The sequence below is a fragment of the Streptomyces sp. NBC_01460 genome (assembly GCF_036227405.1).
GTDB lineage: Bacteria > Actinomycetota > Actinomycetes > Streptomycetales > Streptomycetaceae > Streptomyces.
In genome coordinates this window covers 7085075-7200417 of record NZ_CP109473.1, presented here as the reverse complement: position 1 = coordinate 7200417, position 115343 = coordinate 7085075, and the positions used below count along the sequence as shown (strand labels likewise).

The window sequence follows — 115343 nt, the reverse complement described above, 5'->3', positions numbered from 1 at the left end:
GAGCGCTTCTCGGCGCCGGGCGCGACGCTCATCAAGCTCTTCGGGCGCCCCGCCGACGAGTCCGCCGAATTCGCGGCCCGGGCGGGACGGGTGCGTGACATCGGCGTCCGCACGGCGATGCTCCAGTCCACGTTCATCACGGCGCTCACCCTGGTGTCGGCACTCGCCCTCGCCCTCGTCTACGGGCTCGGCGGCCACTACGCGCTGCGCGGCACCCTGGAGCCCGGGGCCGTCGTCGCCCTGGCCCTCCTCCTCACCCGGCTCTACGCGCCGCTGACGGCTCTGGCCGGAGCCCGCGTCGAGGTGATGAGCGCCCTGGTCAGCTTCGAGCGGGTCTTCGAGATCCTCGACCTGAAGCCGCTGATCGCGGAGAAGCCGGACGCCCGCCGGGTGCCCGACGGACCGGTGTCCGTGGAGTTCGACGGGGTCTCCTTCGGCTACCCCTCCGCCGACAAGGTCTCGCTCGCCTCCCTCGAAGAGGTCGCCACGCTCGACTCGGGGGACGGCTCGCAGGTCCTGCACGACGTCTCCTTCACGGCGGAGCCCGGCCGGATGGTCGCCCTCGTGGGATCGTCCGGAGCCGGGAAGTCGACCATCGCGCAGTTGCTCCCCCGGCTGTACGACACCGATGCCGGCACCGTGCGGCTCAACGGCGTCGACGTACGCGACCTGACGGCCGACTCGATCCGGGAGACGCTCGGGATGGTCACCCAGGACGGGCACCTCTTCCACGAGTCGGTCCGCGCCAATCTGCTGCTCGCCCGGCCGGAGGCCACCGAGGAGGAGATCTGGGAGGCGTTGCGCCGCTCCCGCCTGGACGGCCTGGTGGCATCGCTCCCCGACGGGCTGGACACGGTGGTGGGTGAGCGCGGCTACCGGCTCTCCGGCGGCGAACGCCAGCGGCTCACCATCGCCCGGCTGCTGCTGGCCCGTCAGCGGGTGGTGATCCTGGACGAGGCGACCGCGCACCTGGACTCCACCTCGGAGGCGGCCGTCCAGGAGGCGCTGGCCGAGGCCCTGGAAGGCCGCACGGCCGTGGTCATCGCCCACCGGCTGTCGACCGTGCGCTCCGCGGACCTCATCCTGGTCGTCGAGGACGGCCGCGTCGTCGAACGGGGCACGCACGAGGAGCTGCTGGCCGTCGGAGGACGGTACGAGGAGCTGCACCGCACCCAGTTCGACCGCGCGGAGCCGGAAGAGGCGGCCCGGCCCGTCGGTTGACCGCCGCCCGGCAGGTGTGTGGCCGGCCGGGGACGAGCCGGTGGGGAGGGCGGAGGACTCCACCCCGGCACGCGCCCCGCCCGGCCGACGCCCGCGCCGCGATCCGCGGTGCGGGCACGGACCCCTGCCGATCGGGCCCACAGGCCGGCCCTGGCGAGGAGCGCTTCCGCCTGCGCACGGGTGAGGATCGGCGGCCGGTGCCGGTGAGGGGCCCGGCTTCACGCCTGGGGGCGGCCCAGGGCGGTATCGGGGTCGTCGCCGCCCCAGTTGCCAGGAGTACGCCACAGGACGTGGACGCCGAAGACCTCGCGCACGGTACTCGCGGCCCATTCCTCGGCAGGCGCCCCGCACAGGACCAGGTAGAGGCGGTCAGCCTTCGTGTGCAGGGTGTGGTTGATCTCGAGAAGGCGGGTCGCTCCCGCACGGAGTTCCTCGTACGCGGAGCGCCCGGCTCCCAGGACCTCGTAGAGGAACAGGCCGTCGTCCACGGCGCAGACGACGTCGGCGGCCTCGGAGTCGGTCGGCTGGAGGTCCGCCCACAGCAGTTCCGACTTCAGTGCGTGGCGTACCGCCTCGTGCTTCTTGCAGGTCCGGTCCACGGCGGCCGAAGCCGCCAGGGCGAGCAGGAAGTCGTCCTTCGTGGTCACTGCCTGTACGACCGGTGCTTCTTCGACGGTGGTCACGGGTTCGGCTTCCTTCTGCTCGGGGTGGTCGGGCTGGAGGGCGACGGGTGCGGCTTCGGGTGCGGTCGGGTCGTCCAGGGCCTCCGCGTCGGTCAGGCGGGCACGGAGCGTCTGTTGTGCTTCGGTCAGAGCCGCGGCCCAGCCGGACTCGACGAGTTCGGCCCGCAGTCGGCCGGTGTGCAGGGTGCTGTCCTTGAGCGCGCGGTTGGTACGTGCCGCGAGGTCGCGCAGGATGCCCAGGCGCTGCCGGTCGGGGGAGCCGAGGACGCGGTACACGTCCACCCAGTCCGCCTGGTCGCGGCGGAGGATGCGGTTGGCCATGCCCTGCAGGTCGGACAGGCGCGCGCGGGCGTCCTCCGAGGCCCCTTCACCGCCGGTCGCCAGGTCGTCGAGCACGTCGACCGCCGTCGTGTACCGCTGCGCCATCCTCGGCGAGATGGGCAGACGGCCTCGCGTGTCGGCGGTCAGCACGCTCTGGCCGGTCTCGTTGGCGAAGACCCAGCAGTCCAGTTCGTCGCCGGGGCGGGGAGGCGTGGAGCCGTGCCGGACCGTCAGGGCCAGGGGACGGTCCGTCGCGGGGCTGAGCGCCTTGACCTTGTAGCGGCCGCCGGGACCCGGGCCGATGACGCGGACGCGGATGTCGGCCCCGATCTCCAGAACGTCGCCCAGGTCCGTGCCGGGGGCTGTTTCTTCCGCCGGCACGTGCGGGACGGCATCCGGGTGCGTGAGGACCTCCGGGAGCGGCGAGGTGTGCAGCACCGTCAGACTCTGCGTGCTGCGGGTGAGGGCGATGTACAGCTGCCGCAGGCCGGCGGGGCCACGGTCTGCGATGGTGGCGGGCTCGACGACCAGGACATGGTCGTACTCCATGCCCTTCGCCTGAGCGGCGGCCAGGACGGACACGGCCTCACGACTCATGCCCGTCAGGCCGGAACCCTCGTCGAGACGGCGGCTGATCTCGTCGAGCCAGGACGAGTCGTCGGGGACGATGACCGCGACGGAGCGCGGTGTACTCCCGTCGCTGGTGCCCACCAGACGGGTCATCTGGGCGACGGTGTCGTCGAGCAGCTTCCACGGCTCGGTCGCCACCGTTCGTACGGCGTCCTCGCCCGCCTTTCGTACGGCTCGCGGGTACGGCAGTCCGGGGGCGACCGCACGGGCGAGGGGTGCGACGAACTCCATGATCTCGGCCGGTACGCGGTAGCTGGTGTTCAGCTCGGCGACGCGCCAGTCCCCGTGGTCCGACAGAAGCGTGCCGAGCGGGTCCCAGCTGAGGTGGGTGTGGGGGCCGGTGGCCTGGGCGAGGTCGCCGAGGACCGTCATGGAGCCCCCGACGGCGCAGCGGCGGCGCAGTGCGCGGGCCTGCAGCGGGGTGAGGTCCTGGGCCTCGTCGACGACGATGTGCCCGTAGCGCCGGGGCGTTTCCCCGTCGATGAGGAACCGGAGTTCTTCGAGGCAGACGTGGTCGTCGAGGGTCCATGGCTCGGCGTCGGCGGTGTCGGCACGTGGCCGGTGCAGGGCCGCCTGTTCGTCGGCGTCGAGGATGCCGTCCGCGCATGCGCCCAGGAGGTCGGGCGAGTCGTAGAGGCTGCGCAGGGCCTCCCTGGCGCCTGGAGCGGGCCAGATACGTTCGACGAGCCGCTCGACGCGGCGGTTGCGTTCGAGGTCGCGGCGGATCGTGCCGCCCTGGCCGCGGCGGGGCGCGATGGTAGCGAGCTCCTGGAGGAGCCGGTCGACGAACAGGCTGCGGAAGCGTTCGCGACGCTGCCGGTAGGGGCCTTCGGCGGCACGTACGTCCTCGAGGAGTGTCAGGACTTCGGACTTGGGCACGCGCAGCGTGGTGCTGCCGGCGGTGACGACGACGGCCGGTTCGTCGCCCTCGTAGGACGGTGCGGTGGTGAGGTCGTCGAGCGCCTCGGGCCGGCAGTCGCTCTCGACACGGCGTCGCAGTACGGCCGCCATCCGCTCGCCGGACTTCACCAGCCGCGCCCGCGGGGTGTCGGTGCCGCGGATCTCCCCGTCCCACAGCCGGTCCAGCTGGACGGCGTTGACGTCCCGTGTGCCGAGGGTGGGCAGCACCTGGCCGACGTAGTCGAGGAACCTCTGGTGGGGGCCGATGACGAGGATGTCCTGGGCCTTGAAGTGCTCGTTGTCGACGAGCCAGGTCACGCGGTGCAGACCGACGGCGGACTTACCGGTACCGGGGCCGCCCTGCACGACGAGGATGTCGGACGGTGTGCCGGTCACCAGGTCCATCTGGTCCCGGCGGATGGTCTCGACGATGTCCCGCATCCGGCCGCCGCGCGAGCGCCGCAGTTCACGCAGCAGGAAGTCGTCGGGCTGGAGCGGCTTACGGCGCCGGCCGCGGACGACGTCGCCGGGCGTCGGGGACGGCGGACGCACCTCACGTCGGCCCTCGGCCTGTTCCGGAGGCTCCTGGACCGGCGTCTCGGCGCCAGCCTGTGTCCCGGCCTCGGTCGCGTCGTCCGCGGCCGGACGCGGCGGCGGAATGGCCTCGAGAGAGGGGATGACCGGGATGACCGGCGCGGCGATCTCGTCGAAGTAGTCCTGCACGACACGCTGCACGCACCGCAGCCGCCGCCGCAGAACGACCTCTCCGGGTGCCTCCGGCAAGGCCTCCGCCCATTGTTTCGCGAGCTTGCTGGTCCACAGCAGGACGACTGGATCGTTCGAGGCGTCGCGCACGCCCCGTCTGCCGATGTACCAGGGACGCGGCTTCGTGCCGGGGTCGTCAGGCGCGTCCACGCGGGAGAAGACCAGCGCCTCGTCGCCGAGCCCGTCGTACGCCTCGGCCAGCGCCTCCGCGTGCTTCCGATTGGCGATGCCGTCCTTGCCGCTGGCCGCTGCCGTGGCGGCCGACGTCCCGGTCATCTCGGCCAGCTTCGCGGTGTAGCAGTCGTACGCGTGGTCCACCGCCTTCTGCTCGGTGGCGATGACCTCGTCGTGCGTGGTGGTGCCCATGTGTGTCCTCCCCTGCGGGCGCCCGTGGGCGCCGCCACGGGCCAGCGCCCGTGCCCCGCTGAAACAACTATCAGAAAGCGAACGGTGACAACCAGTCAGGGGACGAACACGGCCGTAGGCCCGTGGAACAGCCGGCTGGGAGGCGCGGAGGTGAAGGCCGTTCCGGGGCCTTTCGCCAGGGACTTGGGTACGGTGGCGGGGGGGTGCCACCGGTGCGGACGGCCCACCCGCGCCCGGACGGCAGGGCCACGGCAGGGCGCGGTGAGCGGCACTACGATGTGCCGATGGCAACGATCAGGCAGGTCCAGGTCACCTTCGACTGCTCGGATCCTCGGCGCGTCGCGCGTTTCTGGAGCGAGGTGCTGGGGTACGTCATGACGCCGCCGCCCGAGGGCTTCGACACCTGGGAGGACTTCGACCGCACCCAGCCGTCCGAGGACCGGGGCTCGTGGGCCGTCTGCACGGATCCCTCAGGTGTGGGGCCGCGGCTGTACTTCCAGCGCGTTCCCGAGGGCAAGACCGCCAAGAACCGGGTCCATCTCGACGTGCGGGTCGGCACCGGGCTCGTGGGTGCGGAGCGCCTCGCCGCACTGGAGGCCGAGTGCGCGCGGCTGGTCCCGCTCGGCGCGGTGCGCGGACAGCTGCTGCTCGCCGACGAGGAGAACGAGTCGTGCCTCAACATGCAGGACGTCGAGGGCAACGAGTTCTGCCTCGACTGAGCGACCGCGCGCGCCGTGGCCTGTCGGCGTTGCACGAGGTCAGGCGGCGCTCGTAACGTGACCGGTGTCCGTCGAGCCGACCGACCGGCCGGTGGCCTGCCCGGTCGGCGTCGGCAGCCCCGGCCGTCTCGGAACGGCCGGGCCGCGACAGCCCTCCGAACGTGAAAACCGGGTACGCATGAGTCAGTCACCGTCCGCCCTCGGGGCATGGCACCGGCCGATGGTCGCACGCCTCGCGGGTGAGGAGAACCGCACGGCGACCGCGCTGGAGCTGTTCTTCGACCTGTGCTTCGTCACCGCCGTCGCCCAGGCGTCGGGAGCCTTCGAGCACGAACTCGCCGAGGGGCACGTCGGGGACGGGGTCCTGGGCTACGCGATGGTGTTCTTCGCGATCTGGTGGGCCTGGATGAACTTCACCTGGTTCGCCTCCGCCTACGACACCGACGACGTCCCGTACCGGCTCCTCACCCTGGTCCAGATCACGGGTGCCCTGATCCTGGCCGCCGGCGCGGCCGACGCCCTCTCGCACGACGACTTCACCGTCATCACCTGGGGATACGTCGTCATGCGGCTCGCGATGGCCACCCAGTGGCTGCGCGCCGCACGCTCCGACCCGGAACGCCGGCGCTCCTGCGTGCGCTACGCGGTCGGCATCCTGATCGTGCAGGTCGGCTGGGTCGCGAGGCTGGCGCTGCCCGAGGACTGGGGCCTGCCGCTGTTCGCGGTCCTGGTCCTGGCCGAGATCGCCGTCCCCGTCTGGGCCGAGAGCCCGGCGAACACCACCTGGCATCCTCACCACATCGCCGAACGGTACGGGCTGTTCACCCTCATCGTGCTCGGTGAGACCATCACCGCGGCGACCGCCGCCGTCCGGACCGCGCTCGACGGCGAGACGGACCTGGGCGACATCGCGACCCTGGTCGTCGGCGGCGTGCTGACCGTGTTCGCCCTGTGGTGGCTCTACTTCGCACAGAACGCCCCCCAGCGGCTCACCGGTTTCAGGGCGGCGATCCTCTGGGGCTACGGCCACTATGCCGTCTTCGCCTCGGCCGCGGCGGTCGGTGCCGGACTGGCGGTCAACGTCGCCCACGCCGGCGGTCACGGCCACCTCTCCGACCGCGCCGCCGCGGCGACGTTCACCGTCCCGGTGGCCGTCTTCATCACCCTGGTGTGGCTGCTCCACCACCGGGCGGAGGAACTCCGCAGCCGGAACGACCTCATCCACCCCGTCGCGGTCCTCGCCGTCCTGGCCACGACGTTCCTCCCGGTCCCGGTGCTCACCACCGGTGTCCTCGCCGCCGCACTCGTCGCGGCGACACTCGTCGTGGCGACGCGTGCGGACGGCGGGGCGGATGCCGCCGAAGCGGGAGCGGCATGACGCGGGCAGGAGGCCCTACGTGAACCGCAGTTCCGACGGATGGGTCACGCGCCGCAGGAGCGGCAGGGACGTCGCCGCGACCAGCAGGCAGGCGGCGTAGACGGCCAGGGGGACGAACAGCGGCAGCAACGGTACGAAGCCGTTGTTCACGACGGTGGTGTACGCCAGGTACACCACCGTTCCTCCGGCCCCCGCGAGCAGGAGCGCGGGGGCCAGGGGGATCGCGGTCTCCAGCAGTGTGGCCGCGGCGAGGACCCGGTACGGCACGCCGGCCGCCGCCTGCGCCGCGAGTCCCCTGCGGCGGGTGGCGAGCGACTCGGCGGCGCCCACGGCGAGGCCGCAGAGGCTGATGGCCAGAGCTGTCAGCACGGCGGATCCGGCGAGGTCGATACCGGTGGTGTAGAAGGCCATTCCCTCCGGCGGGTGGCCGGGCCTTTGCAACTCCGCGAGCAGAACTCCGCGCACGCCCACGAAACCCACGCCGACGACCGTGACCAGCAGCAGCGCGCCGTGGGTGCGCGCGGCGGCCCACGGATCGTGCGCCAGGCGGCTCGCGGCGATGAGCACCGCCGGGCTCTTCGCCCGGAGGGTGAGCCTGCGGCCCGTGTACGCCGCCGAAGCCCCGGCCGCCCAGATCGCGCCCGCCCCGGTGAGGGACACCAACGCCAGGACCATCAGCCCGAACGGAGTCCCGCCGGTGTCGGCCGGCAGCAGGAGCAGCACTGCTCCGGTGGCGATCAGCACGGCGCCGAGCAGGAAGCCGAGCGCAGCCCGGCGCCCGCGGTCGGGCCCCGTCCGGCGCAGATGGCCGAGGGGTGAGGCGACCACACGGCGCAGGACGAGGACGCTCACCGCGGCGGCGACCACCGGGACGGCGAGGACGACCCCGACGAAACCCGCCCAGGCCGCAGGGGGCGGGGTGTGGCCCTGTACGGCGAGGAGCAGGACGAACGCCCCGAAGCCGACGGCCGAACCGGCCAGGCAGGCCAACGCCGACTCCACGGCTGCGATCCTCCTCACCTGGAGGGGTGTCGCCCCGGCGAGCCGCATCCCGGCCGTCCTCCGGTGCCGGTGGACGGCGCCGATGCGGGCGCACTGCCCCAGGAATCCGACCACCGGGACGAGCAGGAGCACGAGCGTGAGCACGACCCCCGCACGCTGGCCCGGCTGGTCCAGCAGCCCGTGTGCGGAGGGGATCGACACCTGGCCCGGCACGGCGGCGACCGTCACCGCCGCGAGCGCGAAGGCGGTGGCGAGCAGGGCGCCGAGAAGGGTGAGCGAGAGCCTCCACCACTCGCGGCGCTCCGAGCCGCGCGCGAGGATCCAGGCGATGCGGATGTCAGATCTCACGGCGGGCCGCCTCCTGACCGGCAGGCTCGGCCGAGCCGGAGAGGACGGCTCCGTCCCGGAGCACCACCTCACGGTCCGCGTACGCGGCGATCTGGGCGTCATGCGTGATCAGGAGGACTGCCGTGGCCGTCTCCCTCGCGGTGTGCACCAGGGCCGTCATCACCTGTTCCCCGGCGAGCGCGTCGAGGGCTCCGGTCGGCTCGTCCGCGAAGACCGCCTTGGGCCCGGTGACCAGGGCCCTTGCCAGTGCGACCCGTTGGCTCTGGCCCCCGCTCATCTCGCCGGGCCGCAGATCTGCCTGGCCGCGTACACCGAAGCGCTCCAGCCACTCCCCCGCCCGCCGGCCGGCAAGGTCGCGCCGGATCCCCGCCAGGAGCAGAGGCAGCGCCACGTTGTCGAGCGCGGTGAGCTCGGGGATCAGCTGACCGAACTGGAAGACCACCCCGAAGTCGTCTCGCCGCAGCCGGCTGAGCCGGTCCTCGGACAGCCCGCCGAGGTCCTCGCCCCCGTAGACGACGGTGCCTTCGTCGGGCCGGACGATCCCCGACAGGCAGTGCAGCAGCGTGGACTTGCCGCTGCCGCTCGTGCCGGTGACGGCCAGGATCTCGCCCGCGTGGAGGTCGAGGGAGGCGCCCCGAAGTGCCTCGGTCCTGCCGTACGACTTCTTCAGACCGTGCGCCGAGATCAGCGCCGGGGCCTCCGGAGAGGCCTGTTCGTCCCGTGTGCTCATGCTGAGTTGACCTCCGCGGTCAAGGTGTCGATCCGGGCCGCGGTGGTGGTCATCCACCGTACGTCGGCGTCGAGATGGGCAAGGGCGTAGTCGGCCGAGAGCACCGTGCTGAGGTCGGCGCCGGGCGTGGTCTTCAGCGCGGTGAGCTCGCGCATCCGCTCCATGTGGGCGGTGCGCTGGGCCCGGAGGTGCGCGGCGGCGTCCGGCGTGCGCCCGTCCTGGCCCGTCCGTGTGCCGGCTGCCGCGACGAGGATCGAGACCACCACCTTGGAGAAGATCTCGTTCGTCACGAAGGGGGCGGGCGCGGTGATCTCCTCGGCCCAGCGCCCGAGTTCGTGTGATCCCTCGTCCGTGGACCGGTAGAGGGTGCGTTCCGGGCCGCCGTCCGAGTCGGTGCTGTCGATCGCGGCCAGACCGTCACGCACCAGGCGCTGCAGCGTCGTGTAGACCTGCCCGTAGGCCAGCGGGCGGGCCTGCGGGAAGCGTGCGTCGTACTGCCGCTTCAGGTCGTAGCCGTGACAGGGACCCGCTGCGAGCAGGCCCAGGAGGACGTGGCGGGTGCTCATGCGGCCGACTATATCCTCGGTACATGTACTGAGTGAATAGTGAGTCCGGCCATGAGTGGCCTGAAGCAGCCGGAGCAGCCGCGAACAGCAGGAGCAGCCCCGGAACGCCGTCAGCCGCCGCGGTGGTGCCGCGGCGGCTGACGGTGGGCGGGGCGAGGCCGGGCCGGGCCGGGCCCCGGATCAGGTCACCGGTCCAGCCACTTCTTCCAGGTGCCGGGGTGCTTCTCGATCCAGCGCCCCGCGGCCTCGTCGGGCGACAGCCGCTCGGAGGCGATCATCTCGGACACCTCGTTCTGGTCCTTCTCCGACCAGTGGAACTTCTTCAGGAACGCGGCCGCGTCCCCGCCTCGCTTCGAGAAGTCCGCGTTGAGGTACTTCTGCAGCGGGGTCGTCGGGTACGCGCAGTCGATGTCGGCCGGGGCCTTCGCCGCGCAGGCGTCGGAGTACTCGGGGAGCTTCACCTCGACCATCGGCACCTCGTTGAACAGCCACTGGGGCTGGTACCAGTAGCTGAGGAAGGGCTTCTTCTCCTTGGCGAACTGCTGCATCTGCGTGATCTGGGCGGCCTCGGAGCCGGCGAAGACGACCTTGTAGTCGAGGCCGAGATTCTTCACCAGCGCCTTGTCGTTGGTGACGTAGGACGGCGAACCGTCCATCAGCTGGCCCTTGTCGCCGCTCTCGGCGGTGCGCAGTTCGTCGGCGTACCTGTCGAGGTTCTTCCAGTTCGTGACGTCCGGGTGCTCGTCCGCCCAGTACTTGGGGACGTACCAGCCGATGTGGCCGGTGACGCCGAGGTCGCCGCCGGACACGATGGTCTTCTTGTCCTTGACGTACAGCTTCTCCTGGTCGGGGTGGCCCCAGTCCTCCAGCATGGCGTCCACCCGGCCCTGGCTGAGGGCGTCCCAGGCGGGTACCTCGTCGGTCTGCACGAGGTCGACGCGGTAGCCGAGCTCGTCCTCGAGGATCTTCTGGGCGACGGCCACGTTGGCCTGTGCGCCGACCCAGGACTGGACGGACAGGGTGACGGTCTTGATGTCCGCGGGTGCCGCGAACGGGGAGGCCTGCTTGGTCATGTCGGCCGCGCCGCAGCCGGTGACGGCCAGCAGGGCGCCGGCCGAGGCGACAATCGCGGACGTACGGAGGCGGGCACGGGTACGGGTGCGAGCCATGTCAGCTCTCCTTCCGCTGGCGGCGGGCGGTGGGCTGGGTGACGCGGTCCAGCATCAGTCCCAGGCAGACGATGGCGGCGCCCGCGACGAGACCGGTGGCCAGATCGCCCTGCGCCAGGCCGAAGACGACCTCGTAGCCGAGTGCCCCGGAGCCGACGAGGCCGCCGATGATGACCACCGCGAGGACCAGGACGACGCCCTGGTTGACGGCGAGCAGCAGGGCGGGCCTGGCCAGCGGGATCTGGACCTGGCGCAGTTGCTGGCCGCTGGTGGCGCCGAGGGAGCGGGCGCACTCCATCGCGGCGGGGTCGACGCCCCGCAGCCCCTGGGTCGTGATGCGGACGACGGCCGGAAGCGCGTAGACGACGGCTGCCGCGGCCGCGGGGGCACGGCCGACGCCGAAGAGAGCGACGACGGGGATGAGGTAGACGAACTGCGGCATCGTCTGGAAGACGTCCAGGACGGGGCGGAGCACGCGTTCGAGGCGCCGGCTGCGCGCGGCACCGACGGCGATGCCGAAGCCGAGGACCAGGGTGACGGCGACGGCCGCGATGACCTGGCTGAGCGTGTCCATCGACAGGTCCCATACGCCGAGGACGCCGATGGCGGCCATGGCCAGCACGGCGGTGAGCGCGGTGCGCCAGGTGCCGATGGTCCAGGCGAGGGCGGCGACGATCAGCAGCACGGACCACCAGGGCAGGCCCTGCAGTCCGCTGCGGAGCGGGTTGAGGATCCAGCTGGTGAAGTGGGCGGCCCAGTCGGCGGTTCCGCCGATGACGGGGATGCCGGTGTAGAGGTGGTCGACCATCCAGTCCTTGGCGGTGTTGACGGGACCCGCGATGGCCACGATCCCGCCCTCGGGCCAGACGCGTCCGCCCGTGAAGCGGCCGACGACGGCGACCGCGGCGGCGGCCAGGGCGGCCAGGGCCCATCCGCGTGCTCCGCGCAGGACGGCGGGACCGGTGGGCTCCGTACCGATCTTCCGGCCGGCCGCCTCGGTCGTACGGTCCAGGACGACCGCCAGCAGCACGATGGGGATGCCCGCGGCGAGGGCGGCGCCGACGTCGACGGAGGAGAGCGCCTGGTAGACGCGGTCACCGAGGCCGCCGGCTCCGATGACGGAGGCGATGACGGCCATGGACAGCGCCATCATGATCGTCTGGTTGAGGCCGAGGAGCAGTTCCTTGCGGGCCAGCGGGAGCCGGGCGCTCAGGAGGCGCTGCCGGCCGGTGGCGCCGAGCGAGGTGACGGCCTCCATGACGCCGGCGTCGGCACCGCGCAGTCCGAGTGCGGTGAGCCGGGCCATCGGCGGGGCCGCGTAGACGACGGTGGCGAGGACCGCGCCGGGCACGCCGATGCCGAAGATCAGCACGACGGGCAGCAGGTAGGCGAAGGCCGGCAGCACCTGCATGGTGTCCAGGACGGGGCGCAGGACACGGAAGGTGCGCTCCGAGAGCCCGCCGGCCAGCCCGAGGAGCAGGCCCAGCACCACGGAGGCCAGGACCGCGACGACCATCAGGGCGAGGGTCTGCATGGTCGGGACCCACATGCCGAGCAGCCCGCAGACGAGGAAGGACGCTCCGGCGGTCAGCGCGAGGCGCCATCCGGCCGTGCGCCAGGCGACGAGCGCGGCGACGGCGGTGACACCGGCCCAGCCGAGGGCGAGCAGCGCCAGGTAGACGCCGCGTACCGAGAGGACGACGGCGTTGCTGATGTGGCCGAAGAAGTAGAGGAACAGCGGGTGGCTGTCGCGGTTGCCGATGATCCAGTCGTTGACGTCGCCGAGCGGCCCGCTCAGGTCGACGGTCAGGGCTCCGGGCCAGACCCCGCCACCCCAGCGGGCGTGTGCGAGGGGTACGGCGACGGCGGCGATCACCAGGAGCGAGAGGATCTTGGCGAGGACGGGCCGGTCGCGCAGGGCCGCCAGCGGGCCCTTCCCCGGGGGTCCTGGGACGGTGCGGGTGGCCGCCTGTGCGGTGGCCATCAGACGGTCACCTCACGGGCTTCCGGGCCCACACCGGCGACGACGTCGAGCAGGCACGCGTGGTCGACGACTCCGAGCAGCCTCCCGTTGTCCATCACCCGGGCGACGGGGTCGCCGGAGCGGGAGAGCGCCTCGATGGCCTCGGAGACGGTGGCGGCGGGGCGGACGGCGGGTCCGCCCTCGCCTTCGCCCACGGTCGGCGGCCGCATGGCGGTGGCGACGGTGAGGACCTGCTCGCGCGGCACGTCCCGGACGAACTCGCGTACGTAGTCGTCGGCCGGCGAGCCGACGATCTCCTCGGGGGTGCCCAGCTGGACGATGCCGCCGTCCCGCATCAGCGCAATTCGGGTGCCCAGGCGGAGCGCCTCGCCGAGGTCGTGCGTGATGAAGACCATGGTGCGGCCCTCCTCGCGGTGCAGCCGGACCACCTCGTCCTGCATCTCGCGCCGGATCAGCGGGTCGAGCGCGCTGAACGGCTCGTCGAAGAGGAGGACGGACGGGTCGACGGCGAGTGCGCGGGCGAGGCCGACGCGCTGCTGCTGACCGCCGGAGAGCTGGGCGGGGCGACGCTCCTCGAGGCCCGCGAGGCCGACCTTCTCGACCAGCTCGGCCGCCCTTGCGCGCCGTTCGGCCTTGCCGAGGCCCTGGATCTCCAGGCCGTAGGCGACGTTGTCGAGGACGGTGCGGTGCGGGAGCAGCCCGAAGTGCTGGAAGACCATCGCGGCGCGGTGGCGGCGCAGTTCGCGCAGCCGGGTGGTGTCCATGGCGAGGACGTCCTCGCCGTCGATGGCGAGCGTGCCGCCGGTGGGCTCGATGAGCCGGGTCAGACAGCGGACGAGGGTGGACTTGCCGGAGCCCGACAGGCCCATGACGACGAAGACCTCGCCCTTCTCGACGTCGAAGGAGACGTCACGCACGGCTGCGGTGCAGCCGGTGCGCTCGCGCAGTTCCGCCGGAGGCAGGCCGGCGAACTCGCTGCCGGGGATGCGGTCGGCCTTGGGGCCGAAGACCTTCCACAGGTTCCGGACGCTGAACACAGGGGTACCGGCTTCACTCATCGGACGTCGCCTCCGGTGGTCGGGGTCGCTCGGAGCAGTTCGGCGCACTTCTCGCCCACCATCAGGACACCGATCATCGGGTTCACGGCGGGCATGGTCGGGAAGACGGAGGCGTCGGCGATGCGGATGCCCTCCAGGCCCTGGATCCGCAGCTGCGGGTCCACGACGGCCGCCGGGTCGCCCACCGCTCCCATCCGGCAGGTGCCGGCCGGGTGGTAGACGGTGTGGGCGACCTTGCGGGCGTACTCGCTGATGTCCTCGTCGGACGTGACCTCGGGTCCGGGGCACACCTCGCGCGTGAGCCAGTGGGCCAGCGGCTCGGTCCTCGCTATCGCGCGGGCGAGCTTGATGCCGTCGACGAGGGTGCGGGCGTCGTAGTCGTCCTCGTCCGTGAAGTAGCGGAAGTCCAGGGCCGGTTTGACCTCGGGGTCGGCGCTGGTGAGGTACAGCCGGCCGCGGCTGCGCGGCTTGGGGATGTTCGGGGTCATCGACACGCCGTGCTCGGGCTTCTCGTAGCCGAGGCGCTCCGGGTTGTCGGTGAAGGGGATCTGGTAGAAGTGGAACATCAGGTCGGGGCCCCGGGATCCGGGGTCGCGGCGTACGAAGAGGCCCGCGTCGGAGTCCATCGCGGAGTTCTCCGGGATGGGTCCGTCGGTCTCCCAGACGATGACCGACTCGGGGTGGTCGAGCAGGTTCTCGCCGATCCCCGGCGCGTCGTGGACGACGGGGATGCCGAGCGCGGTGAGGTCCTTCGCCGGTCCGACGCCGGAGTGCATCAGCAGCCGCGGGGTGTCCACCGCCCCTGCGCAGACGATGACCTCACGGGCGGCGTGCAGGAGCGTCTCCTCGCCGTCCTTGGTCCGGACGTGCACACCGGTGGCGCGGTTGCCGTCGAACTCCAGGCGGCACGCCCAAGTCTCCAGCAGGATCGACAGGTTGGGGCGGTCGCCCGCCTCGATGTGCGGGTGGAGGTAGGCGACGGACGCGGAGGAGCGCTTGTTGTTCTCCGGGTGGTACGCCAGGTCGAAGAAGCCGGCGCCCTCGTGGAAGGGCTTCTTGTTGAAGCTGTCCACGCGCGGGACACCGGCGGCCGCCTGGGCGGCGTCGACGAAGTCGCGGGCGATGGCGTTCCGGTCCTTCTCGTCGACCGGCACGATGTTGTTCCGCAGCCGGGCGAAGTAGGGGTCCATCGCGGCCGCGTCCCAGCCCTCGGCCCCGGCCTCGGCCCATTCGTCCCAGTCACCGGGCAGCGGCTTGAAGCTGATCAGCGTGTTGTGCGAGGAGCATCCGCCGAGGACGCGGGCGCGGCTGTGCCGGATGTGGGAGTTGCCGCGTGGCTGTTCGGTGGTGGGGTAGTCGTAGTCGAGGTCACCCCCGAGCAGGCCGAGCCACCGGCGGAGGGTGAGGACGTCCTCGCGGTCGATGTCCGAGGGGCCGCCCTCGATGACGGTGACGGTGACATCGGGGTCCTCGGTGAGGCGGGAGGCGATGACCGAGCCGGCCGTACCCCCTCCGACGATCACGTAGTCGACCGGTTCGGGGCGTGCGGTGCTGGGGGACGGTGGCATCGGTTGCTCCTTCTGCAAGGTGCTGACGTGTGCGTGGTGCTGCGAACAGCCGGGCGGGGAGGGTCGGTTGCGCTCAGCCGGCGAACCAGCGCTGCGGGCGCGGGTTGAGGTTCTGGTAGATGTGCTTGGACTCGCGGTACTCGGCGAGCCCGGTGGGGCCGAGTTCGCGGCCGGTACCGGACTTGCCGAAGCCTCCCCACTCGGCCTGCGGGAGGTAGGGGTGGTAGTCGTTGATCCAGACGGTGCCGTGCCGCAGGCGGCCGGCGACGCGCCGGGCCCGGCCCGCGTCGGTGGTCCAGACGGCGCCGGCGAGGCCGTAGTCCGTGTCGTTGGCCAGGGTGACGGCTTCTTCCTCGGTGCGGAAGGTCTCGACGGTGAGGATCGGGCCGAAGGTCTCCTCGCGGACCACCCTCATCTCCCGGTGGCACCCGTCCAGGACGGTCGGCCGGTAGAAGTAGCCGCTCGCGGGCCGGATGCCGGTGGGCTCGGGGCGGGCGCCGCCGGAGCGGACGACCGCGCCCTCCTCGCGGGCGGACGCCACGTACGCCTCGACCTTGGCGAGCTGCTGCGCGGAGACGAGCGGACCGCATTCGACGCCGTCGACGGTGCCCCGGCCGAGCCGGATCGCGTCGGCGCGGCGGGCGAGTTCGGTGACGAAGCGCTCGCTGACGGACTCCTCGACGATGAGGCGGGCCCCTGCGGAGCAGACCTGGCCGCTGTGGAAGAAGGCGGCGTTCAGGGCCTGGTCGACGGCGGTGTCGAAGCCGTCGTCGGTGGCGCAGGCGTCGGCGAACACGACGTTGGGGTTCTTGCCGCCGAGCTCCAGGGCGACCTTCTTGACGGTGGGTGCGGCGGCCTGGGCGACCTTCGTACCGCTGGCGAGTCCGCCGGTGAAGGAGACGAGGTCGACGTCCGGGTGCTCGGAGAGCCGGGCACCGACGGGGTCGCCCGCGCCCGTGACGAGGTTGGCGACGCCGTCGGGGAGTCCGGCCTCCGCGAGCAGGCGGATCAGGTGGACGGTGGAGAGCGGGGTGACCTCGCTGGGCTTGAGCACGAAGGTGTTGCCCGCGGCGAGGGCCGGGGCGATCTTCCAGCTGGCCTGGAGCAGCGGGTAGTTCCACGGGGCGATCAGGGCGCAGACGCCGACCGGCTCGTGCACGACGACGCTGTGCACGTCGGGGTCGCCCGCGTCGACGACCCGGCCGCCGCTCTCGTTCATGACGAGGTCGGCGAAGTAGCGGAAGGCGTTGGTCACGTCGTCGACGTCGACGCGGCCCTCCTCCAGGGTCTTGCCGGTGTCGCGGCTCTCGATGATCGCGATCTCCTCGCGGTCCCGCTGGAGGAGCCCGGCGACCCGGCGCAGCAGCTCGGCGCGCTCACCGACGGGCCGGTGGGGCCAGGGGCCGTCGTCGAAGGCGCGGCGCGCGGCGGCCACGGCCGCGTCGGTGTCCTCGGTGCCGCCCTCGGAGACGAGCGCCAGGACGGTGGCGTCCGCGGGGTCGAGGACCTCACGTGTCGCGCCTGACGCCGCCGCCTGCCACACACCGTCGATGTGGAGGGTGTCCAGGGCGGCCGTGGCGTGGGCCGACGAGGGGTGAGCCGACATGTAGTGGTCTGCCTTCCGTGCCTGAATTGCTCCGCACCGGTCCGGCCGAGCACTCTTCCGCGCCGGTGGACCGGGATGGGGGCACACCAGCAGCCCGGACACCTCTCCGGTCCGGCGGAATGTATGCCGAGAAACTCACCCTGGGTGACATGACTCACTGGCAGGGCGCTACGGCACGAGGCGACACACTCCCGCGACGCCTAGTTTTCATGCAGATGGTTGACTTGCGGACGACTTTTCGGCGTGGCCGAGCCGCATGTCCCGGGTCGACCTCGGGACGGAGACGGGCGGAGCCCCGTGACGCCGCGCGGCCTGACCGCCGACGACGTGCTGACCGCCAGGGCCGGGACGGGGGCCGTCTCAGTCCTCTCGGCCGAGGGTGACCGTGCGCGCGCCCGGGACGAAGGCGGCGAAGGACTGCTCCCAGCTCCCGCCGGGCCAGAGGTAGGCCACCCGCCCCTCCCCCGGCCGGTAGGCAGCCGTGTACAGGGTGCCGAGACCCTCGTCGTAGGAGTACTGGTACAGCGGTGGCCGCAGCATCGCCGCCACGTCGCCGACGCCCGCGGCACGCACGGCTCGCAGCCGCTCCTGGGTACGCGAGAACCGTTCCTGCTCCTCCGGCACCGGCGCCTGCTGATGGTTGGCGGCGCAGGCGTCCGGTGTCACGGTCAGCGGGATGTCCGGTCCGACGAACACCGTCATGACCTGTTCGGAGTCCACCAGGGTGATGTTCTGCGGGATCGAGACCGGTATCGACCGCAGCCTGGCGAGCGCCTGCTCGACGGTGGTGCAGGTCTCCAGCAGATACCGCAGCACGATGAGCACGGCGAAGCCGGGCCCGTGGACGAACCGTCCGCCGAAGGTGAGCGAGACGGCGAGTCCGGCGTCGTTCATGCCGTCCAGCAGGCCCCAGCCCGCTTCCTGCATCCCGATCACCGGGCGCAGGAACCGCGAGGAGACGATCGTCCCCTCGCACGCGTCGGGGCTGAAGTCGTAGTTGCGCAGCAGCGTTCCGTCACCGCCGATCTGCGTACAGCCCGAGAAGAAGGGCCGCAGCGCCGCGTGGGTGAGGAACGTGGCGCCGTCGGGCCGGTCCAGCTGTCCGGCGAGCCGGTCGAGCACGGGGACCAGCTCCGGCATGTGCGTCTCGAAGAGCACCCGGGCGTTCTTCGCCGCCTCGGGGGTCCGGGCCTCCTCGCCGAACCAGTCCCCCGTGTGCGGCCGGATAGCCTGGGTGTGCGACGCCCAGCGGCCGTCGGTCCCGTCCCCGATGTCGAGGGCGCGGAAGGTCTTCTGACGCTGGGTCATATGTGCCGCCTTCGTGTACGGGCCCGGTTGCGGGTGGTCCAGGGGCAACGTAGCGAATTCGGGCTGTGTCAGGCCGTGCCGGGCGGGGGCCGTGCGGCCGTCACGGGTATGGGTCGGCCCCGGAGAGGGGGCGCGCCGGGGCGGCTCTCTCCGGGGCCGGCCCGGGTCGGACGACGGTGACCGCTCCCACCCGGCCCTGGTCAGGCGACGGTGACCACTCCCGCCCCCTCACCCGCCGAACCGGTCTCCTCGACCGTCACCCGGTACGGCCGGTCCGTGCCCTCCGCCGTGACGTGCACGCCGTCCGCGTCCCGTACGACACGGAACACGGCAGCCGGGCTCCCCGTCAGATCCGGCACGCTGACGGTCCGCTCCCCGGTGCCCGGCCCGAACACCCGCAGGGTGAGCCCGTCGAGCCAGTCAGCGTCCGGGCGCTGGTCGTCGGCGCCCCACGGGAGTGCGGCGCCGTCCCTCACCAGGAGGGGCAGGCTGTCGAAGCCGTGCGTCTCGTGCCGCCAGGCGGGGCCGGTGACGCGCTCGCCGGTGAGCAGGGAGGTCCAGGTGCCCTCGGGCACGTAGTACTCGACCTCGCCGCCCTCCGTGAAGACCGGGGCGACCAGCAGGTCCGGGCCGAGCATGTACTGACGGTCCAGGGTGCGGGAGGCGGGGTCGCCGGGGAACTCCGCCAGCATCGGCCGCATCATCGGGACACCCGTGCGGTGCGCCTCGGCGGCCACCCCGTAGAGGTAGGGCATGAGCCGGTGCTTGAGCAGGGTGAACTTCCGTGCCACGTCGACCGCTTCCTCGCCGAACTCCCACGGGACGCGGTAGGAGACGTTGCCGTGGAGACGGCTGTGCGAGGAGAGCAGCCCGAAGGCGAGCCAGCGCTTGAAGACCGCCGGGTCGGGGGTGCCCTCGAAGCCGCCGATGTCGTGGCTCCAGAAGCCGAAGCCGGACAGGCTCAGGGACAGCCCCCCGCGCAACGACTCGGCCATCGCGGTGAACGAGGCGAAGCAGTCACCGCCCCAGTGCACCGGGAACTGCTGGCCGCCGGCCGTCGCCGACCGGGCGAAGAGCACCGCCTCCCCGGTGCCGCGCTCCTTCTCCAGGAGCTCGAAGACGGTGCGGTTGTAGATCTGCGCGTAGTAGTTGTGCATGCGCTCCGGGTCGGAACCGTCGTGCCAGACGACATCTGTGGGGATGCGCTCGCCGAAGTCGGTCTTGAAGCAGTCGACCCCCTGGTCGAGCAGGACGCGCAGCTTGTCGTCGTACCAGGCACGGGCGGCCGGGTTGGTGAAGTCGACCAGCGCCATCCCCGGCTGCCACAGGTCCCACTGCCAGACGTCCCCGTCGGGCCGGCGCACCAGGTAGCCGTGTTCGGCGCCCTCCGCGAACAGGGACGACTTCTGGGCGATGTAGGGGTTGATCCACATGCTGATGCGGAGGCCGCGCTCCTTGAGGCGGGCCAGCATGCCCTCCGGATCGGGGAAGACCTCGGGGTCCCAGAGGAAGTCCGACCACTGGTACTCGCGCATCCAGAAGCAGTCGAAGTGGAAGACGCTCAGCGGGATGCCCCGCTCGGCCATGCCGTCGACGAAGGAGGTGACGGTCTCCTCGTCGTAGGAGGTGCAGAACGAGGTGGTCAGCCAGAGTCCGAACGACCAGGCCGGCGGCAGCGCGGGGCGGCCGGTGAGGGCCGTGTAGCGGGACAGTACGTCCTTCGGGGTCGGGCCGGCGACGACGTAGTACTCGAGCGACTGGTCCTCGACGCTGAACTGCACCTGGCCGACGGACTCCGAGCCGACCTCGAAGGACACCTTGCCGGGGTGGTTGACGAAGACGCCGTAGCCACGCGAGGAGAGGTAGAACGGGATGTTCTTGTAGGCCAGCTCGCTGCTCGTACCGCCGTCGGCCTGCCAGATGTCGACGGTCTGGCCGTTCTTCACGTACGGGGTGAAGCGCTCGCCGAGACCGTAGATGTTCTCGCCGACCTCCAGGGCGAGTTGGCCGATCATGTGGTGGGCTCCGTCGGGTGTGGTCGCGAAGGCCGTCCCCTTCGGATCCACCCCGGTGAGCCGTCGGCCGTCGCCGTCGAGGAAGGTGATCCCCCAGGGCCCGTCGCCGTCCATGCGCAACGTCAGAGGGCCGCTGGTGAGTTCGGTGACCGCGCCGTCCCGGTGGGTGCGGGCGGCGGAGGCCGTGGCGTCGCCCGGGAGGATCGTGAAGTCCGGTCCCCGTCGGGCCCTGCCCGCGTGATGGGTGGTGCGGACGCCGATGACGCCCTCGGCCGGGGAGAAGCACTCGACCGTGATCAGCGGGGTGTTGAGGGTGTCGCCGCGTGCCGCGACGCGTTTGACCGCCGCGTACGCGGTGAACCGGTCGGCTTCGACACGCAGGTCACGGATCTCGGTCGCGTAGGAGGCGCGGACACCTTCACGCATGAGCCAGAAGCCGTCGGTGAACTTCATTCGGACTCCTTGCCGGTGACGACGTCGATGCGGGCGAGGCGCACGGATCCCTTGAGCCCGACCCGCAGGTCCTGCACACCGCTGAGGCCGAGCGCCGCATCGAGGACGCGGTAGTCGTGACGACCGCCGGTGCCGGGGAACGTGATCCCCGTGCTGTGCCCGCCCGCGCTCACGGTGATGCTTCCCTCGCCCGAGACCAGGAACCTCAGTCCGTCCACACCCGCGCCGAAGTCGCACGCCCTGTAGACGAGCTGCGCCTCGCTGTCGGCGGAGGCGGGCGTGACGGCGTCGCCCTCCGTCCTGGTGCGGTCGACGATCTCGGTGCCCCGCTGACGGTCGAAGTCGGCGGCCTCCAGACCTCGGGTCACCAGCCGGCGCGGGCCCTGCGCCTCCCCGTCGACCAGCACCGTGGCGGTGAGCCGGATGTCGGCGCTCGACGCGCCCGCGAGTACCTCGTACGCCCCCGGCTCGACGGTCCATCGGCCGTGCGCCACACTCCAGTGGCCCAACTCCTCTACGGATACGTCGAATTCGACGCGCTCCACCGCTCCGGCCGAGAGGTGCACCCGGCGGTGGCCGACCAGCTTGCGCAACGGCAGGTCCAGGGGCTCGCCCAGGCCGCCCAGCCGGCGCCCCAGGCCCTCGGGAGGGGGCCCGGTCTCGCCGGGCCTGGCCGCACGGACGTAGAGCTGCGGCACTTCGTCACCGGCGGTCCCGCCCTCGTTGGTCACGGTCCAGGACACCCGGAGCCGCTCCCCGTCCACCTCCGCCCGCAGCGCGGTGTGGGTGAAGTCGGCGTAGGCCAGGCCGTGTCCGAAGGGGTAGAGCGGAGTGCCGTCGAAGTAGAGGTAGGTCTGCCGGGAGCCGATGATGTCGTAGTCGAAGAGGCCGGGAAGGTCGTCGTCGCCCGCGTACCAGGTCTGCGGGAGCCGGCCGGCCGGGGAGACGTCGCCGGCGAGCACCCGTGCGAGCGCGGTGCCCGCCGCCTGGCCGCCGTGGGCCGTCCAGAGCAGGGCCGGCAGCGTCTCCGCCGCGTCGACGACGGCGTACGGGTAGGCCGATGCCAGGACCAGGACGGTACGCGGGTTGGCGGCGTGCGCGGCGCGCCACAGCCGGTCCTGCTGGGCGGGGAGGGCGAGGGTCGTGCGGTCCTCGGTCTCTCGGCCGTTGATGTGGGGGTCGTTCCCGGCGACGACGATCACCGTGTCGGCTGCCGCGGCGGCCCTGGCCACGGCGTCCGCGCCGTGCTCGACGGTCTCCACCTCGAAGACGGTCGCGCCGTCGCCGGGAATCTTCTCGCCGGACTCGGCAACCTTCGCGCCGTCGGTGGCGACAGACACGTATCCACCCGTCCCGATGTGCAGAAGGCGGTGCCCACCGTCGTGTCCCTCCACCGCTTCCAGGCGGAACGTCTCCTGGACGACCCAGCCGCCCGGCTCGTCGGCCGACGCCCTGACGTATCCGTCGTCGGCGACCGAGAGGTACAGCCCCTCGTCGGTCCGCAGGGTGAGGACTCCGTCGCCCCAGTCGACGAGGGCCAGCTCGGTGGCCTCCTCGCCGCAGGTCAGCGGAGGCAGGTCGGTGCGGCCGGCCAGGAGTGCCGGGTCGAGGGCGCCCTCGGCGCCACGGGTCTCGCCGCCCGCCGGACCCTCGGCCTCGGGCACCCGGAGCCAGCCGTCGGAGCTCTTCAGCCGGACCCGGTCCACACCTTCCGCGTACAGGACGTTGTCGGCTCCGTAGCGCTCGCGGATCCCGTCGAGCGGCGTCGAGCGGTGCATGAGCGTGCCGCTGTACCAGTCGAGCTTGCAGGCGTCGCCGAGGAGTCCGACCACGGCGACGGTGCGGTCGCGCTTCGGCTCCAGCGGCAGCAGGCCGTCGTTCCTCAGCAGGACGACGGCCTGTTCCGCGGCTTCCAGGGCCAGTGCCCGGTGCTCCTCGGTGTCCAGGGCGTCCACGCCCGCGTACGGGTCGAGTTCCGGGTCGAACTCGCCGAGCGCGAAGCGCATGGAGAGCAGCCGGTGGACCGCCGTGTCGATGTCGCCCTCGTCGATGAGGCCCTTCGCGAGCGCGTCGCGGATGCGGCCGGTCATGACGGTGGAGTCCGTGCCGTGGTCGGTGAAGCTGTCGACACCCGCCTTCAGCGAGGCGGCGGTGGCCTCCTCGTGGGTGTCGAAGTAGTGCTCGGAGTCGACCAGGTTGGAGGGCGCGCCCGCGTCCGAGCAGACGACGAGGGGCTGGTCGGTCCAGCTCCGCAGGTGCTGCTCCAGGAGCGGGGAGACGTGGTTGGGACGGCCGTTGACGAGGTTGTAGGCGGGCATCACTCCGGCCACCGCTCCGGCGCGCACCGCGTCGCGGAAGGCCCGCAGGTCGTACTCGTGGAGGACGCGCGGCCGGACCGAGGAGGACGCGGTGTCCCGGTCGGTCTCGTTGTTGTGCGCGAGCCAGTGCTTGAGCACGGGGGCGGTGCGCCAGTAGTGCGGGTCGTCCCCGCGCAGTCCCCGGGTGTACGCGACGGCGATGGCGGAGGTCAGCGCCGGGTCCTCGGAGTACCCCTCCTCGCCGCGGCCCCACAGGGGGTGGCGCAGCAGGTTGACCGTCGGGGCCCAGACGTTGAGCCCGACGCGGTCGTCCTGGGCGCGCTTGGTCCGCACCTCGTCGCCGACGGCCTCGCCGACCCTGCGGACGAGATCGTCGTTCCAGGTGGCGCCGAGCCCGACGGCCTGCGGGAAGACGGTGGCGGGCCCCATCCAGGCGACCCCGTGGAGGGCTTCCTGCCCGGTACGGAACGGACCGACGCCCAGCCGCTCCACCGCGGGGGCGAACTGGTGCAGCATCGCGATCCGCTCGTCGAGCGTGAGCCGCCCGAGCAGATCGTCGGCGCGCAGGGAGAAGGACAGCTGCGGGTCGCGGAAGGGAAGCGGATGGTCCGTCACGTGCGGGTCCCCTTGGAGAGGTGGGAGGTTTTCCGGGTCTGCGGGTGTCGAAGAGGTCTTCGATGCGCGGAGAAGATCTTTCGAAGCGCTTCGATGCTCTGCGGCCCACCCCGCGCGTGTCAAGGGTGCTACCGCCCCAAAGAGGCTCTTACGGACGTATCAAAGCCGTGTCGCACCAGGAAACGGTTCGGAAACAGGTCGGAGGAATATCGAAACGAACTCTTGTGTGACCGGAACCCTTCACTTAATCTCGCTGCAACATCGAAGCGCTTCGACGAGGCAGCCCGTTGACCGCTTCAGCTCAGCCGGCGCAGTGCCGCCGGCTCGGCCGGTAACGCCCCTACCTCAGACACAGGGCCGAGCGGCAGTCGCCGCCGCGGGCCGTCCTGTTGCACCACGAAGGGTTGACGCAATGACGCCGAACTCCCCCTCCGCCCCCAGCCGGAGACGATTCCTCGCCTCCTCCGTGGTCGTCGCGGCAGCCGTGGGCGGCGGGATGCCGCTCCTCGCCGCCTGCGGCGGTGGTTCCGGTGGTTCGAAGAACGAGGGCACGACCACGGGCAAGAAGCTGCAGGACATCCTCCCGACCTTCGTGCCGTCCAAGGCGGTCACCGGGGACATCCCCGCGAAGAACGGCTCCGCCGTCGGTTTCACCACCGCGCTCCCGGCCGCCCAACTGGCCGTGTCGGTACCGAAGAAGCTGGGCAAGGGCAGTGAGCTGAGCATCATGGCGCCGCTGTGGGGCACCTCGCCCGGTGAGGGGAACCCGTACTGGACGGCGATGGACGAAGCGGTCGGCGTCAAGGTCAAGTGGCAGAACCAGGACGGCAACGTCTACGGCCAGAAACTCGGCGCGGTGCTCGCCTCCAGCAGCATCCCTGACGCCGTCGTCGTCCCCGGCTGGGAACTGGGCGGCAAGATACCGAGCGCCATCGCCAACAAGTTCGCCGACCTGGGCCCCTACCTCTCGGGCGACAAGGTCAAGGACTACCCGAACCTCGCGGCCATCCCCACGGGCGCCTGGCAGCGCGGCGTCTTCGCAGAGAAGCTGCGCGGCCTGCCCATGCCCGCCGAGTCGACGCCCAACATCACCCCCTTCTACCGCGCGGACATCTTCGAGGAGAAGGGTTACGAGGTCCCGACCACCACGCAGGAGTTCTACGACCTCTGCAAGGAGATCAACGCCCCGAAGAGCAAGGTGTGGGCGTGCAGCGACATGACGTGGTCGGCGTTCGTCTTCTTCGGGGTGCTGCCGGAGAAGCCGTACTACTGGAAGCTCGTCGACGGCAAGCTGGTCAACCGCTACGAGACCCCGGAGTACCTCGAGGCGCTGGAGTGGTCGCGTTCGCTGTACTCGGCGGGCTTCGTCCACCCGGATGCCAAGGCCGAGACGGGTGACATGCGCACCACGTTCTCCTCCGGCAACGCCCTCATGTACAACGCGGACATCTCCGACTGGTACGCCGCGACAGCGATCCAGCGGCTGGACAAGCCGGAGTTCCGGATGGGCGCGATGGACTTCTTCGCCCACGACGGCGGCGCGCCGGTGATCTACGAGGCCGCGCCCTCCAACATCTGGTGCTTCGTCAACAAGAACGCGGACAAGAAGACGATCGAGGACATCCTCGCCCTCGCCAACTACACGGCGGCCCCTTACGGCACCAAGGAGCAGCGTCTGAAGGCGTACGGGATCGAGGGCACCCACCACACGCTCAAGGACGGCGTCCTCGTCAAGACGGAGCAGGGCAACAACCAGGTCTTCGCCACCTACGAGTACGTGGCGTCCCCCGCCCCCTTCCGCGCCTACCCCGACCACCCGGACGTGGTGAAGGGCGTGATCGAGTGGCAGCAGCGCCAGGGCGCGCACCTGAAGAAGCCGCTCTTCCACGGCATGCAGATCCAGGAGCCCACCCGCTTCACCGAACTCAACGCGCAGTTCGAGGACCTGGAGAAGGACATCGTGCGCGGGCGCAAGAAGGTCGGCGACATGCAGCAGCAGGTCTCCGACTGGAAGACCAGGGGCGGCGACAAGCTTCGCGACTGGTACAAGAAGCTGCTCGACGAGACCGGTGAGTCGGCCTCCTGACATGTCACTGAGCACAGACGACCGGCGCGCGCAGGAGTCACGGACGCCGCCGGTCACGACACGGGCGGGCGGCGCACGGCCGGTGACCGCGCGCATGCCGCTGCGGCACCGGCTGCGCCGGGACCGCACACTCCTGCTGATGACCCTGCCGGCGATGCTGCTGCTGCTGGTCTTCGCTTACATCCCGCTGGCCGGCAACATCGTCGCCTTCCAGGACTACGACCCGTACGTCGCGGACAACGCCTTCGAGGCGATCGCGCAGAGCCCCTGGGTCGGGTTCGAGTGGTTCCAGCAGATGGTGAACGACCGGCTGTTCTGGTCGGCGCTGTGGAACACGCTGACGATCTTCCTCCTTCAGCTGACGCTGTTCTTCCCGGTGCCGATCCTGCTCGCGCTGTTCATCAACAGCTTCGTGCGGCCCCGGGTGCGGGCGGTGGCGCAGGCGATCCTCTACCTGCCCCACTTCTTCTCCTGGGTCCTGGTCGTCACGGTGTTCCAGCAGATGTTCGGCGGGGCCGGGCTCATCGCCCAGACGCTGCGGGAGAACGGCCACGAGGGCTTCGACCTCATGACCGACCCCGGTCTGTTCAAGTTCCTGATCACCTTCGAGATGATCTGGAAGGACGCCGGCTGGGGCGTCATCGTCTTCCTCGCCGCCCTGGCGGCGGTCAGCCCGGACCTCTACGAGGCGAGCGCCATGGACGGCGCGAACCGCTGGCGGCGCATGTGGCACATCACGCTGCCCGCCCTGCGCCCCGTCGTGGCCCTGTTGCTGGTGCTCCAGGTGGGCAGCGCCCTGACCGTCGGCTTCGAGCAGATCCTGCTCCAGCGCACGGCGGTCGGTCCGGGTGCCTCCGAGGTGCTCGACACGTACGTCTGGAACGTCGGTATCACCAACGGCGGGTTCAGCTACGCGGCGGCCGTCGGGATCGTCAAGGGAATCTTCGGTCTGCTGCTGGTCCTCGGGGCCAACAAGGTCGCCCATCTCATGGGTGAGCAGGGGGTGTACAAGAAATGACCAGCCTGCTCTCCGGCCTGACCGGCCTGGGCGGTGTGAAGCCGGGAACCCGCGGACGTCTGCGTCCGGTGTGGGAGGAGGAGCCGTCGAGGACGGGTCTCGCCTCCAAGGGCGTGTTCCTGGTCGCGATCTGCCTCGCCGTACTGTTCCCCCTGTGGGTCGTGGTCGTCACCAGTCTGTCCTCGGTGAAGACCATCACCGAGACCGGCGGGCTGGTGGTGATCCCCCGGGGCATCACGTTCGTCGCCTACCAGGAGCTGCTCGGCGGCGGCCAGGTCACCCGGGCCACCGTGATCAGCCTCTGCGTGACCCTCGTCGGGACGCTGTTCAGCATGACCGTGTCGGTCCTGTGCGCCTACGGCCTGTCCCGTACGGGTTCGGTGCTGCACAGGCCGCTGCTGGTGTTCATGCTCGCCACGATGTTCTTCGGCGCCGGGCTCATCCCCACCTATCTGGTGGTCCAGGGCCTCGGTCTCACCGACTCCTATCTGGCGCTGATCCTCCCGAGCGCGCTGAACGTCTTCAACATCCTGGTCCTGCGTGCCTTCTTCATGAGTACGGCCCAGGAGCTCATCGAGAGCGCCCGGATCGACGGGGCCGGGGACTTCCGCATCCTCTGGCAGATCGTCATGCCGCTGTCCCGCGCGGTCATCGCCGTGATCACGCTGTTCTACGCGGTCGGCTACTGGAGCGCCTGGTTCAACGCCTCCATCTACATCAGTGACCCGGAGATGCTGCCGCTCCAGAACGTGATGAACCAGCTCGTGCTCAAGCAGGAGCGGCCCACCGGCCTCGCCCAGGTCATCAACACGGGCCACCTGTCGCCGCTGGCCATCCAGATGGCGGTCATGGTGCTCGCGCTGATCCCGGTCGCGTTCCTCTCGCCCTTCGTCCAGAAGCACTTCAAGGAAGGCATGCTCACCGGCGCCGTCAAGGGCTGAGCCCGTCCCCGTCCCGCAGTCACCCGTCACTCCCCCACCGGAGGGTCTTCGTCATGCGTGCTTCGTCCGTCCCGCAGCCAGAACCCGCCCCGCACCCCCGCCGCCGGACCGTCCTGGCCGGTGCGGCGGTGGTCGCGGCCTCGGCCTCCGTGCTGCCGGCGGCGGGGCCGGCCGCAGCCGTCCGGCGGCCCGCGACGACCCAGCCGCACCGCTGGCGCACCGCGGCGATCGGCGGGACGGGGTTCGTGACGGGCATCCTGTTCCACCCGGCCGTGCGCTCTCTCGCCTACGCCCGCACGGACATCGGCGGCGCCTACCGGTGGGACGGCCGGAGATCCCGCTGGACGCCGCTCACCGACCACCTCGGCTGGGACGACTGGAATCTGCTGGGCGTCGAGGCGATGGCCGTCGACCCGGCGCACCCGGACCGGCTCTACCTGGCCCTCGGGACGTACGCGCAGGCCTGGGCGTCCCCCGGCGCGGTGCTCAGGTCCGAGGACCGGGGCGCGACCTGGACGCGTACGGATCTCACGGTCCGCCTGGGGGCCAACGAGGACGGCCGGGGCTGCGGCGAGCGGCTCCTGGTCGATCCGCGGGACAGCGAGACGCTGTGGCTCGGCACCCGCCACGACGGGCTGCTGCGCTCCGCGGACCGCGGTGCCACCTGGGCGGCCGACGCCTCCTTCCCGGCCACCGCTTCGGCGACCGGCCAGGGCGTCACCGTACTGGTGGCGGCCGGCCGGACGGTGTACGCGGGCTGGGGCGACGGCTCCACGGCCCTCTACCGTACGAACTCCGCCGGAGGCTGGGAGGCGGTCCCCGGGCAGCCGTCGGCCGGGGCGGCGACGCGGGTGCCGGTCCGCGCGGCGTACGACGCGGGCAGCCGCGCGCTGTACGTGACCTACGCGGACGGGCCGGGCCCCAACAACCAGGCCGACGGCTCCGTGCACCGTCTCGACACGGTGAAGGGGACCTGGACGGACGTCACCCCGGTGGCACCGGGCGACGGCGACGCGTTCGGATACGGCGGGGTGGCCGTCGACGCGGCCCGTCCCGGCACGGTCGTGGTCTCCACGAACAACCGGTGGGGCGCGGTGGACACCCTGTTCCGCTCCACCGACGGCGGGTCCACCTGGACCTCGCTGAAGGACACGGCGGTGCTGGACGTGTCGGAGACCCCGTATCTGAAGTGGGGCGGGGAGCCCAAGTTCGGCTGGTGGATCCAGGCCGTGGCCGTCGACCCGTACGACTCGCGGCACCTCCTGTACGGGACCGGCGCCACGATCTTCGGCACGCGCGACCTGGTGCACTGGGCCCCGGAGATCCGGGGACTGGAGGAGTCGGCGGTCCGCCAGCTGATCGCGCCGCCCTCGGGGGCCCGGCTGCTGAGCGGCCTGGGGGACATCGGGGTCATGTACCACGACTCCCTGACCGCCTCCCCGTCGCGCGGCATGGCGTCGAACCCCGTGTTCGGCACGGCGACGGGGCTCGCCCTGGCCACCCTGAAGCCGTCGTACGTCGTGCGGACCGGCTGGCCGTCGGGCTCGGACTCGGCGGGCGCGTACTCCCGCGACGGCGGGGCGAGCTGGCGGCCTTTCGCCTCGCAGCCGGCGATCGCCCCTTCGGCGCCGGGCCCGGTGGCGGTCTCCGCCGACGGGGCGACCCTGCTGTGGTCGTTCGTCCACTGGGACGGCACGAAGTACGCCGCCCACCGCTCCACGGACGGCGGCGCGACATGGGCCGAGGTGACCACCTTCCCCAAGGGCGGCACACCGGTCGCCGACCCGCTCGATCCGAAGCGCTTCTACGTGTACGACACGGACACCGGCTCGGTGTTCCTGTCCACGGACAAGGGCGCGACCTTCACCGCGGGCGCGACGGGACTCCCCTCGGGCGACGTCCAGTTCCGCGTCGCGGCGGCCCCGGGGCGCTCCGGCGACCTGTGGCTGTCCGCCAAGGACAACGGGCTGCTGCGCTCCACCGACGGCGGTCGCACCTTCGCTCCGGTGGCCGGCTGTCAGGCCTCGCACGCCCTCGGTTTCGGGAAGGCCGCCCCGGCGAAGGGGCGGGCGGGGTACCCGGCGGTGTTCCAGACGGGCCGCGTCTCCTCGACGCACGACGGTGTCGCCGTCCTCCGCTCGGACGACGCGGGCGCGACCTGGGTCCGCATCAACGACGACGCCCACCGGTGGGGGTGGACCGGCGAGGTCATCACCGGTGACCCCCGCGTCCACGGCCGTGTCTACCTGGGCACCAACGGCCGCGGCATCCAGTACGCAGACCCCCAGTAGAGGAACGAGACGTCCATGCCGTCCCTGCACGACGCCACCCGTGGCCGCATCCTCTTCGGAGGCGACTACAACCCCGAGCAGTGGCCCGAGGAGGTGTGGGCCGACGACGTCCGGCTGATGAAGGAGGCCGGGGTCAACTCCGTCACGGTCGGCGTCTTCTCCTGGGCGATGATCGAACCACGGCCCGGAGCAAGGGAGTTCGGCTGGCTCGACCGGCTGCTGGACCTCGTCCACGCCCACGGCATCGGGGTCGTCCTCGCCACCCCGACGTCGTCGCCCCCGCCGTGGATGGGCGCCCTGCACCCGGAGACCCTGCCGCGCGCCGAGGACGGCTCGCTCGTCAACTACGGATCCCGGCAGCACTTCTGCCCGAGCTCGCCGGTCTACCGGCGCTACGCCGCGGCCCTCACCGAGGACCTCGCGGCGCGGTACGCGGACCATCCGGCGCTCACCGTGTGGCACATCAACAACGAGTACTGCACGCACTGCTGGTGCGACGGGACCGCCGCCCACTTCCGCCGCTGGCTGGCCTCCCGGTACACCACCCTGGAGGCGCTCGACGGGGCGTGGGGGACGGCCTTCTGGAGCCAGCGCTACGGCACCTGGGCCGAGGTCCTGCCACCCAGGAGCGCGCAGTACATGCGCAATCCGGCGCAGGAGCTGGACTTCAAGCGGTTCACCTCCGACGCCCTGATGGAGTGCTACACCGCCGAGCGGGACATCGTCGCCCGGCACACCCCGCACATCCCGGTGACGACCAACTTCATGCCGCTGTGGTCGGGCCAGGACGCCTGGGCGTGGTCGGAGCAGGAGGACATCGTCTCCGTCGACGTCTATCCGGACCCGAGCGACCCGCTGGCCGGGCAGTACAACGCGATGCTCGCCGACATGACCCGCTCGCAGGCCGGCGGGCCGTGGATGGTGATGGAGCAGGCCGCCGGCACGGTCAACTGGCGGCCCGTCAACCATCCCAAGCCGGCCGGGCTCAACCGGCTCTGGTCGCTCCAGTCCGTGGCCAGGGGCGCGGACGCCCTCTGCTACTTCCAGTGGCGGCAGTCCCGGCAGGGAGCGGAGAAGTTCCACTCCGCGATGCTCGGCCACGCCGGCGAGCACGGCAGGACCTTCCAGGAGGTCAAGCGCATCGGTGCCGAACTCGCCCTGCTCGGGCCGGAGGTGAGCGACACCACCGTCTCCGCCGAGGTCGCCGTCCTGCACGACTGGGACGCCTGGTGGTCGAGCACCCAGGGAGGCCGTCCGTCCTCCCTCGTCTCGTACCCGGAGCTGGTCCAGGCCTGGCACCGCGGGCTGTGGGAGAGCGGCATCAGCACCGAGTTCGCCCGGCCCGGAGCGGACCTGAGCGCGTACCGCATGGTCCTCGTGCCTCAGCTCCAGCTCCTCGCCGACGCGGCGGTCGACAACCTCGTCGCCTACGTACGGGGCGGCGGCACCCTCGTCTGCGGGTTCTTCACCGGCGTCACGGACGTGGACGACCGGATCAGGCCGGGTGGGATGGACGGCCGGCTGCGCGAGCTCTTCGGTATCCGCACGGTGCACGAGTGGTGGCCGCTGGACGCCGGCGCGACGGTGGAGTGCGACGGCTTCCGCGGCACCCTCTGGTCGGAGGAGCTCGAGCCCGACGGCAGCGCGGAGACGGTGTCCTCCTACCGCGGCGGCGAGCTGGACGGGCTCCCGGCGGTGCTCCGCAAGGGAACGGCCTGGTACGTCTCGACCCTGCCGGAGCCCGGGTCGCTGCGCGCCCTGCTCGGCCGGGCCGCGGACGGGGCGGGTGTGCGCCCCGTGCTGGAGGAGCTGCCCGCGGGGGTCGAGGCCGTACGGCGCGGAGAGCTGCTCTTCCTGCTGAACCACGGCCGGTCACCGGCCTCGGTGAAGCTGCCGGGCCGCCGGCTCGACGTCCTCACCGGCGACGCGACCGACGGCGTCGTGGAGCTGGGCCGCTACGGCGTGGCCGTGCTCAGAGACGCCTCCGCATGATCGACGGCACGTGGGAGCCCTGCCCCGCCACCCGCTGGGAGGACGCGTTCCTCAGCGGCAACGGCCGTCACGGGGCGATGGTGTTCGGCGACCCGGCGGACGACCGGGTCGTCGTCAACCACCACACCCTGGTGCGGCCGAACGGCAGCGAGGACCTCCGGCCGCCGGAGCTCGCCGACGGACTGGGCCGTCTCCAGGACGCGCTGCTGTCCGGGGACACGACGGCGGCGGAGACCTTCGGCGCGGGCAGCCCGCTGGTGTGGGTGCAGCCCTTCCACCCCGCGTTCCGTACGCGCGTGCGCCGCACCCGGGGGCTGCACGAGGCGGTCTCCGGATACCGGCGCGAGGCCGACTACACGACGGGCGAGGTGACCGCGGCGTACGAGGCGTGGCGCAGCGGCGTCTTCGTGTCGCGGGCCGACGACGTGGTCGTGCAGCACATCACCGATCCCGGGCTCACCGCCGACGTCCTCCTGGACCACGCCCTGCCGGGTGCGCCCGCGCGGCTGGCGGTCGGCCGCTCCACCGTGCTCACCCCTGGGGGCGCACGGCTGGCCCTGCGGGTGGGCTACCCGGGCAGCCCGCTCGGGTACACGGGTGTCACCGAGGCGCGGGTGGACGGCGGGCGGGTGTCCGTGGCGGGCGACGGCATCCGGATCGAGGGGGCGCGGAGCCTCACCCTGACGACCCGGGTCGTCCGCGCCGCCGGCCGCCCCGACCTCGGGACGCTGTGGGAAGCCCTGCCCCACGAGGACTACACGACGCTGCTGGACCGTCACCGGCCGCTGCACCGGGAGGCGTACGGGCGCGCCTCCCTCACGCTGCGGGACGCCGTGGCGGAGCGGGAGCTGTCCGGGAGCGAGCTGCTGCGCGACCCGAGGAGCCCCGCGCTGCTGGAGCGGCTCTTCGCGGCGGGCCGCTACCACCTGCTCTCCTCGTCGGGGATGCTGCCGCCCCGGCTGACCGGCCTGTGGACCGGGGACTGGGACACCGCCTGGTCCGGCGCCTTCACCACGAACGCCAATCTCAACCTCCAGATCGCCTCCGCCTCGGCGGCCGCCCTGCCGGAGGTCACGGACGCCCACGCGGCCCTGGTCCAGGGCCAGTTGTCCGACTGGCGGGACAACGCCACGGCGCTCTTCGGGGCCCGGGGCATCGTCGCGCCGTCCCACACCGACGGCGAATCGGGCCACACCCGGCACTTCCAGCGCGCCTATCCGCTGCATCTGTGGACGGCGGGGGCCGACTGGCTGCTGCAGCCCCTCCTGGAGCACGCGGAGGCCACGACCGGCACCCCGGACCCCGTGCTGACCGCCGCGCTCGTCGAGACGGCGCTGTTCTACGAGGACTTCCTCGGCCGGGAGGACCCGGACGGGAATGTGGCGGTCGTCCCCTCGTACTCCCCGGAGAACCGGCCGGCCAACGCGAGCTGGGGCACGGTGAACGCCACGATGGACATCGCCGCCGCCCGCCACGCCCTGACGACGGCCGCCGACCACTCCCCCGGACACCCGTCCGCCGCCCTCTGGCGGTCGCTCGCGGCCAGGCTCCCGGCGTATCTGGTGAACGAGGACGGGGCGCTCGCCGAGTGGGCCTGGCCGGGCCTCATGGAGACGTACGACCACCGCCACCTCAGCCACCTCTACCCGGTGTGGCCGCTGGACGAGATCAACCCGTACGACACCCCGGAGCTGGCCGCCGCCGCGCACCGCGCGCTCGAGCTGCGCGGGTCGGAGAACGACTCGGCCCACGGGCATCTGCACCACGCGCTGATCGCCGCCCGGCTGCGGGACCCGTCGCGGGTGTCGGCGGCGCTGGACGCGGTGCTGGGCGGCGACTTCTTCCATGACTCGCTGATGAGCGCGCACTACCCGTCCCGCGACGTCTACAACGCCGACGCCGCCCACACCCTGCCGGCCGCGGTGATCGAGTCGCTCGTCCAGTCGACGCCGGACCGCCTGGTGCTGCTGCCCGCCGTACCGGCGGCCTACCCGGCGGGTGAACTCCGCGGCGTACGGACCCGGTTCGGTGCCCGCCTCGACCTGCGGTGGGCGGAGGACGGCGCCACCGCCGTGCTGCGTCCCACCCGCGACGCCCTCGTCGACCTGCGTACGGGCGACGGGCTCGCCCTCACCGAGACCTCCGCCGGAAACCCCCCGGCTCCGCTGGAGCTGACGGCCGGCGTGGACCGCGTCCTCACCCTGGGGCCGCGGTAGCAGTCCTCCATCCCCACATGGAAGGAACACCCCATGGCACGATCCACCCTGACCCGGCTGCTGCTGGCCCCGACGGCAGCCGTGGCCGCACTGATCGGATTCGCGGCGGCGCCCGCCCACGCCGCGGTATGGAGCTCTTCGGAGCAGTGGGGCAACTACACCACGTCCGACGGCTACATCCTCTACAACAACATCTGGGGCTCCGGGGCGGGCACCCAGAGCATCTGGGCCAACTCGTCGAGCAACTGGGGCGTGACGGCCGCCCACCCGAACACCGGCGGCATCAAGTCGTACCCGAACGCCAAGAAGATCGTCAACAAGCCGATCTCCTCCCTGTCGTCGCTGACCAGCGGCTACAACGTGACCGTCCCGTCATCCGGCGCGTACAACACGTCGTACGACATCTGGGACACGGACTACGACTACGAGGTCATGCTCTGGGTGAACTACAACGGAGCGGTCGGCCCCCTCGGCACGTCCCAGGGGAACGTCACCCTCGGCGGCCACACCTGGACCGTCTACAAGGGGAACAACGGGGCCAACGAGGTCTTCTCCTTCCTGCGGACCTCCGACTCCTCGTCCGGCACCGTGAACATCCTGCCGATCCTCAAGTGGATCAAGGACACCAAGGGCTGGTGGGGCAACGAGACCATCGGCGACGTCCAGTTCGGCTACGAGATCACCTCGTCGTCGGGCGGGCTGAACTTCACGACCAACGGGTTCAACGTCTCGTCGAGCTGATCCCGGTGTGAGGCGGGCCGGGAGGACGCTCCCGGCCCGCCTCCCCGTCGCCGTGTCGCGGTGGGGCTCCCGGAGCGCACCCCGCCCGCACGCGTGAGCGGGACCGCGTCGCTCAGGCCGGAGCGGGCCCCGAGCTCGCACGCACCGTCAGAACCGGTTCCAGCAGCTGCACTTCGTCCGTCGACCGGCCGGCGAGCTTCGCAACGACCTGTTCCACCGCGCGGCGGCCCATCTCCTGGGCCGGAATGGCCACGGAGGTGAGCCGCACCGAGGCCTGGGTGGCGACCTGTTCGGGACAGATCGCCACGACGGACACGTCCTCCGGGACCGCACGGCCCTGCTGCTGGAGCAGGTTGAGCAGCGGCTCGACGGCGGCCTCGTTCTGGACGACGAAGCCGGTCGTTCCCGGCCGTTCGTCGAAGATCCGGGCCAGGGTCCCCGCCATCGCGGCGTACCCGCCCTCGCAGGGCCGGTGCAGGATCCGCATCCCCGTCTCGTGCGCCTTGGCGCGTATGCCGTCGACGGTCCGCTCGGCGAAGCCGGTGTGCCGCTCGTAGACGGCGGCGGCCTCGCCGATGACCGCCACCTCGCGGTGTCCGAGGCCGGCGAGGTGATCCACGCAGAGCGCCCCGGTGGCCTCGAAGTCGAGGTCCACGCAGGTCACCCCGGAGGTGTCGGCGGGCAGACCGATGAGGACGGCGGTCCTGCCGGAGTCGCGGAGCAACGGGAGCCGTTCGTCGTGGAGTTCGACGTCCATGAGGATCATGGCGTCCGCCAGCGAGCTCCCCGCGATCCGGCGGACGGCCGCCGGGCCCTCCTCGCCGGTGAGCAGCAGGACGTCGTAGCCGTGCGTGCGGGCACTCGTGGCGACGGCGATCGCGATCTCCATCATCACCGGCACGTACATGTCCGTGCGCAGCGGCACCATCAGGGCGATGATGTTGGACCTGCTGCTGGCCAGGGCGCGCGCACCGGCGTTGGGGTGGTAGCCGAGTTGCTGGATACTGTGCTCCACCCGTTCCCGGGTCGAGGCCGAGATCGACCGCTTGCCGCTGAGGACGTAGCTCACCGTGCTCGCGGAGACTCCGGCGTGCTGGGCGACCTCGGCAAGCGTGACCATTCGGCTTCTCCCCTACAGATGGTGACCGCAAGGGAGAGCGGTGAAGCGCTTCGACAGCGCCCTGCTGTGCTCCCCATCGCACTCTGACATGCACAGACACCGAGGAGCCTAGACTCGCTCACAGGCAGTGTCCAGAGTGGAGTCGAAGCGCTTCGACCGACTGTTGCCGGCAGGGCCCCGCCTCGACCGGCACGCACAGGCAGGGGCCCTCCCGCTCACCGTGGCTCAGGACGCCGAAGGTGTCCAGCCTGCCAGCCAGTCGGCGGTCTCCTGGTTCGCGGCCTGGGAGTCGGTCAGCTGCGGACGGTTGCTGCTCGCGGCCCCCGACCCGGGGCCGGTGTTCTTGTACTCCGCGAAGCGGTCGTCCTTCCAGGAGAAGCCGCTCATGTCGGTCCAGGGCGCCGACTTGATCGCCGAGCTCAGCGTGGTGCCGCGGAACGTGGCCATCGGGTCGAGGGAGGCGTCACCGCCGGCGTGCCACGGCCGCCCGAGGTAGAAGGATGACGCCGAGACATCTCCGTTGACGGTCGATCCGGTGATCAGGAAGCCCTTGCGGTCGGCTGCGGTGCTGGGCGCGGCGATGTAGCCGGCGGAGCTGCCGTCCCACCGCTTCTTCAGTGTGATGACCGACTTGTCGATCACCGCGGTGGCGCGTCCGAAGATGAAGTCGACGTTGCCGACGACGTACGAGTTGGTCATGTGGACACGGCCGAGGGCCGCCTTGGAGGCGGTGTCGAGCAGCAGGGTGTCCTGGTCGCCGGTGACGATCACCGAGTCCAGGAAGACCTTGTCCGCGGCGGTGCGCAGGGCCACCGCCTGGAGGCCGCTCATGTGCTGGTTCGCGGCCTCGTCGAAGTCGTTGGAGATCGTGAGGTTGCGCGCCTGGAAGCCGTTGGCCTCGGCCGCGACCGTCGCGCTGCCGCTGGTCCCGTAGGTGCCCGATCCGTCGGGCTTCTGCGTGCCGGAGGCGTTGTTGTACACGATGACCGTGTCGTTGCGACTGGAGCCGCTGCCCTGGAGGGTGACGTTCTGCTTGGTGGACGGGATCTTCACCAGTTCGCGGTAGGTCCCCGGCTTGATGGAGACGACGACCCGTGCGGTGTTGCCCGCGGGAATGGCGTTGACCGCCGCCTGGACGGTGGCGTACTGCCCGCTGCCGTCCTTGGCGACGGTGAGGGTGGTCGCCGCTTCCGCCCCTGAGGCCGCCCCGGAGGTCCAGACGGTGGCGACGGCCAGGAGCGCCGCCGCCCCTGCGGTGGTGGCCCCGCGCGGTCCGGGAAGGAAGGCGGTGCGTCGTCGATCGGCTGCCATGACCTGATTCCGTTCGTCGGGAAGAGGTGGGGGTTCCGGCCTGTAGTCGCCGCGGCCGCCCGGAAGGTTGCCGGGCCCCGGAACGGAGTTCCGGGCGCGGGACGCGCGCTCGCGCGCGCCCTCCGGCCCCCGGTCACCTCCGTTCGGCGCCGGTCCCCTCACCGTCGGGGTGCTCGCCGCGGGGTACGCCCATCGCCAGGAGCGCGGTGTCGTCGTCGAGCCCCTCGCCGAATCCCTCCAGGAGCGCGGTGAGCTCCTCGACGACACCGGGAGCGGAGGCGGGAGCCAGGTGCCGTGCGAAGTCCAGGAGCGCTTCGTCGCCGTAGCGTCCGCCCGCGGCCGAGGTGCGTGCCTCGGTCAGACCGTCGGTGTGGAGCAGCAGGGTGTCACCGGGACCCAGTTCCACGGTGGCCGTGGCGAACTGCGCGTCGGGCACGACGCCGACCAATTGGCCTCCTGGCGTGGGCACGTGGTCGGCGCTGCCGTCGGCGCGCAGCAGCACGGCAGGCGGGTGGCCGCCGCCGGCCAGGACGACGTGGAAACCCGTGCCCTCCCCCTCGGAGGTGAGCAGGCCGAAGATCACGGTGCAGAAGCGCGGTTCGTCCTCCTGGAATCCACGGGTGAGGGCGGTGTTGAGGTTGGCCAGCACGGTGGCCGGTACGGGATCGGACACCGCTGCGGCCCGCAGGGTGTACCGCGCCAACGACGTCACGACGGCCGCGCCCGCGCCCTTGCCGCGCACGTCCCCTATGAAGAACCCCCAGCGTCCGGGGGACAGCGGGAACAGGTCGTAGAAGTCCCCGCCCAGCTCGTCGGGGGAGGCGAAGTGGTAGCGCGCGGCGACCTCCAGGCCCGGAACCGGTTCGAGAGCCGGCGGGATCAGGGTGCGCTGCAGGGTCGCGGCGAGGCGCTGCAGGCGTTCACGTTCGTGGTCGGCGTCCCGGCGGGCTCGCAGGAGTTCGCGCTCGTAGGCACGCCTGTCCCGGGCGTCCAGGAGGGTGGTGCGGACGAGCAGCGGCTCGCCGTCGCCGTCCTGCTTGACGGTGGAGGTGACCATGACGGGCAGCCGGCTCCCGTCCGCGGCCTTGAGCTCCAGGGCGACGCCGCTGACCTCACCCTGCATGCGGAGCAGCGGTGAGAAATGCGTCTCGTGGTACAGCTTGCCGCCGATGGTCAGCAGGTCGGAGAACTGCTTGTGGCCCACCACCTCCTCACGCCGGTAGCCGAGCCACTTCAGGAGGGTCCCGTTGACCTTGGCGATCCGGCCGTCCATCAGGGTGGAGAGGTAGCCGCACGGCGCGTTCTCGTACAGGTCCTCCGCGCTGTCCGCCAGCAGGGCGGAGAACGGCAGCCGCTCCTGGTCACGGTCCCCCGCGGCCCACGACTCGCAGGCCTCCTCGCCGCCCGGGGGCACCGTCACGCCCCCTGCACGAAGGCGATGATCGCCTCGGCCGTCTCCTCGGGCGCGCTCAGCTGGGGGCAGTGGCCCGTCGAGTCCAGGGTGACCAGCTCGCTGCCGGGGATCTGCGCGTGGACGAAGGCGCCGACCTCGCGCGGGGCGAGCGTGTCCCGCGCGCTCTCGGCGATGAGTGTGGGGACGCCGACCCCGGCGAGATCCGCACGATTGTCGGACAGGAAGGTCACCCTCGCGAACACCCGGGCGATCTCCGGGTCCGTCCGGCAGAAGCTGTTCGTCAGCTCCTCGCCCAGCTCGGGGCGGTCCGGGTTGCCCATGATCACCGGGGCCATCGTCGCGGACCAGCCGAGATAGTTGCTGGCCAGCGACTCGAGGAGCTCGTCGATGTCCTGCTCGCTGAATCCGCCCCGGTAGTCGCCGTCATCGATGTAGGACGGCGACGGAGTGAGGAGGACCAGCCTGTCGAAGAGTCCGGGCTCCTGGACGGCGGCGAGGACGCCGATCATGGAACTGACCGAGTGCCCGACGAAGGTCACGGGTCCGAGGGCGAGCTCCTGGCAGATCTCGATCACGTCCTGCGCATAGCCGTCCAGGCTGGAGTACCGCTCGGGGCTCCAGGCGGACAGGTCGGACCGCCCGGACCCCACATGGTCGAAGAGGACCACCCGGAAGCGTTTCTCCAGTTCGGGCACGACGAGACGCCACAGGTTCTGGTCGCATCCGAATCCATGGGCGAGCATCACCACCGGGCCGCCCTCCCGGCCCGTCACGGATACCCGGTTCCTCTTCCGCACGTCCATGACTACCATCCTGACACTTCCGGCACACAGCGGCCCGGTGTGCCGCGAGAGGCCCCTCAACAGCGCCGATCACGTCGCGTGACGATGCGTGCACAGATGTCCTGGGCGGCCGCAGCCCACGGGCGACTGCCCCGTGAGCTGCGGCGGACTCCAGGAGGCCGGGAGGGCCTCGGGTGTCCCGGGCGCCCTCAGGTGGCCGGGACGAGCCTGAACTGCTGGCAGGTGTTGTTCAGCCAGGTCCACTGCCGCACGTCGGCGCCGTCGGCCGTCGAGCAGTCCGCCACGTCGGCGACCTTCCCGGTGGCCTGGCTGACGATGCGCACCCAGCCGCCGGCGTCGGTGGTGACGAAGCGGAAGCGCTGGCAGGTGTTGTCGAGCCACGACCACTGGCGCAGGTTCGCGCCGTCGGCCGTCGAGCAGTCCGCCGTGTCGAGCACCTTGCCCGTCGCGGCGTTCACCAGCCTGCTCGTGTCGTCACCCCGGTCCTCGACGCGCCACCGCTGATCGGTGCTGCCGTCGCACGTCCACTGCCGGACGTCGGCGCCGTCGGCGGTCGACGCCCCGCTGACGTCGAGGCACTTCCCGGTGGCCCGGCTGACCACGGTGTAGGCGGTCGGGGTCGCCGCCGTCTCCCCGGAGGGCCCGGCCGGTGTCGTACCGAGGGCGACGGGCGTCCCGAGGTTCGGGGTGCCGTCGGAGTTCCAGCCGAACTTCTGCGCCCGCGCCGTACGCCCGTTGTCACAGCCGTCGGACGCCGAGTCGTTCGCGTGGTAGACGATCCAGTCCTCCGTGCCGTCGGGCGAGGTGAAGAAGCCGTTGTGCCCCGGCCCGTAGACCCCGGCGGCGTCGTTCCGCTGGAAGACCGGGGTGGACTTCTTGGTCCAGGAGGACGCCGAGAGCGGGTCGGAACCGGTCAGGGTGAGCCGGCCCAGCTTGTAGTCGGGGGTCCAGCAGCCGCTGGCGGAGTAGACGATGAACGTCTTCCCGCCCCGCTGGAGCACCTCGGGCCCCTCGTTGACCGTGCCTCCCGATCTCTCCCAGTCGTACGTGGGCGTCGAGATCGTCGAGAACGAGCCGCTGAGGGTGTACGGGTTCGACATCGGCGCGATGACGAGGTTCTGGGTACCCCCGCCGCTCGCGCTGCCCAGCAGGTACATGGACCCGTTGACGGTGAGCACGCTCGGGTCCAGCATCCAGCTGCCGCCCAGCTGGTTCTTGTACGTGTAGGGCCCCATCGGGTCCGAACCCGCGCTCTGCAGCACGTGCACGCGCTGCGTGGGGTTGTAGTCGGTGATGTTCTGCCCGGCCACGTAGTAGAGGTACCAGCGGCCGCCCGAGTAGTGCAGTTCGGGCGCCCAGATGTTGCAGCAGCGCGAGGCCGCGTCGCCCTGCCAGACCTGCACGCTCGGCGCGGTGGAGAGCCCGGCCAGCGTCGGCGACTTCCGCACGGTGATGACGTCGGTCCAGCTCGTCGACACCAGGTAGTAGTGACCGTCGTGGTACGAGATCCAGGGGTCGGCGCCCTTCTGCGCCTTCACGGGATTGGTGTACGGACGGCCCTCGGCAGCCGACGCCGACGTCGGCTGCCCCAGGGCGAGCGCCAGCAGGAGGGCGCTCAGGAGGGTCAGTAGGCGACGGGCCATCCGCTGCTCCAGTTCAGAAGGTTGACTCCGAGCTTCGGGGTGCCGTTGTCCTGGCCGTCGTAGTAGTGGTAGACGAGCAGGTCGCCGTCGGAGTCCGCCAGGATCGACTGGCCGCCCGGGCCGATGTAGCGGCCGTGCGACTCCATGACGGGCGTCCCGCCGTTGCTGAGCATGCTGACGCCGTTCCTGTCCTTGTAGGGACCGGTGACGCCGGTCGCCCGGCCCACCTTGATCTTGTACGTGGAGCCGGTGCCGGCGCAGCAGGTGTCGTACGAGGCGAAGAGGTAGTAGTAGCCGTTGCGCTTCACGACGGAGGGCGCCTCGACGGCCTTGGTCCCGGTCGGCCGGGAGGCGAGGGAGCGGCGGGCGGTGTCCCCCGCGTACTGCTTGCCGGTCGACGGGTCGATCCGGATCATCTTGATCCCGGTCCACCACGACCCGAAGGACAGCCACCACTTCCCGTCGTCGTCGACGAACAGGTTGGGGTCGATGGCGTTGTAGTCGCTCGACGAGCTCGACGTGTAGACGACCCCGTAGTCGCTCCAGCTGCCCGCCTGGCCGGTGGTGGAGGCCGCCAAGCCGATGGCCGACGTGTTGGAGCCGAACGACGAGACGGCGTAGTACATCAGGTACCTGCCACCCCGGTAGGAGATGTCCGGGGCCCAGGGGTCGGAGGCCGAGGAGTAGTTCTTCCACCAGCTCGGCTTGGTGGTGAAGGCGTTCCCGGAGCGGCCGAAGGCGGTGCGGTCGGTGGAGGTACGGAGCTGGAGGCCCTCACCGGTGGAGTAGAGCAGGTACTGGCCGGACGAGCTGCGGACCATGCTGGGGTCGTGGACGACGATGTCGCCGTTGACGACACCCGGGTTGGGGTACGCGGACGCGCTGCCCGGCACGAGGGCCAGCAGGAAGGCGGCGGTGAGGACGGCGAGGGTTCTCCTCGGAGTGCGGCTCACGAGGGGACCTCCTTGAGGTCGGGGGTGGGGAGTGCACCCCGGAGTCGCCGCCGGAACCGGATGGGTTGCCGTGAACCGCCCACTTCCTCCGAAGAATCGGACGACGTCCGACATTCCGAACAGACGTGCCCGAGAGGGCCGTCGGCACGGACGGGAGCCTCACCGGGGGCTCACCGTCCGTGGCGACGGAACACCTCGCCCCGGCCCGGTTCAGCCGTGCAGCAGCACCGGGAAGGCCTCCATGTCGTTCTGTGTCATCACCGGCAGCTTGCGTATCTCGTCGTCGGCGATCGCGAGCTTCAGCTCCGGGAAACGCTCGAACAGCGCGGGCAGCGCGATGCCGGCCTCGACCCGGGACAGCGCGGCACCGGGGCAGATGTGGGGCCCGTGGCCGAAGGTCATGTGCCGGATCGGCGTCGCACGGGTGATGTCGAAGGCGTCGGCATCATCCCCGTGCTGGACGACGTCGCGGCCGATGGCCCGGTAGGAGATCACCACGCCCTCCCCCTTGGCTATCACCTGGTCGCCGACCTGGATGTCCTCGGCGGCGAACCGCATCAGCAGGTGGGTGGTGGGCGTGTCCCAGCGCAGTGTCTCCTCGACCACCGTCTCCCACGGAACCTCCCCGTCCAGCACCATCCGCAGCTGGTCGGGGTGGGCGAGCAGTGCGCGTACGGCGTTGAGGATGAGCCCGATGGTGGTCTCGTGCCCGGCAGCCACCATCGCCTTGAGGTTGCCGACGACCTCCTCCTCGGTGAGCGGCCTCCCGCCCTCCTCGGCGAGGATCAGCGCGCTGGTGAGGTCGTCGGTGGGGCGGGCGGTCTTCTCCCGCACCAGTTCGGCGTAGAAGACGTCGAGCTCGGCCAGCAGGGCCATCCGGTCCTCCTGCGGGGTGAGCATGGAGAAGAAGGCCTTGTACTGCCGGGTCAGCATGGGGTGCAACGCCTCGTCCACCCCCATCAGGAGGCCGACCACCTTCATCGGGAGCGGCTGGGCGAACACGGCCTTCAGGTCGACGACGCCGCCCTCACCCTGGGCGGCGAGCGCGTCCAGCAGTTCCTCGGTGAACTTCTCGATGTCCGGGCGGATCGCCTCCAGCCGGCGCGGGGTGAGGGCCTGGGAGGTCTTCGTCCGCAGCCGGCGGTGCTCCTCGCCGTCCACCGTGAACATGGAGCGCCCGGCGTCGATCATGCCGATCAGCGGCCAGGCGTGGGTGACCTCTCCGCTCTGCCAGAGGCCCCAGGCGTCCAGGTCCTTCACCAGGCGTGCGTCGACGAGGAGCTGACGGGCCTCGGCATGGCTGGTGACGGTCCAGGCGGGGACCCCGAGCAGCTCGATGCGGGCGAGCGGGGCGGAGGCCCGCAGCTCCTCGGTCTCACCGTCGAGGTCCTGGACCATGGGGTCGATGACCACGGTCGCGTAGGGGCAGTTCACAGCGGGTCTCCTGTCGTGTGTGCGGGAGCGAACCGGACGGGAAGCGCGTTCATCCCGCGCAGGAAGGCGGACGGCCGTCGGACCAGGTCCTGGGCGGGTACGGCGAGTTCGAGGTCGGGCAGCCGGTCGAGGATGACCTCGATGGCGGTACGGGCGATGGTCTCCGCGATCTCCTGGGCCGGGAAGGGGCAGCGGTACTCCCCGTGGCTGAACGCCAGATGCGCCCCGTTCCCCGAGCGGTGCCCCGCGCCGGCCGAGCTCATCTCCTGGCGTATCAGCGGGTCGGTGTTGGCCGCCCCCAGGCCGAGCAGGAGCATGTCCCCGGCTCGGATGGTCCGGCCGCCGAGCTGCGTGTCGCGGACCGCCCACCGGCCGGCGAGGATCTGGGTAGGGCTCTCCTCCCAGAGGACCTCGTTCATCGCGTCGCCGACACTGCGGTGCCCTCCCGCGAGGGAGTCGGCGAACTGGTCCTCGGTGAGCATCAGCCGCAGCGAGTTGCTGATCCAGTCGGCGGTGGTGAGGTGCCCGGCGGCTGTGACGGCCATGAGGTCGAGGGCGTACTCCTCGTCCGTGAAGGGCTCCGGGTCGGCGAGCATCCGGGAGGTGACGTCGTCGCCGGGGGTGACCCGCTTGGCCGCCACCAGCTGTTGCATGTGCTCCCCGAAGCGGCCGTACGCCTCATGGGCGCCGGGTCCTCCGTCGGCCAGGTCCTTCAGCACCCGGGCGATGTCCGCGCCCTCCTCGTCCGGGAAGCCGACGAGGCGGGCGAGGACGAGCACGGGCAGCGGTTCGGCGAACTCCGCGACGAGGTCGGCGGTCCCCCGGGCGCAGATGGCGTCGATGAGGCGGTCGGCCAGCTGCTCGCAGTGCTCCCGGATCTCGAAGGGGTCCGCGGCTTCGAGCGCGGGCACGACCATCTCGGAGTGCCGCCGGTGCTCGGCGCCCGCGGTGAAGTAGATGGAGGGCATAGGCCGTCCGACCATGGGGAGCAGCGGCCAGTCCTCCGGGATGTGCTTCCACTGGTTCCAGAGGCCGACGTCACGGGGGAACAACTCCCCTTCGCTGGTCACCTGGTGGAGCTCGCGGTATCCGATGACCAGCCAGGCCGGAAAGCCGCCGGGGAGCTCGACGGGCACGACGGGTCCGTAGGAGTGGCGCATGGACCGGTAGACGGCCTGCGGCTCGGTGTGGAACTCGGGCCCGCTCAGAGGCACGGCGGCGCTCGCGGCGTGCGCGGGGCAGCCTCCCCCGGATGTGGACGTGGCTGATAAGGAGGGGGTCGTCATCGTACGGACTCCTGGGAGACGGCTTCGCGCGTTGCGGCCATACGATCAACGCGCCCCCACTATAGGGAGGTTGCGTGAAGCTTTGGGCACCGATCGGAAGGTCCTCCGGCGTCAGGCCTCCACGGTCGCCCGGTGCCGTGCGCTCCGGGCGGGTGGCCCCCGGCGCGGTGCACACGACCACCGGACCGGTGCCGCCGCAGGAACGCGGGAGGGCGCGGGGCAGGGTGGAAGGGTGCGGGAGCAGGGTGGACGGGGCGCGGCGCGCCGCTGGGGTGCGGGCACGCGAGAACGAGCCTTGCCAGGACGTTCCGGTACCGCCAGGCTGAGCACCGTGCCCGGACAGAGGAAACGCAAGCTCGTGAACAGCCGCAGGGCGGCTCCGGCATCGGACCGTGCGGGCCGCTGGGACGTCGTCCTGGAGACCCAGGACCCGGTCGAGTTCCGTGAGCGGGTACGCAGGTTGCGGACGGGACCACGTCCGGCAGACCTGTCGGAGCTGCGCATCGACACCCTGTGCGGACGCCTGGCACATCCGACGACCTATCGGCTGAGCAGGTACGTGCCGTCGGACGCCTGACGCCGAGGCCGGCCCGTCAGCGAGGACGCGGCCGGTGCGGCGCGACGGGGTGGGCCCGTCGGCCTTCGTGCGGCAGGGGCAGCAGCCTGCGGACGGTCAGCAACAGCCCGATGCCGAGCACGACTTCTCCGGCGTTGCCGAGTACGGGTACCGAAGCGGCCGCCCCGGAGACCGCGACCATCACGCCGGCGGTGAGCGCCAGCCGCACGAACCCGGTCCGCCGCCACAGCACGATCCCCGCGGCCAGCACCACCAGTCCGCTGATGATGGCGGGCAGCGGGCCGGCCGGCGAGGCCGCGTCGTTCACGTAGCGGAGCGAGCCCGCCCAGCGCTCCGCACGGAGCGACAGACCGAGGATGTCGTGGAGCGCGCCCAGCACCACCAGAAGGACGGTGAGGCCGACGGCGGCCGCCCGTACCGGTGTTCGCCCTGCCCAGCTCAGTCCCGCCCGGTCCACGGCGGACAACGACCAGAGCACCAGAAAGGGCGTCAGCAGCGCGTGCGCGACGAAGCGGGGGACGCTCACGGCCTTCAGCAGCGGCCCGGCTCCCGCCGCACTCCCGACGGCGATCACGGCGTTGTCCCAGACCAGCGCGGAGCACACCAAGGTCGGCACAGCTGACAGCAGATGTGGCGTCGCCCGCCAGTGGCGTCCCAGGGACACCGCCAACCACAACTGCGCGGCCGCGAGCACGGCGAACGCCGACGAGATCACCCAGGACTCCCCTCGCACCACTCAAGGTATTTCAATCATCAAGATACTTGGTGGGTGCGAGCCTCCGGAGGCGGGGGTGAGGTCCCGGGTCACCCCCGGGGCCTCACCCCCGCACGGTCATCCGCCAGGAACGCGCGGGCCGCCGCGGCCCCGGCCTGCGTGTCCCAGCCGACGGGAACGACTCTGGTGACCAGGGCGGGATCGACCTCGGCATCAGCGGCGATCAGCGCGTCGACGGACTCCTCGGAGGGCCCGGACAGGCCGGCTTCGGCCGTGTGCGAGGCGCCCGTGTGCGAGGCGAGGGCCAGGGACCCCTTCACGGGTCCGCTCGTCGCTGAGCGGCGGGAGCCGCACACTCGCGAACCCGTCATCGAGCTCGTACTCCGCGCGCTGCCAGACGCTGCCGTCGAAGCCGTACACGAAGCCGAGGAAGAGCTCCTCGTCCCTGGCCCGCCGGACGGGCCTCTCCCACCAGTCGGGCGCACCGGCCAGCAGGTCGGTCTCCTTCTCCTCGAAGAAGTCGGCGGCCTCGGCGTAGTACGTCTCCGAGTCGTTCCGGTCCTGCCCGAGCAGTACGGCGCGCCCCTCGTCGAGGTGGTGCAGATCGGCCCAGCTGCCGTGTCCGTCGTCGTAGTGCCACAGCGCGCCGAGCGCCCGGCACCGCTCACCGCTCCCTGCGGCGGCCCGTACCGCGGCGAGTGCCGCCCAGCGCCCTCGCAGGGCCATCGGGTCGGGGAGGTCGAGCTGTACCAGGGCCACGGTCGGCTCCTCACGGTGGTCGGTCGGTGGGCATCCCTTCTGGTGCCCGGAATCCGGCCTCCGCCACACGCAATACCTCGGCCGCTCGGCTCAGTTGTCCGCTGACCCGATGTCTCATCGCTGCCGTAGGGGGTACGAAGACGAGCATGGCTCTCGTGAAGCGTTTTGCTCTTGCTCCTCGTGCGGTGCGGCAGCTACGGCGCGTCCGCTCGGTGTACATGGCGGGGGTGCTGCTGTCCGCCCTCGGCCTGCTCTCCCTCGATGACGCGGCGAAAGGGGGCGGTCGGCAGACGGTGATCGCGGGCGTCTTCCTCCTGGTGTTCGCCGCACTGCTCACCCTGACCGCGGTGCAGCTGTGGCGGCACGGACGGGCCGAGCACTGCAGTACGGCGAAGAAGCTCTCTCCGCTCATCTGACATGCGCCGATCGGACAGCGGTATACGCTGCCTGATCATGCGCACAACAGCACGCGGACCGGCCGTAGGCGCCGCCGCTCTTGCCATGGTCCTTCTGGCAGCGGTCGCCGGCTGCTCCTCCGGCTCCGGCGACGGCGGTTCGCGGTTGCTCACAGGGCTCCGAACGCTTGCGGGTGACAGCGATACGAAGCAGGTGACCTATCTCGACGCCGCTGCCGTACAGAAGCTGAGCAAGGGCGATTCGAGCCGGTTCGCCTCCGTCGCGCAACCGGGCAGCTTCATGATGGGCTCGGACGGATCCCGTCTGCTCGGGCAGAGCTTCAGGGTGACCCAGATCGACACGGCGGTCGACACGGACGAGGCGGGCCACTGGGAGGGCTCGTTCGATGCGTCTGCGATCACCACGTCGCTGAAGTCCAACGGCTACACACGGAGCGAGAAGAACGGCGAAGAGGTCTGGACCCAGAAGGGCACGGGGCCCTCGCTCCAGGTCTCGGACGACGAGATCTCCTACTCCGGCCGGGGCTCCGACCCGATGTCCGCCGTCGACCCCGAGGACGGTTCCTCCCTGGCCGACGACAAGCAGTTCCGACGCGCGGCCGAGTGCCTGGGAGACGTCTACCGTGCGGACTTCAACCCGAACGGCTCCTCCGATCCGGTGCCCCTTTCCGCATTGGGCCAGCAGGCGTCCTCAGCGGCCGAGAACACGGAGGTGCTCTGTTTCGTGGTCAAGGACGACGCCACGGCCCAGGAGCTGAAAAGCAAGCTGAAGGCGGCGGTCAGTGCCGAGGCGCCGAAGTTCGACGGCGCGGAGGTCACCGTGGAGAAGGGCGACCTGCCCGTGGTGCGCACCGTGGTCCCGGACACGGCCGAGCAGCGACCGGGCCGGCTGGTCATCTCGGACATGGAGCTGTGGATGACGGCTGCCACGGATCAGTGAGCACGTCGGCCGGTGAGTCCGAAAGCCGTGGCGGACGAAGTGATCACTGCGCCGGTCTCGGGGTACCCGCCATGCAAGGAGGTGCCCTCACCATGAGCACAGCAGCCAAGAAGAAGACCAGGTCCAGGGTGTACCTGTCGCTCGGAACCACCGCGTTCGGTGCACTGGGCGTCGTGAAGCAGGCCAAGATGGCCCGCGAGGAGAACGACACCCTGCGGCTGGTCGACGCCGTCGTGTCAGCCGCCAAGGTCGCCACCGGTCTGGCGATCCTCTACCGCGAGCTCAAGCGTCTCGGTGATGACGACGTCCTGCTGGGCTGACGTGCCTGGCGGTCCGCACTGCCTCCCGGGTGCTCACGCCTGACACGGCGTGGGTGCCCGGGACACAGGGCCTCCGGACGTCGAGGATCGCCCCACGGCAACCCTGGAGCATGTCGGCGGGAGACCCCGCGCGCGACCTGCGGGGCACAGGCGTCAGAAGCCGCCCGACTCGGCTGCGGGATCCGCGTCGCGCATGCCGGGGAAGGCGTAACCGTCGGTCTCGTCCCACGGCACGTCGAGGTCGTCCAGGTGCACGTGCCACTCCGCTCCCGGCAGGGCACGGCGCAACTCGCTGACAGATACCAGCACATGGTCGAGCACGGTCAGGACCCGGTCGGGCTCGAACGGCATCTTGGTCGATCCGGCCACGATCTCGGACGGCTCGCTGCCACCGTCCTCGTACAGGTACAGGCTCTCCTCGTCCTCGTACGGGAAGGACGAGTGGTGGGCGGCGACGATGCGCTCGACAACGGCCGTCTCGGCATCCGTCGACGGCTCCGTACGGCGTGCGCTGTAGTAGAGGGAAACGCTCATGTCCCCGAGCCTACGGAGGGGGTCTGACAAGGCCGTCGCGCCGGAGTGATCCGCGGGCGACGGACGCCGTGGTGGGATGGGCGCCGTGAGCCGCACCGTGGAAGAGACCAACCGCCGTATGCTCCGGGCGCGGGACGCGATGGACCGTGCGTACGCCCAGCCCCTGGACGTCCCGGCCCTGGCCCGGATCGCCCACGTGTCCCCGGCACACTTCGCGCGCACCTTCCGGGCCACCTTCGGCGAGACACCTCACCGCTACCTGCAGCGCCGCCGTGTCGAGCGGGCGATGTTCCTGCTGCGGGAGAGCGGCCACAGCGTCACGGACATCTGCTACGAGGTCGGCTTCGGCAGCACCGGCACCTTCAGCCGTACGTTCCGCGACATCGTCGGCCGGTCGCCGAGGACCTACCGCAAGGAAGCGGCGGTCGCGGACGTCCCCACCTGCTTCACGAAGGCCTGGACGCGGCCGAACGCATGAGCGTTCCGCACCGCGCCGCAGACGGGTGGCCGACTGAGCAGTTCCGGATAAGTTTTCGCCGAGCCGTCCGTCTAGCGTGAGACACATGTTCAACGCCATCACGCACTCACAGATCTACGTCCTCGACCAGGACGAGGCCCTCGACTTCTACGTCGGCAAGCTCGGCCTGGAGGTCAACGCCGATGTCGACATGGGCTTCATGCGCTGGCTCACCGTCAGCGTCCCCGGCCACCCCGACCGCCAGGTCCTGCTGGAGAAGCCGGGCCCTCCGGCCCTGTCCGAGGAGACGGCCGAGCAGGTCCGCGAGCTGGTGACGAAGGGCGCGATGGGCGCCGCCCTGATCCTCACCACGGACGACTGCCGCACGACGTACGAGACGCTGAAAGCCCTGGGCGTGGAGTTCACGGACGAGCCGACGGAGCGCCCGTACGGCATCGACTGCGGCCTGCGCGACCCCTTCGGCAACCATCTCCGGTTCACACAGCTGAAGGGCTGAGGGCCGGGGCGGGGGACGGCCACACCTGACCGCAGCGGCCGGCGGACCGTCCGGGGCGGGGTGCCCCGCCCCGGACGGTCCGCCGCCGTTCCTTCCTCCTTCTCGATCCCGCACCTTGCTCGACCTATCGACATTCGATAGATTCATATCGTAAGTCGATGGAAGGGTGAGTCGTGGGGAAGCTGACCGTGCGCGCGCTGCGCGCCGTTCTCGTGGTGGTGCTGACCGGCACCGTGTGCGTACAGGCGTCGATGGCGTGGGCGCTGGCCACCGACCCGGAGCAGGGGTCGCTCCCGCTGACCCCGCTGCGCCTGGTCACGATCCTGGGCATGGTGTCGGTCCAGGTCGCCCTGGTCTGCGTGTGGCGGCTGGTGACGATGGTGCGGCGCGGAACCGTGTTCTCCCACGCCGCCTTCCGGTACGTGGACACCGTGATCGGCGCGATCGTGGCGGCCTCTCTCGTGTGGTTCGCGGTCACGGCCCTGAACGCGCCGGGCCAACGGGAGGACCCGGGCGTCACCGTCGTCATGGGCGGGGTGGGCGTGGCCGTCCTGGGGGTCGCGCTCCTCGTGCTCGTCATGCGCACCCTGTTGGCCCAGGCGGTCGCCCGCGACGTCGAAGCGTCGCAGATGCGGGCCGAGTTGGACGAGGTGATCTGATGCCGATCGCCGTCGACATCGACGTGATGCTGGCCAGGCGGAAGATGTCCGTGGGCGAGCTGGCGGACCGCGTGGGGATCACACCCGCCAACCTGGCGGTGCTCAAGAACGGCCGCGCCAAGGCGGTGCGCTTCGCGACGCTCGCCGCGCTCTGCGAAGCGCTCGAGTGCCAGCCTGGCGACCTGCTGCGGTGGGAGACCGAGGACGCCGCGGACGGATGACGTACCCCAGGGCGCGCGGGAAGTCGGGTGCCTGCCGGGCGAGCACCTCCCCTGGAACCCTCACACCGTCGCGAACCGTGTGAGCACGGCCTCGGGACGGACACCCGGGAGGGCCGTACGGAACGTACAGTAGTAGCCGAGCTCCTCCTTGCTGCGCAGCTCAGGCATGCCGTCATCGTCCACGGCCGCGGCGAACTCCTCGTCCGTGATGCGGCTGTCCCACAGCGGACCGAGCAGGCCCTCCGCACCACTGCCCGTACCGAACTGCTCCTTGCGGCGCCACAGCAGGTGTTCCGGCAGCCGCCCCGTGAAGGCGCGGCGCAGATGCCCCTTCTCCATGCCGTCGTCCTCCAGCGCCTTCATGTGCGCGGGCAGGGACATGGCGTGGGCCATGACGTCGTGGTCGAGGAAGGGCACGCGGGCCTCCAGGCCGTGGGCCATGGTCACCCGGTCGCAGCGCTGGAGGTTGAGACCGTGCAGCGCCGCCACCGTACGCCGGAGCTCCGCATCCAGGTCCTCGGGCGCGGCGTGCCGCTCGTGGTAATAGCCGTAGCCGGCGAACAGTTCGTCGGCGCCCTCGCCGGTCAGCACCACCTTGACGTGCCGTGAGGCCAGTTCGGACAGGAACCAGTTGGGCACGGCGCTGCGGATGAGGCTGGCGTCGAAGGACTCCACGCAGGCGACCACGTCGTCGAGCACCGTGCGCGACGCCTCGGCGTCCAGAACCGCCTCGTGGTGATCGGTCCCCAGGAACGCTGCGGTCTCGCGGGCGGCGAGCAGATCCGGTGAGTCCGCCGTGCCGACGGAGAAGGTCTTCAGCCTGCGCCCCTGCCGGCCGTACACCTCGGCCGCGACAGCGGCGACGACACCGGAGTCGAGGCCACCCGAGAGGAACACCCCGACCTCGACATCGGCCATCAGGTGCCGGCGCACGGAGTCGGCGACGGACTCGAACGTCGCCTTCTCGACGGCTTCCCGCGGCACGGCGCTCCGGTCCACCGCCTCCGCGCTCCGCGCGGGCCCGGGCACCGCCTCGGCGAAGCGGCGAAGGCCCTCCTGCGGGGACCACCAGTGGCCGGGCGGGAAGATCTCGGCGCACGGCTGCACCTCGGGCGGGAAGGCGCGCAGCTCCGAGGCGAAGTACACCGCGGGGTCCGTACGCGCCCAGTACAGAGGCTTGATGCCGACGGCATCGCGGGCGGCGACGAAGCGTCCGCCGGGCGTGGCGGCGCACAGGGCCCACATGCCGCGGAGCCGGTGCAGTCCCTGGGGGCCGTCGGTGCGCAGGACGGCCAGGGCCGCGGCGGAGTCGGAGGAGGAGCCGAAGGCGGTGGCGGGCATCTCGTCGCGCAGGGCCTGGTGGTTGTAGATCTCACCGTTGCAGACGAGCGACCAGTCGTCGTCAGCGTCCGTACCGCCCAGCGGCTGGTGTCCGCCGTCGAGGTCGACGATGGAGAGCCTGCGGTGTCCGAGCCAGGTGTGGTCCCCGACCGTGCGCGTCCCGCTGTCGTCGGGACCGCGGTGGGCCAGTCGGCCGAGCATCTCCTCCACCACGGCAGAGGCCCCCGCCGGTGGGCAGGTGTGGTCGGTGTCGATGGTCGCGTAGGGGCTGTGTACTGCTGCGATTCCGCACATGACGACGACGGTAGAACGACACCGTGCAACATGCACAACTATAGTTGCTGCATACGCACGCCGCTGTGGCATCGTGGTGGCATGACGAGCGAGAGCCTGAGCAGCGTGCACCGGGCACTGGACGTCCTGCGCACCCTCGGACAGGGCCCCATGGGCGTCCAGGAAGTGGCCCGGACGGTGGGCCGGGAGAAGTCGCAGGTGTCCCGGACCCTGAAGGTCCTGGCGGAGGAGGGGTTCCTCGAACGGGATCCGGGCAGCCTGCGCTACCGCATCGGCTGGCAGCTGCTGGCGCTGGCCGCGTCGGCGGGCGAGGACCGCCTGCACCGCGAGGCACCGCAGGTCCTGCGCGAGCTGGTGCACCAGGTGGGCGAGCCGGCGTACCTGACGGTGCTGTCCGGACACAGCGTGGTGACGGTGCTGACGGAGCGGACCTCACGGACGCTCCAGGCCCAGGAGTGGATCGGCCGCACCTCGCCGCTGAACTGCACCTCCGCCGGACGCGCCCTGCTCTTCGGCCTCCCCGACGACCAGGTCGGGACACTGCTGGTCACGGGAGAGGGCGTCCGTCTGCCGGGCACCGACGCCGCACCCCGCGACGTGCCGGCCCTGCTGGAGCGGCTGCGTACGGAACGGGCGCGCGGCTACGCGGTGGCGGCCGAGGAGATGGAGCCCGGACTGATCGCGGTGGCCGCCCCGGTGCACGACCACCGGGGAGACGTCGTCGCGGCGCTCAACGTCTCGGCACCGGTCTTCCGGCTGCCGCCGGAGGCGGTACCGGGGGTGGTGGACGCGGTGGTCACCGCAGCACACCGGCTGTCGGCCCGCCTCAACGGGGCGGGGCCGGAGACCGCATGAGGAAGGCCTGCCCGACAGGGCCCGGCCGCGTATCAGCCACGCGTGATCCCCTGGGTGCCCTGGAGAACGCCGCCCTTGACCCCGCCCGCGCTGCTCGACCGCGAGGTGTCAGCAGCGCCGGTCCCGAGCTCCACGACCGGCCTGCGCCTGCCGGCGCGGGTCGGCCTGAGGTTCTGATGCGGCCTTCGCAGCCGATGCACGGGGACGCCGCCGCCGATATGGCCGGGCGGCTGTCATCCCGCTCCACCGGAGTCGGGCCCGCGGCCGGATCTGGCGTTCCACCACCCCGCACCGCCGAGGATTCACCGTGTGAAGGTTCACTCCGGGATGGTCGGGTTCGTTGATCAAGGGTTGCGAGCCCTCCTTACGCGCGGGTAACAACATGCTCTATGAACCTCTTCAGCCGCACCTCCTTGCTCCGTCGCCCGGAGACCCGTCCGGAGGAGTCCGTCTCCGCCCCGGCGGCCGCAGGCACCGCGGTTCTGCCTGATCCGCGTCTGGCGGCTCTCACCGGGGAGTGGATGATCGACCCCGCGCACAGCAGGATCGGCTTCTCCGTGCGGCACGCCATGGTGACGACGGTGCGGGGCGCGTTCCTGGAGTACGAGAGCAGCCTCTACTTCGACGGGCGTGACCCGGGGCGCTCCCGGGCCGAGATCTCGCTCGCCGCCGGCAGTGTCGACACCGGCGTCGAGCAGCGCGACGCGCACGTGGTCGGCCGCGACTTCCTGAACGCCGCGAAGCACCCGCGCATCAGCTTCGTGAGCACCGCCGTGCAGCTCATCGGCAAGGACGTCTACCGCATGACCGGCGGACTCACGATCAGGGGCATCACCAACCCCGTGGTCCTGGACCTCACCTACATCGGCTACGTCACCGACCCGTTCGGCTACGAGCGGGTCGGGTTCGACGGGACCACCACCATCAACCGCTCGGACTGGGGCCTGACCTACAACGCCCGGCTGGCCGAGGGCGGCGCCATGGTGAGCGAGCGGCTCAGGCTGCAGTTCGACATCGCCGCCATCCGCACCCCCGGCTCCATCTGACCGCACATCAGCCGATCGGGCCGCTGCCGGCGCCTCTGAACGTGCGGCGGTACGCGCGCGGTGACACCCCCAGCGCCGCGTGGAAGTGCTGGCGCAGCGCCGAACCGGTCCCGAAGCCGGAGTCGGCGGCGATCCTGTCCACCGGCAGGTCGGTACCTTCCAGCAGTCGGCGTGCCCGGTCCACCCGCTGCTGGATGATCCACTGCATGGGTGTCAGCCCGGCCTCCTGCCGGAAGCGCCGGTTGAACGTACGCACACTCATCGACGCCCGGTCCGCCAACTCCGCCAGCTGAAGCGGTCGGTGCAGGTGCGTCAGGGCGAACTCCCGGGCCGGGCCTGTCGAGCACTGCTCGGGCGGGGTGACCGGGCTCTCGATGTACTGCGCCTGGCCGCCCTCCCGGTGGGGTGGGACCACGGTCCCGCGGGCGACCGCGTTGGCGACCTCCGCCCCGTGGTCGGTGCGGATCATGTGGAGACAGAGGTCGATGCCCGACGCCACGCCCGCCGAGGTGAGAACCCCTCGGTCGTCGGTGTACAGCACGTCGGTGTCCACCTCGACCTCCGGGTAGAGCGACCGGAACTCCGCGCAGGACTTCCAGTGCGTCGTGGCCCGTCGCCCGGTGAGCAGGCCGGCAGCCGCCAGGACGAAGGAGCCGGTGCAGATCGACGCCACCCGTGCGGTCCCGGGGACACGGGCCAGCGCTTCGGAGACGTCGGTGTCGATCCGCCCGCGCTCCTGAGGCTCGTAGTCCTCCTGCGCGGCCGGCACGACGACGGTGTCCGCGCGGTCCAGCGCCTCGGGCCCGAGGGCCACGTTGATGGTGAAGTCGGTGTCCGTCGGCACGACTCCCGGCCGCGGCGTGCAGGTCACGACCTCGTACAGGTGCGTTCCGGTCGCCGAGACCGCCTGCCCGAAGAGCCGGTGCACGATGCCGAGTTCCATGGGCAGGAGCCCCGGACGCACGAGCACGACCACCCGATGTCTGTCTTCCGCCATGGCCAGATTCTTGCAGAAGTGGTCCGTCTCGCCAGTGGTCGCCGTACGGGAGCCCCCGGACGATCGAAGGCATGGATGTACATGTCGCGCCGTCGCGCACCGACCGCTTCGGCCACCGCGCCTGGTGGATCGCGGGTGCCGCGCTGCTCGCCGTCGTCGTGGCGGGCGCCTTCTCGACCCTCCCCGGCCTGCTCACCGGCCCCCTGCACGAGGAATTCGGCTGGTCCCGCGGATCGATCGGCCTGGCGGCCTCGGTGAACATGGTCCTCTACGGGCTCACCGCCCCGTTCGCCGCCGCGCTGATGGACCGCTTCGGGATACGCCGGGTCGTCGTGGTCGCCCTCCTGGTCATCGCGTCAGGAGCCGCACTCACCACCGTCATGGCCACGGCATGGCAGTTCACCCTGTACTGGGGCCTGCTCGTCGGCCTCGGCACCGGCTCCATGGCCACGGCCTTCGGCGCCACCGTGACCCAGCGCTGGTTCGTTCGCCGGCGCGGTCTGGTCACCGGCGTCATCGCCTCCGGCAGCGTCTTCGGGCAGATGGTGTTCCTTCCGGCCCTCTCCTGGACCGTGGACCACCACGGCTGGCGCCCGTCCCTCGTCAGCCTCGTCCTCGCGGCATGCGCGGCGGCCCCGCTGATGTGGCTCGGACTGCGGGACCACCCCGCCGACGTAGGCCTCGAGCCCTACGGTGCCGCCCGGTACGTGCCGAAGCCCGCACCCGCCGAGGGCGCGGGGCGCAGGGCCGTGGTGGTCCTGCTCGCCTCGGCGCGCACCGGCCCGTTCTGGCTGACCTCCGGTGCGTTCGCGGTCTGCGGGGCCTCCACCAACGGCATCATGTGGACCCACTTCACCCCGGCCGCCCACGATCACGGCATGCCCGCCACCACCGCGTCCTCCCTGCTCGCCGCGATCGGGTTCTTCAACGTGATCGGCACCGTCGTCTCAGGGTGGGCCACGGACCGAGCCGACCCCCGCCGGCTGCTCGCCGTGTTCTTCGCCCTGCGCGGCCTGCTCCTGATGTGCCTGCCCCTGTTGATGAGCGCCACGGTCCAGCCGCCGATGCTGGCCTTCGTCGTCGTCTTCGGTCTGCTCGACCTCGCCACCGTCCCGCCGGTCATCGCGTTGTGCCGCGACTTCTACGGGGAGGACGGCGCGATCGTCTTCGGCTGGGTCGGCGCGGCCCACCAACTCGGCGCCGCCCTGGCCGCCTACGGAGGGGGAGCCACCCGGGACGCCTTCGGCACGTACACACCCGTCTGGATGGTGCTGGGCGCGCTGTGCGCGGCGGCAGCCATGCTGTCGCTGCTGGTGCGGCACTCCTCCCCGGCCGGGCGGCAGACCTGACCCGCCCCCTCCGGGCGCCGTTGCGGCGGCTCGGCGCGCGTTCGGCGCCGGCAGTCCGTTCCGCATCGGACGGTTCGAGCCTGTACGTCGACTGCGGCCTGAACCAGATCTGAGTGTCCGTGGCCGCCCGGCCGCCGGGTGGGTCAGCGTGCGACGAACGGATCGGTCAGGTGCGGGGTCGCGAGGTGGAGGGTGCCGCCGGCCGGGCCGTGGAGCACCTGTCGCCTCGAGGCCCTTGCCTGCTCAGGGTCCATCTCGTGGGCGTAGGCGAGTTCGGGGTGGAGCAACTGGATCGCGTGCACGAGCAGATCACCGGTGACGGCGACCAGATCACGCCCGGACGCGACGAGCACGCTCTGATGGCCGGGTGTGTGACCGGGCGTGGCGATCACGCGCTCGCCGCCGCGCAGCGGGGTGTCGCCGTCGAGCAGCCGCAGCTGATCGGTCGTGCGGAGCGGGTCGATCACCGTGGACCGAAGTTGCGGGTTGACGTCGTCGATCGCGTCGAGTTCAGCCTGCTGCACCACGTACGTGGCGTTCGGGAAGAACGGCTGCGCGTGCTCGCCGCCGACGACGGCCCAGCCCACGTGGTCGGTGTGGAGGTGCGTGAGCACCACGGTGTCCACGTCGGACGGTTCGATACCTGCGGCGGCCAGCGAAGCCGGGAGCTCCCCGGGCACGGGCGCCCAGGAGGCCGCCGGGCTGTCGGCCGGGCCGATCCCCGCGTCGACCAGTGTCACACCCCGGTCACTGCGGATCGCGAACGCGCGGAACTGGAGCTGCCAGCGCCCGTCCTTGTCGAGCGCACCGGGATCGAGCCGGTCGGCCGCGGCCCACTGCTCGCCGGTGGCGTCGGGGAACGCCTCCGCCCTGGGAGAGAAGAAGGGACCCGCGCCGTCGGCCAGCGCGATGACGGTGTACGGGCCGACCTGGAGAGAAGGAGGCATCCCACAGATGCTGCCACCGGCGGGTGGCGCGCGACCCGGCGGGTTGCCCCGGAGTTCGCTCCAGTGGGGGCGACGCATCCACTCCGCGGTACTCAAGGACTGTCCCACGGGCCACGGGCACCTGCGGTCCGATGGTCAGCCGAAGATGAGCTCAACATCCTTGTCCAGGCAGAACTTCATGACGGCGACCAGCTGGCGGGCGTCGACGGTACGTAGTTCGCCATCGGGATCGCCGCCTTCCTGCTGCCGCTCATCGATGATTGCTTCCAGCCGAGGCAGCATGGCCGCACACTGAGTGGGTGCGAGGTCCGGACCAGCGTCGTCCGGATGGTTGAGCAGGGGTTCCAGCGTTGTCGAGAGAGTGCTCCACGGCCGGTCTCCGCCGAAGCCCTGCATCTCGGAGAGGCTGAAACCCTCGGCTTGGGCCAGCCACACCCTGAACAGGTGGAAGTGGGTGCAGGACCAGGAGATGTCCGGGCTGGACACATCCTCGTCTCCTGGGTAGAGCACGAGCCCCTTCCTGTCCTCCTCGATCGCACGGTGCTCAGGGTCGGTCGTGGGGGCCCGCAGACGCAACTGGTTTCATCACGGCACGGATGGTGGGCTCTCGGCGTCGCGGCCGTCAGATGGCTACGGGAGCTTGAGCTCGACCTCGACGAAGGCGAGCGGAGAATCTCCCGCGTTGACGACTTCGTGTGCGCCCCCGGCCGGGCGGGCGTAGGACTCCCCGGCCCGAAGGTAGGAGGAGACGACCGCGCCGTCCGGAGTGATCACGTCGGTCCGGCCGTCGGTGACCGGGACGACCACGTAGGCGTACGCGTGCACGTGGTGGCCGGTGCTGTCTCCAGGCTCGAAGTCCCAGCGTGTGACGCGGACCCGCTCGTCCTCGATCTGCTTGGTCGCCCGTGCCGTGGTCGCCATGGAAGTGCTCCTTGCGTCGGTCGGCCGCACCGGTAGCGGCCACATCCCACGTGGCAGGCTAGCGGCGCCCCGTCGCGTGCTGTGCGAGCACCGGCTTCCTGATCGCCTGCGCGTCCGAGCTCAGCCGTTGCCATGCCGGGGAGCGGCTACGCGCTGCCGGTGCGGTCGGCTGCACTACCGCCAAGGGTCCACCAAGCAGTCACCCGGGTAGCCAGTGCCTCGGTCCCCTGTCCGAGATCGTCCGGTCGACACCGGCACGGAGACGCTGGAGCAAGGGGGCGAGCATCCAGTCGTACTCGTCCTGCACGTCGTCGGCGACGCCGATCGGATCCCACTCGTCGAGCAGATGCCGCAGGCCGTTCTCGACGGATGAGTTACGTGGCTGCATCACCCGGACTGCCACCTGAGCAGGCGCCGGACACACGCCCGCTGCTGGTCCGGACGAAAAGGCCCGGTTGGTGCCGACCGGAGCAGTGGGGCTCGGTTCGGGGACCAGGTTCTGTCCGGCGGATCACTGGCGGAGCCGGAGTCGGATCGCTGCGGCGGTGACGGTGCCGTGGAAGACGTTGGCCCGCTGGTCCTTCGGGTTCCGGGATCGTGTGCCGGATGTGGCGTCTTCGCAGGTAGCGGCGGTTTCGGCGGGAGCTGTAAGCCTTGTCGCCGCTGACGTGGTCCGGCCGGGTGCGGGGCCGTCCGCCCAGCGGCCGGGGAACCCGTATCCGGTCCAGGACCTCGACCATCTGCGGGGCGTCGCCCCACTGACCCGGCGTGAGCAGGAGGGCCATAGGGCGGCAGCCGCCTTCGCCGGCGAGGTGGATCTTGCAGGTCAGGCCGCCCCGGGACCGTCCGAGTCCTCGTCGGGGCGGTGGTGCCGGGGCGTCGTCTTTTTTCGGGATCCGCGGACGGGCTTTGCGGGCGCCGGCCGCGTGCTGACGGGCCCGGCAGGACGTCGAGTCGACGCCGACCATCGACCAGTCGATCCTCCCCGCCAGGTCGGTGTCGGCCTGGACCGCTTACAGGATCCGGTCCCAGGTTCCGTCCGCCGACCAGCGGCGATGCCGTTCATGGACGGTCTTCCATGAGCCATAACGTTCCGGCAGGTCACGCCATGGGACACCGGTCCGGACCCGGAACAGGATCCCGTTGACCACGATGCGGTGGTCGTCCACCGCCCGCCCCCGACCGCCCAGAGGTGGCAGATGCGGCTCCAGTAACGACCACTCGCGATTCGCCGGATCCCCCCGCCCCGTGCCCGAACCGACGAGGACCGGTCAGAAGGTCACATGACCCGCCGGACACTGCCTAGTTGGACACATAGGGGCTCGGCAGGGCGGCGCCGAAGTACCCCTTCGCATTGCGCACGGCTATTCCGGCACTCTGGCCGCACAGGTTGACCGAACCGCTCAGGACCGGCCCGGAGGCCGAGCCGCGGGCGGTCCACAGGCAACCGTCGCTGTTCTCGGTGGGGATGCCGACCACCGTCTCGGCCTTGCCGTCCTTGGTGAGGTCGGCGAGGTGGACGGTCGCGCCGAACCGGTCGCCGACCTCCGCGGCGCCGGGTACGTCAGCCGTGTTCTGGGTGTAGCCGACCGCCTTGGCCGTGGTCAGGCCGGAGGCGGAACCGCGCAGCAGAACAGCCGTGCCTGCCGACCCGAGGGTGCCGACCGCCTCATCGGGGGAGCCGACGAGGACGTCGGCGTACCCGTCGGCATCGACGTCCCCGACGCTGAGCGACTGTCCGAATAGGTCGCCGTCCTCAGCGGCTCCCGGGACTCCGGGCGTGTCCTGGTGGAAGACCTGCGGCTGCTGGTCGACGCGGATGCCCTGCGCGCTGCCGTGGAGGACCTGGATCTCGCCACCTCGGCGCGCCGCGCCGGTCGCGTTCATGACGGAGTCGTCATTCCCGACACCGGTGACGAGGTCGCCGTACCCGTCGCCGTTGATGTCGCCGATCTGACCGGCGTGGCCGTCGGCGTGGGGAAGCTCGGTGGGCCAATTGGCGAGATAGTCGTCGGTCGGAGGGCCGTTGTCGACGTACACGCCTCCGCGGACGTCGTCGTCCGCGGGCCCGGGCAGCCAGAAGCGCTCCGCTTCACCGTCACCGTTCACGTCGCCCATCACCACGCCACGGGATTCGCCGAAGCGATCGTCCAGGTAGGAGGAGGCAGGCTTGCCGGCACGGGTGAAGGGGCCGCTGAAGGAGGCGCCCTCGCAACGCGATCCGATGGCCACCTCCGGGGCGCCGTCCCCGTTCATGTCGCCTGCGGCCAGGGAATTCCCGAAACCGCAGTACGTGCGCCCATCCCCGTACCCGGCCGGGGGCGAAAGGGTCGCACCGCCCGTCAGCCCGCTGGGCCCGCCCCATACGACGGTCGCGGAACCCCGGGCCTCCTTGTCGCCGACCTGCTCCCTCGGGGTGCCGACGATCAGATCCGCGTACCCGTCCCGATCCAGATCGGAGCTGGTCACCGTCGTGCCGAAGGCATCCCACTCCTCGGGGTCGCCGGGGACCCCGGAGGTCGCCTGCGTGATCACCGTCCGGCGCGTGGCGCTCACCGAGGAGGCCGACCCGTACAGGACGACGACGGCGCCGGCTTCCTCCACGCTGCCGTTGGCGGCGTGGGGTGCACCGACAGCCAGGTCGCGGTATCCATCACCGTTGAAGTCGTCCTGGACGGCCGCGGTGTTGGCCCCCTTGTAAGGGGCGGCGGCGAGGGCCGTCGCCGGGGTGAGGGCGAGGACGAGGAGAGGGGCGAGCACGGCGGCGGCCGTGGCTGCTCTGCGCAACGGAACTCCTTGGCGGAGGGATGGGGCGTGCGAGGACCGCGAAACGACTGGAGCGACGCACCTGGAGCCTCAGTCGCCTCACTAGACACACGCGAAGTTCACAAGGTTGTACTACCGGACCGAGAGCGAGCGGCGACCACATCGAGGACCCGTCCGAGGAGGTGCTGTCTCAATGACGCGGACAACACCTTCGTCGTCATCCGGCCCGACGAGGACGACCCGGTGTGGTTCACCTCGGTCGCGGTCCCGGACGAAGGCGGCTACGAGGTCGTCCGCCGCGACACCACCCGTCGCGAACCCGACGTCGCCACCGAGACCAGCATCAACCAAATCGCCCGTGACCTCACCATCTGGACGGCCACCCGCGACTTTCCCGGACGGCCCACCCAGCACACCAGCAACCTCCAAAACACGCCCTAGCCGCCGTAGACCGCCTGCGAGTCACCGAGCACGTCCGCGAAGTCCTGGGCGAGCAGCACGGCCTCGGCCGGTGTGAGGGTCGCGGTGGTGACGCGTACAGCGGAGGGGGACGCGATACGGAAGCGGGTTCCGGCCGCTGTCCACCAGCCCTTCGTGCGCAGCCCGTTGACGACGGTCGACTCGTCCCGGACGGGCACCCACAGGTTGAGGCCGCTCACCCCGTGGGACGGGATGCCATGCCCCTCCAGCGCCCTACCGAGGGCTTCGCGGCGGGTGGTGTAGGTGCGGGACGCCTCGGCCACCAGCCGGGTGACCGCCGGGTCGGTCAGGAGATTCGCGACCGTCGACTGGAGGATGTGGCTCACCCACCCGGACGTCAGCAGCATCCGCCCGTCGTGACGCGCGAGGGTGGTGGGGTCGCAGGCGAGGGCGGCCCAGCGCAGGTCGATGCCGAGGTGCTTGGAGACCGTACGCACATGGGCCCAGCGGTGCAGCCCACCGGCGGCCAGGGTCACCGCGTCCGCGCCGGCGATGTCCGCGTTGTGATCGTCCTCCACGACCAGGGCATCGGGGAAGTCCCCCAGTACGGCCAGGAGTTGATCCCTGCGGCCGGGCGTGAAGCGGGCGCCGAACGGGCTCTGGCCTCGCGGGCTGCACACCAGGGCCCGGGCCCCCGCGCGCAGCGCGGTGCGCAACGCCTCCGGACGGATGCCTTCGTCGTCGACCGCCACCGGCAGCATGCGCAGACCCAACGCCGGCACCAGGTCGAGCAGGTGGTGGAAGCCGGGGTCCTCCACGGCCACGGCGTCACCGGGCCTGAGCTCGGTGGAGAGCAGCCTGGCGATGCAGTCCAGAGCACCATGGGCGAAGGTCACCGAACCGGTAGGCACACCGTCACGCGCGAACCAGGCACGGGCGGCGTCCTCCAGGACGGCGAACCGTGGGGCGGCGCGGTGAGATCCGGGGACGGGCCCCATGCTCGCGGGCGGGTTCAGCACCGGGAGGCAGGCGGGGTCGGGGTGTCCCCCGGCGAGGTCGCGCAGCCCTTCGGGCACCTTGGGGGGCCGACGCGAGGTGACGACGGGGGCGGACGCCACCACCGTGCCCCCGCGGCCCAGGGTCACGACCACCCCGCGCCCGCGAAGTTCCTTGTAGGCAGCCGCGACCGTCCCGGCACTCACGCTCAGCGCCTCGGCGAGGCGCCGCACCGGAGGCAGCGAGGCACCCGGCCCCAACGTGCCGTCGGCCACGCGACTTTCGACCGATGCCGAAATCTCTCTGGCCGTGCCGCCCGCGATCCCATATTGTTCTGCCACAGAACACAGTTTGTACCGATACAAAATATCCGTCAAGGGGGAATCCGATGGAACCGACACCGAGCCGCCTGCCCTTCGTCCGGCGCCTTGCCGTCCCGGGCGGCCGCGACGGACGCCGGATGCTGGTCGTCGCCGTCATCGACAAAGTGGGCACAGGGCTCTGGACCGGGGCGGCGGCGCTCTACTTCCACTACGTCGCACACTTGTCGATCAGTCAGATCGGCGTGTTGATGGGGCTGTCCGGCATTCTCGGCATAGCCGGTCCCCCGCTGGCAGGGCGGCTCGCGGACCGCTTCCCCGTGACCCGCATCCTGGTCGCCGCCCAACTGGCCCGAGGCGCCGCCCTTCTGGCCCTGCTGACCACGAACGACTACGTCCTGCTGGTGCTGTTCTCGGCACTGGGCTCCCTGCCGGACCGTGCGTCGAGCGTCCTGACCAAGCTGTTCGCCGCACGGGTAGCGGGCCCTCACCGCATCCGCTACCAGTCGATCCAGCGGACCGCCGCGAACATCGGCTGGGCCGTGGGCGCGGCCGGGGCCGCTGCCGCGCTCACCGTGGGCACCACAGCCTCGTACCAGGTCCTCCTGCTCGCCAACGTGGCCTCCTACGTGGTCATCGGGGTCCTGACCCTGCGGTGCGCCGAACCGTCGGCACCCAGCAGGATCGTCACCGGGCTCGGCGCCTCCCCGGCCCCGACCGAGGCGGCGACCCCGTGGCGGGACCGTCGCTACCTCGCGTTCACCGGGTCGGAGATCTGGCTGTTCCTGGACGACAGCATCCTTCAGGTCGGGTTCCCGCTGTGGATCGTCCACGCCACCGACGCACCGGTCGGGCTGGCGCCGCTGGTCCTCGTCCTCAACAGCGTGCTGGTGATCGCCCTCCAGGTCCCCCTGTCCCGCTTCGCGTCGACGACGGCGGCCGCACGCCGCCTGCTCGTCCCGGTCGGCGCCGCCTTCCTGACGGGAGGTGTCGCGCTCGCGGCCTCGGCCGGCGGCGGCCCGTGGTTCGCCACCGCCGCGGTCCTCCTCGCGGCCGTCGCCTTCACGCTCGCCGAGATCCTGCACTCCCTCTCGTCCTGGGAGCTCTCCATCGCCCTCGCTCCTGGTGAGGCCCAGGGCGCCTACCTCGGTGTGCACGGCCTGGCCCAGTCGGCGCAGCGAAGCCTCGGCCCCGTCGTCGTCGGGGTCGCCGTCAGCGTCGGCCCGTTCGCCTGGCCGGTGCTCGGCGCCACACTGGTGGCGGCCTGCCTGGCGCAGCACCGGCTGGTCCGGCCGTCGGACGCGCGGCGGCCGGTGACTGCGGCCGGGAGCACGGGCGCAGCGAAGGCCCTCTCCCCCGCGGAGCCCGTCCGGCCTCATGCCCCGTCGCAGCCGGAGTCGAACGCGCAACGGCCGAGCCGGCCGTAGAGCGCCCGAGGAACCCGTGCGACCCTCTCCGCGCTTTCGGCCCGTCCGGGCCCTGTCGCTGGTACTGGTCCGAGAGCGCCGCCGCTGTGGCCTGGACGAAGCCCACCGGATTTTCCCAGCCGCCCGTCAGGAACTCCCCCTCGGAGTACGCGGCGATGGCACTGCTGCCCGCGGCCCGGGCGCGGGCTGATTCCGGTCCGAGGCCGGCGTCGGTCAGGACTGTGCGCAGGCTGCTGCGGAGACGGCTACTCGGCGTCAGCAGAGTCCAGAACGGTGTCCACCGCAGGGGCCCGCACACCCAACGGCTCGTCGAACGCGCTGAACGTGGTGGTGCTCCGGTAGTCGTTGCCCTTGTAGACGACCCGGAGGAGGTACGGCCTGCCCTCTGTGGCGACGTAGAAGGTGTAGGCGCCCTTCGTCTCGCCCTTCGCTGCCTCGTCGGCCACCTTCAGGGCGAGAGCCGGGCGGCCCTCGACCTCGGTCGACCCGCCCTTGACCGCCGTCCCGAAAGCGGTGAACGGCCAGGTGCACTCGACCAGTCCGTCGCCCGGCTTCGCGCGGTCGGCGGACGTCCTGATCCAGCGGTTCTGGTCCTTGGCCACCGAGTGGCCCGACCACCGCGCGAGGTACACGCGATCCGGCCGCACGTAGTCGGTTCCATCGATCCGGATCTGCTCGAGGGTGCCACCACTGGTCCAGGTGATCTTGTTCGTGCACCGGCCCTTGAGGTCGGTGGTCAGGCTGCTGGAGATGCTGCTGCCGACCGTTCCGGTGGACGACGCCGCGACGGTCACGGTCTTGAGTGCGCCCATCGTCTCGTGGGCCTCGGCCAACAACTCGTCGGCGGAGAGCTCCTTCTCCTCGCCCCCACCCGTACAGCCCGTAACCGCCGTCCCCAGCAACAGACTTGCCAGAACCACTGTCACCACGTTCGACGACGCGCGCACACCGACCCCCAGATCATGAGCTGTTGAGACTACGTCACCAAGGGGGAGGGCAGCCGGGAGCGGCCCACCGGGCTCCGTCCGTGCGACACGGCGACGCTCGCGCCAGGGTTGACCATGAGGCGAGACGATACGTATCGTTTTATCATTCTCTCGAAGGAGCATCGCCATGGAGCACCTCGTCGACGCCGCACCCGGTGTACACCTCTGGGTGGAGGAGCGGGGGGCGGCAGACACCCCCGCCCTCCTCCTGATCATGGGCGCGCAGGCCTCCGGGCTGGGCTGGCCGGACGAACTGGTGGACTCTCTCGCCGCGCACCACCGCGTCATCCGCTACGACCACCGAGACACCGGGCGTTCCACCTGGGCGTTCGATCAGCAGCCGTACGCACTCACCGACCTCGCCGGGGACGCGGTGACGGTGCTGGACTTCCTGGGTATCGGCCGGGCGCACGTCGTGGGTCTGTCCCTGGGCGGAATGCTCGCCCAGTTGCTCGTCGCGGACCACCCGGACCGCCTGCTGAGCGCCACCCTGATCGGTACGTGCGCGCTCAGCTCCACCCCGTACATCCGCCCGGACGGCACGCCCCTCCCGTCCGCAGACCTGCCCGGCGTCGCTCCCCATGTCCTGGAGATGTGGGCCGGCCCCGTCGAGGACCACGGTCTGGAGGCCGAGTTGGACCGCCGGGTCGAGCACTGGCGGGCCCTGGGAGGCGACCGGATCCCCTTCGACGCGGGGCGCGCACGCGCCATGGAGCGGGCGATCGTCGAGCACACCGGCCACTACGCGACCAGCACCGCGCACGGCCGCGCCGACACGGCGGGTATGGACCGCACCGAGGAGCTGGCGACCACGGACGTGCCCACCCTGGTGATCTCGGCACCGGCAGAACCGGTCTTCCCTCCGCCGCACCCGCAGCATCTGGCCCAGGTGGTGCGCGGGGCCCGGCTGACCGAGATCCCCGGCATGGGCCACGCACTCCCCCGGCAGGTCCTGGCTCCACTGGCCGCCGCCGTCCTGGCCCACACCGCCGGGCGGTGAGGTCACCGGTCCGACGCACCCGGCAGGCACACCGGCAGCGGCCCGCACCGGTCCGCCACCTGGGTCCGGCCGGCTACTGCCGGTGGAGGCGAGGGAGAGGGCCGCTCCACCTGACGTGCCGGGGTTGGCCGCTGATCATCGATCAGCTGCTGAACTGCGGGGTAACGTGGCCGAACACGAGTCCGACCGGGCCGTCTTGGCCGCACGAGGTGACGAACCATGAACGCAAATCCGCTGCCCGCACCCCATCCCGCGAACGCGCATCCCGCCCGCGTCTACAACGTCTGGCTGGGTGGCAAGGACCACTACCCGGTGGACCAGGAGGCGGCCGAGCTCGCCGCCCGGGCGAATCCGACCATCGTGCCGTCGGTCAGGGCCAACCGGGCCTTCCTCGGCCGCGCCGTACGTCATCTCGCGGCGGCCGGGATCCGCCAGTTCCTCGACATCGGCACGGGCATCCCCGCTGCGGACAACACGCACGAGGTGGCGCAGCAGGCCGCCCCCGAATCGCGCGTCGTGTACGTCGACAACGACCCGATCGTGCTCACCCACGCCCGTGCGCTGCTGGTCAGCGGACCCGAGGGGCAGACCGACTACGTACAGGCCGACGCCCGGGACGTGGACGCGATCCTGGACGCGGCGTCACGCACGCTGGATCTGAGCCGGCCGGTCGGCCTGATGCTGGTGGCGATCCTGCAGTACATCAAGGACGCCGAGGACCCCTGGGACATCACCCGCCGCCTGCTGGACCGCCTCGCGCCGGGCAGCTACCTCGTCCTGTCCCACCCGGCCGCCGACGTCACCGCGCCCGAGGTCGCGGAGTCGATGCGGATCTACAACGAGCGCGCCGCCAGCAACGCCTCGGCGACCCCGAGGACGCGGAAGGAGGTCGAGCGCTTCCTGGAGGGCCTGGAGATCCTGGAACCGGGCGTGGTCACCCTGACGCGCTGGCATCCCGGACCGTCGGACGTCCCGGACGACACCCTGCCCATGTGGTGTGCCGTCGCCCGCAAGGACTGAGGCCTGCTCCCTCGTCGGACGGCCGGTCTCCTCCTGGGGAACGACGGTCCGTGGCGGGCGAGCGCTCAGGTGGCACTGCGCTCGCTCGCCTCCCTCAGGTCACGGTCCACCGCCCGGTCGAACGCCGGGTCCGGAACGCCGTCCCCGCTGCTTGGGCGCCCGGCGCGGAGGAATTCGCGCCAGCGTTCCTGGCTCCAGTCGGCGGGGGCCGTGGTGCTCATGAAGTCCTCGACCAGGGCGCGGAAACGCACCGGGTCGGTGTGGAAGGGGAAGTGTCCGGCGCCTTCGAAGATCTCGAGGCGGCTGCCGGGCATGGCCGCGTGGGCACCGTAGGCGTGGTCGACGGGGACGACGCTGTCCCGGGAGCCCCAGAGCAGAAGCGTGGGCATGCCCTGCGCCAGATAGCAGCGGTCCAGCATCGTGACGACCTGGCCGCGCCAGTCGACCACCGCCCTCAGTGTGCTGATGAAGGCGCTGCGGGAGGTGGCGTCGGGAAGGGCGTCCACGAGGTCGATCAGTTCACCCGCGTCCTGGCCGAGGTCGGTGTCGAGCAGCTTGATCAGCCGGGTGAAGAGGCCGACCTGGCTGCGCATGCCGGGCAGGCGCAGCGCGGACAGCATCAGGTCGGCGCCGGGGAGGGACACCGCCCGCAGCACGGGGTTGACCTCCCGCCCCACACCGCCCGCGCTGACGAGGATCAGCCGGTCGGTGCGCTCGGGGTACTGATAGGCGAACTGCATGGCCACGCCGCCACCGAGGGAGTGGCCGACCAGGGTGGCGCGTTCGATGCCCAGGACGCCCAGGAGGTCGCGGATCCCGTTCGCGTAGGCGGCGACCGAGTAGTCCGCCCGGGGCTTGTCCGAGGCTCCGTGTCCGAGCAGGTCCGGGGCGATCACGGTGTGGTGGCGGGCGAGCTCGGGGATGACGTCGGCCCACGTCGCGGAGGAGTCACCGATGCCGTGGATGAGCAGGATGGCCGGCCCCTCCCCCGCCATCCGGTAGGCACGGCGGTAGCCGTGGATGATCCGGTGGGAGAGCCCCACACTGTGTTCGGCCTGTCGTCCGCGTACTGGTGCGCCGACCACGGCACCGCCTCCGTCTGCTGCTCCGACGATTCCCGAGCGAGGGTAGGAAGCTCCCGCGCCGAGCGGATTACCGGGACGTTTCCGGGGGCGTCCGGGTGAGATCCAGGCGCCCCACCGCTGCCCCGGCATTCGTAACACGCGCACCACTGGTCCCACCGGCAGACGCGCCCGATGATCGTCGCGGCACCACCTGTGCGGGCAGCGCCCCTCAAAGCGCTTTTTGTCCGCTCTCAATCGCTTGTTCCCGGTGGAGGTCGCGCAACAGCCTCCTCCCCCTCCTGCGGGGGAAGTCACCGAACTATGAGGTGAACGGTGGGACGATGTGCTGATGAGCATGATCGATGACGAGACCGTCCGGTACGTGCGGTTTCAATCGCCGTACCGGAATCCACGTGGCCACTTCACCGGCGTCTTCGGGCTCGTCAACAACCTGGCGAGGGACGGCAGGCTCTCGGACGGGGAGGAGTCCTTTCGCCGCCGCAACAACCGCTGGTACGACGCCGCGTACACGGACCCGTCGACCGTCGACCCCGACGTCTACGACGACGAGATCAACCCCGGCGCGGCGGCGTGGTTCAAACCGTCAGCCACTCATCTCCTCGCTCGCGTCTCCGGATATCTGGAGATTCTGTCCGCGCACGGCGTCGACTGCCAGGCGCTGCGTTCCGCAGACCCGGGACGGGTCGTCTACGAGGACGACGTACAGATCGTGGTCGTGCCTCGTACACCGAACGTGGCCGCTGCCCACGAGAGCACCGACACCCCGACGGCGCCGTGATCGGTCGCCTGGGTGCCGTAGCCGCTCCGGTGAATGCCCCTGCTCTCCGCCCCGGCCGAATCGGTCATGGTCTCCATGGTGCCGACCACCCGTCCGGTGATCACGCCGCCCGAGGGACTCCGCGAGGGGCGGGACCCTGTGCCCGTTTCGGTCAGCCCGCGTCGCGGATGACCGGGGCTGCTGCATGCGACGGGGGGGACGGCGGCCGCCTGATGACCCGCTGTCCGGCGGGCGCACAGCATCAGCCCGACCAGGAACGCGGTGTTGCGGCCTGCGGTGTTCGCGGTCGGGGTGTCGAGGAGCACGGCGACGGCGTACGCCACGGCCACCGCGGGAATGGCGGTGCCCAGGATCAGCCTGGTCGAACCGGGGGCTGAGGCGGCTACCCGATACCTCGGCGGCGGGGAGCCTGCTGCTGAGGGAGAACGCGAGCCCCATGCAGCCAGGAGGGGCGAAGAGAATTAGAGGCGTACACCACCAAAGCGGCAGGGCGGAGCGGGATCTGTCGCATTGTCAGCCACAGGCGCATCGGATGACCCTTCCGTCCTGTCGATGGCCGGCATGGTCTCCTGAGCGGGCTTGCACTGCTGGAGCGACGTGACGTCGCGCGTGAACCAGGACAACTGCTTGTCGGGCGACAGCTTCGTCTTCCTGTCCACCACGGACATCACCCGTCAGGCGGTCCGCCTGCGCAGTCCCGCCGCCGCCAGCACGGTGGTCGGCACCGACACCAGCACCGCCCACCCCAGGCGTCGCGTGTGGAGGGAGTCGCACGTCGCGTCCACTCCCTCCTCCATCAACCCGCGGCCGGCACCACGGCCGTCGCTGCCGAGGACGGCCCGGCACTCGGAATCGGGGTAGCCCGAGCTGATGTCAGGTGCGCTGGTCAGCAGCCACAGGATCACGCCGAATCCGACGCACGCGAGGAACCTTACGACTGTTCTAGACATGCCATGACCCTAGCCAGGTCGCGCAACGGGATGACAGCCGCCGGACGCTCCGTCAGCCGGAGCATTATCGTCAGGGCAGCACCGCGTCAACGAGGCGGAAAACGGCTGCCCGACGGAGGATTGGTACACGTGCCCGAACAGTTTGCATCCGTCCCGGAGGAGCCCGCGGAGACCTCCGGCGTCGACGCCTACCTGCGGCTCCTCTCGCTGCTCGACGAGAACGGCGCCCGGTACCGCGTCATCGACCACGTCCCGGAAGGCCGCACCGAGGAGGTCTGCCGCCACCGGGGGCACCCCGTGTCCCAGGGGGCCAAGTGCCTTGTCGTCATGGTCAAGACGGGCAAACGCACCAAGCGGTACTTCCTGGCGGTCGTCCCCGGAGACGCCCGGGTCGACCTGCCGGGCCTGAAGGCCCTCGCGGAAGGCAGCTACGTGTCGTTCGCGTCGGCGGACAGGGCGGAGGCGCTGTCGGGGAGCGCCAGCGGCACCATCCTGCCGTTCAGCTTCCACCCGGACCTCGAACTCGTCGTGGACCCGGGGCTGCTGGAACACGACGAGATCTTCTTCAACGCCGCACGGCTGGACCGGTCCCTGGCGCTGAACACACAGGACTACCGGGATCACCTCCACCGCGTGGGGGCACGGATCCAATCGATCACCGCGACCGCGCAGGCCCCGGAGGCCGTCGGCTGAATCCGAGGGGACAACCGAGCACTGGGGGCTGCCAACCCCCTCTGCGCGCCCGCCCGGGTCTCCCCTGAGGCATACCTGGGCGGGCGCGCAGGGACCGGGGCCGGCCGGTCCGAACCCCGTGGCCCCGGTCCGCGCGGCGACGGGCAGCGGGTCCGTACGCGGACGGACACCGGTCCGTGCGTCAGGAATAGAAGTTGCGCTGCCACCGGTGTTTGCCCAGGACCGCCAGCTGGTCCGGCGTGAGCGTGCGGCCGTCGCTGACTGCCGTGTTCCGCTCGACGTTGCGCACCGATCGCATGCCCGGGATCACGGTGGAGACCGCGGGCGAACTCAGCACGAACCGCAGCGCGTTCTCGGCGATCTCGTCGGGAGCGATACCCAGATCGGCGACGATCGCGGCAACCCTCCGCTCCACCTCCGCCGGGCGGTCGCCGCGGAAGTAGCGGTTGCGCCAGTCCCCCTCCGGGAACGTCGTGCCGGCGGTGATGCGACCGGTGAGGCCGCCCTCGTCCAACGCCACTCGCACGATGACGCCGACGCCGTGCTCCTCGCAGGCAGGCAGGAACGCGTCGGCGGGTGCCTGGTCGAACACGTTGTAGATGACCTGCACGGTGTCGACGGCCCCGCTGCGCACGAGCGCGAGTGCGGTCTCGGGCTGGTGATCGTTGACGGAGACACCGAACAGGCGGATCTTGCCCTCCTGCTTCAGGTCCGCGACCGTCTCCAGCCAGTCCCCGCGGCCGATCCACTCGTCGTTCCAGACGTGGAACTGCAGTACGTCGAAGTGGTCGAGGCCGGAAGCACGGAGGCTGGTCTCCAGGCTCGTACGGATGTGTTCGCCGGGGAACGCGTCGTCCGGGTCCACCCCGTCGGGCGCCGGCCATGTCCTGTTCCTCGGGGGCACCTTGGTCGCGACCAGCACCTCGTCGCCGGCCCGCTCGCGGACGACCCGGCCGACGATGCGCTCGCTCTCGCCGTAGCCCCGTGCCGTGTCGATGAGGTTCACCCCGAGGTCGACCGCCCGGTTCAAGGCCTTTACGGACTCGTCCTCGGTGGCCCCGACCCAACTGGACTCGCCGATGCCCCAGGCGCCGTATCCGATCTCGGACACCCGCAGTCCACTACGCCCCAGCTCGCGATATCGCACGCTCGTCCTCCGCCTCGTGACAGTGCTTCCCGTCGGGAAGCACATCGACGATAGGCCGGCCCGGTGCTCCGGTCACCCGGTTTCCCTCCACGAACCTGCTGTCCCCCAGGGCCCCCTGGGGGATACCCCCCAGACAAGTCGGGGCCTGACTGCATCGCTCGGGGGACGCGCCGTCCCTAGGTTGTGGGGTGGAATCGGAACACCGCTACGCACCCCTCCCGGAGGCTCCCCCGTGACCGCCCCAGCGCACCGTCCGACGAAGCGCACCGCCCGTCCGCTCGTCCCGGCCTTCGTGCGCTTCGTCGTGTGCGGCGGGGGTGTCGGTCTGGCAGCCAGTGGTGCGCTGGTGCTCCTCGGCGAGCGGGTGCCCCTGGTCCTCGCCAACGCCGTGATCACCGTCGTGTCCACGGTGGTCGCCACGGAGCTGCACAGCCGGATCACCTTCCGGAGCGCACACGGGGGCTGGCGGGTCCATCTGCGGTCCGGGCTCACGGTCGCGGTGAGTTACGCGTTCACGACCGGCGCCCTGCTCGTGCTGCACGCCGTGCAGGAGGCGCCGTCCGCGGTGGTCGAGCAGACCGTGTACCTGTCGGCGTCAGCTGCGGCGGGGGTCGGACGGTTCGCGCTGCTGCGGCTGGTGGTCTTCGCCCCGTCCGCCGCACCGTCGCCGTCCGCCGCAGCGTCACCGGCCCCCGCCCTCGCCGGGCGGGAGATGGCCGTCGCGGCCTGACCCGCCCGGGTGGGCGTGTGCCCTACGAGCCCGCTTCCCCCGCGGACGTTCCATGGAGGTGGAGCGCCCAGAGCAGCGCGCCGAGGGACGCGGTGTGGAGAACGGCGCGGACGGTGTTCCACCTGACCCAGCGGTCCTCGAACGCCGCCCGCGCGTCCCGGAGGAGATCGGCGCCCGCGTCGAGCGGGACCTTGTCGAGCGCGTCGTTGAGCGGGACGTTCTGCGTGCCCGTGACGAGGAACGCCGCCGCGTACAGCGCCAGCGCCGCGATGATCCACGGCAGGACGCCCGGGCTGTGCCCCTTCGCCGCGAGCACCGTCGCCAGCACGAGCAGCGGCAGGGGCAGCAGGAAGGGGAGGAGGAACCAGCCGTTGAGGATGGCCCTGTTGATGTGCTGCATGCTCCGGACGAAGGCACGGTCCTCGCCGCGGGCCAGGCCGGGCATGACGGCGTACGCGAAGGCGCAGAACAGCCCGGCCATCAGGGCGGCTCCCACCGCCGAGGCGAGGAGTGCCGCGGTCTGCAGTGCTCTCATGCGTGCTCCGAATCCGGCCCTGCGGCCCGGTCGACGAACTGGCTGCCGGCCCCGTCGGGGCCGGTGAACTCGCGGGCTCCTGCCCGGAGCCGCCTCGGCGGTCCCGGCCTGCCCAGCCGCGCCCGGTGCGCCACAGGGCGGTGCCCCGGGCACGTGTGCGTGTCCATATGCGTGTGGCTCTGAATGCCGACTATCTATCAGAATCTGTTACTACAAGGTGAGTTGACGCCAAGATCGACCATCTGGCATCACACCCGCCCCCGCTCGTCCGACAACCCCCGAACGGAGCCCGGAGGGCAGGGGGCCCGTTCCGGTATCGCCTGCACACAGCACTGTCACACTTATGCCATACGATGCGCACACCTGTTCGCAGTTCTTCCGTTTGAGGATGCCCACGTCATGTTTTCCGGTGTCACGTCCCGCCCCGCACGCCACATGTCCGCAGCCGTAGCCCTTCTCGCGATCGGCGCGGTGGGCTGCGCCGATGTCATCGACAGCGCCAAGGACGGCGCCAAGAAGGTCGTACGTCAGCGGTCGGTCTTCTCGCTCGACCCGGGCGACTGCTACAACCCGAACGCCGGGGTCGGCGACGGCGAGGAGGTCAGCGTCGAGGTCGTGCCGTGCACGGAGGCGCACAAGGGCCAGGTCGTCGGCGAGTTCTCCGTCGACGAGAAGTCGGAGTACCCGGGCGACGCGGAGCTTTCGAAGCTCGCCGACACGGGTTGTCCTCCGGAGACGCAGAAGTTCGTCTCCGACCCCTGGGCGGTCCCCGAAGGGGTCGGCCTCTTCATCTACTACCCCACCAAGGAGAGCTGGGCGACCGGCGACCGGGCCGTGAGCTGCACGTACGCCAAGGAGTCGGGCACGTTCGCCGGCTCCCTCAAGAACACGTCGCTCGATGCCGACCAGCGCGCCTATCTGAAGGGCGCGGACGCCGTCTACCAGGCGTTCTGGAACAACCAGCCCGAGGCCGAGCAGATCGACAAGGACCTGCCCGGCTACAAGAAGCAGGCCAAGGCCGTCTCCAAGGCGCTGGACGCACACCTGGCGTCCCTGAAGAGCGTGGACCAGCCGGAGACCGTCAAGCTCCGCACCCAGCTCGGGGAGACCGCCGAGGCGTGGAAGGACGCCGCCTCCGCCGGCAGCATCGACGACTTCTACATCGCTTACGACATGGCGTTCACCGGCATCGACCCCCAGAAGACGGTCGCCGCCCGCAAGGAGCTGAAGCTCACCACCACCGTCCCGGCCGACGACGCCGAGGTCTGGGCGAGCTGACCCCGCCGACGGCCCCCTGCGTGGGCCGGGCAGACGCAGCCCGGCCCGCGCGGGAGGATGTGCGGGCCGGGCGGACCCGTCCGCCTTCCCGACGGACAAGGACCCACGGTGAGCACCGACCCCTCCCCCTTCCAGCTCGTCCCCGGGGCACCCGGATCGCCGGTGGTGCTCCACGTCCCGCACTCCTCCCGGACGATCCCGGAGCGCGTACGCCACGGCATCGTGCTGGACGACGAGGCGCTCGAGGCCGAACTCGACCACATCACCGACTCCCACACGGCCGAGCTGGCCGCCGGGGCGTCGGCGGCCTGTGCGGTGACACCCTGGCGCTTCGTCAACGGCCTGTCCCGCCTGGTCGTCGACCCCGAGCGCTTCCCCGACGACCGGGAGGAGATGCTGGCCGCCGGCATGGGTGCCGTCTACACCCGCACCACGCACCGGGCGCGGCTCCGCCCGCCCGGCACGGATCCGCAGCCCCTGCTCGACCGCTACTTCCATCCGTACGCCGCGGCGATGACGGCGGCCGTGGACGAACGGATCGCCGCCACGGGGCGCGCGGTCGTCATCGACGTCCACTCCTACCCGTCCGCCGCGCTCCCGTACGAACTGCACGGAACGGGTCCGCGCCCTCCGGTCTGCCTGGGCACCGACGGCTTCCACACCCCGCCCGGGCTCCTGGCCCGGGCGGAGGCGGCGTTCGCCGGCTTCGGCGGCACGGGGCTCGACAGCCCCTTCCCCGGAACGTACGTGCCACTCGAGCACTACGGGACGGACCGCCGGGTCTCCGCGCTGATGATCGAGATCCGGCGCGACCTCTACATGGCCGAGCCGGGCGGCCCGGCCGGGCCGGGGCTCGAGGCACTCGCCTCGGCGCTGGCCGGGCTGGTGGACGGCCTCGCGGACTCCTGACCGCCGACTACCTGGGCCGGGCGTAGGGCCGGGTCATGATCTCCATGTTGTGACCGTCCGGGTCCTCGAAGTAGGCCCCACGACCGCCGAAGAGGCGGTTGATCTGCCCGGGTTCGGTGTGCCGGGGGTCCGCGTAGTAGGTGACCTCCAGCGTCCGCAGCCGGGCGATCATGGTGTCGAACTGCGCGTCGGGGACGAGGAAGGCGTAGTGCTGCGACTGCACGGGCTCGTCCCGCAGTTCGTAGTAGTCGAGCGTCACGCCGTTCCCCAGGTCGACGGGGAGGAACGGCCCGAAGGGGGAGCCGACCTCCAGGCCCAGGACCGTGGCGATGAACTCGGCCGACAGGCCGCGGTCGCTGGCGTACACGGCGTGGTGGTCCAGCTGGACGACGTCCACGCCGTGCCGGCTGCTGTCCGCGTCCTGTTGCTGTGTGCGGGTCATGTCTGTCATGTCTCCGTGTCGTGGATTCCGCTGGGAGGGGGCGCCGCGCAGGGGCGCCGGAGGGGAGAACACGACAGGGCGGCGGGGCTCGGGCCCGCCGGACACTCACGCAGGGGCCGGGCAGCGCTCTCGTACATGGCCCATGGCCGACCCGGCAGTCACGAGGGCGATCCTAGGGGAAAACGGGTGGCGCTTCCATCGGGCGGTGACCGAACCTGTGGAGGTCACCGCCCGTCTGCAGGAGGACGCCTGGCGGGACCGGCTGCTGTGGTCCGAGGCGTGCGCCGGGCACACGCCGGACGGCCGGACGGCGCGGCAGCCTGTCATCGACGTGCTCACCGAGGACGCCGGGGAGCTCCTCTCCTTCGCCCTGGTGAGCGCCCGGAAGCACTGAACGGGGTCCCGCCCCGGCCGTGGCGCAGAAGCGGCACGGCCGGGGGCGGGCGCGGTGTCGGAGGGGATGCCGCGTCAGAAGAAGACGCCGCACCTCAGCAGCACGTTCGCGTACGGCCGCGCCTCCCCCGTGCGGACCACCAGGCGGGCGGACGCGGTGAGTTCCTTCAGCCGCTCATGGGGGACGTGGGTCAGGCCCGGGAGACGGGCGGTCAGGAGGCGGTCGGCCTCGGGGTTGGCCTCCCGGATCTCCTCGGCCGCCGTCGCGCCCTCCACGACCAGCTCGTCCAGGAGCCCGTCCACGACCTCCGCGAACGACGGGACCCCGGCCCGGAAGGCGAGATCGACGACGCGCGGCCCCGACGGGATGGGCATACCCACGTCGCATATCAGGACGCCGTCGCCGTGGCCGAGTCCGGCCAGCGCTCCCGCGAGGTGGCGGTTCAGGATGCCTGACTTCTTCACAGTGCCGAGACCTCTTCCGCGGTCGGGAAGGACGCCTGCGCGCCCTGCTTGGTGACGGCTGCCGCACCGACCCGAACGGCGAAGGCGGCGGCCTCGGTGAGGTCCTCGCCCAGGCCGAGCCGCCAGGCGAGGGCGGCGGTGAACGCGTCCCCGGCGCCCGTCGTGTCCACGGCCTCGACCCGGGGGCTCGGTACGCGGACGGGCTCGCCGGCACGGGTGTCGGAGACCAGCGCGCCTTCCGCACCCAGGGTGATCACCACCGAACGCGGGCCGAGGGCGGTGAGCGCCCGTGCCCAGGACTCAGGGGTGCTGCCCGCGCGCTCCCCCAGGATGAAGCGTGCCTCGTGCTCGTTGACCACCAGCGGGTCGCAGGCGGCCAGCACGGCGTCGGGGAGCGGCGCGGGCGGCGACGGGTTGAGGACCAGGCGCGCCCCGGGGCCGAGGGCGCGCGCCGTCTCCGCGACGGTGGCCGGCGGGATCTCCAGCTGTACGGAGACGACGCGGGCCGAGGCGAACAGGGGCCCCGCGGCCCTGATGTCCTCGGGGGTCAGCCGGGCGTTGGCGCCCGGGGACACGACGATGCTGTTGTCGCCCGAGGGGTCGACGGTGATGAGAGCGACACCGGTGGGCGCGCCTCCGACGAGGACCCCGCCGGTGTCGACGCCGGCCTCCTCCTGCGAGGCGCGCAGCAGGCGTCCGTGGGCGTCGTCACCGACCCGGGCCAGCAGCGCCGTCCGGGCGCCGAGGCGGGCGGCGGCCACCGCCTGGTTGGCGCCCTTGCCGCCGGGGTGGACGACGAGGTCGGAGCCGAGCACCGTCTCCCCCGGCCCGGGGCGGCGGTCGACACCGACGACCAGGTCGGCGTTGGCCGAGCCGACGACCAGCAGGTCGTACCGGGGGGCCTCGGAGGGCCCGGGGTCATCGTTCCCGTACATCTGGATCGTGCCTTCCGTGATCAGGAGAAGTCGGCGACGTTCTGCCGGGTGACGACCTTGACCGGTACCTTCACCGTGCTGTCGACCTTCTTGCCGTCGGCCGCCCGGATCGCGTTCCGCACGGCGATCTTCCCGAGCTCCGCGGGCTGCTGGGCCACGGACGCGTAGAGAGTGCCCGCCTCGACCGCCTTCAGGCCGTCGGGGGTTCCGTCGAAGCCGACCACCGGGACGGACTTCCCGGCCTTGCTGCCCAGGGCCTTGACCGCGCCGAGCGCCATCTCGTCGTTCTCGGCGAAGACACCCTTGATGCCGGGGTGCGACTGGAGGAGGTTGGTCATGACGTCCAGGCCCTTGGTGCGGTCGAAGTCGGCCGGCTGGGTCGCCACGACCTTGATGCCCGGGTAGGCCTTGATGCCTGCGGCGAAGCCCGCTCCGCGCTCACGGCTGGCCGAGGTGCCCGCCGTGCCCTGGAGGACGATGATGCTGCCCTTGCCCCCGAGGCGGTCGGCGAGCGTCTTCGCCGCGAGCTTGCCGCCCGCGACGTTGTCGGAGGCGACGAGCGTGGCGGTCTCGGCCTTGTTGACGCCGCGGTCGGCGGCGACCACCGGGATGTCGGCCTCGTTGGCACCGCGCACGACGGGTCCGACGGCGTCGGAGTCGACCGGGTTGACGATGACGGAGTCCACGCCCGAACTGGTGAAGTTCTCCAGCTGGTTGGCCTGCTGCGAGGCGTCGTTCTGGGCGTCGGTGACGGTGAGGTCCACCCCCGCCTTCTTCGCCTCCTCCTGCGCGCCTTCCTTCATCTGGACGAAGAAGGGGTTGTTCAGGGTGGAGAGCGACATGCCCACCTTGGTGGTGGTGCCGGTGGAACCGGACTTGAAGAAGGTCACCGCGGCGATCACGGCGGCCACGCAGACCACCGCGATGCCGACCTGCATCGCTCCCTTCCGGCCCTTCCCCGGGGCGCCGGGCGCCGCGGACGAGCCGCCGGCGGACGCGGCACCGGATCCCGCCTTGCGGCGCAGCGTGTCCAGCAGCACCGCGAGGGCGATGACGACACCGATGACGACCTGCTGCCAGAAGGCTGACACTGACAGGAGGTTGAGGCCGTTGCGCAGCACGGCGAGGATCAGCGCGCCGATCAGGGTGCCGGACGCCTTGCCGACGCCGCCCGCGAGGCTGGCGCCGCCGATGACGACCGCGGCGATCGCGTCGAGCTCGTACCCCTGCGCGGCCTGCGGCTGCGCGGAGACCAGGCGGGAGGCGAGGACGATGCCGGCGACGGCCGCGAAGAGGCCGGACAGGGCGTAGATGGCCAGCTTCTGCTTCTTGACGCGCAGTCCGGAGAGCCGGGCCGCCTCCTCGTTGCCGCCGATCGCGTACATGGACCGGCCGATGTAGGTGCGGGCCAGGACGAGTGCCGCTATCAGGCCCATGGCGATCATCACGAGGACCGGGACGGGCAGCCAGCCGCCGAGCGTGTCGCCGAGGACGGAGACCGAGTCGGGGAAGGGGATCGGCCTGCCCTGGGAGATGACCAGGGACAGCCCTCGCGCCACCGAGAGCATCGCCAGGGTCGCGATGAAGGAGGGCAGCTTGCCGTACGCGACGAGGGCGCCGCTGACGAAGCCGCAGGCGATGCCGGTCGCGACGGCGAGGACGACCGCCAGCCAGACGGGCACACCGGCGGAGGTCGCGGACCAGGCCAGGACGGTCGCGGAGAGTGCGGCGACGGAGCCGACGGAGAGGTCGATGCCCGCGGAGACGATGACGAAGGTGACGCCGAACGCGAGGATCGCGGTCACGGCGGCCTGGACACCGACGTTGAGGAGGTTCTGGGTGGTGAGGAAGTCGCCGGAGAGCAGCGACATCGCCACCAGGAGGACGACCAGGGCGCTGAGGGCGCCGTTGTCGAGCAGGAGCCGGCGGAGGGTGTGTCCGGCGCCGCCCGCGCCCGCCTTGCTCGGATGCGTGTCAGTGGCCACGGGGGCTCTCCTCTGCGTTCTCGGTGTGCTCGTCGTCCTCGGTGGACGGGGCTGTTACGGGGGCGCCGCTGACGGCGAGTGCCATCACGGCGTCCTGGGTGGCTTCGTGGGCGGGGAGTTCACCGGCGATGCGGCCCTGGGCCATGACGAGGACCCGGTCGCTCATGCCGAGGACCTCGGGGAGGTCGCTGGAGATCATCAGGACGGCGTGCCCGGACGCCGTCAGCTCGTTGATCAGCTGGTAGATCTCGACCTTGGCTCCGACGTCGATGCCGCGCGTGGGCTCGTCGAGGATCAGGACCCTGGTGTCGGCCAGGAGCCACTTGCCGATGACGACCTTCTGCTGGTTGCCGCCGGACAGGGTCCGGACGTGCTGGCCGAGGCCCGCCATCCGTACGCCGAGCTGCTCGGCGATGCGGGCGGCGGCGGTGCGCTGCCCCTTGACGTCGACGAGTCCGGAGCGGGTCGCCGAGCGGAGGGTGACCAGACCGAGGTTCTCCTGCACGGAGGCGTCGAGGACGAGGCCCTGGCCCTTGCGGTCCTCGGGGACGAGCCCGATCCCGGCGCCCATGGCGGCAGTCACGTCGTGCTTGCCGAGGCGCTCGCCGCCCACGTCGACGGTACCGGCGTCGTAGGGGTCGGCGCCGAAGACGGCGCGGGCGACCTCGGTACGGCCCGCTCCGACGAGTCCGGCGAGGCCGACGACCTCACCGGCCCTCACGTCGAAGCTGACGTCGTGGAACACGCCGTCGCGGGTGAGCCCCCGGACGGAGAGCAACGGCGCCCCGGTCTCCGGGCGTTCGCGCGGGTACTGCTGGTCGATGCTGCGTCCCACCATGAGCTGGACGAGCTCCGCCTCGGGGGTCGAGGCGGGCACCTGGTCGATGCTGCGGCCGTCGCGCAGGACGGTGACGCGGTCGCCGAGGGCGGCGATCTCGTCGAGGTGGTGGGTGATGAAGACGACGCCGACGCCGTCCGCGCGGAGCTGCCGCACGATCCCGAAGAGCTTGTCGACCTCCTCCGAGGTCAGGACGGCCGTCGGTTCGTCCATGATCAGGACGCGTGCGTCCAGGCTGAGCGCCTTCGCGATCTCGACCATCTGCAGCCGGGCGATGCCCAGTTCACGGACCCGGACCCGGGGTGAGAGGTGCAGGCCGACACGGCGCAGGAGCACCTCGGCGTCGGCTTCCATCCGTCGGCGGTCGATCATGCCGAAGTGGCGCGGCTGGCGGCCGAGGAAGATGTTCTCGGCGACCGTCAGATCGGGGACCAGGTTGAACTCCTGGTAGATCGTGGCGATTCCGAGCTTCTCGGCGTCCTGGGCGCCGTGGATGCGCACCTCGTCGCCTCCGGCGAAGATCCGGCCGGCGTCCGGGCGGTAGGCGCCGGAGAGCATCTTGATGAGGGTGCTCTTGCCGGCGCCGTTCTCACCGAGCAGGACGTGCACTTCGCCGCTGCGCAGGTCGAAGTCGACGCTGTCCAGGGCGACGACACCGGGGAAGGTCTTGCGTACGCCTTCGATGCGCAGCAACTCGACTGATTCACTCACTCGTTGCTCCCGGGTTGGGGGTGCTCTCGCCGCAGGAGCTGCGTACGACGAGACCGGCGGGCAGGGTGACGGACTGCGGGGGGCGGCCCTCGACGATGTCGACCAGGGCCCGTACGGCCGCGCGGCCGAGCTCGCCGGTCGGCTGGGCGATCGCGGTGATCGGCGGACCGGTGTGGACGAACCACGGGATGTCGTCGAAGGCCGCGATCCCGATGTCCTCGGGGACGCGCAGGCCGCGTGCGCGGATGGCGTCCAGGGCGCCGAGCGCCATGAGGTTGTCGGCGGCGAAGACGATCTCGGGCGGGTCGGGGAGCGACAGGAAGTGCTCGGTCGCGCGCCGGCCGCTGTCGGCTTGGAAGTCGCCCTGCCCGATGTAGGCGTCGGGCAGGGCGAGCCCGTGGGCGCGCATCGCTTCCCGGAAGGCCTCGACACGCTCGTTGCCGGTGGTCGTGGCCGCCGGGCCCGCGATGATGGCGAGCCTGCGGTGACCGAGCGCGTACAGGTGGGCGACGAGGTCCTGGATGGCGCGGTGACCGTCCGCGCGGACGACGGGGACGTCCACCCCGGGCACCCAGCGGTCCACGAAGACCATCGGGGTGCCGGCGCGGGCGACGTCCCGGAGCAGGGAGGACTCGCCGTCGGCGGGCGAGACCAGCAGTCCGTCGATCCGGCGGTCCAGGAGCGTACGGACGTGGTCGTCCTGCTGCTCGGTCCGCTCGTCGGCGTTGCCGATGATCACGCTGTAGCCGAGGGCGCGGGCCTCCTCCTCCACGGAGCGGGCCAGTGCGGTGAAGTACGGGTTGAGCACGTCGCTGATGACGAGCCCGAGCGTGCGGGTCTGGTCGGTGCGCAGTGAGCGGGCCACCGCGTTGGGCCGGTAGCCGAGGGCCTCGACGGCGGCGAGGACGCGTCTACGCGCGTCCGGGCTGACGGAGGGATGGCTGTTGAGGACGCGGGAGACCGTGGCGACAGAGACTCCTGCCTGGGCCGCGACATCCTTGATGCTCGCCATTTCCGGACCACCTCCTTGTGGTTTCCGTGAGCCTCGAAACCATCGGAACGGGCCGTGGAATCGATTACACGGATGATTGGAATCGATTACATGGCGGAAATCAACCCCCTGAGCGATGCCCGAGGCCGGATTGTGATGCACCGCTCCCTCTGCCCGCTCCCCCTGCGGCTGGCCGTAATCCGTGCGCCGAGACAGCGCCGAGACGATCCGGAGAGGTGACGCCGGTTCCATCGCCCCGGGCCCATCCGGCCCGGCACGGTGGTGACACGACGCACTGGAGGTGCGATGGACGGCGGGGCAGCCAGAGACGCGGCGCGCGGGCGCGGACACGGGGACGAGCGCCGGGCGGTAACGGCGGTACGGCGGTGGTGGTCCCGCTGCGCCGTCCTGGCCGCGGCCGCCGTGGGCGCCGCCCTGCTGACGGCGCCCACGGCCCAGGCCGCGCCCGCCGCCGCGCAGGCGGCGCCCTGTCCCCAACTCCCCTGCGAGGGAGCGGATCCGGGTCAGGTGACCGGGTGGCAGTCCGGCGGGGCGCCGAAGGTCCTGAAGCAGACGACCCTCGCCTCGGGGACCACGATCATCCAGTACACCGGCAAGCCGGCCTGGGACGCCTCCGGCGGCCGTACCTACACCTGGGCCGAGGTGCGCTTCGGCACCGGGGTGCAGAACGGCCGGCTGTGGCTGCGCACCGAGGACAACTGGGGCGACGGCATCAACATCATCACGACCCTGCAGCACCCGCGTTCGTACCGCGCCACCACCGGCACCACCGGCATGTTCGTGTACTCGACCTCGGTCCCCCAGGGCACGTACGCCAACAGCGCCTGCGTCACCGACGGCAGCGAGCGGGGGTGCCTCAACCAGTACGCGGCCGAGGTCGTCCCGCTGGGGCCGTGCGAGGGCTGGTGCGCCGAGATCGCCGACCCGGTGGCGGTCCGGCAGTCCGACTGGTCATACGTGGAGCGCTCCGCGTACGACCGGGTCGAACTGCCGTCGGGCGCGTCCGTGCAGCAGGTGGCCGGACGCCTGAAGCAGGGCAGCTATCTGGGCTGGGCGGAGGGCGAGCTGCCCTCGGGCGGGCGCTTCTGGCTGGAGGCGTGGCAGGGCGAGGGCCGCTGGGGCCAGGTGTACTCCGCGCTCCCGCGTGACGGCGCCTCCCGCACGGCGACGGGCTCCACCCGGGCGTTCTCCTGGCTGCCGGAACTGCGGGCCTGCGTCAGCGACGCGACGGGCACGGAGTGCACCAGGGACGGGGACTTCATGGCGACGACCCCGCCCGGGGCCCCCTGCAGCACGCTTCCCTGCACGGGGATCGACCCGGCGAGCGTCACCGAGTGGATGCCGAACTACGAGGGTGATGTGGTGGAGGACGCCAACATCTACCTGGGGGGCCGGTTCAAGATCTACCAGGGCCGTCCGGCCTGGGACCCGTACCACATGTACTACTGGGGCGAGGCGGAACTCCCGCCGGGCCGCGACGACGTCTCGGCCACGCTCATGAAGCACGCGTCGAGCGGCGCCGACTCCCGGACCGCCCGCCCCGTGCCACTGCCCGGCGGCCGGCTGACCGCCTCGGGCACGACGAAGATGGTCGCGCTGGACCCGCTGTCCGGGGACGAGATAGCCGGACTGGTGGTGGACGGCAAGAAGTGGGCGTTCGCCACCCAGCAGGGGAACAACATCGACAAGACGTCCGTCCAGGGCCCGGTCGGCCTGTGCGCCCCGGGTCAGACGTGTGAGGGGATCTCCCCGGGCGCTGTCACCACCTGGTCGTCCAAGGCGACGGAGTGGGCGGCGGCGACCCTGCCGAGCGGCGCCCGCGTCACCCTGTCAGGCGGCCGCCCCGACTGGTCCGTGACCGACCACTACGCCTGGGCCCACTCGGACACGGCGGGCGTCACGGTGTGGCTGGAGGACAAGCAGTCCGGCGGGACGTACGCGAAGGTCGCCGACGCCGACAAGCTGAAGGCGACGGACGGCCGCTGGGTGCGGGCGTGCCTGAGCGACGGAACCACGACGAAGTGCACGACACCCACGTCGTGACCCACGCGGTGCGAGCCCCCGGAGGGCGGACCGCGTGGGTCACGAGAGCACCGTGAACAGCCCCCTACAACGCGAAGAACCCCAGCAGAGCTGGGGTTCTTCGTCATACATGGTGTCCGAGGGGGGACTTGAACCCCCACGCCCGATAAAGGGCACTAGCACCTCAAGCTAGCGCGTCTGCCATTCCGCCACCCGGACAAGGTGTCTGTCGTCCCGGGGTGTTCCCCGTGGCGACAAAGAAAACAATACCAGGGGTTTGGGGCGCCTCTCACCTGCGTTTTCGATGGTCAGTGCGGTGCGGCCGCCCACCGAGGGGGAATTCTCACGTTCCGTGGCGTGACGCGTACGCGGTGTCGTTCCGGGCTACCTTCGCCGTCATGAGTGGGAAGAGCGGGCGGACCGGCCGGCAGCTGCGGGAGAAGTTGCGCGACACCTTCTGGCTCGCGCCGGCCGTGGGGCTCGTGGGCAGCTTCGTCCTGTGGTGGGTCCTCTCGGAGCTCGACACCAGGATCGTCGCCCACCTCCAGGAGGAAGGGGCTTACGCGGAGCTGGCGGACCTCCTCGCCTTCACCGGCGACGCGCGGACGGTCGTCACCACGGTCAGTGCGGCGATGATGACCTTCATCGGTGTCGTGTTCAGCATCTCGCTGGTCGCGGTCCAGATGGCGAGCGGGCAGCTCACCCCGCGCGTGGTCCGGATCTTCGTGCGCAGCAGGATCAGCAGGCTGACGCTGACGGTGTTCCTCGCGACCTTCGCGTTCTCCCTGCTGGTGCTGACCTCGTACGAGGGCGGGACCGATCCGGATCCCCGGCGGGTGACGTCGGCGCCGCTGCTGCAGAGCCTGCTGACCCTGGGACTGGTCGGCCTGAGCCTCCTCCTGTTCGTCGCGTACGTCTCGTCCACCCTGCGGCTCATGCAGGTCGGGCCCGTCCTGGACCACATCGCCCGCGAGTCGCTGCGGGCGATGGAGCAGCAGCCCGGGGACCCGGCGGAGGCGGCGCTGCCGCCGATGCCCGGGACGGCGCACGTCGAGCACCGGGGGCGGGCGGGGGTGCTGCGGAGCGTGAGGGTGGCACGGCTGGTGCGGGCCGCGGAACGGCAGGGGGTCGTCCTGCGGCTGGTGCCCCGGATCGGGGACTTCCTGGTGCCGGGCACACCGGTCCTGACCGTGTACGGCGGAGCCGCGCCGCCGCCGCGTGCGCTGAGCCGCACGGCTCTCGTCGGTGTCGAGCGCACCTTGCACCAGGATCCGGCCTTCGGCCTGCGTCAGCTGTCGGACATCGCGCTGCGGGCCCTGTCGCCCTCCGTGAACGATCCGACCACCGCGGTGCAGTGCCTGGACCGGCTCGTGCAACTCCTCTCGGTGGCCGTACGTCTGCCGCTGGCCCCTCTGCACCATCGCGACAGGCGGGGCGATCTGCGCCTCGTCCAGGAGGTGCCGGGGTGGACGGATCTCGTGGATCTGGCGTTCGAGGAGATCCGGGGGTGCGCGGCCAGGAGCCCGCAGGTCACGCGGAGGCTGCTGGCGGCGTTCGACGATCTGCTGCTGCTCGCGGCCGGGGAGCGCAGGACGCCGTTGCTCAGGCACCGCGCACTCCTGGTGGAGGCCGTGGAGCGAACGGTGCCCGAGGCGGCCGGGCGGGCGTTCGCCCTGCGCCCGGACCGCCAGGGGATCGGCTGACCTGCGCCGGCGTGTCCCTGCGTGGGGCCCGGGGCTTGCCGGAACCGGGCCCCACACGTGTGCCCCGTCGGGTGTCAGTCCCCGCAGCGGCTCTCGCGGAGCGCGTGCAGGTGCTCGCTGGACTTGCGGGCGAAGGCGAAGGACTCGACCGGGTTGTCGTGCTCGGTCTGCCAGTGGTGGTACGTGCGGCCCCGGTGGGTACGGGCGGTGACCCGGCTCAGGAAGTTCTTGTAGTCGATGTCGCCGTCGCCGACGTCCGTCATGTCGTAGCCGTCGACGGCGGAGTCGTTCCGGGTCCCGTCCTTGACGTGGAAGAGCGGGTAGCGGTCGGGCTGCTTGAGCACGTAGTCGATGGGGTTGAAGGGCGCGGGTGTGCCGTCCACCCGCTTGCCGAAGCGGAACTGGGCGCAGAACGCCCAGTAGATGTCCATCTCCAGGTAGACCAGGTCGGGGTCGGTCTCGGCGAGCAGGACGTCGTAGAGCCGCACCTTCGGCTTGTCGGTGGCGAAGGAGAACTCCTCCGCGTGGTTGTGCTGGTAGAACTTCATGCCGCGCGCCCGGGCGGCGGCACCGTACGTGTTGAAGTCCTCCGCCGCCCGCTTCCAGCCGTCCACGGTGGAGCCGTAGCGGAAGGGGCCGGAGGCGGTGCCGATGTGCTTGAGGCCGAGGGCCTCCGCCTCGTCGAGGACCTTGGTGAGGTTCTGCGCGAAGGTGTACGCACCCGGGTTGTTGTCGTCGTAGTAGCCGACGTGACTGCCGATGGGGTTGAGACCGTGGTCCTTGGCCAGCTTCTTGAGCTGGGCCAGGGTGATGGCCCCGGCGGAACCCTGGGTGTACCCGGCGAACTCGATCTCGTCGTACCCGTACTCCTCCAGTTCGGCGAAGACGGGGGCGAAGCCGAGGGTGGAGACCTTGTCGCGCAGGCTGTAGAGCTGGATTCCGAGGCGGCCGGGCGGCAGGACGGGGCGTCCCTTGCCGTGGCCGTGGCCCTTACCGCGGTCGTGTCCCCGGCCTGCCTGCGGGCCCGTCGCCTGGGCGGCGGCACCGCTGAGGAGGGTCGCGGCCGTGGCTCCCGCGGCGACGCCCAGGACGTTGCGGCGGCTCAGTCTGCGGGCGAGCTCGGGGTCCTTCGGAGTGCGGCTCATGATCACAAATCTCCCTGTGGGTGTGCGGGGTGCGGGTGCGGGCGGACTGTCAGCGCAGTCCGGCGAGCTGGAGGAGCAGGGACTTCACTTCGGTGGCCCGGACTCGGCCGCCGAACGCCTGGGGGGTGGAGCAGAGGATGAGCGGACCTTCGTCGTCGTCCGTGGGGAGCCGGCCGTGGCTGCCGCGGATGGGCGAGGGGTCCAGGGGGACGACGGCCATGCGGTAGCGCATCCCGAGCTTCTTGCGCGCGACCGCGGAGACCGCCTTGACCCGTACGTAGGGGTCCTGGGGGTCCATGAAGAGTTCGACGGGGTCGTAGCCCGGTTTGCGGTGGATCTCGACGAGCTGGGCGAAGTCGGGTGCCCGGTCGTCGTCGAGCCAGTAGTAGTACGTGAACCAGGCGTCCTTCTCCGCGACGGCGACGAGCTCTCCGGAGCGGGGATGGTCCAGGTGGTGGGCCTTCTTGCCCTCGTCGTCCAGGAGCTGTTCGATGCCGGGCAGGTCCGCGAGGGCCGCCCGGGTGGCTTCGAGGTCCTCGGGACGCCGCACGTAGATGTGGGCGAGCTGGTGGTCGGCGACGGCGAAGGCCCGTGAGGCCATCGGGTCGAGGTACTCCATGCCGTCCTGGGTGTGGACCTCCAGCAGCCCGGCCCGGCGCAGGGCGCGGTTGATGTCGACGGGCCGCTCGACGCGGGTGATGCCGTACTCGGAGAGGGCGACGACGGTGCGGCCCTGGGTCTTGGCGTCGTCGAGCAGCGGGCCCATGGCGCGGTCGAGGTCCGCCGCCGCCCGGTGCGAGCGGGGGTCGTCGGGGCCGAAGCGCTGGAGGTCGTAGTCGAGGTGGGGCAGGTAGCACAGGGCCAGGTCGGGGGTGCGGGTGGCCATGATGTGCCGGGTGGCGTCGATGATCCACTGTGAGGAGACGAGATCGGCGCCGGGACCCCAGAAGTGGAAGAGGGGGAAGGTGCCCAGCTTCTCGGTCAGTTCGTCGTGCAGGGCGGGCGGCCGGGTGTAGCAGTCGGGTTCCTTGCGGCCGTCGGCGTAGTAGACGGGGCGGGGGGTGACGGTCCAGTCGGTGTCGGCGCCCATCGCGTACCACCAGCAGACGTTGGCCACCGTGTAGCCGGGGTGGGCGCGCCGTGCGGCGTCCCAGAGCTTGTCGCCCTCGACGAGCCCGTTGTGCTGACGCCACAGCAGGACGTCCCCGAGCTCACGGAAGTACCAGCCGTTGGCGACGATGCCGTGCTCGGCGGGGGTCGTGCCGGTCAGGAACGTCGACTGGGCGGCACACGTCACCGCCGGCAGGACCGTGGACAGAGGGGCCTGTGCGCCCGTCGCGGCCATGGCGCGGAGGTTCGGCATGTGCCGGAGCAGCTGCGGGGTGAGGCCCACGACGTCGAGGACGAGGAGCGGGGTGGGGCCGGTGCCAGGTGTGGTCATGGGAGCTCCTTCAGTCCGAGGTCGGCGAGGAGGTCGCGGGCGAGGGTGAGCTCGGCGGCGATGCCGTCCGCGAGTTGCGTGCGGGTGCGGGGCCGCAGTGCGGCGGGGAGCGCCTGCCAGGTGTACGTCTCGACCTCCAGGTGCCGGGTCAGGGGCACCGGCCCGCCGACGAGCCGGGCCAGCACCGACTGCAGCACCGGGAGCGTGGAGGTGAGCGGAGGCGCGGGAGGCGCGTGGAGCGGGACGTGGAAGTGGGAGCGCCACGGGGTGCTGTCCGGGAGCGCTCCGCCGGAGACCGCCTCGTCCAGGTCGTCGGTCCCGCGGAGGCCGGCGGCGGTGAGGGTGCGTGTCTGGTGCAGGAAGCGGGGTTCGGCGAAGGCGCCCAGTGCCGCGCGCACCTCCGGCAGGTGCGGGTGCTCGGCGTGCAGGGCCGCGGAGAGCTGTGCCTTGGCGACGGTGACACCTGCCGCGCGCAGGGCGTCGAGGGCGGTGTCGGGGTCCTCGAAGGACGTGGCCAGGTGGCAGGTGTCGACGCAGATGCCGATCCGGTCGTGGCCCACCTCGGTGAGGGGGCCGATCGCGTCGGCGGTGGTCTCCACCGTGCACCCCGGCTCGGGCTCCAGACCGATCCTGATCGACTTGCCCGTGAGCTCGGCCAGGGCGTCCAGCCGCTGTGCCAGCGTGCGGAGCGCCTTCTGCGCGGTGACGGCCGCCGTGGGGTCCGTGTCGTAGGGGGTGCGCCAGGCGATCGGCAGGGTCGAGATCGTGCCGTCGGGGACGTCGTCGGGGAGCAGGGCCGCGAGCAGCCGGGCCAGGTCGGTGGTGTGGGCGAGGCGTTCCGGGTCGGTCCAGTCCGGTGTGTAGACGCGGTACTTGACCTCCTGGGCGCCGAAGCCCTCGTACGGGAAGCCGTTGAGGGTGACCACCTCGAGGCCCCGGTGGTCGAGCTCGCCGCGCAGGGCGCGCAGCGCCGCGGGGTCGTTGATCAGGACGCGGGCGGCGTCCCTGGCGAGCCAGAGACCGATGCCCAGCCGGTCCCGTCCGAGCCGTCTGCGTACCGGCTCGCAGTGGTCACGCAGCTGGGCCCGCACCCCTTCGAGGGTCTCGGCCGGGTGCACGTTCGTGCAGTACGCGAGGTGGACGGTGGAGCCGTCGGGGTGGCGGAAGCGCACGGCTCACTCCCCGCCGCGCAGGATGGAGTTCCCCTCGTGCAGCGGGTCCGGGGCGGCGATGTCGAGCTGGAGCCGGCCGCTCTGCCCGTAGAAGGCGACGGGGTTGCGCCAGAGCACCTTGTCGACGTCGTCCTCGCCGAAGCCCGCCTTCAGCATCGTGTCCGCGACCTTGCGGGTCTTCAGCGGATCGCTCTTCCCCCAGTCCGCGGCCGAATTGACCAGGACCCTGTCCGTCCCGTAGGTGTGCAGGACCGTGATCATGCGGTCCTCGTCCATCTTCGTGTCGGGATAGATGGAGAAACCGGCCCAGCAGCCACTCTCGAGTGCGGCCTTCACCGTCGTCTCGTTGAGGTGGTCCAGCAGCACCAGCTCAGGGGCGAGGGAGGACTCACGGATCACGTCGATGGTGCGGTGGAGGCCGGCGAGCTTGTCGCGGTGCGGCGTGTGGACCAGTGCGGGAAGACCGTGGTCGGCCGCGAGCTGGAGCTGAGCCGCCAGGGCGTGGTCCTCGGCCGGAGTCATCGAGTCGTAGCCGATCTCCCCCACGGCCACCACCGAGTCCTTCACCAGATACCGGGGCAGGGCGTCCAGTACCGGGGTGCAGCGCGGGTCGTTCGCCTCCTTCGGGTTGAGGGCGAGCGTGCAGTGGTGTGCGATGCCGTACTGCGAGGCCCGGAAGGGCTCCCAGCCGAGGAGGGCGTCGAAGTAGTCGAAGAAACTGGCGGGCGAGGTGCGGGGCTGCCCCAGCCAGAAGGACGGCTCGACCAGCGCACGGACCCCGGCGTCGTACATCGCCTGGTAGTCGTCCGTGGTGCGGGAGGTCATGTGGATGTGGGGGTCGAAGATCCTCATCGGGATTCCTCCGTGGACGTGGGGGCGGGGACGGGCGCCGGGGCCGTGAGGTCGAGTACGGTCCGCAGCCCGGCGGGGACGGTGCGGCCCGCCGCCGTGCGTTCTGCCGCGAAGTCGCCCAGCATGCGTGCCAGTTCGGCGTCACCACGGGCCCGCTCGGCGAGTCGGTCGAGGGCCTCGACGGGGACCTCGGTGAAGAGGCATTTGAGGACGGCGTGGCGCCAGCCGTGCGTGTCGAGGTGGGCCGCGCCGTACGGGCCGACGGCCGCGGCGACCAGCCGGGTGTCGTTGGTCCGCAGGGCGTCCTCGACGAGCGGGAGCGCGGCGGCGCCGAGGTCCAGCCGGTGCAGCGTCAGCAGGACGGCTCGGCGTTCCGCGGCGGTCCCCTGCTCGTAGAGCCTGGTGACGGCCGGCAGGCCGGCGTGCGCCTCGACGAGCAGCAGGGCGCGTACGGAGTCGGCGTGCTCGAACCCGCAGTGTCTCCCCGCCGAGGCGAACCGCAGCTCCCAGGGCGGGTTGCCGCTGACGGCCTCGGGGTGGCCGGCGGCGTGCGCGGCCTCGGCAAGCGCTTCGTCGAGCCAGGCTCTGGCGGCTCCCCGGAGCCGGTCGTCGAGTTCCTTGCGGTCGATCAGCACGGTGCGGCTCCGTTCGTCGTCCCGGTGGCCCGGCGCAGGAAGTCGATGGAGGTGCGGGCCATCTCCGGGCCCGCGTGGGAGTGCCGGGGCAGTTCCACGACGGTGAGGCCGGTGTAGCCGGTGGCGGCGAGCGCTTCGAGCACCGGCGGGAAGTCGATCTCGCCGTCGCCGAACGGCAGGTGCTCGTGGACCCCGCGCCGCATGTCCTCGATCTGCACGTGGCGCAGCCAGGGCGCGGCCTCCTTCACGCAGTCGACGGGCGACGCGGGCTCCAGGCACTGGCAGTGACCGATGTCCAGGGTGAGCCCGAGGGGCTCCGGGTCACCGAGGAGGGCGCGCAGATGGTGGAAGTCGGCGAGCGTGGCGAGGAGATGGCCGGGTTCCGGTTCGACCGCGAGGGGAACTCCCGCACCGGCGGCGGCATCCAGTACGGGACCGAGCGCGTCGGCCAGCCGCTGCCAGGCGAGGTCCCTGCCGGCGTCCGTCCCGTCGGCCGCCCCGGCGTCCGTCCCGGTGGCCGGCGGGACGACGCCGCTGAAGCAGTGCACCGCGTGCGCGCCCAGGTCGGCGGCCACGTCGACGGCGCGGAGGAGCAGGGCGACACGCGCCGCGCGGGCGTCCGGGTCCGGGTCGAGGAGGGAGGGACCGTGCTTGCGCCGGGGGTCCAGGACGTACCGCGCGCCTGTCTCGACCGTGACGCCGAGGCCGAGACCGGTGAGCCTGCGGGCCACCTGACGGGTGCGGTCGGCCAGGTCCGGGGCGAGCGGATCGAGGTGCATGTGATCGAGGGTCAGGCCCACGCCGTCGTAACCGAGGTCGGCGAGCAGGCCGAGGGCGTCGTCGAGCCGGAGGTCCGTCAGCCCGTTGGTGCCGTAGCCGAGGCGAAGGGTCATGTGGGGCTCACCTTCCGTGCGAGGGCGCGGGCGAGAGGGACGAGACCCATGACCGCCAGCCCGTTCAGTGGCGATCCGGCCCGGGCCGCGAGGGCGGCCTGCAGCGGGATCATCGCCCCGATCCCGCCGCCGACGGCTCGTTGGGTGAGGGGTGGGGAGGGATTCAGGGCCGCGTGGAGGAGGGGTGTCGCGGAGGTCCGGAGGTAGGCGCCGGTGAAGACGGTGAGCAGCAGCCCTCCGGCGGCGGCGTGGGGCCGAGGGGGTTCCCAAGGCGCCGGCCGCCCGCGCAGCACAGCGGTCCCGAGCGCGGCGACACCGGCCAGCGCCGCGAGCGGTGCCGTGGTGGATCCGCCCTGCGTCTCGTGCCGCGAGACGGCGGTGACGGCGTACGTGTGCGCGCCGAGCGCGAGGGCGGCGGGGAGCGCGGCGGCCGGGGCCCGGACACGGGCCGGCCGGGCGGGCGCTGCGGGTGCGGTCGTGGCCCCAGTGGCCTTCGTGGTCGTCGCAGTCGTCGCAGCCGTCGCCGTGGCCCCGAGCAGCAGGTCCAGGGTGCGGGCGGCGGCCATCGCGGCGGGCCCCAGCCTGGTGTGCTTGAGATGCAGGTCGTAGGCCCAGACCGTGGCCGCCAGGCCCGATGCGACGGCCAGGGTGGGGCGGCCTGCGCGGGCGGCGAGGGCCAGGCCCGCGGCCGTCAGGGTGCCCGCAGCGGCCAGGGCGGCCCCCGGGGCGACGCGGCCCGACGGGATCGGGCGGTGGGGGCGGTCGACGGCGTCCTCCTCGCGGTCCGCCCAGTCGTTGAGGGCCATGCCCGCCTCGTACAGGCACAGGGACGCCCCGACGGCGAGTGCCGTGCCCCGGCCGGGCCGCAGCCCGGCGGCCGCGGCCCCGGCGAGTGCGTCACCGGGCACGGTGAACAGCGCGGACACCCGGAGCAGCTCGGCCCAGGCCCGCAGGCGGGCCCGGGGACCGTGCCTGTCCGGTGCGGGCGCAGTCCCGCCCGCACCGGACAGGCTGACTGGGGGGACCCGCACGGGTGCGGCCTGCGCCTGCGGCCGTGCACCGAGCAGGCGCGGGGAGCCGGTCACCATGGCGAGCAGCCGGAGGGGGGTCACCGGGCGTCCCGCAGGCGTCCGGCGAAGTCCAGCAGCGCCGCGTACTGCTCGGGCAGCGCCGCCGGCCCGCCGTCCGGGTCCTTGAAGTAGAAGCCCAGCTCGGGCCGCGGGCCGGTGAGGCCCGCCTCGTGCGAGCGGGCCAGCAGCCGGGCCAGGTCCAGGACCAGCGGTGCGGCCAGGGCGGAGTCGCAGCCCTGCCAGATGGTCTGGAGGATCATCCGCGAACCGAGGAACCCGTCGAAGGCGATGTGGTCCCATGCCGTCTTCCAGTCCCCCATCGCCGGTACGTCGTCGATGTGGACCTCTCCCTCGGGGGCGGCCCCGAGGGTGTCGGCGAGTACGCGTTCCTTGCCCGCGTTCTTGGCGGCGGCCGCCGCCGGGTCGGCCAGCGCCGCTCCGTCCCCGCCGCCCAGCAGGTTCGTGCCCGACCACGCCCGCACCGGCAGCGCGCGCTGCACGAACATCGGTGCGAGCACGGAGCGGAGCAGCGTCTGGCCCGTCTTGCCGTCGCGGCCGGCGTGGGGAAGTGCGCAGGAGGCGACGGCGTCCTGGAGGTGCGGGCTGCGCAGCCCCGTGGACGGGGTGAAGTTGGCGTACGGACAGCCGGCCCGGAGGGCCGCCGCCGCGTAGAGGGAGCTGGCGGGCAGCCGGGAGTCGCCCTCGCCGGGGGCGGGTTCGGTCGAGGCGACGTTGATGACGACGGTGCGCGCCAGCCCGTTGCGGCGGGTGAAGTCCTCGATGTCGGCGGCGAAGGCCGCGATGAGCTCCTCGTCGGTCCGGGTGTCGCCGGGGAGCGGACCGCCCGGCCGTATCTCCGTGTCGGCGGCGCCGAGTTCGGCGGCGACGGCCGAGGGAAGGCCGTGCGGGAGGACTCCCCCGGCCGCGAGGGCCTCGGCCCGCTTGGGCAGGGGGCAGTCGAGGGTGTCGTGGCCGCCGAAGACCAGGGAGGTCAGCGGCGGGAGCCCGGCGCCGGTGAAGGGCGGTGTCTCGGTGACCATGCCGGTCGGCGGGTGGAGTCCCGCCGCGATGGCCGCGCACCCCGCGGTGGCGGTGGTGGCGACGGAGCCGCGTGCTCCGATGAACCAGATTCCGGTACGAACGGCATGTGCGGTCACGGGCTGCCTCCCTGGGGGGATGTAGAGGGGTGGTGGGCGGTGGGCGGGGAAGGCGTACGCTTCCCCGCCCACCGCCGGCGCAGGAGGTGGCCGCCCTACGTCGAGGGCAGCTCCCTCAGCTGGATGTCGCGGAAGGACACCTGGTCGTCGGCTCCGTGGTTCTGGAGACCGATGTAGCCGTCCTTGAGACTGCGGGCGGGGTCGGTGTTGGTGAAGTCGTTGATCTTCACGCCGTTGAGGAAGATCTGGAGCCGCTCGCCCTGGACCTTGATCTCGTAGCTGTTCCACTGGCCGGGCGGCCGCAGGACCCGGTCACGGGCCTTGATGTCGGCGGATTTGAAGGTGTAGACGGCGCCGGTGGTGCGGTCCGCCGCGTCGGTGGCGTCGATCTGGACCTCGTAGCCGTTGTTCACCGCGGACCAGGGGTCGTCCGACGCGGGGAACCCGACGAAGACACCGGAGTTGTCGTCGCCCGCCATCTTCCAGTCGAGCTTCAGCGAGTACGCCTTCAGCTCCTTGGCCTGGTAGGTCAGCAGCCCCATGCCGCCCTCGGAGCGCAGCTCACCGTCGGCCACGGCGAACTTCCCGGGGCCGGCCTGCTTCCAGCCTTCGAGCGTCTTGCCGTTGAAGATCGGCCGGTAGCCGGTGTCCGGCTTGCAGTTGGCCTTCACCTGCCCGGCGGCGTAGCGCAGACCGCCCAGCAGGTGCTGGCGGAAACCGGGTTCGGCGTACGACTCCTTGGTGTGGCCGAGGCCGGTGTAGAAGGAGCGGCCGCCCTGGTACGCCTGGCACCAGGAGATCGGGTGGTCGCCCTTCATGGTGCCGCCGGTGTAGGTGGTCTCGTCCAGCGTGGCGAGGACCTGGGCCTTGTCCCGGGGGTTGGTGCGGTAGTTGTACCACTCGTCGGTACGGTCCCACGCCTCGTCCAGGTGCGCGGTCGCCGGGTGGTCGTGGTTCTCCACACGGACGGTCGCGGGCTGGATCTGCGGGTGCGAGTCGAAGTAGGCGCCGACGAGTCCGCCGTAGAACTCCCAGTCGTACTCCGTGTCGGCGGCGGCGTGGACACCCATGTAACCGCCGCCGGTCGCCACGTAGTTCTCGAAGGCCTTCTGCTGGCCGGCGTCGAGGATGTCACCCGTCGTCGAGAGGAAGACGACGGCGTCGTAGCGTGCCAGGTTGCTGGTCGTGAACTGGCCGGGCTCCTCGGTGGAGTCGACCGTGATGTTGGTGTCCTTGCCGAGCTCCTTCAGTGCGGCGATGCCCGCGGGGATCGAGTCGTGGCGGAAGCCGCCGGTCCTGGAGAAGACGAGGACGCGCTTGGCGGTCCGGTCCACCGGGCTGTTCGAGAGCTCGAAGTCGTCCACGTCGTACAGCGCTCCCGCTCCGCCCTTGAACACGAGGAAGAGTTCCGTGGCCTTCTTCGGCGCGCCGCGCAGCGGCACGTCGACGTCCTGGAACGAGTCCCAGCTGCCGGTCACCGGGATGGGTGCCGAGCCGAGGATCGTGCCGGTGGGCGAACCCGTCCGCACCTCGAGGAAGCCTCCCGCGCCGGCCGAGGACGTGCGGGCGGTCAGTTTGGTGGTGCCGTCCAGGATGTACGGCTTGAAGGAGATCCAGTCGTCGTTGTCGATGTCGCCGACGGTGCGGCCGCCGTTGGCGCTCGTCTTGCTCGGGGTGGTGATGCCGGAGGAGCCGGTGAAGTGCTCGGCCTGGCGGTGGCGCGGCTGGAGCTGCGCCTGGTCGCGTCCGGTCAGCGCGGCCTGTCCGCCGCCACCGCCGTCGGTGTAGGAGGCCGAGATGCCGCCGTAGATGTTGGCGTTGGGGTCGTGGCCGCCCTCCATGGCGGTCTTGATGGTCCCCTCGCAGCCGTGCTCGGTGGTGATGTCGTGGCCGTGGCTGTCATGGCCCAGGGTGAACGTGACCTCGACCTTCGAGCAGTCGATCATGCCGTCCTCCGGGTCCGTGACGGTCACCTTGAAGGGGACCGCGTCGCCGAACTCGAAGAGCCGGCCGTCGGACGGGAACTGCATGTCAACGACGGGCGCGGTGTTGCCCACGGTCACGTGCACGCTCGCCGAACCGGTGCGGCCCGTCGGGTCCTTGGCGGTCACGGTGGCGGTGTAGGTGCCGTTCTTCTTGTACGTGTAGGTGGGGTCGGCGGCCGTGGAGGTGCCGCCGTCGCCGAAGTCCCAGGCGTACGTGAGGGCGTCGCCGTCCCCGTCGGTGGTACCGGCCGAGGAGAACTTCACCTTGAGCGGTGCGACGCCGGAGGTCTTGTCGGAGGACGCCTCGGCGATGGGCGAACGGCCGCCGGTGGCGTTCTCGATGCGGTAGAGCGCCGAGTGCTCGTCGCCGCCGAACCAGGAGAGGCCGTAGTCCAGGACGTACAGCGCGCCGTCGGGGCCGAAGGCCATGTCCATGATCTGTGTCCCGGTCCACGGGACGTCGTTGACCGACTGGACGGCGCCGTCGGCGTCCTGCTCGATGCGCTTGATCCACTGCCGGCCGAACTCACCGGCGAAGAAGTCCCCGTCGTACTCCTCGGGGAACTTCACCGGAGAGTCGAGGTCCGCGTCGTAACGGTAGACCGGTCCGCCCATGGGGGACTCGGAGCCGGTGCCGAACTCGGGCACGGAGGCACCGTCGTACGGGATCCAGGCGGCCTGCGCGGGCGGCAGGTCGACCAGGCCGGTGTTGTACCGCGACTCGTTCTTCGGGGCGGCGCAGTCGAAGCGGGCGCCGGAGGTACCCGTGGCGAAGTCGTAGTCGTTGAAGGCATCGTTGTCACCGGTGCAGAAGGGCCAGCCGAAGTTGGCGGGCTTCGTCACCCGGGCGAACTCGACCTGGCCGGCCGGTCCCCGGTTCGGGTCGGCGGCGCCGGCGTCGGGGCCGTAGTCACCGACGTAGAGGATGCCGGTGGCCCGGTCGACGCTGAAGCGGAACGGGTTGCGGAAGCCCATGGCGTAGATCTCGGGGCGCGTCTTCTCCGTCCCCGGGGCGAAGAGGTTGCCCTCGGGCACGGTGTACGCGCCGTCGTCGCCGACCTTGATGCGGAGGATCTTGCCGCGGAGGTCGTTGGTGTTGCCGGAGGTGCGGCGCGCGTCGAAGGCGGGGTTGCGGTCGGCCCGGTCGTCCAGCGGGGAGAAGCCGTCGGACGCGAACGGGTTGGAGTCGTCGCCCGTCGAGAGGTAGAGGTTGCCCTGCGCGTCGAAGTCGATGTCGCCGCCCACGTGGCAGCACATACCACGGGTGGTCGGGATGTCGAGGACCTTCTTCTCGCTGGCGTTGTCCAGCGTGCCGTCCTCGTTGAGCACGAAGCGGGAGAGCCTGTTCACTCCGTCGAACTTCGCGAAGTCGGCCGCGGTGCCGTTCTCCGGGGCGTCGCCGGCCGGGGTGTCCAGCGGGGGCGCGTAGTAGAGGTAGATCGCCCGGTTCTCCGCGAAGTCCGGGTCGATCCCGACGCCCTGGAGGCCTTCCTCGTCGTGCGAGTAGACCGGGATGGTGCCGGAGACACGGGTGTTGCCCGCGCTGTCCGTGATCCGCAGCTCGCCGCCGCGCGAGGTGTGCAGCACGCTGCGGTCGGGGAGCACGGCCAGCGAGATGGGTTCGCCGGTCTCGGCTGCGCCCTTGGCGAGCGTGACCTGCTGGAAGTCCTCGGCGGCGTCCTGCGCGACCGCCTCACGCGGGGCGTCGGCGGTCGCTGCGGGCGAGGAGCCCAGGGTGAGAGTGGCGGCGGCGAGCAGTCCGCCGGTGAAGAGGGCGAGTGTCTTTCGGGCGCGGAGCCGTCTGCTGCTTCGGTGCACGTGCGTCCTCCGGAGTGTGCCGGTTGTTCGGGCGGGTGCGTTCTGCCGTTCCGCGCGGGGACTGCCGCGCTCGTCACCGGGGCTGCTGAGCCCCCGGTGACGCGAGTCGTGTCGTGTACACGGAATGGACGGTAGCCCTCTTCATCCGGCACGGAAAGCCCTTGCGCAGCAGGTGAGTCGAACTTCTGCCCGCGGCAGGACAAAGGCGTTCCGGGGCATGACGAACCACCCCCTGGCGGTGTCCTTCGACCGTCGGCGAGGCCTGAGCCCACTAGGCGTCAAGTCCGCCGACGGTCGGGAACCGGGGGTGCGGAGGAGCGGAAGCGATCGGGACCGGAGGGCCCCTAGTCGCCCCCGCCGAACGCCGCGTCGAAGGAGGCACTCGGCGGGTCGAAGTCGAAGCGCTTCAGTGAGGCCAGCGCTTCCGGCGCCCCCGTCAGCCGGTCCATGCCCGCGTCCTCCCACTCCACGGACACCGGCCCCTGGTAGTCGATGGACCGCAGCATCCGGAAGACGTCCTCCCAGGGCACGTCACCGTGTCCCGCGGAGACGAAGTCCCAGCCGCGCCGCGGGTCGCCCCACGGCAGGTGGGAGCCGAGGCGCCCGTTGCGGCCGTCGAGGCGCTTGCGGGCCTCCTTGCAGTCCACGTGGTAGATCCGGTCCCGGAAGTCGTACAGGAAGCCGACCGGGTCGAGGTCCTGCCACACGAAGTGACTCGGGTCGAAGTTCAGCCCGAACGCCGGCCGGTGGTCCACGGCCTCCAGGGCGCGGTGCGTGGTCCAGTAGTCGTAGGCGATCTCGCTCGGGTGCACCTCGTGGGCGAAGCGCACACCCTCGGCGTCGAAGACGTCCAGGATCGGGTTCCAGCGCTCCGCGAAGTCCTCGTAGCCGCGTTCGATCATGTGCGGCGGGACCGGCGGGAACATGGCGACCAGATGCCAGATGGACGATCCGGTGAAGCCGATGACGGTGTCGACCCCGAACGCGGCGGCCGCACGGGCGGTGTTCCTGATCTCCTCGGCCGCCCGGCGGCGTACGCCCTCGGGCTCCCCGTCCCCCCAGATCCGGGCGGGCAGGATCCCCTGGTGACGCTCGTCGATCGGGCTGTCGCAGACGGCCTGGCCGACCAGGTGGTTGGAGACCGCCCAGCACTTCAGGCCGTACTTGTCGAGCAGCTGGCGCCGGCCGTCGAGGTAGCCGGGGTCCGACAGGGCCTTGTCGACCTCGAAGTGATCGCCCCAGCAGGCGAGTTCGAGCCCGTCGTAACCGAAGTCCCGGGCCAGCCGGCAGACCTCCTCCAACGGCAGGTCGGCCCACTGGCCGGTGAAGAGAGTGAAGGGACGGGGCATGCGGGGAACCTCCTACGGGGCGACCGGGGTGTGGACGGAGTTCTTGGCGGCGCTCTCCTCGACGGCGGCGAGGACCCGCTGGACCTGGAGTCCGTCCGCGAACGACGGCACGGGGGCGCGCCCCTCGACGATCGTGCGCACCACGTCCCTGGCCTGGTGGACGAAAGTGTGCTCGTAGCCCAGACCGTGGCCCGGCGGCCACCAGGCCTCCAGGTACGGGTGCTGGGGCTCGGTGACGAGGATCCGGCGGAAGCCCGCGCTGGTGGCGGGTTCGGTGTGGTCGTGGAAGGAGAGCTCGTTGAGCCGTTCCAGGTCGAAGGCGATCGACCCCAGCTCCCCGTTGATCTCCAGGCGCAGGGCGTTCTTACGGCCCGCCGCCATCCGGGTCACCTCGAAGGAGGCGAGGGCTCCCGACGCCATCCGTCCGGTGAACAGTGCCGCGTCGTCGACAGTGACCGCCCCCCGTGCGGCACTGTCGGCGGCGCCGGAGAGGCCGGCGGCCGCACCGGCGAGCACGGGCCTGTCCCGGACGAAGGTCTCGCTCACCGCCGAGACGCCGATCAGCGGTTCCCCTGCCAGGTACTGGGCGAGGTCGACGATGTGCGCCCCGAGGTCGCCCAGAGCCCCCGACCCGGCACGCTCCCGCTGCAGACGCCAGGTCAGCGGCGACTGCGGGTCGACGAGCCAGTCCTGGAGGTAGGTGGCCCGCACATGCCGCAGGGCGCCCAGCCTGCCCTCCTCGATCATCGCGCGGGCGTAGGTGAGGGCGGGCACCTTGCGGTAGTTGAAGCCCACGATCGCCACCTGGCCGCGGGCCGCGGCACGCTCCGCGGCCTCGACCATGGCTTCCGCCTCTTCCACCGTGTTGGCGAGCGGCTTCTCGCACAGCACGTGCTTGCCCGCCTCCAGCGCGGCGATCGCGATCTCCGCATGACTGTCGCCCGGGGTGCAGATGTCCACCAGCTGCACGTCGTCCCGGGCGATCAGGGCGCGCCAGTCGGTCTCCGCCGCCGCCCACCCGTGCCGGGCGGCGGCGGCCTCGACGGCCGTGCGGTCGCGTCCGCAGATCGCGGCGAGAGCAGGTCTCACCGGCAGGTCGAAGACATGTCCTGCGGTACGCCACCCCTGCGAGTGGGCGGCGCCCATGAACGCGTATCCGACCATGCCGACGCCGAGCGTCGCCGTCGGCGGCGGTGCCTCGGTCTCCTGCTCCGACTCTTCCCTACGGGCCATGCGGACTTCCTCCTCATCGGTGGTTCGGGGGCGGCGGCGGTGCGGGATCAGCTGAAGCCCGTCGGCAGGTACTGGTCGATGTTCTCCTTCGTGACCACGGCCGAGTACAGCGTCAGCGACGTCGGGATCTCCATCTCGGAGAGGCCCGCGACGCCCTTGTTCTGGCCGAGGGCGCGCGCCAGGTCGATGGCGGAGGCCGCCATCGTGGGCGGGTAGAGCACGGTGGCCTTCAGGACGCTGTTGTCGGCCTTGATGGCGTCCATCGCGGACTTGGCGCCCGCGCCGCCGACCATGATGAACTCGTCGCGGCCGGCCTGCTCGATGGCCCGCAGGGCGCCCACGCCCTGGTCGTCGTCGTGGTTCCAGAGGGCGTCGAACTTCTTCTGGGCCTGGAGGAGCTGCGCCATCTTGGCCTGGCCCGACTCCACCGTGAAGTCGGCGGCCTGACGGGCCACCAGCTTGACGTTGGAGTAGTTCTTGAGGGCGTCGGCGAAGCCCTGGCTGCGCTGCTTGGTGAGTTCCAGGTTGTCCAGGCCGGCGAGCTCGACGACCTTGGCGTTCGCCTTGTCCTTGAGCTGCTCGCCGATATAGTGCCCGGCGTTGAGGCCCATGCCGTAGTTGTCGCCGCCGACCCAGCAGCGGTAGGCCTGCGGTGAGGCGAAGATGCGGTCCAGGTTGACGACCGGGATGCCGGCCTTCATGGCTTCCAGGCCGACCTGGGTGAGCGCCTTGCCGTCGGCGGGGAGGATGACGAGGACGTCGACCTTCTTGTTGATGAGGGTCTTGACCTGGCCGATCTGGGCGGCGGTGTCGTTGGACCCCTCGGTGATCTCCAGGGTCACCTCCGAGTACTTCTCCGCCCGCGACTTGGCGTTGACGTTGATGGCGTTGAGCCATCCGTGGTCGGCCTGCGGCCCGGCGAAGCCGATGGTGACCGGCGCCCCCGGCTTGTCGTCGGCTGCGGGCCGGCTGCTCGGCGCGGCCGACGCCTTGGGCTCGTTGCTGGTGCAGGCGGTGAGGAAGGCTCCCGCGGAGACGGCCGCGGTGCCGAAGAGCAGTCCTCTGCGGCTGGTTTCTGGCATGGCTGTGGAACCCTTCATCCGGGTGGTGCGTACGGAACTACGGGTGGGAGAGATCAGTGCTCTGGCGCGGGAGAGCCGCACTCCTTCGGAAGAGTTGCTCCGTGACGGAAGAAGTGCTCTGTCACGGAAGAGGTGCTCAGGTCTCGCCGCCCCGCAGGGTGCGGCGCTGGACGAGGACGGCGGCGACGATGATGGCGCCCTTGGCGATCTGCTGGACGTCGCTCTGAAGGTTGTTCAGCGCGAAGATGTTGGTGATCGTGGTGAAGATCAGGACCCCGAGCACGGAGCCGACGATGGTGCCCCGGCCTCCGCTCAGGAGCGTGCCGCCGATGATCGCGGCGGCGATGGCGTCGAGCTCGTAGAGGTTGCCGTTGGTGTTCTGGCCCGATCCGGACAGGATGACGAGCATGAAGGCGGCGATGCCGCAGCAGAGGCCGGAGAGCAGGTAGAGGTAGAGGCGCTGGCGGCGTACGTCGATGCCCGCGAGCCTGGCCGCTTCCGCGTTGCCGCCGACGGCGACCGTACGGCGACCGAAGGTCGTCCGGTTCAGGATGAGCCAGCCGGCCACGGTCACCGCGGCGAAGACGAGGACCAGCGGGGGGATACCCAGGACGTAGCTGTCGGGCAGGCCGAGGTCCAGGACGGACCGGACGGTGACGATCTGGGTCTTGCCGTCGGTGATCTGCAGGGCCAGTCCGCGGGCCGAGGCGAGCATGGCCAGCGTCGCGATGAACGGGACCAGGCCGCCGTAGGCGATCAGGAGCCCGTTGACGAGACCGGCGGCGAGGCCGACGACCACCGCGGTGAACAGGATGCCCGCGAAGCCGTACTCCTGGGTGGCGAGGGTGGTCGCCCAGACCGAGGCCAGGGCGACCATCGCGCCGACCGACAGATCGATGCCGCCGCTGATGATGACGAACGTGACGCCGACGGTGACGACGCCGATCACGGAGGACTGCGTCAGGATCAGCTGGAGGTTCCCGGTGTCCAGGAACGCCTCCGGTTCGGTGAGGCCGCCGACGGCGATCAGGACGGCGAGGACACCGAGCAGCGACAGGTTGCGGACATCGGCGCGCAGGCCGAGTGCGCGCAGGCCACCGCCCTGCTTCGAGGGCGGTGCGGCCGCGGGACCGGGCACGGCCCCCTTCTGCGGCCCGTGGTGCTGCGCCGACGGTGCGGGCTGTGTCATGACGTCGGGCTCCCTTCCATGACGAGGTCGAGGACACGGTGCTCGTCGAGCTCCCGGGCGTCGGCCGTGTGCACGACTCGGCCCTCCCGGAGCACCAGCACCCGGTCGGCGAGGCCCAGCACTTCGGGCACTTCGCTGGATACGAGCAGTACGGCGAGGCCTTCGTCGGCCAGCCGGCGGATCACGGCGTAGAGCTCGGCGCGGGCGCCGACGTCCACACCGCGGGTCGGTTCGTCGAGCAGCAGGACCCGGCAGCCGCGCAGCAGCCAGCGGGCCAGGACGGCCTTCTGCTGGTTGCCGCCGGAGAGGGTGCGGACAGCGGCGTCGGGGTTGTCGGGGCGCAGGGAGAGTTCCCGGGTGGCGGTCCTGGCGGCCTCACGCTCGGCGCCCCGGTCGAGCCAGCCGGCGCGGGCGAAGCGGGACAGCGAGGAGACCGAGACGTTGCGCGTCACCGACTCCGTCAGCAGCAGTGCCTGCGCCTTGCGCTCCTCGGGGGCCAGGCCGATTCCGGCCGTCACCGCCGCCCGGACGCTGCCGGGCCGCAGCGGTGCGCCGTCGACGAGGACGCGGCCGGCGGTCGGCTTCCTGGCGCCGTAGACGGTCTCCAGGATCTCGGAGCGTCCGGAGCCCACGAGGCCGGCGAGGCCGACGATCTCCCCGGGCCTCACCTCGAGGTCGACGGGCTCGAACTCGCCCTCGCGGCACAGCCCTTCGATGGTCAGTACGGGGTCGGCGGCATCGCGGGCGCCGGGCGCGGGACGCTCGGGGAAGACGTACTCGACGTTGCGGCCGGTCATCATGGCAACGATGTCGCGCGTGGGGGTGGACTTGGCGGGGAGGCCGACAGCGACCGCCCTGCCGTCCTTGAGCACGGTCACCCGGTCACCGATGCGGCGGATCTCCTCCAGCCGGTGCGAGATGTAGACGACGGCCACCCCGTCGGCGGTGAGCCCGTCGACGATGCGGAAGAGGTTGTCGACCTCGTCGGGGTCCAGCGCCGCCGACGGCTCGTCCATCACGATGAGCCGTACGTCGTGGGAGAGGGCCCGCGCCATGGAGACGATCTGCTGGTGGGCCGCGGACAGGTCGCCGACCAGGCGGGCCGGGTCGATCTCCGGGTGCCCGAGGCGCTTCAGGAGTGCGGCGGCCCGGGTGCGGGCCTCGCGGGTCCGGACGACGAACCCCGCACTGGTGAGTTCGTGTCCGAGGAAGACGTTCTCCGCGACCGACAGTCCTTCGACCAGGTCGAGTTCCTGGTAGATGGTGGCGATGCCCAGGCGCATCGCGGTGATCGGCGAGGACAGCTGGACGGTCTCCCCGCCCCAGGTGATGGCTCCGCCGTCGGGCTGGTGGGCCCCGGCGAGCACCTTGATGAGCGTGGACTTGCCGGCGCCGTTCTGGCCGAGGAGGCAGTGCACTTCACCGGCCAGCACCTCCAGGTCCACGCCGTCGAGGGCGCGCACACCGGGGAAGGACTTGGTGATGCCGGACATGGTGAGCAGGGGTGGTTCTGGTGCCATGACGAATCCCCTCGGCGAACGGGGTCTCCCCTGCTCGGGCGGAGCCGAGCTGCTCGGGGAAGGCCGGTGAGCGGGCAGGGCGCAGTGCCGGCGGTGCCGTACTGCTGACGGGACTGCTGGGTCTGGTGCGGTGCTCGTGCGGTGCTGTGCGGTGCTCGTACGGTGCGGTGCTGTGCTCGTGCGGTGCTCGTGCGGTGCGGTGCTCGCGCGGTCCTGCGGGCGGAGCTCGGGACAGGCTGCTTACGGAGGTGGCTGCGGAGCTATGCCGAACGGCGCACCGGCCCGGACATCAGGCCGGCGAGAACAGGTGGTCGCTGATGAGCCTGGCCGCGCCGGTCACTCCGGCGACGGGCCCCAGCTCACCGAGGACGATGGGCAGGTTGCCCGTGGCCAGGGGCAGGGACTGCCGGTAGACCTGGGTACGGACGCTGGCCAGCAGGTTGTGGCCGAGCCCGGTCACCCCGCCGCCGATCACGACGAGGCCCGGGTTGAAGAAGCTGACGAGGCCGGCGATGACCTGGCCGACCCGGTTTCCGCCTTCGCGGATCAGGTCCAGCGCGGTCGGATCTCCGGCCGCTGCGGCGGCGGCCACATCGACGGCCGAGAGCTTCCCGGCCGCATCCAGCCGGGCCGCCAGCTCCGCGGACCGTCCGGCGCGGGCCGCGTCCTCGGCGTCGCGGGCCAGTGCCGCGCCGCTGAAGTGGGCCTCCAGGCAGCCCCGGTTGCCACAGGCGCAGGCGCGCCCGTCGGGTTCCACCTGGATGTGCCCGATGTCTCCGGCGCTGCCCGTCGTACCGCGGTAGACCTCACCACCCACCACGATGCCGCAGCCGATACCCGTACCGATCTTGACGCAGAGGAAGTCGCCCACGGAGCGGGCGACGCCCGCGTGCTGCTCCCCCAGCGCCATCAGGTTCACGTCGTTGTCGACCATGACGGGGCAGCCCAGTTCCTGACTGAGTGCCTCGCGGACCGGGAAGCCGTCCCACCCGGGCATGATCGGCGGTGCGACCGGGATGCCTTCGGGGAATCGGACGGGCCCCGGTACGCCGATGCCCGCACCGTCGAAGCCCTCGGCGAGGCCGGAGGCCCTGAGCTTGGCCGCCATCGCCAGCACCTGCTCGAAGACGGCGACGGGGCCGTCCCGTACGTCCATCGGATGGTTGAGGTGTCCCAGGACCTCCAACTCGGCGTTGGTGACGGCCACATCGACCGAGGTGGCACCGATGTCGACGCCGAGGAAGCGGAGTCCGGGGGCGAGCCGGATGTTGTGGGAGCGCCGTCCACCGCGGGAGGCGGCGAGTCCGTCGGCCACGACGAGTCCGGTCTCCAGGAGCCGGTCGACCTCGACGGCGAGCTTGGAGCGCGAGAGGTCGATCTGGTCGCCCAGCTGTGCGCGGGAGTTGGGTCCCCCGTCACGCAACAGCCGCAGCAGCCGCGCCTGGTGCGTGTTCGCGGGTCGTGCCGTCATGCGTCTCACGCGTCCCTCCCCCGCCACTTCGGTCAGTCCGTCGGGCTTTCGAGGGGAACGTAGCAGCGGTTTACCTGAGTGGGAAGAAGTTGAGCAGGAATCCGATCCAACTTTCTCCACACTCAGGACAAAGATGCGTCCCGCGGACGTCCACCTCCGCTCATCGGCCGTCCCCCGCACCGCACCTTCGCGGAGTGGGGGCCGGCCCGTCCCTCCCGGTACGGCAGGGCGCCGAGAGGGTCAGAGGCCCGCACGCCATGGCGGGAGGGGCACGGCGGAAGCCGGGGCTCGACGCCCCGGCCTTCCGCCGCCCACCCCCGACCGCCCTGACGGTCAGCCCTGGTCGCGCCGGTGGTACGTCTGGCGCGTGTGCTCGGTGTGGGCACGCATGATCTCGGTCGCGCGCTGTTCGTCCCGGGAGGCGATCGCCGCGATCAGCTCCCGGTGCTCGATCCAGGACCGGGTGCCGCGCCGGCGGGCCACCGGTGTGTAGTACCAGCGGACGCGGCGGTCCACCTGGGCGGCGAGCTCGGCCAGGACGACGTTGCCGGCCAGCTCCATGACCTTGGCGTGGAACGCGGCGTTCGTGGCGACGGCGACGTCCACCTGGTCGGCGGCGACGGCCCGCTCGCCCTGGGAGCACAGCTCCTCCAGGGCCTCGATGCCCGGCTGCCCCGAGTGCGCGGCGGCCAGCCGGGCGGCCTCGGCCTCCAGCAGGGTACGGACCGAGAGCAGCTGGTCCGCCTCCTCCTCGGTGGGTTCGTGGACGAAGGCGCCCTGCGCGGGGCGCAGATCGACCCAGCCCTCGGTGTTCAGCCGCTGGAGCGCCTCGCGGACCGGCTGCCGCGACACCCCGAGATGCCCGGCCAGTTCGCTCTCGACCAGATGCTGGCCGGGACTGAGGGCACGCGTGGTGATCAGCTCGAGGAGAGCCTCGTAGACGCGCTCCCGCAACGGCCCCGGCCGCTCCAGCTTCGGCACCGTTCCCTGCGGCAGTCCTGTGGACGACATCGCGCTCCCCCTCCGGGCGCCGGGCAATTGCTTATCGTCTACAGTCTACCGAGCGCAATGCCACGACGGGGGAATCAGGGGCAGCGGATCACCTGACCCGCGTAGGAGAGGTTCCCGCCGAAGCCGAAGAGCAGGGCCGGCGCGCCGCTCGCCACCTCGCCCCGCTCCACCAGCTTGGACAGGGCCATCGGGATCGACGCAGCCGAGGTGTTGCCGGAATCCACCACGTCCCGCGCGATGACGGCGTTGACCGCGCCGATCTTCCGGGCGACGGGTTCGATGATCCTCAGATTGGCCTGGTGCAGCACCACGGCGCCGAGGTCCTCCGGCGTGAGACCGGCCCGCGCACAGACCTCACGGGCGATCGGAGGCAGCTGCGTGGTGGCCCAGCGGTAGACGGACTGGCCCTCCTGCGCGAAGCGCGGGGGCGTGCCCTCGATGCGCACGGCGTTGCCCATGGACGGCACCGAACCCCACAGGACGGGGCCGATCCCGGGCCTGTCACCCCCGTCCGGATCGGCGGTGACCACGGCGGCGCCCGCGCCGTCACCCATCAGCACGCAGGTGGAACGGTCCGTCCAGTCGACGATGTCACCCATCTTGTCGGCGCCGATGACGAGGGCGCGCGCGGCGGCCCCGGCCCGGATCGCATGGTCGGCGGTGGCCAGGGCGTGGGTGAACCCGGAGCAGACGACGTTGATGTCCATCACGGCCGGCGAGCCCATGCCCAGGCGCGCGGCGACCCGGGCGGACATGCTCGGCGAGCGGTCGATGGCCGTGGAGGTGGCGACGAGAACCATGTCGATGTCCGAGGGCTGCAGTCCGGCCGAGGCCAGGGCCTTGGCCGCCGCGTGCGCGGCCAGCTCGTCCACCGGTTCGTCCGGGCCGCCCACGTGCCGGGTCCTGATGCCGACCCGGCTGGTGATCCACTCGTCACTGGTGTCGACCATCGCCGCCAGATCGTCGTTGGTGAGGACCTTCGCGGGCTGGTAGTGGCCGAGCGCCACGACACGTGAGCCGGTCATGTACGGGTTCCCCTCGCTACGTTTGGCAGGAACTATCCAGTCTTGGTTGCTACCGATCGGTACAGAGGCATGTAACCCCACAGGAATCCGGCCCCGAGGTTGGAGCGTCTCGAACAGCCTCCGGGGAACTTTCCTGGACACCCTGTTGCCGCACAGCGAATGCCGGACCGGACAGGCACCCGCCGTCACGAGGGCCAGCCGCGACAAAGGCATACTGTAGACAGTATTCCGCCCTGGTCACCCTCGCTCCGCGCGAACCGCTCCGGTGCGGGTGGCGACGTGACCCCTCCACCATGCGGAACGACGAGATCCTCGCGGTCACCTCGCCGTACGACAACCCGGTGACCCGTGGCAACCTCTGTATCAAGGGCCGTTTCGGCTTCCATCACGTACAGAATCGGGATTGACGGTTATGGGACGGGTCACCGAGCGTCGCCGCACGATCCGCATCCGGGACGGGGCGGTCACGACCCGTCCCGACACCCTCGTCGCCGAGGAGCCCCTGGAGATCCGGCTGAACGGCAAGCCGCTCGCCATCACGATGCGGACCCCGGGCGACGACTTCGCGCTCGCGGCCGGCTTCCTGGTGAGCGAGGGCGTGATCGGAGAGGGCTCCGAGGTCCAGTCGATCGTGTACTGCGCCGGGGCGACGGCCGACGGGGTGAACACGTACAACGTGGTGGACGTGAAGCTCGCGCCCGGCGTCGTGGTCCCGGACATCACCCTGGAACGCAACGTCTACACCACCTCGTCCTGCGGGCTGTGCGGCAAGGCCAGCCTCGACGCCGTCCGCACCACGACCCGCCACCCCATCGGCGACACTCCCCCGGTCCGGGTGACGCCCGCCCTGCTCTCCGCCCTCCCCGACCGGCTGCGCGAGGCGCAGCGGGTGTTCGACCGGACCGGGGGGCTGCACGCCGCGGCACTGTTCTCGCCGGAGGGCGAGCTGCTCGACATCCGGGAGGACGTCGGCCGCCACAACGCGGTGGACAAGCTGGTGGGGCGCGCCCTCACGGACGACCGCCTGCCGCTTTCGCAGTCGATCCTGCTGGTGTCGGGGCGGGCCTCCTTCGAGCTGGCGCAGAAGGCGGTGATGGCGGGGATCCCGATGCTCGCGGCGGTCTCGGCACCGTCGTCGCTGGCCGTGGACCTCGCCGCCGAGAGCGGACTGACCCTCGTCGGCTTCCTGCGGGGTCAGTCCATGAACGTGTACGCGGGTGACCACCGCATCGTCCTCGGGGCGACGGTGGGCCAGGACTGAGACAGGCCCACCCGCCGCACGGGGCAGAGGTCAGGCCGACGGGGAACGCCCCTGCGCCGGCCGGACCTCTCGTGGGTCACCAGCGGGCAACCAGCGTCTCTTCTCCACCCCGGTTGCGGTACAGCCAGGTGGTCCCGGGAGCGGCGTCCCCGTTCAGATAGCCGACGACGGGCTCCCGCTGCGTCGCGCTGTCCAGCTCACCCAGCAGCTTGAGGGCATCCGGCAGGGGAAAGAAGGCGGCCTGTTCGATGTCGTCGTCCTGTGGCGCGACATCCCCCGACCACTCGTCGATCTCGAAGGCGGCGGCCACGGCCGAAGGGTAGCGCTCCGAGTCGATGTGCATGAGGAAGGCGGTCCGCACCGGATCCCCCACGAGCAGCCCGGTCTCCTCCCGCAGCTCGCGTCGGAGAGCTTCGTGCATGAGCTCACCGTCCTCGACCCCGCCGCCGGGCAGCGACCAGAGGAGCTCACCGGCGGCACCGAGACTCTCCCGCACGAGCAGGATCTCGTCGCCTCGTCGGATGATGCCGATGACCAGCTGCACCCGGGGTTTCAGGGCCTTCTCCTCTGCCGTCATGCTGTGGACCATACGACGTGTTCGCGGCTCGGCGAGCAGCTGAGAGCGACCGCGCACCGCTCGATGCCGGGTACGGCACCGGGGGCTCGGCCCCCAAGGTGCGTCGGCCGACTCCGGGTTCGCGTCGACCACGCCGTCCGCGTCCACTCAGCCGCTGCCACTCACCGGAGCCACGCCCCCACCGGAGCGTCAGTTCAGCGCCTCCGCCGGAGCAGGCAGAACCGGGGCCTCCTCCGGCAGCGGATCGCGGGAGCGGCGCTTGGCGATCACCGCGCAGACCATCAGCTGCATCTGGTGGAAGAGCATCAGGGGCAGCACCGCGAGGCTCGCGTGCGCGCCGAACAGGACGCTGGCCATCGGGAGCCCGGCCGCCAGGCTCTTCTTCGACCCGGCGAACTGGATGGCGATCCGGTCCTCCCTTCCGAAGCCCAGCCGCTTCGCGCCGTACCAGCTCAGCGTGAGCATGAGGGCGAGCAGCACCGCCTCGGCGGCGAGCAGCCCGCCGAGCCGGAGCGGGGTGACCTGGTGCCAGATCCCGGCCACCATGCCCTCGCTGAAGGCCGTGTAGACCACGAGCAGGATCGAGCCGCGGTCGACGTAGCCCAGCACCTTGCGGTGGCGGCCGATGAAGCCCCCGACCCAGCGACGCAGCAGCTGTCCGGCGAGGAAGGGCACGAGCAGCTGGAGGACGATCTTCACCAGCGCATCCGTCGAGAACCCTCCCGCGCTGCCGCCGAGCAGGACGGCGGCGAGCAGCGGGGTGAGCACGATCCCGGCGATGCTGGAGAAGGAGCCCGCACAGATCGCGGCCGGCACGTTGCCGCGGGCCATCGACGTGAAGGCGATCGACGACTGGATGGTCGAGGGGACCAGGCACAGGAAGAGGAAGCCGTCCTGGAGCTGCGGGCTCAGCACGTGGGGCACCAGACCGTGGCCGGCGAGCCCGAGCAGCGGGAACACCAGGAAGGTGCAGGCCAGGACGGTGAGGTGGAGCCGCCAGTGCTTCAGCCCGTCCAGCGCCTCCGCGGTCGAGAGGCGCGCTCCGTACAGGAAGAAGAGCAGGGCCACCGCCCCGGTCGACGCACCGCCCGCCACGTCGGCGCCGGTCCCCGACACGGGGAGGAGAGCCGCGAGGACCACCGTGCCGATCAGCGCCAGGATGTACGGGTCGACCGGCAGCCAGGACGGAAGCGCGGGGATACGACGGCTGGTGCGGCGGCTCATGTGCTCCGTGCTCTCTCGGTGGAATCGTGCGCTCCCCATCGTGCTCCTGGGCGCCGCGATCGGGAAACCGGTACACCGCACTGACTGTCATCACGATGCGCGATAACCTCGGACGGTGTACGACCCCGTGCAGCTCCGCACCTTCCTGGCCGTCGCCCAGACCCTGAGCTTCACCCAGGCGGCGCGCCGGCTCGGCGTGCGCCAGTCGACGGTCAGCCAGCACGTCCGCCGCCTGGAGTCCGAGGCCGGCCGGCAGCTGTTCACCCGGGACACGCACCGGGTCGACCTCACCCAGGACGGCGAGGCCATGCTGGGGTTCGCCCGGACGATCCTGCAGGCCAACGAGCGGGCGGCGGCGTTCTTCACCGGCACCCGGCTGCGCGGCCGGCTGCGGTTCGGCGCCTCGGAGGACTTCGTCCTGACCCGGCTCCCGGAGATCCTGGAGTCCTTCCGGCGCGAGCACCCCGAGGTCGAGCTGGAGCTGACGGTGGAGCTGTCCGGCGCGCTGCACCGGCAGCTCGCGGCGGGCCGGCTCGATCTGGTGCTGGCCAAGCGGCGCATCGGTGACACCCATGGCGAGCTGGTCTGGCAGGACACCCTCGCCTGGATCGGCGCCCCGCAGCTGCGGATCGACCCCGACCGTCCGCTGCCGCTGATCGCCTTCCCGCCCCCCGGCATCACCCGGGCACGCGCCCTGGAGGTGCTCGAGGAGCACGGCAGGGCCTGGCGCTTCGCGTGCACGAGCGCGAGCCTCAGCGCTCTGGTCGCGGCGGCGCGTGCCGGCCTGGGGGTGATGGCGCACACCCGGGGACTCATCCCGCCGGGCCTTGTGCCGGTGCCCGCCCGGGCAGGTCTGCCGGAGCTGGGAGATGTGGATTTCGTGCTGCTGCACGGCCGCCGCAGGGACACGGCCCAGGAGGCCGCGGACGCCCTCGCGGCGGCGATCCTGGCGGGCGGGGACCGACTCCACCGCGGCCCGGTCGTGCCCGCGCACCCGGATCAGGCGTAAGCGCCGCGTACAGATTCGGTGGAGATTCCCGCCCCAGCTACTTACCCGGCGGTCAGAAGTGCGCCCGAGCCTTGCCCATCTGGCCCGTTTTCTGCGGTCGGACTGGCCAGATGCCACGTTTTCCGGAGACTTCGGACCCTCCCGCGGGCTCGCGCGGTGAGGTAGCGTCGCGGCGCCGTGCGGAGCCACAAGGAGCAGGTCATTGCGTGAGTTCACCGTCCCACCCATGGCCGCCGCCCCACAAGTCGGCGGCCTCGCCGACACCGTCTTCGATTTCGCGGACGAGGATCCCCACCGGACGGCCCTCGGCCGCAAGGACGCCGAGGGGCGCTGGCACGACGTGTCGGCCGCCGCGTTCCGCGACGAGGTGCTGGCGCTCGCGAAGGGGCTGATCGCCCAGGGCGTCCGCTTCGGCGACCGGGTCGCGCTGATGTCCCGTACGCGCTACGAGTGGACGCTGTTCGACTTCGCCCTCTGGACGGTGGGCGCCCAGTCCGTGCCGATCTACCCGACCTCGTCGGCCGAGCAGGTCCTCTGGATGCTGCACGACGCCGAGGTCGCGGCCGTCATGGTCGAGCACGAGGACCACGCCATGACGATCGGCTCCGTGATCGACCGGCTGCCGAATCTGCACCGGCTCTGGCAGCTGGACGCCGACGCGGTGGCCGAGCTCACCGAGGCGGGGACGCTGATCGACGACGAGGTCGTCCACCGGCACCGCCGCGCGGTGACCCCCGACTCGGTGGCGACCGTGATCTACACCTCCGGCACGACGGGACGCCCCAAGGGCTGCGTCATCACCCACGCCAACTTCATGTTCGAGGCCGACACCATGGTCGCCCGCTGGCACCCTGTGTTCCTCTCCAAGCCGGGCGAGGAGGCGGCGACCCTGCTCTTCCTGCCGCTCGCGCACGTCTTCGGACGCATGGTGGAGATCGCGGCGCTGCGCGGCCGGGTGAAGCTGGGACACCAGCCGGAACTGTCCGCGAAGGCGCTCATGCCGGACCTGGTGGCCTTCCGGCCCACCTTCATCCTGGCGGTGCCGTACATCTTCGAGAAGGTCTTCAACGGCGCCCGGCGCAAGGCCGAGTCCGAGGGCCGGGCCGGAGCCTTCGACAAGGCCGTCGAGATCGCGGTGAAGTACGCCGAGGCCATGGAGGAACGCGCCTTCGGCACCGGCCCCGGACCGTCCGCGGGGCTGCGCGTGCAGCACCAGTTCTTCGACAAGGTCGTCTACCGCAAGGTCCGCGAGGCGATGGGCGGCCGGGTGCGGCACGCGATGTCGGGCGGCTCCGGCATGGACCGGCGGCTCGGACTGTTCTTCGCGGGCGCGGGAGTCACGGTCTTCGAGGGCTACGGGCTCACCGAGACGACCGCCGCCGCGACGGCCAACCCGCCGGAGCGGACCCGCTACGGCACGGTCGGCCAGCCGATCCCGGGGTCCTCGGTGCACATCGCCCGGGACGGCGAGATCTGGGTGCACGGCTCCAACGTGTTCTCCGGCTACCTGGGCGACCCCAAGGCCACCGACTCCGTACTGCACGACGGCTGGCTGGCCACCGGGGACATCGGCTCACTCGACGAGGACGGCTACCTGACCATCACCGGCCGCAAGAAGGAGATCCTCGTGACCTCCGGGGGCAAGAGCGTGGCCCCGAGCGGCCTGGAGGAGCGGGTGCGCGCGCATCCGCTGGTCGCGCAGTGCATCGTCGTCGGGAACGACCGGCCCTACATCGCGGCGCTCGTCACCGTGGACCACGAGTCGGTCGAGCACTGGCTCGCCATGCAGGGCCGTACGCCGATGCGCGCCGCGGACCTGGTGCGCGACTCCGAGCTGGAGATGGAGGTGCGCCGGGCGGTGGTGGCCGCGAACACGGCGGTGTCCCAGGCGGAGTCCATCCGCACGTTCCGCATCCTGGCGCACCAGTTCACCGAGGAGCACGGCCTCCTGACCCCGTCGCTCAAGCTGAAGCGGAAGGCGATCGAGACGGCGTACTCGGCCGAGGTCGACGCGCTCTACCGGTGAACGCGGCCCGGTCTCCCTGACGCCTCATCAGTCACACTGGCGTTCGGTTCACCGGATCGTGGAAGGCGGGAATGCTCGGGCGGCCCCGATCGTTGTCCTGGCGAGAACCGACTACAACGTAAGGATCGACTGCTCGTGAGCCAGGTCCCCACCATCACCCTCAACAACGGCCTCGAGATGCCGCAGCTCGGCTTCGGCGTCTGGCAGGTGCCGGACGACGAGGCCACGGCGGCCGTGACCACGGCCCTGGAGGCCGGGTACCGGAGCATCGACACCGCCGCGATCTACGGGAACGAGGCGGGCACGGGGAAGGCCCTGGCCTCCTCCGGCGTGGCCCGTGAGGAGCTGTTCGTCACCACCAAGCTGTGGAACAGCGAGCAGGGCCACGACTCGACGCTGCGCGCCTTCGACGCGTCGCTGGACAAGCTGGGTCTGGACTACGTGGACCTCTACCTCATCCACTGGCCGGTGCCCGCCAAGGACGCCTACACCGACACGTACAAGGCCTTCGAGAAGATCCTCGCCGACGGCCGCGCGAAGGCCATCGGTGTCTCCAACTTCCACCCGGAGCACCTGGAGCGCCTGCTGGGCGAGACCTCCGTCGTCCCGGCGGTCAACCAGATCGAGCTGCACCCGCAGCTCCAGCAGGCCGAGTCCCGCGCCTTCCACGCCGAGCACGGCATCGTCACCGAGGCATGGTCGCCGCTGGGCTCGGGCAAGGGCCTCCTCGAGGTCCCCACGGTGGTCGCCGTCGCGCACAAGCACGGCCGGACCCCCGCCCAGGCGGTGCTCCGCTGGCACCTGCAGACCGGCCA

General features: G+C 71.3%; 96 protein-coding genes, 1 tRNA gene and 4 pseudogenes (2 of these 101 running past the window's edge). 38 read left to right on the top strand and 63 right to left on the bottom strand.

Translation table 11 applies throughout. The features are described from left to right. Window positions 1-1221: the 3' portion of an ABC transporter ATP-binding protein gene (locus tag OG488_RS32400; protein WP_329235587.1), read on the top strand. Its footprint begins 672 nt before the window's first position; 1221 of the gene's 1893 nt are visible here — the last part of the coding sequence; the start codon falls outside the window, past its left edge; its stop codon occupies window positions 1219-1221. A 218-nt stretch (window positions 1222-1439) separates the two neighbouring features. Here the strand turns inward: OG488_RS32400 and OG488_RS32395 are convergent, their stop codons facing one another. Beyond that, window positions 1440-4886 (bottom strand): HelD family protein, encoded by a 3447-nt coding sequence (locus OG488_RS32395; protein ID WP_329235583.1) that lies wholly within the window; start codon window positions 4884-4886, stop codon window positions 1440-1442. A gap of 284 nt (window positions 4887-5170) precedes the next feature. Here OG488_RS32395 and OG488_RS32390 point away from each other — a divergent pair, with 284 nt between their 5' ends. Together OG488_RS32390 and OG488_RS32385 are read left to right on the top strand one after the other, a co-directional pair. Next, window positions 5171-5605 carry a VOC family protein gene (locus OG488_RS32390; RefSeq protein WP_329235580.1) on the top strand — a complete coding sequence of 145 codons (435 nt, stop codon included), beginning with the start codon at window positions 5171-5173 and terminating at the stop codon, window positions 5603-5605. Window positions 5606-5783: 178 nt separating this feature from the next. Then, complete coding sequence (locus OG488_RS32385) at window positions 5784-6983, top strand: low temperature requirement protein A (RefSeq protein ID WP_329235577.1); 1200 nt, start codon at window positions 5784-5786, stop codon at window positions 6981-6983. Between the two features lie 15 nt (window positions 6984-6998). Here the strand turns inward: OG488_RS32385 and OG488_RS32380 are convergent, their stop codons facing one another. The 11 genes from OG488_RS32380 to OG488_RS32330 all read right to left on the bottom strand — a co-directional run bounded on the left by OG488_RS32380 (window position 6999) and on the right by OG488_RS32330 (window position 23723). Then, a complete protein-coding gene (locus OG488_RS32380) occupies window positions 6999-8333 on the bottom strand; it encodes an FtsX-like permease family protein (protein ID WP_329235574.1) in 1335 nt (444 codons plus the stop codon). Next, window positions 8323-9063: an ABC transporter ATP-binding protein gene (locus OG488_RS32375; RefSeq protein ID WP_329235571.1), complete on the bottom strand. Its 741-nt coding sequence runs from the start codon at window positions 9061-9063 to the stop codon at window positions 8323-8325. The genes OG488_RS32380 and OG488_RS32375 overlap by 11 nt, the downstream gene beginning before the upstream one ends. Further along, on the bottom strand, window positions 9060-9629 hold the full coding sequence (locus tag OG488_RS32370; RefSeq protein WP_329235568.1) for a PadR family transcriptional regulator: 570 nt from the start codon (window positions 9627-9629) through the stop codon (window positions 9060-9062). Before OG488_RS32370 ends, OG488_RS32375 begins: the two co-directional genes overlap by 4 nt. Window positions 9630-9814: 185 nt before the next feature. Next, window positions 9815-10798, bottom strand: coding sequence for an ABC transporter substrate-binding protein (locus tag OG488_RS32365; protein WP_329235565.1), 984 nt, complete (start codon window positions 10796-10798; stop codon window positions 9815-9817). 1 nt (window position 10799) lies between these two features. Next, window positions 10800-12782, bottom strand: a complete 1983-nt coding sequence (locus tag OG488_RS32360) for an ABC transporter permease (protein ID WP_329235562.1) — start codon at window positions 12780-12782, stop codon at window positions 10800-10802. After that, window positions 12782-13840 carry a quaternary amine ABC transporter ATP-binding protein gene (locus OG488_RS32355; protein ID WP_329235558.1) on the bottom strand — a complete coding sequence of 353 codons (1059 nt, stop codon included), beginning with the start codon at window positions 13838-13840 and terminating at the stop codon, window positions 12782-12784. Before OG488_RS32355 ends, OG488_RS32360 begins: the two co-directional genes overlap by 1 nt. Beyond that, window positions 13837-15408, bottom strand: a complete 1572-nt coding sequence (locus tag OG488_RS32350; RefSeq protein ID WP_329235555.1) for a GMC family oxidoreductase — start codon at window positions 15406-15408, stop codon at window positions 13837-13839. Before OG488_RS32350 ends, OG488_RS32355 begins: the two co-directional genes overlap by 4 nt. 73 nt (window positions 15409-15481) lie before the next feature. Next, window positions 15482-17014 (bottom strand): aldehyde dehydrogenase family protein, encoded by a 1533-nt coding sequence (locus OG488_RS32345; protein WP_329235553.1) that lies wholly within the window; start codon window positions 17012-17014, stop codon window positions 15482-15484. A 360-nt stretch (window positions 17015-17374) separates the two neighbouring features. Continuing rightward, on the bottom strand, window positions 17375-18322 hold the full coding sequence (locus OG488_RS32340; protein WP_329235550.1) for a C45 family peptidase: 948 nt from the start codon (window positions 18320-18322) through the stop codon (window positions 17375-17377). Between the two features lie 200 nt (window positions 18323-18522). Further along, complete coding sequence (yicI, locus tag OG488_RS32335) at window positions 18523-20790, bottom strand: alpha-xylosidase (protein ID WP_329235547.1); 2268 nt, start codon at window positions 20788-20790, stop codon at window positions 18523-18525. Next, window positions 20787-23723 carry a glycoside hydrolase family 3 C-terminal domain-containing protein gene (locus tag OG488_RS32330; RefSeq protein WP_329235544.1) on the bottom strand — a complete coding sequence of 979 codons (2937 nt, stop codon included), beginning with the start codon at window positions 23721-23723 and terminating at the stop codon, window positions 20787-20789. Before OG488_RS32330 ends, yicI begins: the two co-directional genes overlap by 4 nt. A gap of 412 nt (window positions 23724-24135) precedes the next feature. On the opposite strand from OG488_RS32330, the gene OG488_RS32325 reads away from it, so the two are divergent. From OG488_RS32325 to OG488_RS32295, 7 genes are read left to right on the top strand one after another with little or no spacing between them, the layout of a single operon-like run. Beyond that, window positions 24136-25809 (top strand): extracellular solute-binding protein, encoded by a 1674-nt coding sequence (locus OG488_RS32325; RefSeq protein ID WP_329235541.1) that lies wholly within the window; start codon window positions 24136-24138, stop codon window positions 25807-25809. A gap of 1 nt (window position 25810) precedes the next feature. Continuing rightward, the gene (locus OG488_RS32320; RefSeq protein ID WP_329235538.1) at window positions 25811-26827 is read left to right on the top strand and encodes an ABC transporter permease; all 1017 of its coding nucleotides are present in this window, start codon (window positions 25811-25813) and stop codon (window positions 26825-26827) included. Then, window positions 26824-27768 carry a carbohydrate ABC transporter permease gene (locus OG488_RS32315; RefSeq protein ID WP_329235536.1) on the top strand — a complete coding sequence of 315 codons (945 nt, stop codon included), beginning with the start codon at window positions 26824-26826 and terminating at the stop codon, window positions 27766-27768. The genes OG488_RS32320 and OG488_RS32315 overlap by 4 nt, the downstream gene beginning before the upstream one ends. 53 nt (window positions 27769-27821) lie before the next feature. After that, window positions 27822-30059: a sialidase family protein gene (locus tag OG488_RS32310; protein ID WP_329235533.1), complete on the top strand. Its 2238-nt coding sequence runs from the start codon at window positions 27822-27824 to the stop codon at window positions 30057-30059. A gap of 15 nt (window positions 30060-30074) precedes the next feature. Beyond that, entirely contained in the window at window positions 30075-32051 is a 1977-nt protein-coding gene (locus OG488_RS32305) for a beta-galactosidase (protein ID WP_329235530.1), read from the top strand. Next, on the top strand, window positions 32048-34267 hold the full coding sequence (locus OG488_RS32300) for a glycosyl hydrolase family 95 catalytic domain-containing protein (protein ID WP_329235527.1): 2220 nt from the start codon (window positions 32048-32050) through the stop codon (window positions 34265-34267). The genes OG488_RS32305 and OG488_RS32300 overlap by 4 nt, the downstream gene beginning before the upstream one ends. Before the next feature lie 33 nt (window positions 34268-34300). Continuing rightward, on the top strand, window positions 34301-35008 hold the full coding sequence (locus OG488_RS32295; RefSeq protein WP_329235524.1) for a GH12 family glycosyl hydrolase domain-containing protein: 708 nt from the start codon (window positions 34301-34303) through the stop codon (window positions 35006-35008). Between the two features lie 112 nt (window positions 35009-35120). On the opposite strand, the gene OG488_RS32290 is transcribed toward OG488_RS32295, so the two are convergent. The 8 genes and pseudogenes from OG488_RS32290 to OG488_RS32255 all read right to left on the bottom strand — a co-directional run bounded on the left by OG488_RS32290 (window position 35121) and on the right by OG488_RS32255 (window position 44972). Then, complete coding sequence (locus OG488_RS32290; RefSeq protein ID WP_329235522.1) at window positions 35121-36128, bottom strand: LacI family DNA-binding transcriptional regulator; 1008 nt, start codon at window positions 36126-36128, stop codon at window positions 35121-35123. Window positions 36129-36353: 225 nt separating this feature from the next. After that, a pseudogene (locus OG488_RS32285) lies at window positions 36354-37322 on the bottom strand (pectinesterase family protein); the annotation flags it as partial. A gap of 250 nt (window positions 37323-37572) precedes the next feature. Beyond that, the gene (locus OG488_RS32280; protein WP_329235519.1) at window positions 37573-38859 is read right to left on the bottom strand and encodes a PP2C family protein-serine/threonine phosphatase; all 1287 of its coding nucleotides are present in this window, start codon (window positions 38857-38859) and stop codon (window positions 37573-37575) included. Then, on the bottom strand, window positions 38856-39656 hold the full coding sequence (locus OG488_RS32275) for an alpha/beta fold hydrolase (protein WP_329235517.1): 801 nt from the start codon (window positions 39654-39656) through the stop codon (window positions 38856-38858). The genes OG488_RS32280 and OG488_RS32275 overlap by 4 nt, the downstream gene beginning before the upstream one ends. A 188-nt stretch (window positions 39657-39844) precedes the next feature. Further along, on the bottom strand, window positions 39845-41299 hold the full coding sequence (locus tag OG488_RS32270; protein WP_329235514.1) for a family 43 glycosylhydrolase: 1455 nt from the start codon (window positions 41297-41299) through the stop codon (window positions 39845-39847). Beyond that, the gene (locus OG488_RS32265) at window positions 41281-42252 is read right to left on the bottom strand and encodes an arabinan endo-1,5-alpha-L-arabinosidase (protein WP_329235511.1); all 972 of its coding nucleotides are present in this window, start codon (window positions 42250-42252) and stop codon (window positions 41281-41283) included. Before OG488_RS32265 ends, OG488_RS32270 begins: the two co-directional genes overlap by 19 nt. Before the next feature lie 210 nt (window positions 42253-42462). Then, complete coding sequence (locus OG488_RS32260; protein WP_329239163.1) at window positions 42463-43650, bottom strand: cytochrome P450 family protein; 1188 nt, start codon at window positions 43648-43650, stop codon at window positions 42463-42465. Between the two features lie 32 nt (window positions 43651-43682). Then, window positions 43683-44972, bottom strand: a complete 1290-nt coding sequence (locus OG488_RS32255; RefSeq protein WP_329235509.1) for a cytochrome P450 — start codon at window positions 44970-44972, stop codon at window positions 43683-43685. Between the two features lie 358 nt (window positions 44973-45330). Here OG488_RS32255 and OG488_RS32250 point away from each other — a divergent pair, with 358 nt between their 5' ends. After that, window positions 45331-45549 (top strand): hypothetical protein, encoded by a 219-nt coding sequence (locus tag OG488_RS32250; RefSeq protein WP_329235506.1) that lies wholly within the window; start codon window positions 45331-45333, stop codon window positions 45547-45549. Window positions 45550-45565: 16 nt separating this feature from the next. Here the strand turns inward: OG488_RS32250 and OG488_RS32245 are convergent, their stop codons facing one another. Both OG488_RS32245 and OG488_RS32240 read right to left on the bottom strand, forming a co-directional pair. Beyond that, a complete protein-coding gene (locus OG488_RS32245; RefSeq protein WP_329235503.1) occupies window positions 45566-46264 on the bottom strand; it encodes a hypothetical protein in 699 nt (232 codons plus the stop codon). 213 nt (window positions 46265-46477) lie between these two features. Continuing rightward, the gene (locus tag OG488_RS32240) at window positions 46478-47023 is read right to left on the bottom strand and encodes a proteophosphoglycan 5 (protein ID WP_329235500.1); all 546 of its coding nucleotides are present in this window, start codon (window positions 47021-47023) and stop codon (window positions 46478-46480) included. 146 nt (window positions 47024-47169) lie between these two features. Here OG488_RS32240 and OG488_RS32235 point away from each other — a divergent pair, with 146 nt between their 5' ends. From OG488_RS32235 to OG488_RS32225, 3 genes are all read left to right on the top strand, one after another. Then, entirely contained in the window at window positions 47170-47439 is a 270-nt protein-coding gene (locus OG488_RS32235) for a hypothetical protein (RefSeq protein ID WP_329235497.1), read from the top strand. 37 nt (window positions 47440-47476) lie between these two features. Beyond that, window positions 47477-48379, top strand: a complete 903-nt coding sequence (locus OG488_RS32230) for a hypothetical protein (protein WP_329235494.1) — start codon at window positions 47477-47479, stop codon at window positions 48377-48379. Between the two features lie 92 nt (window positions 48380-48471). After that, complete coding sequence (locus tag OG488_RS32225) at window positions 48472-48699, top strand: hypothetical protein (RefSeq protein ID WP_329235492.1); 228 nt, start codon at window positions 48472-48474, stop codon at window positions 48697-48699. A gap of 153 nt (window positions 48700-48852) precedes the next feature. Here OG488_RS32225 and OG488_RS32220 read toward each other — a convergent pair whose 3' ends face one another. Then, entirely contained in the window at window positions 48853-49233 is a 381-nt protein-coding gene (locus OG488_RS32220; RefSeq protein ID WP_329235489.1) for a hypothetical protein, read from the bottom strand. 76 nt (window positions 49234-49309) lie between these two features. Between OG488_RS32220 and OG488_RS32215 the strand changes: the two genes are divergently transcribed. From OG488_RS32215 to OG488_RS32200, 4 genes are all read left to right on the top strand, one after another. Continuing rightward, window positions 49310-49711 (top strand): AraC family transcriptional regulator, encoded by a 402-nt coding sequence (locus OG488_RS32215; protein ID WP_329235486.1) that lies wholly within the window; start codon window positions 49310-49312, stop codon window positions 49709-49711. A gap of 85 nt (window positions 49712-49796) precedes the next feature. After that, window positions 49797-50207 (top strand): VOC family protein, encoded by a 411-nt coding sequence (locus tag OG488_RS32210; RefSeq protein WP_329235484.1) that lies wholly within the window; start codon window positions 49797-49799, stop codon window positions 50205-50207. Between the two features lie 173 nt (window positions 50208-50380). Then, window positions 50381-50866 carry a DUF2975 domain-containing protein gene (locus tag OG488_RS32205; RefSeq protein WP_329235481.1) on the top strand — a complete coding sequence of 162 codons (486 nt, stop codon included), beginning with the start codon at window positions 50381-50383 and terminating at the stop codon, window positions 50864-50866. Beyond that, entirely contained in the window at window positions 50866-51087 is a 222-nt protein-coding gene (locus OG488_RS32200; RefSeq protein WP_329235478.1) for a helix-turn-helix domain-containing protein, read from the top strand. Before OG488_RS32205 ends, OG488_RS32200 begins: the two co-directional genes overlap by 1 nt. A 60-nt stretch (window positions 51088-51147) precedes the next feature. On the opposite strand, the gene asnB is transcribed toward OG488_RS32200, so the two are convergent. Beyond that, a complete protein-coding gene (gene asnB / locus OG488_RS32195) occupies window positions 51148-52722 on the bottom strand; it encodes an asparagine synthase (glutamine-hydrolyzing) (protein WP_329235474.1) in 1575 nt (524 codons plus the stop codon). An 81-nt stretch (window positions 52723-52803) separates the two neighbouring features. Between asnB and OG488_RS32190 the strand changes: the two genes are divergently transcribed. Both OG488_RS32190 and OG488_RS32185 read left to right on the top strand, forming a co-directional pair. Next, window positions 52804-53577, top strand: a complete 774-nt coding sequence (locus OG488_RS32190; RefSeq protein ID WP_329235471.1) for an IclR family transcriptional regulator — start codon at window positions 52804-52806, stop codon at window positions 53575-53577. 389 nt (window positions 53578-53966) lie between these two features. Continuing rightward, window positions 53967-54623 (top strand): YceI family protein, encoded by a 657-nt coding sequence (locus OG488_RS32185; protein WP_329235468.1) that lies wholly within the window; start codon window positions 53967-53969, stop codon window positions 54621-54623. Window positions 54624-54630: 7 nt separating this feature from the next. On the opposite strand, the gene OG488_RS32180 is transcribed toward OG488_RS32185, so the two are convergent. Then, entirely contained in the window at window positions 54631-55620 is a 990-nt protein-coding gene (locus OG488_RS32180; RefSeq protein WP_329235465.1) for a GlxA family transcriptional regulator, read from the bottom strand. A gap of 71 nt (window positions 55621-55691) precedes the next feature. Here OG488_RS32180 and OG488_RS32175 point away from each other — a divergent pair, with 71 nt between their 5' ends. Beyond that, window positions 55692-56969, top strand: a complete 1278-nt coding sequence (locus OG488_RS32175; protein WP_329235462.1) for an MFS transporter — start codon at window positions 55692-55694, stop codon at window positions 56967-56969. Window positions 56970-57112: 143 nt separating this feature from the next. Here the strand turns inward: OG488_RS32175 and OG488_RS32170 are convergent, their stop codons facing one another. From OG488_RS32170 to OG488_RS32145, 6 genes and pseudogenes are all read right to left on the bottom strand, one after another. After that, window positions 57113-57916, bottom strand: coding sequence for an MBL fold metallo-hydrolase (locus OG488_RS32170; RefSeq protein ID WP_329235459.1), 804 nt, complete (start codon window positions 57914-57916; stop codon window positions 57113-57115). Window positions 57917-58051: 135 nt separating this feature from the next. Next, window positions 58052-58402 carry a hypothetical protein gene (locus tag OG488_RS32165; RefSeq protein WP_329235456.1) on the bottom strand — a complete coding sequence of 117 codons (351 nt, stop codon included), beginning with the start codon at window positions 58400-58402 and terminating at the stop codon, window positions 58052-58054. A 144-nt stretch (window positions 58403-58546) separates the two neighbouring features. Then, entirely contained in the window at window positions 58547-58837 is a 291-nt protein-coding gene (locus OG488_RS32160) for a cupin domain-containing protein (protein WP_329235453.1), read from the bottom strand. Window positions 58838-59036: 199 nt separating this feature from the next. Beyond that, window positions 59037-59225 (bottom strand): hypothetical protein, encoded by a 189-nt coding sequence (locus tag OG488_RS32155; protein WP_329235451.1) that lies wholly within the window; start codon window positions 59223-59225, stop codon window positions 59037-59039. A gap of 123 nt (window positions 59226-59348) precedes the next feature. Further along, a pseudogene (locus tag OG488_RS32150) lies at window positions 59349-60048 on the bottom strand (IS5 family transposase). Between the two features lie 91 nt (window positions 60049-60139). After that, a complete protein-coding gene (locus OG488_RS32145) occupies window positions 60140-61624 on the bottom strand; it encodes a hypothetical protein (RefSeq protein ID WP_329235448.1) in 1485 nt (494 codons plus the stop codon). Window positions 61625-61764: 140 nt separating this feature from the next. On the opposite strand from OG488_RS32145, the pseudogene OG488_RS32140 reads away from it, so the two are divergent. Then, window positions 61765-62044 (top strand): annotated as a pseudogene (locus OG488_RS32140) (hypothetical protein). On the opposite strand, the gene OG488_RS32135 reads toward OG488_RS32140, so the two are convergent. Further along, a complete protein-coding gene (locus tag OG488_RS32135; RefSeq protein WP_329235446.1) occupies window positions 62041-63360 on the bottom strand; it encodes an aminotransferase class I/II-fold pyridoxal phosphate-dependent enzyme in 1320 nt (439 codons plus the stop codon). The pseudogene OG488_RS32140 and the gene OG488_RS32135 overlap by 4 nt on opposite strands. Before the next feature lie 47 nt (window positions 63361-63407). Between OG488_RS32135 and OG488_RS32130 the strand changes: the two genes are divergently transcribed. After that, on the top strand, window positions 63408-64766 hold the full coding sequence (locus OG488_RS32130; protein ID WP_329235445.1) for an MFS transporter: 1359 nt from the start codon (window positions 63408-63410) through the stop codon (window positions 64764-64766). A gap of 245 nt (window positions 64767-65011) precedes the next feature. Here the strand turns inward: OG488_RS32130 and OG488_RS32125 are convergent, their stop codons facing one another. Continuing rightward, window positions 65012-65686 carry a hypothetical protein gene (locus OG488_RS32125; RefSeq protein WP_329235442.1) on the bottom strand — a complete coding sequence of 225 codons (675 nt, stop codon included), beginning with the start codon at window positions 65684-65686 and terminating at the stop codon, window positions 65012-65014. A gap of 193 nt (window positions 65687-65879) precedes the next feature. Here OG488_RS32125 and OG488_RS32120 point away from each other — a divergent pair, with 193 nt between their 5' ends. Both OG488_RS32120 and OG488_RS32115 read left to right on the top strand, forming a co-directional pair. Beyond that, on the top strand, window positions 65880-66752 hold the full coding sequence (locus tag OG488_RS32120) for an alpha/beta fold hydrolase (RefSeq protein WP_329235440.1): 873 nt from the start codon (window positions 65880-65882) through the stop codon (window positions 66750-66752). A gap of 219 nt (window positions 66753-66971) precedes the next feature. Then, the gene (locus OG488_RS32115; protein WP_329235437.1) at window positions 66972-67772 is read left to right on the top strand and encodes an SAM-dependent methyltransferase; all 801 of its coding nucleotides are present in this window, start codon (window positions 66972-66974) and stop codon (window positions 67770-67772) included. Window positions 67773-67837: 65 nt separating this feature from the next. Here the strand turns inward: OG488_RS32115 and OG488_RS32110 are convergent, their stop codons facing one another. Then, window positions 67838-68857 (bottom strand): alpha/beta fold hydrolase, encoded by a 1020-nt coding sequence (locus OG488_RS32110; RefSeq protein WP_329235434.1) that lies wholly within the window; start codon window positions 68855-68857, stop codon window positions 67838-67840. A gap of 328 nt (window positions 68858-69185) precedes the next feature. Between OG488_RS32110 and OG488_RS32105 the strand changes: the two genes are divergently transcribed. Then, complete coding sequence (locus OG488_RS32105; protein ID WP_329235433.1) at window positions 69186-69635, top strand: hypothetical protein; 450 nt, start codon at window positions 69186-69188, stop codon at window positions 69633-69635. A gap of 674 nt (window positions 69636-70309) precedes the next feature. On the opposite strand, the gene OG488_RS32100 is transcribed toward OG488_RS32105, so the two are convergent. Then, window positions 70310-70585, bottom strand: coding sequence for a hypothetical protein (locus OG488_RS32100; RefSeq protein ID WP_329235430.1), 276 nt, complete (start codon window positions 70583-70585; stop codon window positions 70310-70312). A gap of 129 nt (window positions 70586-70714) precedes the next feature. Between OG488_RS32100 and OG488_RS32095 the strand changes: the two genes are divergently transcribed. Beyond that, window positions 70715-71278: a YbaK/EbsC family protein gene (locus OG488_RS32095; RefSeq protein WP_329235427.1), complete on the top strand. Its 564-nt coding sequence runs from the start codon at window positions 70715-70717 to the stop codon at window positions 71276-71278. 181 nt (window positions 71279-71459) lie between these two features. Here OG488_RS32095 and OG488_RS32090 read toward each other — a convergent pair whose 3' ends face one another. Continuing rightward, window positions 71460-72425, bottom strand: a complete 966-nt coding sequence (locus OG488_RS32090; RefSeq protein ID WP_329235425.1) for an aldo/keto reductase — start codon at window positions 72423-72425, stop codon at window positions 71460-71462. Window positions 72426-72657: 232 nt separating this feature from the next. Between OG488_RS32090 and OG488_RS32085 the strand changes: the two genes are divergently transcribed. After that, window positions 72658-73155: a GtrA family protein gene (locus tag OG488_RS32085; protein ID WP_329235423.1), complete on the top strand. Its 498-nt coding sequence runs from the start codon at window positions 72658-72660 to the stop codon at window positions 73153-73155. 22 nt (window positions 73156-73177) lie between these two features. Here the strand turns inward: OG488_RS32085 and OG488_RS32080 are convergent, their stop codons facing one another. Then, window positions 73178-73690 (bottom strand): anthrone oxygenase family protein, encoded by a 513-nt coding sequence (locus OG488_RS32080; RefSeq protein ID WP_329235420.1) that lies wholly within the window; start codon window positions 73688-73690, stop codon window positions 73178-73180. Window positions 73691-74089: 399 nt separating this feature from the next. On the opposite strand from OG488_RS32080, the gene OG488_RS32075 reads away from it, so the two are divergent. Next, window positions 74090-74968: a septum formation family protein gene (locus OG488_RS32075; protein WP_329235418.1), complete on the top strand. Its 879-nt coding sequence runs from the start codon at window positions 74090-74092 to the stop codon at window positions 74966-74968. A gap of 108 nt (window positions 74969-75076) precedes the next feature. Next, on the top strand, window positions 75077-75877 hold the full coding sequence (locus OG488_RS32070; protein ID WP_329235415.1) for an N-formylglutamate amidohydrolase: 801 nt from the start codon (window positions 75077-75079) through the stop codon (window positions 75875-75877). 7 nt (window positions 75878-75884) lie between these two features. Here the strand turns inward: OG488_RS32070 and OG488_RS32065 are convergent, their stop codons facing one another. After that, complete coding sequence (locus OG488_RS32065; protein ID WP_329235412.1) at window positions 75885-76319, bottom strand: VOC family protein; 435 nt, start codon at window positions 76317-76319, stop codon at window positions 75885-75887. A gap of 205 nt (window positions 76320-76524) precedes the next feature. On the opposite strand from OG488_RS32065, the gene OG488_RS32060 reads away from it, so the two are divergent. Further along, the gene (locus OG488_RS32060; RefSeq protein ID WP_329235410.1) at window positions 76525-76713 is read left to right on the top strand and encodes a hypothetical protein; all 189 of its coding nucleotides are present in this window, start codon (window positions 76525-76527) and stop codon (window positions 76711-76713) included. Window positions 76714-76787: 74 nt separating this feature from the next. Here OG488_RS32060 and rbsD read toward each other — a convergent pair whose 3' ends face one another. From rbsD to OG488_RS32035, 5 genes are read right to left on the bottom strand one after another with little or no spacing between them, the layout of a single operon-like run. Beyond that, entirely contained in the window at window positions 76788-77177 is a 390-nt protein-coding gene (gene rbsD, locus OG488_RS32055) for a D-ribose pyranase (protein ID WP_329235408.1), read from the bottom strand. After that, complete coding sequence (locus OG488_RS32050) at window positions 77174-78112, bottom strand: ribokinase (protein WP_329235406.1); 939 nt, start codon at window positions 78110-78112, stop codon at window positions 77174-77176. Before OG488_RS32050 ends, rbsD begins: the two co-directional genes overlap by 4 nt. Window positions 78113-78132: 20 nt before the next feature. Continuing rightward, window positions 78133-80097: an ABC transporter permease/substrate-binding protein gene (locus OG488_RS32045; RefSeq protein WP_329235404.1), complete on the bottom strand. Its 1965-nt coding sequence runs from the start codon at window positions 80095-80097 to the stop codon at window positions 78133-78135. Next, on the bottom strand, window positions 80087-81646 hold the full coding sequence (locus tag OG488_RS32040) for a sugar ABC transporter ATP-binding protein (protein WP_329235400.1): 1560 nt from the start codon (window positions 81644-81646) through the stop codon (window positions 80087-80089). The genes OG488_RS32045 and OG488_RS32040 overlap by 11 nt, the downstream gene beginning before the upstream one ends. Continuing rightward, complete coding sequence (locus OG488_RS32035; RefSeq protein WP_329235397.1) at window positions 81639-82658, bottom strand: LacI family DNA-binding transcriptional regulator; 1020 nt, start codon at window positions 82656-82658, stop codon at window positions 81639-81641. The genes OG488_RS32040 and OG488_RS32035 overlap by 8 nt, the downstream gene beginning before the upstream one ends. Before the next feature lie 285 nt (window positions 82659-82943). Here OG488_RS32035 and OG488_RS32030 point away from each other — a divergent pair, with 285 nt between their 5' ends. Next, complete coding sequence (locus OG488_RS32030; protein WP_329235394.1) at window positions 82944-84701, top strand: hypothetical protein; 1758 nt, start codon at window positions 82944-82946, stop codon at window positions 84699-84701. Window positions 84702-84811: 110 nt separating this feature from the next. On the opposite strand, the gene OG488_RS32025 is transcribed toward OG488_RS32030, so the two are convergent. Next, window positions 84812-84899 (bottom strand) — tRNA-Leu (locus OG488_RS32025). Window positions 84900-85078: 179 nt separating this feature from the next. On the opposite strand from OG488_RS32025, the gene OG488_RS32020 reads away from it, so the two are divergent. Then, window positions 85079-86383: a DUF2254 domain-containing protein gene (locus tag OG488_RS32020; protein ID WP_329235392.1), complete on the top strand. Its 1305-nt coding sequence runs from the start codon at window positions 85079-85081 to the stop codon at window positions 86381-86383. 74 nt (window positions 86384-86457) lie between these two features. Here the strand turns inward: OG488_RS32020 and OG488_RS32015 are convergent, their stop codons facing one another. The 17 genes from OG488_RS32015 to OG488_RS31935 all read right to left on the bottom strand — a co-directional run bounded on the left by OG488_RS32015 (window position 86458) and on the right by OG488_RS31935 (window position 108431). Next, window positions 86458-87528 (bottom strand): sugar phosphate isomerase/epimerase family protein, encoded by a 1071-nt coding sequence (locus OG488_RS32015; RefSeq protein WP_329235389.1) that lies wholly within the window; start codon window positions 87526-87528, stop codon window positions 86458-86460. A 49-nt stretch (window positions 87529-87577) separates the two neighbouring features. Continuing rightward, window positions 87578-88969, bottom strand: a complete 1392-nt coding sequence (locus OG488_RS32010; protein ID WP_329235386.1) for a nucleotide pyrophosphatase/phosphodiesterase family protein — start codon at window positions 88967-88969, stop codon at window positions 87578-87580. After that, window positions 88966-90141, bottom strand: a complete 1176-nt coding sequence (eboE, locus tag OG488_RS32005) for a metabolite traffic protein EboE (RefSeq protein WP_329235383.1) — start codon at window positions 90139-90141, stop codon at window positions 88966-88968. The genes OG488_RS32010 and eboE overlap by 4 nt, the downstream gene beginning before the upstream one ends. A 3-nt stretch (window positions 90142-90144) precedes the next feature. Continuing rightward, the gene (locus tag OG488_RS32000) at window positions 90145-90993 is read right to left on the bottom strand and encodes a TatD family hydrolase (RefSeq protein ID WP_329235381.1); all 849 of its coding nucleotides are present in this window, start codon (window positions 90991-90993) and stop codon (window positions 90145-90147) included. Beyond that, window positions 90990-91628, bottom strand: coding sequence for an EboA domain-containing protein (locus tag OG488_RS31995; protein WP_329235379.1), 639 nt, complete (start codon window positions 91626-91628; stop codon window positions 90990-90992). The genes OG488_RS32000 and OG488_RS31995 overlap by 4 nt, the downstream gene beginning before the upstream one ends. Further along, a complete protein-coding gene (locus tag OG488_RS31990; RefSeq protein ID WP_329235376.1) occupies window positions 91622-92521 on the bottom strand; it encodes a sugar phosphate isomerase/epimerase family protein in 900 nt (299 codons plus the stop codon). The genes OG488_RS31995 and OG488_RS31990 overlap by 7 nt, the downstream gene beginning before the upstream one ends. Next, entirely contained in the window at window positions 92518-93633 is a 1116-nt protein-coding gene (locus tag OG488_RS31985) for an SCO3242 family prenyltransferase (RefSeq protein ID WP_329235373.1), read from the bottom strand. The genes OG488_RS31990 and OG488_RS31985 overlap by 4 nt, the downstream gene beginning before the upstream one ends. Beyond that, window positions 93630-94748, bottom strand: a complete 1119-nt coding sequence (locus OG488_RS31980) for an inositol-3-phosphate synthase (RefSeq protein ID WP_329235370.1) — start codon at window positions 94746-94748, stop codon at window positions 93630-93632. The genes OG488_RS31985 and OG488_RS31980 overlap by 4 nt, the downstream gene beginning before the upstream one ends. Window positions 94749-94843: 95 nt before the next feature. Further along, window positions 94844-98551 (bottom strand): ThuA domain-containing protein, encoded by a 3708-nt coding sequence (locus OG488_RS31975; RefSeq protein ID WP_329235366.1) that lies wholly within the window; start codon window positions 98549-98551, stop codon window positions 94844-94846. 344 nt (window positions 98552-98895) lie between these two features. After that, window positions 98896-99900: a sugar phosphate isomerase/epimerase family protein gene (locus OG488_RS31970; protein ID WP_329235364.1), complete on the bottom strand. Its 1005-nt coding sequence runs from the start codon at window positions 99898-99900 to the stop codon at window positions 98896-98898. A 12-nt stretch (window positions 99901-99912) separates the two neighbouring features. Next, on the bottom strand, window positions 99913-101133 hold the full coding sequence (locus OG488_RS31965; RefSeq protein WP_329235361.1) for a Gfo/Idh/MocA family protein: 1221 nt from the start codon (window positions 101131-101133) through the stop codon (window positions 99913-99915). Window positions 101134-101180: 47 nt separating this feature from the next. Beyond that, window positions 101181-102215: a substrate-binding domain-containing protein gene (locus OG488_RS31960; RefSeq protein WP_329235358.1), complete on the bottom strand. Its 1035-nt coding sequence runs from the start codon at window positions 102213-102215 to the stop codon at window positions 101181-101183. A 136-nt stretch (window positions 102216-102351) separates the two neighbouring features. Next, window positions 102352-103404, bottom strand: a complete 1053-nt coding sequence (locus OG488_RS31955; RefSeq protein ID WP_329235355.1) for an ABC transporter permease — start codon at window positions 103402-103404, stop codon at window positions 102352-102354. Beyond that, window positions 103401-104924 carry a sugar ABC transporter ATP-binding protein gene (locus tag OG488_RS31950; protein ID WP_329235353.1) on the bottom strand — a complete coding sequence of 508 codons (1524 nt, stop codon included), beginning with the start codon at window positions 104922-104924 and terminating at the stop codon, window positions 103401-103403. The genes OG488_RS31955 and OG488_RS31950 overlap by 4 nt, the downstream gene beginning before the upstream one ends. A 289-nt stretch (window positions 104925-105213) precedes the next feature. Then, window positions 105214-106395, bottom strand: a complete 1182-nt coding sequence (locus OG488_RS31945) for an ROK family transcriptional regulator (protein ID WP_329235350.1) — start codon at window positions 106393-106395, stop codon at window positions 105214-105216. A gap of 333 nt (window positions 106396-106728) precedes the next feature. Further along, entirely contained in the window at window positions 106729-107406 is a 678-nt protein-coding gene (locus OG488_RS31940) for a GntR family transcriptional regulator (RefSeq protein ID WP_329235347.1), read from the bottom strand. Window positions 107407-107480: 74 nt separating this feature from the next. Next, complete coding sequence (locus OG488_RS31935; protein WP_329235344.1) at window positions 107481-108431, bottom strand: beta-ketoacyl-ACP synthase III; 951 nt, start codon at window positions 108429-108431, stop codon at window positions 107481-107483. A gap of 305 nt (window positions 108432-108736) precedes the next feature. Between OG488_RS31935 and OG488_RS31930 the strand changes: the two are divergent. Both OG488_RS31930 and fdhD read left to right on the top strand, forming a co-directional pair. Then, a pseudogene (locus OG488_RS31930) lies at window positions 108737-108838 on the top strand (2Fe-2S iron-sulfur cluster-binding protein); the annotation flags it as partial. A 5-nt stretch (window positions 108839-108843) separates the two neighbouring features. Further along, on the top strand, window positions 108844-109692 hold the full coding sequence (fdhD, locus tag OG488_RS31925; protein WP_329235341.1) for a formate dehydrogenase accessory sulfurtransferase FdhD: 849 nt from the start codon (window positions 108844-108846) through the stop codon (window positions 109690-109692). Between the two features lie 76 nt (window positions 109693-109768). On the opposite strand, the gene OG488_RS31920 is transcribed toward fdhD, so the two are convergent. Both OG488_RS31920 and OG488_RS31915 read right to left on the bottom strand, forming a co-directional pair. Then, a complete protein-coding gene (locus OG488_RS31920; protein WP_329235338.1) occupies window positions 109769-110269 on the bottom strand; it encodes an NUDIX hydrolase in 501 nt (166 codons plus the stop codon). 189 nt (window positions 110270-110458) lie between these two features. Next, complete coding sequence (locus OG488_RS31915; protein ID WP_329235335.1) at window positions 110459-111493, bottom strand: bile acid:sodium symporter family protein; 1035 nt, start codon at window positions 111491-111493, stop codon at window positions 110459-110461. 115 nt (window positions 111494-111608) lie between these two features. On the opposite strand from OG488_RS31915, the gene OG488_RS31910 reads away from it, so the two are divergent. The 3 genes from OG488_RS31910 to OG488_RS31900 form a co-directional block, all read left to right on the top strand. Continuing rightward, window positions 111609-112502: a LysR substrate-binding domain-containing protein gene (locus tag OG488_RS31910; RefSeq protein WP_329235333.1), complete on the top strand. Its 894-nt coding sequence runs from the start codon at window positions 111609-111611 to the stop codon at window positions 112500-112502. Window positions 112503-112728: 226 nt separating this feature from the next. Continuing rightward, on the top strand, window positions 112729-114528 hold the full coding sequence (locus tag OG488_RS31905) for an AMP-dependent synthetase/ligase (protein WP_329239160.1): 1800 nt from the start codon (window positions 112729-112731) through the stop codon (window positions 114526-114528). A 135-nt stretch (window positions 114529-114663) separates the two neighbouring features. Next, window positions 114664-115343, top strand: partial view of an aldo/keto reductase gene (locus tag OG488_RS31900; protein WP_329235330.1) — the 5' portion only. The gene runs 157 nt beyond the window's last position; the window shows 680 of its 837 coding nt (coding positions 1-680); the start codon lies at window positions 114664-114666; its stop codon lies off the right edge, out of view.

Bases quoted from the DNA above. Each gene is read 5' to 3' on its own strand.
- OG488_RS32395 (WP_329235583.1), bottom strand. From the start codon at position 4,886: ATGGGCACCACCACGCACGACGAGGTCATCGCCACCGAGCAGAAGGCG.
- OG488_RS32390 (WP_329235580.1), top strand. From the start codon at position 5,171: ATGGCAACGATCAGGCAGGTCCAGGTCACCTTCGACTGCTCGGATCCT.
- OG488_RS32385 (WP_329235577.1), top strand. From the start codon at position 5,784: ATGAGTCAGTCACCGTCCGCCCTCGGGGCATGGCACCGGCCGATGGTC.
- OG488_RS32375 (WP_329235571.1), bottom strand. From the start codon at position 9,063: ATGAGCACACGGGACGAACAGGCCTCTCCGGAGGCCCCGGCGCTGATC.
- OG488_RS32370 (WP_329235568.1), bottom strand. From the start codon at position 9,629: ATGAGCACCCGCCACGTCCTCCTGGGCCTGCTCGCAGCGGGTCCCTGT.
- OG488_RS32365 (WP_329235565.1), bottom strand. From the start codon at position 10,798: ATGGCTCGCACCCGTACCCGTGCCCGCCTCCGTACGTCCGCGATTGTC.
- OG488_RS32360 (WP_329235562.1), bottom strand. From the start codon at position 12,782: ATGGCCACCGCACAGGCGGCCACCCGCACCGTCCCAGGACCCCCGGGG.
- OG488_RS32355 (WP_329235558.1), bottom strand. From the start codon at position 13,840: ATGAGTGAAGCCGGTACCCCTGTGTTCAGCGTCCGGAACCTGTGGAAG.
- OG488_RS32350 (WP_329235555.1), bottom strand. From the start codon at position 15,408: ATGCCACCGTCCCCCAGCACCGCACGCCCCGAACCGGTCGACTACGTG.
- OG488_RS32345 (WP_329235553.1), bottom strand. From the start codon at position 17,014: ATGTCGGCTCACCCCTCGTCGGCCCACGCCACGGCCGCCCTGGACACC.
- OG488_RS32340 (WP_329235550.1), bottom strand. From the start codon at position 18,322: ATGACCCAGCGTCAGAAGACCTTCCGCGCCCTCGACATCGGGGACGGG.
- yicI (WP_329235547.1), bottom strand. From the start codon at position 20,790: ATGAAGTTCACCGACGGCTTCTGGCTCATGCGTGAAGGTGTCCGCGCC.
- OG488_RS32325 (WP_329235541.1), top strand. From the start codon at position 24,136: ATGACGCCGAACTCCCCCTCCGCCCCCAGCCGGAGACGATTCCTCGCC.
- OG488_RS32320 (WP_329235538.1), top strand. From the start codon at position 25,811: ATGTCACTGAGCACAGACGACCGGCGCGCGCAGGAGTCACGGACGCCG.
- OG488_RS32315 (WP_329235536.1), top strand. From the start codon at position 26,824: ATGACCAGCCTGCTCTCCGGCCTGACCGGCCTGGGCGGTGTGAAGCCG.
- OG488_RS32310 (WP_329235533.1), top strand. From the start codon at position 27,822: ATGCGTGCTTCGTCCGTCCCGCAGCCAGAACCCGCCCCGCACCCCCGC.
- OG488_RS32305 (WP_329235530.1), top strand. From the start codon at position 30,075: ATGCCGTCCCTGCACGACGCCACCCGTGGCCGCATCCTCTTCGGAGGC.
- OG488_RS32300 (WP_329235527.1), top strand. From the start codon at position 32,048: ATGATCGACGGCACGTGGGAGCCCTGCCCCGCCACCCGCTGGGAGGAC.
- OG488_RS32295 (WP_329235524.1), top strand. From the start codon at position 34,301: ATGGCACGATCCACCCTGACCCGGCTGCTGCTGGCCCCGACGGCAGCC.
- OG488_RS32290 (WP_329235522.1), bottom strand. From the start codon at position 36,128: ATGGTCACGCTTGCCGAGGTCGCCCAGCACGCCGGAGTCTCCGCGAGC.
- OG488_RS32275 (WP_329235517.1), bottom strand. From the start codon at position 39,656: ATGGACGTGCGGAAGAGGAACCGGGTATCCGTGACGGGCCGGGAGGGC.
- OG488_RS32270 (WP_329235514.1), bottom strand. From the start codon at position 41,299: ATGGCCCGTCGCCTACTGACCCTCCTGAGCGCCCTCCTGCTGGCGCTC.
- OG488_RS32260 (WP_329239163.1), bottom strand. From the start codon at position 43,650: ATGGTCCAGGACCTCGACGGTGAGACCGAGGAGCTGCGGGCCTCCGCC.
- OG488_RS32255 (WP_329235509.1), bottom strand. From the start codon at position 44,972: ATGACGACCCCCTCCTTATCAGCCACGTCCACATCCGGGGGAGGCTGC.
- OG488_RS32235 (WP_329235497.1), top strand. From the start codon at position 47,170: ATGGCTCTCGTGAAGCGTTTTGCTCTTGCTCCTCGTGCGGTGCGGCAG.
- OG488_RS32230 (WP_329235494.1), top strand. From the start codon at position 47,477: ATGCGCACAACAGCACGCGGACCGGCCGTAGGCGCCGCCGCTCTTGCC.
- OG488_RS32225 (WP_329235492.1), top strand. From the start codon at position 48,472: ATGAGCACAGCAGCCAAGAAGAAGACCAGGTCCAGGGTGTACCTGTCG.
- OG488_RS32220 (WP_329235489.1), bottom strand. From the start codon at position 49,233: ATGAGCGTTTCCCTCTACTACAGCGCACGCCGTACGGAGCCGTCGACG.
- OG488_RS32215 (WP_329235486.1), top strand. From the start codon at position 49,310: ATGGGCGCCGTGAGCCGCACCGTGGAAGAGACCAACCGCCGTATGCTC.
- OG488_RS32210 (WP_329235484.1), top strand. From the start codon at position 49,797: ATGTTCAACGCCATCACGCACTCACAGATCTACGTCCTCGACCAGGAC.
- OG488_RS32200 (WP_329235478.1), top strand. From the start codon at position 50,866: ATGCCGATCGCCGTCGACATCGACGTGATGCTGGCCAGGCGGAAGATG.
- asnB (WP_329235474.1), bottom strand. From the start codon at position 52,722: ATGTGCGGAATCGCAGCAGTACACAGCCCCTACGCGACCATCGACACC.
- OG488_RS32190 (WP_329235471.1), top strand. From the start codon at position 52,804: ATGACGAGCGAGAGCCTGAGCAGCGTGCACCGGGCACTGGACGTCCTG.
- OG488_RS32185 (WP_329235468.1), top strand. From the start codon at position 53,967: ATGAACCTCTTCAGCCGCACCTCCTTGCTCCGTCGCCCGGAGACCCGT.
- OG488_RS32180 (WP_329235465.1), bottom strand. From the start codon at position 55,620: ATGGCGGAAGACAGACATCGGGTGGTCGTGCTCGTGCGTCCGGGGCTC.
- OG488_RS32175 (WP_329235462.1), top strand. From the start codon at position 55,692: ATGGATGTACATGTCGCGCCGTCGCGCACCGACCGCTTCGGCCACCGC.
- OG488_RS32170 (WP_329235459.1), bottom strand. From the start codon at position 57,916: ATGCCTCCTTCTCTCCAGGTCGGCCCGTACACCGTCATCGCGCTGGCC.
- OG488_RS32160 (WP_329235453.1), bottom strand. From the start codon at position 58,837: ATGGCGACCACGGCACGGGCGACCAAGCAGATCGAGGACGAGCGGGTC.
- OG488_RS32155 (WP_329235451.1), bottom strand. From the start codon at position 59,225: ATGCAGCCACGTAACTCATCCGTCGAGAACGGCCTGCGGCATCTGCTC.
- OG488_RS32130 (WP_329235445.1), top strand. From the start codon at position 63,408: ATGGAACCGACACCGAGCCGCCTGCCCTTCGTCCGGCGCCTTGCCGTC.
- OG488_RS32120 (WP_329235440.1), top strand. From the start codon at position 65,880: ATGGAGCACCTCGTCGACGCCGCACCCGGTGTACACCTCTGGGTGGAG.
- OG488_RS32115 (WP_329235437.1), top strand. From the start codon at position 66,972: ATGAACGCAAATCCGCTGCCCGCACCCCATCCCGCGAACGCGCATCCC.
- OG488_RS32105 (WP_329235433.1), top strand. From the start codon at position 69,186: ATGAGCATGATCGATGACGAGACCGTCCGGTACGTGCGGTTTCAATCG.
- OG488_RS32100 (WP_329235430.1), bottom strand. From the start codon at position 70,585: ATGTCTAGAACAGTCGTAAGGTTCCTCGCGTGCGTCGGATTCGGCGTG.
- OG488_RS32080 (WP_329235420.1), bottom strand. From the start codon at position 73,690: ATGAGAGCACTGCAGACCGCGGCACTCCTCGCCTCGGCGGTGGGAGCC.
- OG488_RS32075 (WP_329235418.1), top strand. From the start codon at position 74,090: ATGTTTTCCGGTGTCACGTCCCGCCCCGCACGCCACATGTCCGCAGCC.
- OG488_RS32065 (WP_329235412.1), bottom strand. From the start codon at position 76,319: ATGACCCGCACACAGCAACAGGACGCGGACAGCAGCCGGCACGGCGTG.
- OG488_RS32050 (WP_329235406.1), bottom strand. From the start codon at position 78,112: ATGTACGGGAACGATGACCCCGGGCCCTCCGAGGCCCCCCGGTACGAC.
- OG488_RS32035 (WP_329235397.1), bottom strand. From the start codon at position 82,658: ATGGCGAGCATCAAGGATGTCGCGGCCCAGGCAGGAGTCTCTGTCGCC.
- OG488_RS32030 (WP_329235394.1), top strand. From the start codon at position 82,944: ATGGACGGCGGGGCAGCCAGAGACGCGGCGCGCGGGCGCGGACACGGG.
- OG488_RS32020 (WP_329235392.1), top strand. From the start codon at position 85,079: ATGAGTGGGAAGAGCGGGCGGACCGGCCGGCAGCTGCGGGAGAAGTTG.
- OG488_RS32015 (WP_329235389.1), bottom strand. From the start codon at position 87,528: ATGAGCCGCACTCCGAAGGACCCCGAGCTCGCCCGCAGACTGAGCCGC.
- OG488_RS32010 (WP_329235386.1), bottom strand. From the start codon at position 88,969: ATGACCACACCTGGCACCGGCCCCACCCCGCTCCTCGTCCTCGACGTC.
- OG488_RS32000 (WP_329235381.1), bottom strand. From the start codon at position 90,993: ATGAGGATCTTCGACCCCCACATCCACATGACCTCCCGCACCACGGAC.
- OG488_RS31990 (WP_329235376.1), bottom strand. From the start codon at position 92,521: ATGACCCTTCGCCTCGGCTACGGCACCAACGGGCTGACGGACCTCCGG.
- OG488_RS31970 (WP_329235364.1), bottom strand. From the start codon at position 99,900: ATGCCCCGTCCCTTCACTCTCTTCACCGGCCAGTGGGCCGACCTGCCG.
- OG488_RS31965 (WP_329235361.1), bottom strand. From the start codon at position 101,133: ATGGCCCGTAGGGAAGAGTCGGAGCAGGAGACCGAGGCACCGCCGCCG.
- OG488_RS31960 (WP_329235358.1), bottom strand. From the start codon at position 102,215: ATGCCAGAAACCAGCCGCAGAGGACTGCTCTTCGGCACCGCGGCCGTC.
- OG488_RS31955 (WP_329235355.1), bottom strand. From the start codon at position 103,404: ATGACACAGCCCGCACCGTCGGCGCAGCACCACGGGCCGCAGAAGGGG.
- OG488_RS31950 (WP_329235353.1), bottom strand. From the start codon at position 104,924: ATGGCACCAGAACCACCCCTGCTCACCATGTCCGGCATCACCAAGTCC.
- OG488_RS31945 (WP_329235350.1), bottom strand. From the start codon at position 106,395: ATGACGGCACGACCCGCGAACACGCACCAGGCGCGGCTGCTGCGGCTG.
- OG488_RS31940 (WP_329235347.1), bottom strand. From the start codon at position 107,406: ATGTCGTCCACAGGACTGCCGCAGGGAACGGTGCCGAAGCTGGAGCGG.
- OG488_RS31935 (WP_329235344.1), bottom strand. From the start codon at position 108,431: ATGACCGGCTCACGTGTCGTGGCGCTCGGCCACTACCAGCCCGCGAAG.
- fdhD (WP_329235341.1), top strand. From the start codon at position 108,844: ATGGGACGGGTCACCGAGCGTCGCCGCACGATCCGCATCCGGGACGGG.
- OG488_RS31920 (WP_329235338.1), bottom strand. From the start codon at position 110,269: ATGACGGCAGAGGAGAAGGCCCTGAAACCCCGGGTGCAGCTGGTCATC.
- OG488_RS31915 (WP_329235335.1), bottom strand. From the start codon at position 111,493: ATGAGCCGCCGCACCAGCCGTCGTATCCCCGCGCTTCCGTCCTGGCTG.
- OG488_RS31905 (WP_329239160.1), top strand. From the start codon at position 112,729: ATGGCCGCCGCCCCACAAGTCGGCGGCCTCGCCGACACCGTCTTCGAT.